The following is a 114,732-nucleotide window of genomic DNA, read 5'->3' on the forward strand; positions in this document are numbered from 1 at the left end:
CGCCAGCATCGCCGCCAGCTTGAAGATCGACTCGAACGCCATCGCCAGCACCAGCCCGCGATTGTGCTCGGCCGCGCTGGCCCGGCGGGTGCCGAACAGCATCGCGAACAGCGCCATCGCCAGCGCCACGTACAGACCACTGTCGCGCCAGAACGGCAACGCCTGGCCCGCCTCGCCGGCCTCTAGGGTGAGCGTGGCGAAACTCATCGCCACCGCCTTCAATTGCAGCGCGATGTAGGGAATCAGGCCCAGCGCGGCGACCAGGGTGACCGTGCCCGCCAGCCAGGCATCGCGGCCCAGCCGGGTGGCGATCAGATCCGCCAGCGAGGTCGCGTTGGTCTCGCGCGCCAGCCGCACCAGCCGCATCAGGAACGCGACCGCCAGCGCATAGAACAGGATGGCGCCGAGGAAGGTCGGCGGCAGCGGCCAGCCATAACGGGCAGCCTGGGTGACGGTGCCGTAGAAGGTCCACGAGGTGCAGTGCACCGCCAGCGACAGCGCGTAGACATGTTGCCAGTGGCGGGCGAATACGGCCGGACGCCGCTCGCCGTACAGCGCGGTGCCGAACATCAGCGCCAGCCAGGCCAGTCCGGCCAGCGCGACCACCCACAGGCTCAGCATGTGACGACCCGGGCGGTCGGCGGTACGTCGATGGCTCCGCCGCGAAGCGCGCCGGCATCGAAGCCAATCCCGGAAAACACTCGACGTGGCGGAGTACATGCTGGCATCGGCGGAGCATAACGCAGCGGCGGCAGGCTTCCGCCTGCCGCCGCCGTTTTCCCATCGTTTGCCGCCATCGACCTCAGAAGTCGTAGCGCGCGGTCAGCGTGTACTGGCGCGGCGGACCATAGAAGCCGGTCAGCACGCCGTAGGCGCCGATGTTGTAGCCGGTGGTGCGGTATTCCTTGTCCACCAGGTTGCTGCCTTGCAGCGAGAACGACCAGGCGTCGTTGACCTTCCAGATCACGCCCGCGTTGAGCAGGCCGTAGCCGTCCTGCCTGATCAACGGGCTCAGATCGGTGGTCGGCCACACCTCGCTCTGGTAGGCATAGCCCACCCGCGCGGACAGGTTGCCGCCATTGGCCAGATCGGTGCGGTATTCCACGTTCAGCGCACCGGAGAATTCCGGGGCGTTGGTGAACTTCTGCTGGTCGGCGACGTTGACGCCGCGATCCATGTACTCGTCGTACTTGGCGTCCAGCCAGGCGAGGTTGCCGCTGATCAGCCAGTTGACCGTCGGCAGCCACTGGTACTCCACTTCCAGGCCCTGCACCGTGCCCTTGCCGGCGTTGGTGAAGTCGCCGAAGAAGCTCTGCGCGCCGTTCGGCAACGTGTACGAGGTGAACACCGACAGCTGGATGTCCTCGTACTTGTTGTAGAAGTAGGCCAGGTTGAGGAACATGCGCTGATCCAGCAACGACATCTTGCTGCCGATCTCGAAGCTGTCGACCTTCTCGTCGTCGAACGGCTCGCCCGAACGCGGCACCGCGGTGGTGTTGGCGCGGATGTTGTAGCCGCCGGACTTGAATCCGCGCGAGGCCAGGCCGTAGATCATGACGTCGGGCGTGATCTGGTAATCCAGCGAGACCTTGGGCGAGAAGTTCTTGAAATTGACCGTCTTGTCGAAGTTCGCCGCCGTGCCCCATGCCGTGCCGTAGTCCAGCCCGGTGTAGAAGCGATTCAGCGCGATCGCGTGCTTGTCCTCGTCGGTGTAGCGCGCGCCCACGTCCAGCTTGAGCCTGTCGGTCAGGTCGAACGTCCAGTCCGCGTACACCGCGATGCTCTGGGTATTGACCACGCCCTGGGTATCGCCGAACAGCGGGTTGGTCAGCGCGTTCGGCAGGGCCGGGTTCCAGAAGTGGTTGAGCACCTGGCCGCCGGCGTCGCCGTCGAAAGCATAGATGCCCATCACGCCGCGCGCGCGGCCGCCGCCGTCGTAATTGGCCTGCACTTCGTGGCTCACCTGGCTGTCGTTGTAGAACGCGCGCACGTCCACCAGCGTCAGCGGCGTGGTGTCGAAGTCGATGTTGGTCTCGGTGTCGGACTCGCGCTTGGCCACGACGTACTTCAACGCCCAGTCCTCGTTGACCCGCCAGTTGAAGGTGGCCGAGGCGCCCTTCATGGTGGTGTCGTTGACGTTGCGCATCGCGCTGCGGATGTCGTAGCGATCCGAAGTCGGCGGATACGCCGGTGCCAGCGGATTGGCCGCCAGCATCTTGGCGCCGCGCACGCCCGACTGGTCGTCCATCCAGTCGAACGCGAACTGCACGTCGAAGTTGTCGCCCGCATAGGCGCCCAGCTGCAGGCGCGCGGCATTGATTTCCTTGTCGCTGACATCCTGGCGGGTATGGGTGTTCTCGCCGAAACCATCGCGGTTCATGCTGGCCACCGCCACCCGTCCGCGCAGCCCGCTGTCGGCCCCGCCGAGGGAGCCGCCGATGGCGGCCTTGGCGTCGAGCTGGTTGTAGTTGCCGATGGTGATCGAGGCGAAGCCCTGGGTCTCGGTCGGCAGGCCGCGCGAGACGTACTTGATGGCGCCGCCGATGGTGTTCTTGCCGTACAGGGTGCCCTGCGGACCGCGCAGCACCTCGATGCGCTCGACATCGAACACGTCCAGCAGGGCGCCCTGCGGACGGGCGATGTAGACGTCGTCCAGATAGATGCCCACGCCCGGATCCACACCCCACAGGGGATCGGCCTGGCCGATGCCGCGGATATAGGCGGTGACCGTGCTGGTCGAACCGCGAGCCGCGTAGATGGTCAGGTTGGGCACCTGCGCGTCCAGATCGCCGATGTCGCGGACATTCATCTTGTCCAGGCTCTCGGAAGTGAACGCGGTGACCGCCACCGGCACGTCCTGCAGGGTTTCCTCGCGCTTGCGCGCGGTCACCGTGACCGAATCCAGGGTGGTCGCCCGGCTGGCCGCCTGGCCGCTGTCTGTCCCCGTGTCCTGCGCGAACGCGCAGGGTGCCGACGCCAGCAACACGGTGCCGATCGCCAGGCTCAAATGCTTCCGCTTCATGGATATCCCCTCCTCCCGGGAATGCGTGCGGCGGACGGTTGTCGCCGATGCTGGAGAAGGCTAGAGGCGGACCGGACGGACCGGCATCGTACCTTCGTACAGTGGGCCGCCGCCGGGGCGCTGTCGATACTCCCGCCATCTGTCCGGCCATTGGCGGCCGACCCATCGAACACCGGCGCCGAGGAGCCACGGATGTCTTTCCTGATTGTATTGGCCGCGCTGTGCTTCCTGATGTTCGTGGCCTACCGCGGCTACAGCGTGATCCTGTTCGCGCCGATCGCGGCATTGGGCGCGGTCCTGCTGACCGATCCCTCGCTGGTGGCGCCGATGTTCACCGGCCTGTTCATGGACAAGATGGTCGGCTTCCTCAAGCTGTATTTCCCGGTGTTCCTGCTGGGCGCGGTGTTCGGCAAGCTGATCGAGATCTCCGGCTTTTCCAAGTCGATCGTCGCCGGCACCATCCGCCTGGTCGGCCGGCAGCGGGCGATGCTGTCGATCGTGCTGGTGTGCGCGCTGCTGACCTACGGCGGGGTGTCGCTGTTCGTGGTGGTGTTCGCGGTGTATCCGTTCGCCGCCGAGATGTTCCGCCAGAGCGACATCCCCAAGCGGCTGGTGCCGGGCACCATCGCGCTGGGCGCGTTCACCTTCACCATGGACGCGCTGCCGGGCACGCCGCAGATCCAGAACATCATCCCCACCTCGTTCTTCGGCACCACCGCCTGGGCGGCGCCGGTACTGGGCACGCTGGGCGCGGTGTTCATCCTCATCCTGGGCATGGGCTACCTGGAATGGCGCCGCCGGGTGGCGCAACGCGCTGGCGAAGGCTACGGCGGCGATCTGCGCAACGAACCCGAACCCTTCCGTGGCGATCGCCTGGCGCATCCGCTGATCGCGGTGCTTCCGCTGCTGCTGGTGGGCGTGGCCAATTTCCTGTTCTCGCGCTGGATTCCGGGCTGGTACGGCGAGAGCCAATCGTTCGTGCCGGCGGTGATCGGCAATCCCGCGCCGGTGGTGCAGGAAGTCTCCAAGGTCGCGGCGATCTGGGCCGTGCAGGGCGCGTTGCTGGTCGGCATCGCCAGCGTGCTGCTGTTCGCCTGGAGGCCGGTGTTCACCGGCTTCGCCGAGGGCACCAAGAGCGCCATCGGCGGCGCGCTGCTGGCATCGATGAACACCGCCTCCGAGTACGGCTTCGGCGCGGTCATCGCCGCCCTGCCCGGCTTCCTGGTGGTGGCCAACGCGCTGCAGGCGATTCCCAATCCGCTGGTCAACGAGGCGATCTCGGTGACCGCGCTGGCCGGCATCACCGGCTCGGCCTCCGGTGGCATGAGCATCGCGCTGGCAGCGATGGCCGACAGCTTCATCGCCAACGCCAACGCGGCGGGCATCCCGATGGACGTGCTGCACCGGGTGGCATCGATGGCCTCCGGCGGCATGGACACGCTGCCGCACAACGGCGCGGTCATCACCCTGCTGGCGGTCACCGGCCTGAGCCACCGCCAGTCCTACAAGGACATCTTCGCCATCACCCTGATCAAGACGATGGCGGTGTTCTTCATCATTGCCCTGTTCTACCTGACCGGCTGGATCTGAATCCGGGCGTCACCACGCGGCTGGGCATCGTCGCTTCCTCCCGGTCGACGGACGATTTCCGGGACGCCTGCCGCTGGCCGCGCTTGCGCGGAAGGGAAACGAACGAAGGACCGGCGCGCGCGCGCCGTCCCGATGCCACCCGCTCCGCGCAACGGACGCATCGGCCTGTGCGCGCGGTCGCAGTCGTGTTCGCCCCGCTTGCCGAATACTGGCGACGATTCCGGGGAAACCAGCCACCACGATGACACGCCGAGCCTTCACGGTCCGTCCGACCGCGTTCCGTACCCGTACCCCACTGGCATTGCGGCGAGGCCGCGGGTCGCCCCCCGCGGAACCGGCGAGCTCCGCACCATCCGCCGAATCGCAGCGGGCCGCCGTGCGCGAACGCCATCGGCGCCTGTACGGCCTGCGCGGCGGTGAACGCGGTACGCTCGCCGGCGCTCCGGAGAGCGAATCCGCGACGGGTGGCCAGGTCGCCCAGGACATGAGCGAACCGCGCCTGCTGACCCTGCCGGCGCCGCCGTTCGCGGTGAGGATGCTGAACCGGCTCAGCTATGGCGCCACCGCGACCACCGTGGCCGAGTTCAACGCACTGGGCGACAACGATCGCCAGCGCCTGGCCAACTACGTCGACTGGCAGCTGGACTGGGAGGCCATCGACGATGGCGCGGTGGAGAACCGGCTCGCCGCCGCGGGCTACACCACCCTGGGAAAGTCGCTGGCGCAGCTGTGGGCGGATCATGTGGCCGCCGATCCCGACTATGCCATCCGCATGCGGCCGGCCAACGAGGTGCAGCGCGCGGCCTTCGTGCGCGCGGTGCATTCGCGTCGCCAGCTGCGTGAACTGGTGGTCAACTTCTGGCACGACCATTTCAACGTGCTGGTCACCGAATTCAGCGCCGGCCCGCTGTTCCCGCACTACACGCGCGACGTGATCCGCGCGCATGCCAAGGGCAATTTCCGTGCCCTGCTGGAAGCCGTCGCCACCAGCACATCGATGCTGTACTTCCTGGACAACATCAACAACTCACGCTCCGGTCCCAACGAGAACTGGGCACGCGAACTGCTGGAACTGCACACGCTGGGCGCCGAGAACTACCTGGGTTTCACCGATCCGTTCGAAGTGCCGCCCTGCCCGGAGGACCCGTCCTATCCGATCGGCTACACGGACATCGACGTGTACGAAACCGCCGCGGCCTTCACCGGCTGGTCGGCGAAGAATGGGCACTGGGAGTTTCCCGCCGAGAACGACGGCACCTTCGTCTACCGGCAGTCCTGGCACGACGCCGGGCCGAAGTTCCTGCTGGGGCGGATGCTGTACCCGGAGCAGCCGGCGATGAAGGACGGGCGCGACGTGCTGGATCGCCTGGCCAGCCATCCGCGGGTGGCGAAGTTCATCTGCCGCAAGCTGATCCGGCGCTTCGTCACCGACACGCCGCGACAGGCGCTGGTCGACAGCGCCGCCGCGCTGTTCCGGGCCAACTGGCAACGCCCGGATCAGATCGAAATCGTGCTGCGCCACATCCTCAACTCCGATGACTTCATCAACGGCTGGGGCTGGAAGAATCGCCGCCCGTTCGAGGCCACCGTGGCGGCGATGCGCGCCCTGGGCCACGACTGGACCTTGCGGCTCGATCACGAGAAGAGCGACGAATTCATGTGGCGGATGGGGTTCACCGGCCACCTGCCCTACAACTGGGCCGCACCCAACGGCTATCCGGACACCGGCCTGGCCTGGTCCGGCGCCAACTCGCTGGCGATGACCTGGAAGCTGCTCAACTGGCTGACCGAGACCAGCGACGGTGGAGTGCCACTGAGTCCGATCCTGGCCGCCACGCGCGCCGGCGTGCCGGCGGCGCAATGGACCGCCAATACGTTGGTGACATTCTGGTGCAACCGCCTGCTGGGTTACCAGCCCGAGGCGGCGCGCCGACAGACGCTGGTCGGCTTCATGGCGCAGAACGGTGATCCGGCCAGCTACGTGATCACCGACACCGATGCCTGGGCGGTGAACGATCTGAAGCGCCACTACAACCATCAGCGCCTGCGCAGCCTGGTCTCGCTGATCCTGATGTCCCCCGAATTCATGGCCCGCTGAGGTGACCGCATGAGCCGATTCACCCTGACCCGCCGTGAATTCGTGAAGGGCTGCTGCGGCGCCGCCGTGGTTGGCGCCGCCGGTTCGATCCTGGCGTTCTCCGAGGACGCCAGCGCGGCCACCAACGCCTACGACACCGTGGTGCACCTGTTCCTGCGCGGCGGCATGGACGGCCTGAACCTGGTCGTGCCGATCAGCGGCGACGACCGCACGTTCTACGAACAGGCGCGGCCGGACCTGTCGATTCCGGTCAGCGGCACCTACGCCGCGTTGCCGCTGACCCTGGCCGGCGGCGCCGCCACCGGCTTCGGCCTGCATCCTTCCGCAACCGGCCTGCGCGATCTCTGGAACAGCGGCCACCTGGGCATCGTGCACGCCGCCGGCATGGCCACCTCGGTCACCCGCAGCCATTTCGATGCGCAGTTGTCGATCGATCTCGGCACGCCGGGCAAGTTCGGCACCGGAAGCGGTTGGATGACGCGCGCCTGGGACAGCCGTCCCGCCGGCGCGCCGGCGGCGGCCCTGCCCGCGCTGGGCATCGGCACCACCCAGCCGGCCGGACTGCTCGCCTCCACCGCCGCGCTGACCCTGGGCAGCGCGTCGGACTTCCGGCTCAATGCGGGCGCCTACGCCTGGCAGGAACGCCGCCCCGATTCGCCGACCGGTTTTCGCGGCGTCAACGAGACCCTGGCCGATCTGTGGAGCGGTCGCACCGGCCTGCAGCTGAGCGGCCAGCGCGCCGACGCGTCGCTGCGCCTGATCGCCCAGCAGAGCTATGGCTCCCTGCCGGCTGGCTGGCCGACCGGCAACTTCGCGCAACAGTTGTGGACCATCGCCCAGTCAATCCGCTTCAACCTCGGCCTGCGCTACGCCACCCTCGACCTGGGCGGCTGGGATACCCACGAGGGCCAGGGCACCGCCGGCAGTGGCTACCACTACTACCAGAACAAGATCGCCGAACTCTCCTCGGCGTTGCAGGCGTTCTTCAACGAACTCGACGCCGGTGGCGAGATGGCGCGGGTCACGGTGGTCGTGCAGTCCGAGTTCGGCCGCCGGGTGCGCGCGAACGCCAATGGCGGCACCGATCACGGCTACGGCAATCCATTGCTGGTGCTCGGTGGACCGGTCAACGGCCGCCGCTTCTACGGCAGTTGGCCGGGACTCAATCCGGAAACCCTGTCACCCACCTTTGGCGACGTGCCGGTGACCACCGACTATCGGCGGGTGATATCCGAAATCCTGATCCGGCGGATGGGCAACGCCAATCTGTCGCAGGTATTCCCCGGCTACGGCGGCTACGCGCCGCTGGGCATTGTCCAGGGCAGCGACCTGGCGGCCAGCGCGATGGCGATGCAGGCGACCCCGCGCTCGGCGCCTCTGGCGGGCACCCGCGCCGTCGCCGACCACGGTGCATCCGCGTCCGCGCCTGACTGGCAGCGGCGCGGTCGGATCGACCGCTTCCTCACCCGCCGCGAACGCTGACACCACCCGACAGCATCGCGATCGGCGCCAAGGCTTGCCCCGCGCCGTTGGCGATGACGGACATCGGCCCGTCATCGCCGCGCTTGAGCGTTCGTGACCTGTCCGGCGCTCAGGCCTTGGCCGCGTGCCAGGCCTTGAGCAGTTCGGTTTCCTTGTCGCGGCTGATGCCCGCGCGCAGTTTGGCCTGGCGCTCGGCCGGTTGGCTGCGGAACCAGGCCATCAGGTCGGTGATGGTGTTGGTGAGCGGGCGATAGGTCAGGCCGGCGGCCACCGCGCGCGCGTTGCTGACCGCGCCATAGCCGGCATACGGGCCGCTCTTGGCGGACACCCAGATCGGAAGTTCCTCGACCTTCTGCGCTTCCAGGAATTCCGGCGTCACGTGGGTGTAGGTGGGATTGCCACCGGTCGCCGACTGGCAGGCCTGCAGCATCGCGTCCATCGGCAGCAATTCCTTCGGGCCGACCGCGTTGAACACGCCATAGGTGCGCGCCTCGGCCAGCCGGATCATCCATTCGCCCAAATCGCGGCCATCGATGACCTGCACCGGATCCTTGCCATCGCCGGGGACCAGCACCTCGCCGCCCTGGGCGACGCGATGCGGCCAATAGGTGAAGCGGTCGGTCTCGTCGCGCGGGCCGACGATGTAGCCCGGGCGCACGATGGTCACCCGTTCGCCGAACTGCTTGTGCGCCTCGGCTTCGCTGAGCGCCTTGAGCGGGCCGTACAGGCCCTCGATATCGGCGCGCAGCGATTCCTGGGTCTCGGCCATCGCATCCTTGCCCTTGTACTCCGCCAGCGCGTCGGTTTCGCTGATGCCGGGCTTGCTGCCGTCGGCGTACACCGAGATCGTCGAGATGAAGAGATAGTGGCCGACATTGCCCTTCAGCACCTTGCCGGCGTCACGGACCCAGAACGGCAGGCTGGTCGGGTTGTCGATGCAGACATCCCATTTGCGACCTTCCAGCGCCTTCAGGTCGCCGGTATTGCGGTCGCCGTGCAGTTGTTCCACCTCGCCCGGCCATTCCGGCGAGGGGCGCTTGCCGCGATTGAACAGGGTGACCTTGTGGCCGCGCTCCAGCGCGTAGGCGACCTGGAACGGACCGGTGAAACCGGTGCCGCCGAGAATGAGGATATTCAGCGGCTTGGCGGCCTTGCCGACCTTGCCGGATTGTTGGCCGGCGGCGGCCCAGGCCAGCGAAGGCATCGCGGCGGTGGCGGCGGCAAGCGCACTGAGTTTGAGCAGATCACGGCGGCTGGTCATGGATGGCTCCGGGGTGGTGGTATGGCCGGGGGAAGCCGCACTAATACCATCCGCCGCCGCCGCCGCGCCTATGGCGAAAGTCGGGGCTGGTTTGCCGCACCGCGCCATCACCGCCCGATCGGGGGTGCCGTGGCCGGGACCGGCCGGGCCACGGGCGAATCCCGCGCAAACAAAAAGCGGGCCGAAGCCCGCTTTCTGCTGTCCGTGAAAGGAAGGGACCGGCTTACTCGGCCGGCACGCCTTCGCCTTCCTCGACGGCCTTGATCGACAGGCGGATGCGGCCCTGCTTGTCGACTTCCAGCACCTTGACCTTGACCACGTCGCCTTCCTTCAGCTTGTCGCTGACCTTCTCCACGCGCTCGCTGGAGATCTGCGAGACGTGCACCAGGCCGTCCTTGCCCGGCAGGATGGTGACGAACGCACCGAAATCCATGATCTTGGCGACCTTGCCTTCGTAGATCCGGCCCGGCTCGACGTCCGAGGTGATCTGCTCGATGCGGGCCTTGGCGGCCTGGGCGGCGGCGGCATTGACCGAGGCGATGACGATGGTGCCGTCGTCCTGGATATCGATCTGGGTGCCGGTTTCCTTGGTGATGCCCTGGATGGTGGCACCGCCCTTGCCGATCACTTCGCGGATCTTGTCCGGATGGATCTTGATGGTCAGCAGGCGCGGGGCGTAGTCGCTCAGCTCGGCGCGCGGGCTTGTGATGGCCGAGGCCATCTCGCCCAGGATGTGCAGACGGCCGGCCTTGGCCTGCTGCAGCGCCTGCTTCATGATCTCTTCGGTGATGCCCTCGATCTTGATGTCCATCTGCAGCGCGGACACGCCGTCGGCGGTACCGGCCACCTTGAAGTCCATGTCGCCCAGGTGATCTTCGTCACCCAGGATGTCCGACAGCACGACGAAGTTGTCGCCTTCCTTCACCAAGCCCATCGCGATGCCCGCGACCGGTGCCTTCACCGGCACGCCGGCATCCATCAGCGCCAGCGAGCTGCCGCAGACCGAGGCCATCGACGAGGAACCGTTGGATTCGGTGATTTCCGACACCACGCGGATGGTGTACGGGAACTCTTCCAGGGTCGGCATCACCGCCAGCACGCCGCGCTTGGCCAGGCGACCATGGCCGATTTCACGGCGCTTGGGCGCGCCGAAACGGCCGCACTCGCCCACCGAGAACGGAGGGAAGTTGTAGTGGAACAGGAAGTTTTCCTTGTACTCGCCGCTGACCGCGTCGATCACCTGGCCGTCGCGGGCGGTGCCGAGGGTGGCGACCACGATCGCCTGGGTCTCGCCACGGGTGAACAGCGAGGAGCCGTGGGTGCGCGGCAGCACGCTCACCTTGGAGCTGATCGGGCGGACGGTGTCCAGCGCGCGGCCGTCGATGCGGACCTTGGTGGCCAGCACGGAGTCGCGCATGGTGCGGTATTCCAGCTCGCCGAATTCCTTCGACAGCTCGGCGCCGCTCCAGCCTTCGGCCTCGGCGCGACCGGCCAGGCGCTCCACCACGTCCTTCTTGATCGCGGCGATGGCGTCGCGGCGCTGCAGCTTGTCACGCACCTGGAACGCATCGGCCAACTGGTTGCCGATGGCTTCCTTCAGCGCCGAGATCAGGGCGGTGTTCTTGGCCGGGGCAGTCCATTCGGACGGCTTGGTGCCGGCTTCGACGGTCAGCTCGTTGATCGCGTTGATGACCTTCTGCATCTCGCGATGGCCGAACATCACCGCGCCCAGCATCACGTCCTCGGACAGGATGGCGGCTTCGGATTCGACCATCAGCACCGCGTTGGCGGTACCGGCGACGACCAGCTCCAGCTGCGATTCCTTCAGCTCGCTGGTGGTCGGGTTGAGGATGTACTCGCCGTTCTTGTAGCCGACCTTGGCGGCGCCAATCGGGCCCATGAACGGGGTGCCGGCCAGGGCCAGCGCGGCGGAGGCGCCGATCAGCGCCGGGATGTCACCATCCACTTCCGGGTTCAGCGACATCACCGTGGCGATGATCTGGACCTCGTTCTTGTAATCCTCCGGGAACAGCGGACGGATCGGACGATCGATGAGGCGCGAGATCAACGTTTCCTTCTCGGTCGCACGGCCTTCGCGCTTGAAGAAGCCACCCGGGATGCGGCCGCCGGCGTAGAACTTTTCCTGGTAGTCGACCGTCAGCGGGAAGAAGTCCTGGCCTTCGCGGGCCGACTTGGCGGCGACGGCGGAGACCAGCAGTACGGTGTCGTCCATCTTGACGATGACGGCGCCGCTGGCCTGGCGGGCGATTTCGCCGGTTTCCAGGGTGACGGTGTGCTTGCCGTACTGGAAGGTTTTGGTGATTTTTGCCACGTGGTTTCCTTGAATATTGCCTGTTCGGATTCTGGGCCGCCCGCGGCCCTTGCCGCCGGCGGTTGGCCGGAGTGCCCGGCCGGTGTTCTGGGAGAAAAGCGACGTGCCCTATCGGCACTCAACCGGATTTCCTTCCCTCAAATGCAAACCGCGGCGCATTTCTGCGCCGCGGCGGGGTATTGCATCAACGACGCAGGCCGAGCTTTTCGATCAGGCTCTTGTAGCGCTCGTTGTCTTTCTTCTTCAGATAGTCGAGCAGGCTGCGGCGGCGGTTGACCAGCTGCAGCAGACCGCGACGGCTGTGGTGATCCTTCTTGTGGACCTTGAAGTGGCCGCTGAGCTGCTCGATGCGGGCGGTCAGCAGGGCGACCTGCACTTCCGGCGAACCGGTGTCGGCAGCGCCGCGCTTGTTTTCTTCAATGATCTTCTGGGTATCGATGGACATGTGGTTTCTCTGGAGATGCGAAGCCTGCAGGAACGCCGGGAGATACCGGAGTAGACCGGTGCACCGCGTGGCTCGCCGTGAACGAAAGGAAATGCCGGACAAAACCGGCGGCGTAGTGTAGCCGCCGAGGCCTTTTGAAACAAGGTTTTAATGTTTGGGCCGCGCCGCCGACGGAGCGTTGCGGACCGCCCAGCTGAACAGACGCTGGGGGACCAGCAGCCCCTCGCCGTCGACGCTGCCCAGGCCCAGCACACGTCCCCCGGGCCCGTGCACGGCCACCATTTCCGCCGGTTCACCCTGCCCGCGCAGGCGCTGGCCCATGCCGAAACGGCGCGCGCCGTCGGCGTCCAGGTCGCGCCGGGGGAATCCGGCCAGGCCGGCCTCCACCGGCAGCAGGGCGCCCAGCAGCGCCGCCTCGCCCGCCCCGGCCAGCGCATCCAGCGCCTCCAGGGTGTACATGCGCGGGGCCAGGAAGGGCTCGACCCATAGCCGGCGCAGCTCGGCGACGTGGGCGCCGCAGCCCAGCGCCTCGCCCAGATCGCGCACCAGGCTGCGCACATAGGTGCCGGAACCGCACTCGACCCGCAGCCGGATCCGGTCGCCTTCGGCGGCCAGCACCTCGATGGCGTGGACCTCGACCTCGCGCTCGGGCGCCTCGATGGCTTCGCCCCGGCGGGCCTTGGCGTACAACGGCTCGCCGCCCTGCTTGAGCGCCGAGTAGATGGGCGCACGCTGGCGGATCGACCCGCGCAGCGGTGCCAGGGCGGTCTCCAGATCGGCGGGGGCCAGCGTCGGCACCGGCCGTTCGCGCAGGACCGCGCCGTCGGCGTCGTCAGTATCGGTGGTCACGCCCAGCACCGCGGTGGTCTCGTAGGCCTTGCGCGAGCCCAGCAGCAGGCCGGCGATCTTGGTGGCCTCGCCGAAACACAGCGGCAGCAGTCCGGTGGCGAGCGGGTCCAGGCTGCCGGTGTGCCCGCCCTTCTCCGCGCGGAACAGGCGCCGCGCGGCCTGCAGGGCGGCGTTGGAGCTGAGGCCCTGCGGCTTGTCCAGCAGCAGCAGCCCATCCAGCGGACGGAAGCGAATCTTCGGGGGCATCCCTCTCCGGGTTCCTTTCAGAGTCATCGGGCACGGCCGGCGCCTGCATGGCGGCCGCGACGGCACGATGGTCGGCGGGGCCAGGCCCGCCCAGTATCAACGAAAAATGGCGCCGGCGCGGTGCGCACCGGGACCGGCCATCAGCCCTGGTCGTCGCCGGAACCGTGTTCCGGCAGGTCGCGCAGCAGCTGGTCGATGCGCTCGCCGCGATCCACCGAATCGTCGTAGTGGAAATGCAGTTCCGGCACGTGGCGCAGCTTGACCCGGCGGGCCAGCTCCATGCGCAGCTCGCGCGCCAGTTCACGCAACCCCTTGATCGCATCCGCCGAACGCTCCGGCAGCAACGCCGTCACGTAGACCTGCGCGTGCGCCATGTCGCGGGTGACCTCGACATCGGACACGCTCACCGACGGCAGCCCGTACTCGCGGACGGCCTCGTGCACCAGCGTGCCCAGCTCGCGGCGGAGCTGTGCGGAGATGCGGTCGGTACGGTGGAAGGATTTGCTGGGCATTGAGACGGGATCGGGGATTCGGGATTGGGGATTCGCAGGAGCAATTTGGGCGGATCGGGGAATCCGGGGAATGGTTTGACGAATCTCCAATCCCGAATCCCCAATCCCGGCGGACGCTTACAGCGTCCGCGCCACCTCGATGCGCTCGAAGCACTCGATCTGGTCGCCCGGCTTGATGTCGTTGTACGCCTTCACGCCGATGCCGCATTCGGTGCCGTTGCGGACTTCGTCCACGTTTTCCTTGAAGCGGCGCAGCGATTCCAGTTCGCCTTCGAAGATGACGGTGCTGTCGCGCAGCACGCGGATCGGCTTGTTGCGCTTGACCACGCCCTCCACGACCATGCAGCCGGCGACCGCGCCGAACTTGGAGCTGCGGAACACGTCGCGGACCTCGGCGGTGCCGATGATCTCTTCGCGGATTTCCTTGCCCAGCAGGCCCGAAGCCACCTGCTTCACCTGATCGATCACGTCATAGATGATCGAGAAGTAGCGCAGGTCGACGCCGTTGGCCTCGATGATGCGGCGTGCGGACGCATCGGCACGCACGTTGAAACCGATGACCGTCGCCTTGGCGGTGACCGCGGCGTTGGCGTCGGATTCGGTGATGCCACCGACGCCGGCGGTGATCACGTTGATGCGGATCAGCTCGTTGGACAGGCCGACCAGCGACTGCTTCAGCGCTTCCACCGAACCCTGCACGTCGGCCTTGATCACCAGGTTCAGCACCTGCTGGCCTTCGCCCTGGCCCATCTGCGCCAGGATGTCCTCCATGCGGTTGCCGGCCTGCTTGACCAGGCGCGATTCGCGGCGCTTGGCGTCGCGCTGCTGCGCCACGTCCTTGGCCAGGCGCTCGTCCTCGACCACCACGAAATCGTCGCCGGCGTCGGGCACGCCCGACAGGCCCAGCACCTGCACCGGAATCGACGGGCCGGCCGAGGCCGGCTGGCCGCCGGTCTCGTCGAACAGCGCGCGCACGCGGCCGTACTGGATGCCGCACACCAGGTAGTCGCCCTTCTTCAGGGTGCCCTGCTGCACCAGCACCGTCGCGACCGGGCCGCGGCCCTTGTCCAGCGAGGATTCGATGACCACGCCGCTGGCGCGGCCGTCCTGCACGGCCTTCAGTTCGAGCACTTCGGCCTGCAGCGAAATCGCGTCCAGCAGTTCGTCGATGCCCTGGCCGGTCTTGGCGGAAATCTCGACCATCTGGGTGTCGCCGCCGAAATCCTCGGCGACCACTTCCTCGGCCAGCAGTTCGTTCTTGACCCGCATCGGATCGGCGTCGGACTTGTCGATCTTGTTGACCGCGACGATCAGCGGCACCTTGGCCGCCTTGGCGTGCTGGATGGCTTCCTTGGTCTGCGGCATGACGCCGTCGTCGGCCGCCACCACCAGTACCACGATGTCGGTCAGCTTGGCGCCGCGGGCACGCATCGCGGTGAACGCGGCGTGGCCGGGGGTATCCAGGAAGCTGATGACGCCCTTCGGCGTTTCCACGTGGTACGCACCGATGTGCTGGGTGATGCCGCCGGCTTCGCCGGTGGCGACCTTGGTGCGGCGGATGTAGTCCAGCAGCGAGGTCTTGCCGTGGTCGACGTGGCCCATGATGGTGACCACCGGCGGACGCGAGACCTTGTCGCCCTGGTGCTCCTCGGTGTGGGCCAGCAGTTCGCTCTCGGCGTCGTTGCTCTCGGCGCGGATTGCCTTGTGGCCCAGTTCCTCGGTCACCAGCGCGGCGGTGTCGTGATCGATGGTCTGGGTGATGGTCGCCATCACGCCCATCTTGAACATCGCCTTCACCACGTCGCCGCCCTTCAGGGCCAGTTTCTGCGCCAGGTCGGCCACGGTGATGGTTTCACCGATGGCGACCTCGCGCACGACCGGCGCGGTCGGGCGCTCGAAGCCATGCGCGCCGCCGCCACCGCCACGGCTCTGTTCCATCTGCCGGCGCGGCTTGGGTTTGCCGCGCGAGGTGGTGCGGCGTGCGCGCTCGGCGGCGGACAGGTGCAGCTGGCCGGCGAAGCGGCTGGCCGCGTCGTCGTCCTCGATGCCGCTGACCATCGCGTGCGAGCCGCGGGTCTTGTGCTTGTTCGCCGCCGCGGCGGCGCCGTTGCGGTCGTCGACGCGCGGCGGATCCTTGCGCACCACCTGCTTGGGCACGTGGTGTCCACCGGCACGCGCGGGACGCTCCTCGCCGGAAGCTTCGCCGGCGTTGGCGGCGTTGGCTTCGGCCTCGGCGCGCGCGACGGCTTCGGCGGCCGCGCGGGCGGCTTCCTCTTCCTTGCGCTTGCGCTCGAGTTCCTCGGCACGGCGACGATCGTCCTCGGCCAGGCGTTGCTGTTCCTGCAGGTTGCGCTGCTTGGATTCCTCCAGCTTGCGCAGGATCTCGGCGCGCTCGGGATTGGTCTCCGTCTGCGAGGTGGTCGCGACGACGGGCGCGTCGGCCTCGTTCGGCTTCACGTAGGTGCGCTTCTGGCGCACTTCCACGTTCACCGTGGTCTTGCTGCGGCCGGCGGCGACGGTCACTTCCTGCACCTTGCGGCGATTCAGGGTGATCTTCTTCGGCGCGGCGGTCTCGTCCGCCGGCTTCTCGGTCTTGCCGTGGGTACGGCGCAGGAAGCCGAGCAGCTTCATCTTCTCGGTGCTGGTCACGACCTGGTCGGGACCGCTGAACTTCATGCCGGCCTCGGCCAGCTGTTCCAGCAGTTTCTCGACCGGCGTATTGACCAGTTCAGCCAGCTTGCGGATGGTGGTTTGCTGCGACATTCGGATCCTAGTTTCTTTGTAGCGCCCCTCTGCCGTCAGCGAAGGAGCGCCCCATTTCAAGGTTGGGGATTCTAAGCCCTGCGGGTGCCAGGGCGGTGCTCATCGGTGGATCATTCGCCGCGCTCCAGGCGGGCGATCTCCTCGGCTCGGGCGGCCAGGATCAGCGCCGCGGCGCGTCCCTCGTCCATCCCTTCGATGCCAAATTCCACCACTTCGTCGGCGGCCAGGTCCGACAGGTCCTCGCTGGTACGGACGCCATGCGCGGCCAGCGCGTAGGCGGTTTCCTCGTCCATGCCTTCCAGTGCCAGCAGGTCGTCGGCGGGCTGGTTCTCCTCCAGGCCCTCCTCCTCGGCCAGGGCCTCGTTCAGCAGGGCGTCGCGGGCGCGGGCCCGCAGTTCCTCGACGATGTCCTCGTCGAAGCCTTCCACGGCCAGCAGCTCGCCGACCGGCACGTAGGCGATTTCCTCGACCGTGCTGAAGCCCTCGCTGACCAGGATGGCGGCGATTTCCTCGTCCACCTCCAGCTTGTCCATGAACAGCTGGCGGGCCACGGCCTGCTCGGCCTCGGACTTGGCGGCGACCTGGTCCTGCGTCATGACGTTGAGCTGCCAGCCGGTCAGGCGGCTGGCCAGGCGCACGTTCTGGCCGCCCTTGCCGATGGCCTGGGCCAGCCGGTCCTCGGCCACCGCCAGGTCCATCGAGTGCTTTTCCTCGTCGACGATGATCGACTGCACCTCCGCCGGCGCCATCGCGTTGATGACGAAGGTGGCCGGGTTGTCGTTCCACAGCACGATGTCCACGCGCTCGCCGTTGAGCTCGTTCGACACCGCCTGCACGCGCGAACCGCGCATGCCGATGCAGGCGCCGATGGGATCGGTGCGGCTGTCGTGCGCCAGCACCGCGATCTTGGCGCGGTCGCCCGGATCACGCGCGCAGGCCTTGATCTCGACCAGGCCCTGGCCCACTTCCGGCACTTCCAGCTTGAACAGCTCGATCATGAATTCCGGCGCGGCGCGGCTGATGAACAGCTGCGGGCCGCGGGGCTCGGAACGCACGTCGTACAGGTAACCGCGCACGCGGTCGCCGGCGCGCAGCACGTCGCGCGGGATGCCCTTGTCCTTCGGGATGAAGGCTTCGGCGTTGCCGCCCAGGTCCACGTAGATGTTGCCGCGCTCGGCGCGCTTGACCACGCCGGTGACCAGTTCGCCGACGCGGTCCTTCCACGCATCCACCACCTGCTGGCGCTCGGCTTCGCGCACGCGCTGCACGATCACCTGCTTGGCGGCCTGCGCGGCGATGCGCCCGAAGTCCGGGTTCTCGATCTGTTCCTCGATCCAGTCGCCGACCTCGACGCCCTCGGCTTCGTCCACGGCGTCCATCAGGCGGAGCTGGCGATCCGGCGATTCCATCACCACGTCGTCGGCCACCACTTCCCAGCGGCGGAAGGTTTCGTAGCTGCCGTCCTTGTGATCAATCGAAACGCGCACCGACACGTCCTGATCCAGGTAGCGCTTCTTGGCGGCGGACGCCAGCGCGGCTTCGATGGCATCGAAGATCACCTCGCGCGGCACGCCTTTCTCGTTGGCGACCGCATCCACCACCAGCAAAAGTTCCTTACTCATCAGTTCACTCCGCACGCGGCTTGCGAGCCGCCGGCTTGTTGGGTTGTTGCTTGGATTCCTGCTTCACCGCGCCCTTCTTGCCGGCTGCGGCTCCGCCAGCGGTACCGGCCTTGCGGCCGCCACCCTTGGGTTTTTCGGGGGCCAGGCCCAGGGCCGCCCAATCGGGGACCAGCCTGGCCTTGTCAATATTATCGAACGCCACGGACAACGCCGCGCCGTCGACGGTGAAAACGATCTGCCCGTCCTCGACCCGGGTGATTTCACCCTGCAGGCGGCGACGCCCGTCCTGGGGCAGCTTCAGCACCACCTTGGCGCTCTCGCCCTGGTGGCGCGCGAACTGCGCCAGGGTGAACAGGGGCCGGTCGACGCCCGGGGAAGACACTTCCAGGGTGTAGTTGCCGGAAATCGGGTCCTCGACGTCCAGTTGCGCCGATACCTCGCGGCTGACCGCCTCGCAGTCGTCGATGTTGACGAAGCGGCTGTCGCGCTCGGCTTCCTGCACGTCGATGTACAGCCGCACGGTGGCGCCGCCGGGCGCGGGCAGATACTCGATGCCCAGCAGCTCGAGCCCGAGCGCCTGCACGGTGGGGGCCAGGAGTTCCGAGATTTGAGTGGCCTTGTCGCTCACGGAATGACCTTTTTGCCAGGTAAAGTCTGGTTGCAGAAAACGACAAGGGGCCCGGTGGGCCCCTTGTCCGATAACGCTGGATTTCGGTGTGAAAGCGGAAGCATGCGCTTTCACGAGCCCGAGCTTCGGACGTGGAAGTCTTGATGACTTCCGCGACCGCAAAGCTTGGTAGCGGGGGCAGGATTTGAACCTGCGACCTTCGGGTTATGAGCCCGACGAGCTGCCAGACTGCTCCACCCCGCAGCAGAAGCGGAATTATGAAGGCTTCCGTGGATTCTTGCAAGCCTTCCCATCAACAAAAACTATCCGTCGCCCGAAAAACATCGGCCGACGGAAGTGAAACGGTTCAGCCGGCGAACGCCTGCTGGCACCACGCCATGATCGGGTTCCAGAAGATGCCCAGCACCAGCAGCGCCAGCGCGTTCACCCCGAACACCACCGGCACCACCCGGTCCTGGCGCGCCGGCTGGCGCTCGCCCACCGGCTCGTCGAAGTACATGACCTTGATGACGCGCAGGTAGTAGAACGCGCCGATCACCGCGCAGACCACGCCCAGGATCGCCAGCCAGGTGAAACCGCCCTTCAACGCGGCACCCAGCACCACCAGCTTGGCCCAGAAGCCGAGGAACGGCGGCACGCCGGCCAGCGAGGCCATCACGCACAGCACCAGTCCGGCCTGCCAGGGGTTGCGGGCGTTCAGGCCCTTGAAGTCGTCGATCTTGTCGGCCTCGAAACCCTGCCGCGACAGCACCACGATGGCGCCGAACGCCGCCGCGGACATGAGCGCGTAGCTGATCGCGTAGAACAGCGCCGCCGAGTAGCCGGTCGCGCCGCCGCCGGCGAAGCCGACCAGCAGGAAGCCCACGTGCGAGACGGTGGAGTACGCCAGCATGCGCTTGAGGTTGGTCTGGGCGATGGCGATCAGGTTGCCGATCACCAGCGATGCCGCGGCCAGGCCGGCCAGCAGCCACTGCCACTGTTCGTTGACCGGACCGACGCCGCTTTCCAGCAGGCGGTAGGCCATGCCGAACGCGGCCAGCTTGGGACCGGAGCTGATGAACAGCGTGATCGGGGTCGGCGCGCCCTGGTAGACGTCCGGCAGCCACATGTGGAACGGCGCCGCGCCCAGCTTGAAGGCCACGCCGGCGACCATGAACACCACGCCGGTCAGCAGCAGGGTGCGATCGGTGGCACCCGCGATGGCGGCATGGATGCCGTCCAGGTGGAGCGTGCCGGTGGCGCCGTAGACCAGCGACATGCCGTACAGCAGCAGGCCCGAGGCCAGCGAACCCAGCACGATGTACTTCATCGCCGCTTCCGCCGACAGGCCGTCCTCGCGATTCAGCGCGACCAGCGCGTACGAGCACAGCGCCAGCAGCTCCAGGCCCAGGTAGACCATCACCAGGCTGCCGGCCGACACCATCATCATCATGCCGGCGGTCGCCAGCATCACCAGCACCGGCACTTCGCCCGGATACAGCTTGCGCTCGCGCAGGTACGGCCAGGCGTAGACCAGCGACAGTCCGCTGACCAGCAGGATCGCCAGCTTGGTGACATTGGCCATCACGTCGCGGACGAACATGCCGTTGAACACGGCCCCGCTGCCACCGACGTCGCCGAGGATCATGAAGAACGAGACCGCCAGCGTGGCCAGGGCCAGCAGGTGGGTGATCACCCGCTGGCGATCGCTCAGGAACAGGTCCAGCATCAGCAACGCGAAGGCGCCTGCGATCAGCACGACTTCCGGCAGCAGCGGCAGCAGGTCGGCGGCGGTGGGGAGCATCGACGTGGTCATCATTCTTCCTTACAGCTTGCTGTTGGCGAGCTGCATCGCCAGGTTCGCAATCGACGGTTCCATCAGGTCAACCAGCGGCTTGGGATACACGCCCAGCACCAGCACGCCGATGGCGAACACGCCCAGCACCAGCGCCTCGCGGCCGTTGATGTCCTTGAGCTCGGCCACGTGCGAATTGGCCACTTCGCCGTACATCACCCGCTTGATCAGCCACAGCGTGTAGGCGGCTCCGATGATCAGGGTCAGCGCGGCGAGCAGCGCGATCAGCGGATGCTTCTGGAAGCTGGCCACGATCACCATGAACTCGCCGACGAAACCGCTGGTGCCCGGCAGGCCCGAATTGGCCATGCCGAACAGCACGAAGAACACCGCGAACCAGGGCATCACGTTGGCAACGCCGCCGTAGTCCTTGATCATGCGGGTATGCATGCGGTCGTACAGCACGCCGACGCAGGAGAACATCGCGCCGGAGACGAAGCCGTGCGAAATCATCTGCACCATCGCGCCCTGCAGGCCCAGGCGGGCGCCGTCCAGGTTGCCGTAGTCGCGGACCAGGCCGAAGGCGATGAAGATGCCCAGGGTGACGAAGCCCATGTGCGAGACCGACGAATACGCGATCAGCTTCTTCATGTCGTCCTGCACCAGCGCCACCAGGCCGACGTAGACCACGCCGATCAGCGACAGCAGGATCACCAGCCAGGCCCACTCGAAGCCGGCGTCCGGCACGATCGGCAGGGTGAAGCGCAGGAAGCCGTAGCCGCCGATCTTCAGCATGATCGCCGCCAGGATCACCGAACCGGCGGTCGGCGCCTCCACGTGCGCGTCCGGCAACCAGGTATGGACCGGGAACATCGGCACCTTGACCGCGAAGGCGATCAGGAAGGCGAAGAACAGCCAGGTCTGCTCCTTGGCGTTCAGCGGCAGCGTGTACAGGTCCGCCAGCTGGAAGCTGCCGCCCTTCAGGTACAGGTAGATCAGGCCGATCAGCATGAACACCGACCCGAGGAAGGTGTACAGGAAGAACTTGATCGAGGCGTAGATGCGGCGCGGGCCGCCCCACACGCCGATGATCAGGAACATCGGGATCAGCATGCCTTCGAAGAAGACATAGAACAGGATGGCGTCCAGCGCGCAGAACACGCCGATCATCAGGCCTTCCAGGAACAGGAACGCCGCCACGTACTGGCTGACCCGCTTCTCCACCGACGACCACGCGCCGATCAGCGCCAGCACGGTGGTCAGCGTGGTCAGCACGATCAGCGCGACCGAGATGCCGTCGACGCCCAGCGCGTACCAGATGTTGAACGCCGGCACCCACGCGCGCTTCTCGGCGAACTGCATGCCGGGATTGGCGAAGTCGAAGCCGGTCAGCAGCGGCAGGCTCGCCAGGAAAGTCAGCAGCGCCACGCCCAATGCCACCCAGCGGGCGGCACTGGCGCGACGGTTGCCCAGGGCGAGGACCAGCGCGCCGCCGAGAATCGGCAGCCAGATCAGAATGCTAAGCAAAGGCCAGTTCGACACGAGTGGTATCCGTTAGTTCAGCGCCAGGGCGGTCATTGCCAGAACCGGATGAGCACGGCCAGCAGTGCAATCAGGCCGAGGATCATCGCGAAGGCGTAGTGGTAGAGGAAACCCGACTGGGTACGGCGCAACAGGTTGGCGGCCAGGTCCACGACGCGGGCGCTGCCGTTGACGGCTACGCCATCGATCAGATGGGTGTCGATCGCACGCGAAGCCTTGCCGAGCTTGATGCCGCCGCCGGCCAGGCCGCCGATCCACAGATGGTCGGCCCAGTACTTCTTGTCCAGGATGTTGGCCAGGAACGCGCCGATCGGGCTGTTGCGCATCCGCTCCGGCACGCTCGGCGGCGCCACGATGTACAGCAGGGTCGCCAGGACGAAGCCGGCCAGGGTCAGCCAGAACGGCGCGGCCTTGATGCCATGCAGGGCGAACTCCCACGGACCGTGGAAGGTTTCCTTCAGCTGGCCCACGGTGTCCGCGGCCGGGTTGATGAAATCGATCGCGCCCAGGAAGAACGGCAGCTGCTCGTGGTGGCCGCTCCAGTCGGTGCCGAACAGCATCGGACCGATGGTGAAGTAACCGACCAGGATCGACGGGATCGCCAGCAGGATCAGAGGAACCGTCACCACCCACGGGGATTCGTGCGGTTCGTGCGCGCCGTGGTGGCCGTGATCGTCGCCATGATGATCGTCGTGATGCGCATCGGCATGGTGATCGTCATGGCCGTGATCGGCATGGGCCTCGCGGAAGCGCTCCTTGCCGTGGAAGGTCAGGTACAGCAGGCGGAAGCTGTAGAAGCTGGTGACGAACACGCCCAGCAGCACCGCCCAGTAGCCGTAGTTGGCGACCCATTCGCTGGGGCCGCTGATGCCATGCGCCATCGTGCCCAGTTCGGCCACCTTGTGCGCGAACTCGCCGGCCTGCTCCTGGTGGTGCTTGGCCGCCTCGATGATGGTGTCCTTGGAATAGAAGCCGGACAGGAACGGCGTGCCCACCAGCGCCAGGGTACCGATCAGGCTGGTGATCCAGGTGATCGGCATGTACTTGCGCAGGCCGCCCATCTTGCGCATGTCCTGCTCGTGGTGCATGCCGATGATGACCGAGCCGGCCGCCAGGAACAGCAGCGCCTTGAAGAAGGCGTGGGTCATCAGGTGGAACACCGCCGCCGAATAGGCCGACACGCCCAGCGCCACGGTCATGTAGCCGAGCTGCGACAGGGTGGAGTAAGCGACCACGCGCTTGATGTCGTTCTGCACGATGCCGATCAGGCCGGTGAAGAACGCGGTGGTGGCGCCGATGAACAGCACGAAGTCCAGCGCGGTCTGCGACAGTTCGAACAGCGGCGACATGCGGGCGACCATGAAGATGCCGGCGGTCACCATCGTCGCCGCGTGGATCAGCGCCGAGATCGGGGTCGGGCCTTCCATCGAATCCGGCAGCCATACATGCAGCGGCACCTGCGCCGACTTGCCCATCGCGCCAATGAACAGGCAGATGCAGATCAGGGTGGCCATCGACCAGATCACCGGCTGGTCCAGCACCTGCCAGGTCTGGCCGAACATCGTGATGGCGCCGGACCATACCGGAATCGCCTTGCCCGCCAGCATCGGCGCGTTGGCGAACACGGTGGCGTAGTCCAGGGTGCCGAACATGAACAGAACCGCGGCGATGCCCAGCAGGAAGCCGAAGTCGCCCACGCGGTTGACCAGGAACGCCTTGAGGTTGGCGAAGATCGCCGACGGGCGCTTGAACCAGAAGCCGATCAGCAGGTACGACACCAGGCCCACCGCTTCCCAGCCGAAGAACAGCTGCAGGAAGTTGTTGCTCATCACCAGCATCAGCATGCTGAAGGTGAACAGCGAGATGTAGCTGAAGAAGCGCTGGTAACCCGGATCCTCGGCCATGTAGCCGATGGTGTAGATGTGCACCAGCAGCGAGACGAAGGTGACCACGACCATCATCATCGCGGTCAGCTTGTCGATCATGAAACCGACGTGCGCGCTGTAGTTGCCCACCTCGAAGAAGGTGTAGACGTTCTGGTTGAACGGCGAAGCGCCCTGCCCGACCAGCTGGTACAGCACCCAGCCCGACAGCGCGCAGCTGACGGCCACGCCCAGGATGGTGACGACGTGCGAGCCGGCACGGCCGACCTGGCGGCCGAACAGCCCGGCGATGATGCTGCCCAGCAGCGGCGCCAGCACGATGGCCAGCAGCACGTTCTTGGAAATAGCGACTTCCAGACCTGTCATGGGTGCATCAGCCTTTGAGCGTGTCGACTTCGGCGACGTTGATCGTGCGCCGGGTGCGGAACAGGGTGACCAGGATCGCCAGGCCGATGGCGGCCTCGGCGGCGGCCACGGTCAGGATGAAGAACACGAAGATCTGGCCGGCGGCGTCGCCCAGTTCGCGGGAGAAGGCGACGAAGTTGATGTTCACCGACAGCAGCATCAGCTCGATGGACATCAGCAGCACGATGACGTTCTTGCGGTTGAGGAAGATGCCGGCCAGGCTGATGCAGAACAGCACCGCGCCCAGCGCCAGCAGATGACCCAGGGTAATCATGCCTTGCCCTCCCCTTCGGCGGCTTCATCGGCGGATGCGCGGACCGGCTTCTCGGCCGCCATCTTGACCATGCGGATGCGATCGCCGGCCTTGACCCGCGACTGCTCGGACGGATCCTGGTGCTTGGCGCCCGCGCGACGGCGCAGGGTCAGCATCACCGCGGCGACCACGGCCACGGTCAGGATCACCGCGGCGAATTCGAACGGCAGCAGGAATTCGGTGAACAGGCTGCGCGCCAGCCAGGCGGTGTTGGACACGTCGGCCGCGGCGGCGGCGGCGTTGTCCGGGAACGCGGCGGCGGTGCGCGCCTTGACCCCGATCAGGGTCAGCATCTGCACCAGCATGGCGACCGCGACCACCACGCCGACCGGAAGGAACTTCACCCAGCCCTCGCGCATCTTGGCGACGTCGATGTCCAGCATCATCACCACGAACAGGAACAGCACCATCACCGCGCCCACGTAGACGAGGATCAGCGCCACGCCGAGGAACTCGGCCCCGACCAGCAACCAGATGCAGGCCACCGAGAAGAAGGTCAGGATGAGGCACAGCACGGCGTGCACCGGGTTGCGCACGCTGATCACCGCGCCGGCGGCGACCGCCGCCATGGCGGCGAAGATCCAGAAAGCGATATTTACCCAATCCATCTCTTGGACCTCAGCGGAATGCGGCGTCGGCGGCGCGACGCTCGGCGATTTCGGCTTCCAGCCGATCGCCCAGCGCCAGCAACTGCGGCTTGGTGACGATGTTCTGGCCGCGCTTGTCGAAGTGGTACTCCAGCACGTGCGTCTCCACGATCGAGTCCACCGGGCAGCTTTCCTCGCAGAAGCCGCAGAAGATGCACTTGAACAGGTCGATGTCGTAGCGGGTGGTGCGGCGGGTGCCGTCCTCGCGCGGGGCCGAGTCGATGGTGATGGCCAGCGCCGGGCAGACCGCCTCGCACAGCTTGCAGGCGATGCAGCGCTCTTCCCCGTTGGGATAGCGGCGCAGCGCGTGCAGGCCGCGGAAGCGCGGCGACTGCGGGAACTTCTCCATCGGATACATCACGGTGTACTTGGGCTTGAACGCGTATTTCAGCGTCAGCCACAGTCCGCCCAGCAACTCGAGCAGCATCAGGCTCTTGAAGTAATGGATGACCTTGTTCATTGCGTCAGACACCCTTCTCGAACACGCCAAAGAACACCATCACCGCCGTCACCGCGATCCACGCGATGGTCAGCGGAATGAACACCTTCCAGCCCAGCCGCATGATCTGGTCGTAGCGGTAGCGCGGGAAGCTCGCGCGGAACCAGATGTAGGCGCTGGCGAAGAACAGCACCTTCAGCAGCAGCCACGGCCAGCCACCGGTCCAGATCCAGTTGACCCAGGGCGACACGTCCGCGGTGATCCAGCCCTGCAGCGGGCTGAGCCAGCCACCCAGGAAGAACAGCGCCACCAGGAAACTGACCAGGATCATGTTGGCGTATTCGGCCAGGAAGAACAGCGCGAACGCCGCGCCCGAATACTCGACCATGTGGCCGGCGACGATTTCCGATTCGCCTTCCACCACGTCGAACGGCGAGCGGTTGGTTTCGGCGACGCCGGACACCCAGTACACGATGAACAGCGGGAACAGCGGCAACCAGAACCATTCGAAGAAGCCATTGTTGCCGGCCTGCGCCATCACGATGTCGCTGAGGTTCAGGCTGCCGGCGGCGATCAGCACGCCGACCAGGGCGAAGCCCATCGCGATTTCGTAGCTGACCACCTGCGCGGCCGAGCGCATCGCGCCCAGGAACGCGTACTTCGAGTTGGAAGCCCAGCCGGCGATGATGATGCCGTACACGCCCAGCGAGGTCATCGCCAGCAGGTACAGCAGGCCCGCGTTGGCGTTGGACAGCACCAGCTTGGCGTCGAACGGCACCACCGCCCAGGCGGCGAACGCCGGCGCCAGCGTGATCAGCGGGGCGATGATGTACATCGCCTTCTGCGCGCTGCTGGGCTGGATGATTTCCTTGAACAGCAGTTTGAACACGTCGGCGAAGGCCTGGAAGATGCCCATGCCCACGTACATCGGTCCGTGGCGGACGTGCATCCAGCCGATCAGCTTGCGTTCCCAGACCACGTAGAAGGCCACCGCGATGATCACCGGCACGGCGATCACCAGGATCTTCAGCACGATCCACAACGCGACACCGATGTCGCCCAGCGCGAAGAACCACTCGCGGAGCGGTCCGACGGCATTGATCAACAGCTCGTTCATGCGCTCACCACCGTGACACGTCCGGCGCCCAGCGGCGCGGTCGCGCCGTAGCCGCTCTCAATCCACGCGCTGCCCTTGGCCACGCGGGCATCCACCACCACCGGCAGGGTCGCGGTGCCGTTGGCCGAACCGACCTTGGCCATCGCGCCTTCGGCCACGCCGCTCGACTGCGCGTCGGCGGGATTCAGCACGATGCGCGCGCCCGTGTTGAGCGGATGCGCCTGCAATGCCTCGGCCCGCCGGACCGTGCCGTCGGTGCGGTAAATCCCCGCGGTGACCGCCAGTTCCAGGCCCTCGCCCGCCGCGGCGGACGCCGCCGAACGCGCGATGGTCACCGGCGCGGTGCCGGCGATGGCGGCGCGCAGCCCGGCCAGATCGGTGAACTCGAACGACGGCAACTGCAATTCGCCGCCGAGCGCGCGCAACACGCGCCAGCCGTCGCGGGCCTCGCCCGGCAGCTTGCCGGCGGCCTGGGTACGCTGGTCGGTGCCATCCAGGTTGGTCAGGGTGGCTTCGATTTCCGGCAGCGCGCCAATCGGCAGGATCACGTCGGCGACGTCGCGGGTCGACTTGCAGGCGAAATGGCTGAACGCCACCACCTTGGCCGACGATAGCGCGCGCGCGGCGGCCGGCGTATCGGCGAAGTCCAGGCCCGGCTCGATGCCATAGATGACGTAGGCCTTGCGCGGCTCGGCGAACATGCCGGCCACGTCGCGGCGCGACGGCAGCACGCCGTGGCGGGCCAGGCCCACCGCGTTGGCGCCCTGCGGGATGCGGCACAACGAGGCGCCGGTGGCGGCGGCGAATTCGCCGGCGGCCTGGCGCAGCGCCGAAGCCTGCGGATGGTTCTCGGCGATGCCGCCGACAATCAGCACGGCATGGTTGCCGGCCTTGGCGGCCTCGCGCAGGGCGGCTTCGTTGAGCGCGCCGGCCAGCTGCGACGGCGGCACGATGTGCTTGCCGGCGATGCCGAACGCGAAGTCGAAGTCGACCGGGTTGACCACGTGCACCCTGGCGCCCTTGCGCTGGGCCTTGCGGATGCGCTGGTGCAGCAGCGGCAACTCGTGGCGGATGTTGGTGCCGAACAGCACGATGACGTCGGCCTTTTCGATATCCGCCATCGGCAGCGCGAACGGTTCGGCCACGGCGCCATCGGAGAAGTCGCGGTTGTTGATGCGGTGATCGACGTTGCCGCTGCCGAGGCCGGCGGCCAGCTTCGCGAGCAATCCACCCTCCTCGTTCGAGGTCGCCGGATGCACCAGCACGCCCAGTTCGTCGCCGGCGTTGCCGCGCAGGATCTCGGCGGCGGCGGCCAGGCCCTCGGACCAGGACACTTCGCGCCACTCACCATTGACCTTCTGCAACGGCTTGACCGCGCGGTCGTCGCTGTACAGGCCCTGGTGCGAATAGCGATCACGATCCGACAGCCAGCATTCGTTGACCGCCTCGTTCTCGCGCGGCACGGTGCGCAGCACCTGGCCTCGGCGAGAATGCACGAACAGGTTGGAACCCATCGCGTCGTGGTAACCGACGGATTCGCGCGCAATCAATTCCCACGGACGGGCGCGGAACTGGAACACCTTGTTGGTCAGCGCGCCCACCGGGCAGACGTCGATGACGTTGCCGGAGATTTCGGTGGTCAGCGGCTTGCCGTCATAAGTGCCGATCTGCAGGTTCTCGCCGCGGTACATGCCGCCCAGTTCGTAGGTACCGGCGACATCCGCGGTGAAGCGCACGCAACGCGTGCACTGGATGCAGCGGGTCATCTCGGTGGCGACCAGCGGGCCGATGTCCTCGTCGGGCACCACGCGCTTGCGCTCCTGGAAGCGGCTCACGGAGCGGCCGTAGCCCAGCGACAGATCCTGCAGTTCGCACTCGCCACCCTGATCGCAGATCGGGCAGTCGAGCGGATGGTTGATCAGCAGGAACTCCATCACGTTGCGCTGCGACTTCAGCGCCTTCTCGCTGCGGGTCTGGATCTTCATGCCGTCCATGACCGGCGTGGCGCAGGCCGGCGCCGGCTTGGGCATCTTCTCGACGTCGACCAGGCACATGCGGCAGTTGGCCGCGATCGGCAGCTTCTCGTGGTAGCAGAAGCGCGGAATCGGAATCCCGGCCTTGTCCGCGGCCTGGATGATCATCGAACCCTTCGGCGCGGCCATCTCGACACCGTCGATGAAGACGGTGACGTGGTCGGGCGGGAGGTTCGGGTTGACGGGCTGCGCACTCATGCGGCCACCTTGCCTTCAATGACCGTGCCGGCGCGCTGGTCGTCGACCAGGAAACGCTTGTTGACGATCGCGTACTCGAATTCGTGCCAGAAGTGGCGCAGGAAACCCTGTACCGGCCACGCCGCGGCTTCGCCGAAGGCGCAGATGGTATGGCCCTCGATCTGGCCGGCGGCGGCCTTCAGCATGTGCAGGTCGTCCAGGGTCGCCTTCTGTTCGGCGATGCGGGTCAGCATGCGGTACATCCAGCCGGTGCCTTCGCGGCACGGCGTGCACTGGCCGCAGCTTTCCTTGAAGTAGAAACGCGCGATGCGCTGGCAGGCGCGCACCATGCAGGCAGTCTCGTCCATCACCACGACCGCGCCCGAACCCAGGCCGGAACCCGCCTTCTGGATGCTGTCGTAGTCCATGGTCAGGCCCATCATGGTCTCGCCCGGCAGTACCGGCATCGAGGAACCACCCGGAATCACCGCCTTGATCTTGTGGCCGTTGCGGATGCCGCCGGCCATTTCCAGCAGTTCGGCGAACGGCGTGCCCAGGCGGATCTCGTAGTTGCCAGGACGCGCGACATGGCCGGAGACCGAGAAGATCTTCGGACCGCCGTTGTTGGGCTTGCCCAGGTTGAGGAACCACTCCGCGCCGTTGCGGATGATCGCCGGCACCGAGGCGTAGGTCTCGGTGTTGTTGATGGTGGTCGGCTTGCCGTACAGGCCGAAGTTGGCCGGGAACGGCGGCTTGAAGCGCGGCTGGCCCTTCTTGCCTTCCAGCGACTCCATCAGCGCGGTCTCTTCGCCGCAGATGTAGGCACCCGCGCCGAGCGCGTTGAAGATGTCGATGTCGATGCCGGAGCCCAGGATGTTCTTTCCCAGCCAGCCGTGCTTGTAGGCTTCGGCAGTGGCCTCTTCCAGGTGCTCGAACGGCTCGTGGTGGAACTCGCCGCGCAGGTAGTTGTAGCCCACGGTGGAACCGGTGGCGTAGCAGGCGATGGCCATGCCCTCGATGACCGCGTGCGGGTTGAAGCGCAGGATGTCGCGATCCTTGGCGGTGCCCGGCTCGGATTCGTCGGAGTTGCAGAGGATGTACTTCTGCATGTCGCCCTTGGGCATGAAGCTCCACTTCAGGCCGGTCGGGAAGCCCGCGCCGCCGCGGCCGCGCAGGCCGGACTGCTTGACCATCTCGACCACGTCGGCCGGCGGGATCTTCTCTTCGAGGATCTTGCGCAGCGCGCTGTAGCCGCCGGTCTTCAGGTAGTTCTCGTACGACCACGGCTTGTCGAAATGCAGCGTGGTGTAGACGACCTGGTGCTCCTTCGGCGCCGGGCCCACCGGGCCGTAACCTTCGGATGTGTGCGGATGATGTGCCATGCGCTTACTCCAGCCCGTCCAGCAATTCGTCGACCTTGGCCGGCGTCAGCTTCTCGTGGTAATGGCCGTTGATCACGACCACCGGCGCGCCGCAGCAGGCGGCGACGCATTCTTCTTCCCGCTTCAGGAACACCCGGCCATCGGCGGTGGATTCGCCCAGCTTGCAGCCGAGCTTCTTCTCGGCGTGCTTGACCAGATCCTCGGCGCCGTTGAGCCAGCAGCTGATGTTGGTGCAGAAGGCGACGTTGTTGCGGCCCACCTTCTCGGTCTCGAACATCGAGTAGAAGCTGGCGACCTCGTAGGCCCACACCGGCGGGATGTCCAGGTACTTGGCGACCGCGGCGATAAGCTCGTCGCTTAGCCAGCCGCCGTTCTGCTCCTGCGCGGCGTGCAGACCCTGCAGCACCGCCGAGCGCTTGCGGTCGGGCGGGAACTTGGTCAGCCAATGATCGATATGCGCGCGCGTCTTGTCGCTCAGCGCCACCAGGGGATCGACGTTCTGCGTCGCCTCGAAATTGCCTGTGGCCCTCATCGGTCCACCTCACCGAAAACCAGATCGTAAGTACCAATCATGGCGACCACGTCCGGCAGCATGTGGCCGCGGACGATGGCATCCATGGAAGAAAGATGGGCGAAGCCCGGCGCGCGCAGCTTCACCCGGAACGGCTTGTTGGCGCCGTCGGACACCAGGTAGCAGCCGAATTCGCCCTTGGGCGCTTCCACCGCCGAGTAGGTCTCGCCGGCCGGCACGCAGTAGCCTTCGCTGAACAGCTTGAAGTGATGGATCAGCGCTTCCATGTCGTCCTTCATCTCCTCGCGCGAGGGAGGGGCGACCTTGAAGTTCTTGACCATCACCGGGCCGGGATTGGCCTTCAGCCACTTCACGCACTGGGCGATGATGCGGTTGGATTCGCGCATCTCGGCCACGCGGACCAGGTAACGGTCGTAGCAGTCGCCTTCCACGCCCAGCGGGATGTCGAAATCCACCGCGTCGTACTTGGCGTACGGCTGCTTCTTGCGCAGATCCCAGGCGATGCCCGAACCGCGCAGCATCACGCCGGTCATGCCCCAGGCGCGGGCCTGTTCCGGGCTGATCACGCCGATCCCGACGGTGCGCTGCTTCCAGATGCGGTTGTCGGTGAGCAGGGTTTCGTACTCGTCGACGCGCTTGGGGAACTCGCGGGTGAAGTCTTCCAGGAAGTCCAGCATCGACCCGTCGCGCGCGTTGTTCAGGCGCTTCAGCGCCTGGCCCTTGCGCCAGGGCGATTCCTTGTACTTCGGCATCCGGTCCGGCAGGTCGCGGTAGACACCGCCCGGGCGGTAGTAGGTCGCGTGCATGCGCGCGCCGCTGACCGCCTCGTAGCAGTCCATCAGCTCCTCGCGCTCGCGGAACGCGTACAGCATCACCGCCATCGCACCCAGGTCGAGCGCGTTGGATCCGATCCACATCAGGTGGTTCAGGATGCGGGTGATCTCGTCGAACATCGTGCGGATGTACTGCGCGCGTTCCGGCGCCTCGATCCCCATCAGGGTCTCGATCGCGCGCACGTAGGCGTGCTCGTTGCACATCATCGACACGTAGTCCAGGCGATCCATGTAGCCGATCGACTGGTTGAACGGCTTGGACTCGGCCAGCTTCTCGGTGCCGCGATGCAGCAGGCCGACGTGCGGGTCGGCGCGCATGATGGTTTCGCCGTCCATTTCCAGGATCAGGCGGAGAACGCCGTGCGCCGCGGGATGCTGCGGGCCGAAGTTCATCGTGTAGTTGCGGATCTCCTGCTTGGACTCTTCAGGATTGCTCGCAAACGCGGTGGGGGATTGTTGCGTACTCATCACTTGCTGCCCTCGCCCGCGGCGGCTTCGCCGATCGCGGTCTGGTAGCGCGCGTCGTCGCGGATCACGCGCGGCACGCCGACGCGCGGTTCGACCGAGGTGACCGGCTCGTAGACCACGCGCTTCTTCTCTTCGTCGTAGCGAACTTCGACGTTGCCGATCAGCGGGAAGTCCTTGCGGAACGGATGGCCGACGAAACCGTAGTCGGTCAGGATGCGGCGCAGATCCGGATGGCCTTCGAACACGATGCCGTACAGGTCGAACGCCTCGCGCTCGAACCAGTTGGCGCCCGGCCACAGGTCGGTGACCGAGGCCACCACCGGCAGATCATCGTTCGGCGCGAAGCAGCGCACGCGCAGGCGCTGGTTGTGCTGGTACGACAGCAGGTGCAGGACCACCGCGAAGCGGCGCTCGGGACCGGCGCCGCGCGGTCGCTGTTCCCAGTCGAAGCGGCCCGGGCCAAAGCCCTCGACGCCACGGCTGAACCCTTCGGACGACACGTCCGAGGTATCCCACTCTGCGCTGCCGTAGCCCAGGTAGTCGACGCCGCAGACGTCGACCGCCTGCTCGAATCCGAACTCGTCGCGCAGGGCGCGGCAGACCTCATGCCAGGACGCGGACGGCACCTCGAGGGTGACCTCTTCGCGGGTTCCGGCAACCGTGATCACCGCATCGGCGAAGCGCGCGCGCAACCGGTCGGTGAAATTTGCAGCTTGCTCGGCCATGGGGCGTAGCGTGCTCTCGGAAAGGAAAACGGGTGGAACGGGAAGCAGGCCGGCGCGCTCAGCGCGCGATGGTCTGCGTGCGCCAGATCTTCTTCTGCAACTGCAGGATGCCGTAGACCAGCGCTTCGGCGGTCGGCGGGCAGCCCGGCACGTACACGTCGACGGGCACGATGCGGTCGCAGCCGCGCACCACCGAATACGAATAGTGGTAGTAGCCACCGCCATTGGCGCAGCTGCCCATCGAGATCACCCACTTGGGGTCGGGCATCTGGTCGTAGACCTTGCGCAGCGCCGGGGCCATCTTGTTGACCAGGGTGCCGGCGACGATCATCACGTCCGACTGGCGCGGCGACGGGCGGAACACCACGCCGTAGCGGTCCAGGTCCAGGCGCGAGGCGCCGGCGTGCATCATCTCGACCGCGCAGCAGGCCAGGCCGAAGGTCATCGGCCACATCGAGCCGGTGCGCGCCCAGTTCATCAGCGCGTCGACGCTGGTGGTCACGTAGCCCTTTTCCAGCAGCGGGTTGTCGCCTTCCGGCCGCAGGATGTCGTCCACCCGCCCTTCCGGGATCGGGTTGGTCATCAGGCGATCGAGGGTCTGGATCACTCCCATTCGAGCGCTCCCTTCTTCCAAACGTAAATGAAGCCGAGGAACAGCATGCCGACGAACAGGCCCATGGTGACCAGTGCGCGGGCGCCGAGCTCCTGGAAGACCAGGGTCCACGGGACGATAAAAATGATTTCCAGGTCGAAGACGATGAACTGGATGGCGATCAGGTAATAGCGCACGTCGAACTTCATGCGCGCGTCTTCGAAGGCCTCGAAGCCGCATTCGTACGGCGACAGCTTCTGGGCGTCGGGGCGCCGGGGGCCGAGGAAGCGTCCCGCCAGGATCAGCGCGATGCCGATGCCGGTGGCGACGATCAGGAACAACAGGGTCGGCAGATAGTTGGCCAGCACTCGCGTTTCTCTTCTTGTCCTACCTGCCCCGCTCCCGGCCTGCACGCCGGAGCGTGTCGCCTTGGTGGGGCACTGCATTCCGCTGTGGGACCGCGTGGTACGCGCGGTTTGCGCGGGTGCGCAAGGAGCAGCGGTCGAGGTGACTCGGGCCCGGCCGCGGCATCCACCGTGTCCCGCCGCAGGCGGCGGTGACCGATCCGATCCTGGCCCTTCCGCAGTTCGTACCTGGCCTGGAATGGATCGGCGGAATTGTACCGGTTAGTGAACTGACTAGTAAACGTTTACGAAGCTGTACGCGGCGCTTTTCATGGACAAAAGAAAAGCCCGCTTGCGCGGGCTTCGCTTTCCATTGCCGCGGCCGGCCGGCGTGTCGCCGGTTCGCCGCTTCGATTGGTGCCCAAGAGGGGACTCGAACCCCTACAGCTTTCGCCGCTACCACCTCAAGGTAGTGCGTCTACCAATTCCGCCACCTGGGCATTGAAACTCTGCAACCGGTCACCGATTGCGGGCCGGTATTGTAGCCCGGTTCAACCGCCCTGTGACGGTGCTTCCACCGGCGGCAGGGCCTGCTGCGGCTGGCTGCCGGTTTCCGGTGCCTGCGCCGGCGCGGCCGGCACGGTGGTCGGGGCCGGCTGCGGCTGGGTCGCGGGTGCCGCGGGCACCGTGGTCGGCTGCGCGGGGACGGACAGCTCGCCGGCCGCGGGCGCGCCGGCCGCCGGAGCCTGCTGCTGGGTCATCACGCCCAGGTTCTGCTGGGTGGTCGGGCGCGCGCTGTGCGAGGCGTGCCAGGCCATGAACAGGGTGATGCCGAAGAAGGCGATCGCCAGCCACTTGGTGCTCTTGGACAGGAAGTTGGAGGCGCCGCGCGCGCCGAACACCGTGCCGGAGGCACCGGCACCGAAGCCGGACCCGGCCTGCGCGCCCGAACCGCGCTGCATCAGCACCAGCGCGATGATCGCGATGGCGATCAGCACGTAGACCACATTGAGGATCAGCATCATTTCGAATTCGTCCCGAAACAGGTTGGAAGGCCCGGCCACGGCCGGACCCGCGGGGGATCAGCCCCGCTCCGCCGCCGCTTTCGCGATGGCGAGAAAATCGCGCGCCACCAACGACGCACCGCCCACCAGCCCTCCATCGACATCGGGCTGCGCGAACAGTTCCGCGGCGTTGTCGGGCTTGACGCTGCCGCCATACAGGATGGGCAGCGAATCGGCGATTCTAGCATCGCGTCCGGCCACTTCGCCACGGATGAATGCATGAACGGCCTGGGCCTGGGCCGGGCTGGCATTGCGGCCGGTACCGATGGCCCAGACCGGTTCATAGGCCACGATGGCCCGTTCGAACGCCTCCACCCCGGCGGCGTCCAGGACCGCCCGCAACTGCGCGCCGACCACGGCCTCGGTCTGCCCCGCGTCGCGCTGCGCCAGGCTTTCGCCCAGGCAAAGTACCGGCACCAGGCCGGCGTTGCGCGCGGCGATGAACTTGCGCGCGACCAGTTCGTTGTCCTCGTGGTGGTACTGGCGGCGTTCGGAATGGCCGACCAGGCCATGGGTGGCACCGACATCGACCAGCATCGAAGCGGAAACCTCGCCGGTATACGCGCCCTTCTCGTTGCTGCTCACGTCCTGCGAACCCAGCGCGAAGCCCTGCGGCACGTAGTCCTCGACCAGCTCGCCCAGATACGGCAGCGGCGGGAGGATCAGCACGTCCACCCCGGTCAGCGGCAGGCCCGTGGCAATCTCGTTCATCAGGGCATAGGCGAACTGGCGGTCGCCGTGGAGCTTCCAGTTTCCGGCCACGATCTTGCGGCGCATAAGACCAATTCCTGTCCAGTGGGCGCGCAAGGATAGCCGATGTGGGATTTCCGGCAAGCGCGGCCGCACGCATTACCATGTGGCGGAACCCGAGTCTTGGCATCGACAGGAGTCCTCGCATGTCCCCTACGCCTTCCGGCTACGCCCTGATCACCGGCGCCTCCAGCGGCATAGGCGCGGAAATCGCGCGTGAATATGCGCGCCGTGGCGTACCGCTGATCCTCACCGCGCGCCGGCGGGAGCGCCTGGAAGCATTGGCGGCGGAACTGCGCCCGCAGGTGCCGGTGGAAGTGATTGCCGCCGATCTCGCCGCCGCCGATGGCGTGGCCGGCCTGTGCGAGGCCATCCAGGCGCGCGGCCTGGCCGTGCGCGTGCTGGTCAACAACGCGGGCTTCGGCGTGCCCGGCCGCTACCAGAACCGCGAATGGCCGGACCATGCCGCGTTCCTGCAGGTGATGATCCATGCGGTGTGCGAACTGACCTGGCGGCTGCTGCCCTCGCTGCGTGCTTTCCCGGACGGTCGCATCCTCAACGTCGCCTCTTTCGCGGGGCTGATGCCGGGCTCCAACGGCCAGACCCTGTACGCCGCCGCCAAGGCCTTCCTGATCAAGTTCAGCGAGTCGCTGGCGCAGGAAAACGCGGATCGCGGCGTGAAGGTCTGCGCGCTCTGTCCCGGTTTCACCTGGTCGGAATTCCACGACGTCACCGGTACCCGCGTAATGATGGACAAGCTGCCGAAGAAGCTGTGGCTGCAGGCCGACGCGGTGGCGCGCGCCGGCATCGACGGACTGGAGCGCGGACGCGTGATCGTGGTGCCGGGCTGGCGCTACCGCCTGCTGCACGGAGTCACCCGGCACCTGTCGGATCACGCGCGGTTCCGGTTGATGAGCCGGAATTCCTCGCGGATCCGCAAGGCGGATTGAGCTTCGGGAAAATCTTGCGGCGGGCGGAAAATCCGTGGCCGGATAGAAAAAGCTCGCCGCCCGGCCGCTCCTACCATCTGTCGCATTCCGCGCGGTAGGAGCGCCGTCCCGGCGCGAGCTTCTTGCCTGAGGGCACCGGATGCCACAGGCGTGGCATCGACGCGTGCTTACTTGAGCTTGATCTCGCGCAGGCGCTCTTCGAGGTAGCCCTGCGCGGTGATCGCCTCGGGATAGCGCTTGGGATTGTCGGTGCTGATCGTCGAGGGCAACACATCGATCAGGAAATCCGGATTCGGATGCAGGAAGAACGGCACCGAATAGCGCGGCTTGCGCGCTTCCTCGCCCGGCGGGTTCACCACCCGATGGGTGGTGGATGGATACACGTGGTTGGTCAGGCGCTGCAGCATGTCGCCGATATTGACCACGATGGTGTCCGCGTCGGAGGTGAACGGCACCCACTCGCCCTGCTGGGACTTCACTTCCAGGCCGGCGGCGCTGGCGCCGACCAGCAGCGTGATCAGGTTGATGTCCTCGTGCGCGCCGGCCCGTACGTTGGGAATGTCGTCGGCGGTGATCGGCGGATAGTGGATCGGCCGCAGGATCGAATTGCCGGAGTTGGTCTTGTCGGCGAAATAGTCCTCCGCCAGCCCGATGTGCAGCGCCAGCGCCGACAGCACCCGTGCGCCCAGCTTGTCCAGCGCGTCGTAGAGGCCATAGCCGTGCTCGCGGAATCCGGGCACTTCGTCCGGCCACAGGTTCGGCGGCATCACCTCGCGATACTTCGAGTCATCGGGAATCTCGCGGCCGATGTGCCAGAACTCCTTCAGATCGAAATGCTTGGAGTCCTTCGCGGTCTCCACGCCGAACGGCGTGTAGCCACGCGCGCCGCCGCTGCCCGGCACGTGGTACTTGCGCTTGGTCTCTTCCGGCAGTGCGAAGAAGCGCTTGAACACGTCATAGGCGGCGTCGATGTCGGCTTGCGGGATGCCGTGGTTGCGGATGCCGGCAAATCCCCATTCGCGGTAGGCGGCGCCCAGCTCGGCGACGAAGGCCTCGCGGTCGGTGTCGAAACGGGTGATGTCCAGGGTGGGAATACGGGAACTCATTCACTTGCTCCAGGAGGGCGCGGCGGCGTCATTCCAGCCGACCGGCGCCAGGATTGCATTGGTCGGCCTCAAGCGGCCGCGGCGCGCACGGCCTCGGCCAGCTTCTCCAGCGTGGCCTGCATCAGCGCGTCGTCGTCGGCCTCGACGGTCACCCGCACCACCGGCTCGGTGCCGGACGGGCGCAGGAAGGCGCGGCCGCGGCCGGACACCGCCGCCTGCGCCTCGGCCAGCGCGGCCTGCACGCTCGCGGCCTCGGCCGGACGCCCGCCGTTGGCCAGCTTCACGTTGATGGTCTTCTGCGGCACCTTGGACAGGCCGGCCAGCGCCTGGCGCAGCGACTGCCCACCGCTCTTGAGCACTTCCAGCACCTGCAGCGCGCTGACGATGGCGTCGCCGGTGGTCGCGCGATCCAGGCACAGCAAGTGGCCCGAGGTTTCGCCGCCCAGCACGCCGCCGCCCTCGACCAGGCCCTGGTGGACATAGCGATCGCCGACCTTGACCCGCAGGAACGGCACCTGGCGCTCGGCCAGCGCGCGCTCCAGGCCGTAGTTGGTCATCAGCGTGCCGACCACCGCGCCCTTCAGCCGCCCGCTCCGCTGCCAGGCCGTGGCCAGGACGTACAGCAGATCATCGCCGTCGACCGGATTGCCCTGGTCGTCGGCCATCAGCACGCGATCGCCGTCGCCGTCGAAGGCGATGCCCAGATCCGCGCCGGTCTCGCGCACCTTGCGGGCGAGATTGTCGATATGCATCGAGCCGACGCCGTCGTTGATGTTCACGCCGTTCGGCTCGGCGCCGATGGCGACAACCTCCGCTCCCAGCTCGCGGAACAGCAGCGGCGCGATGTGATAGGTCGCGCCATGCGCGCAGTCCAGCACGATCTTCAGGCCCCGCAGATCGAAGCCGCGCGGCACGCTGGCCTTGCAGAACTCGATGTAGCGGCCGACCACGTCACGGCTGCGGATCGCCTTGCCCAGCTTTTCCGACTCGACGGTGACGAAGTCGCCATCCAGCGCGGCCTCGATCGCCGCCTCGGTGGCGTCGTCCAGCTTCTCGCCTTCGGCCGAGAAGAACTTGATGCCGTTGTCGTAGTGCGGGTTGTGCGAAGCGCTGATGACGATGCCCGCGTCGGCGCCGAGGGTACGCGACAGGAACGCCACCGCCGGGGTCGGCATCGGCCCCATCAGCTGCACGTCGGCGCCGGCGGCGACCAGCCCGGCTTCCAGCGCGGCTTCGAACATGTAGCCGGAAATGCGGGTGTCCTTGCCGATCACCACGGTCGGGCGCCGCCCGGTGTTCTCGGACAGTACGCGACCCAGCGCGTTGCCCAGGCGCAGGACGAAATCGGCCGAGATCGGGCCCTGCCCGACCCGCCCGCGGATGCCGTCGGTACCAAAATACTTGCGACTCATCGGAGTGCCTCCTTGCTCAAGCGATGACTTCGGTTTCTTGCGGCCGCGGCTGGTTCAGCAGCAGCGCCAGCAGATCGCCCAGGCGATCGCGCATTTCCCGGCGATCGCAGATCTGGTCGATGGCGCCGTGCTCCAGCAGGAATTCGGCGCGCTGGAAACCTTCCGGCAGCGTTTCGCGCACGGTCTGCTCGATCACGCGCGGACCGGCGAAGCCGATCAACGCTTCCGGCTCGGCGATGTTGATGTCGCCCAGCATCGCGAACGAGGCCGAGGCGCCACCGAAGGTGGGATGGGTGCTGACCGAGATGTAGGGGATGCCCTGCTCGCGCAGGCGCGCCAGCGCGGCCGAGGTCTTGGCCATCTGCATCAGCGAGAACAGGCTTTCCTGCATGCGCATGCCGCCGCTGGCGGCGAACGACACCAGCGGCACGCGGTCGGCCAGGGCGCGTTCGGCGGCACGGGCGAACTTCTCGCCGCTGACCGAACCCATCGAACCGCCCATGAAGGCGAAGTCCATGGCGCAGGCCACCAGCGGACGCTGCTTCAGGGTGCCTTTCATCGCCACCAGCGAGTCATGCTCGCCGGTCGCCTTCTGCGCCGCCTTGAAGCGGTCGGAATACTTCTTCTGGTCGCGGAACTTCAGCACGTCGACCGGCGCCAGCCCGGTGCTGATTTCCTCGATGCTGCCCGGGTCGAACAGCGCCTGCAGGCGCGCGCGGGCGCGGATGGACATGTGGAAGCCGCACTTGGGGCAGACCTCCAGGTTTTCTTCCAGTTCCGGGCGGTAGAGCACCGCGCCGCAGCGGTCGCACTTCTCCCACAGCCCTTCGGGCACACTGCGTTTGCTTTTGGCGCCACCGCCCTCGGTGCGGATGCCCGACGGCATCAGTTTGCTGAGCCAGCTCATGCGTTATCGACAATCCCGTTCAGGGGCCCATCCCGCGGATGGGCAGACGGGTCAGTTTAGCAGGCCGTCCAAGGCCGCCCCTCACCCCGGAGGGGTACGGGCTCAGGGCTGGTCCAGGGCGTGCCGGAGCGGCGCCAGGAAGGCGGCGGCGCGGGCCGGAGCGGTTTCGGCGGCATCGGTACGGGCCAGCTCGGTGACCAGCGCGCTGCCCACCACCACTCCGTCGGCGTCCACCGCCATCGCACGGGCGCTGGCGGCGTCCCGGATGCCAAAGCCGGCGGCGACCGGCGCCTTGGCCAGGGAACGGATGCGGCGCAGCCGGTCGCCCGCGGCGCGCGTATCCAGCCGCTCGGAGGCCCCGGTGACGCCGGCGAAGCTGACGTAGTACAGGTAGCCCTGGGCTTCGTCGCAGAGCATGGCCATGCGCTCGTCGGAGGTGGTCGGCGAAGCGAGCATGATCAGGGCCAGGCCGTGCCGGTTGAAGGCGGCGCGGGTTTCGTCGGCCTCTTCCGGCGGCAGGTCCACCAACAGCACCCCGTCCACCCCGGCCTGCACAGCCGCTTCCGCGAACCGCGCCGTGCCGTGGATCTCGACCGGGTTCAGGTACCCCATCAGCACGATGGGAGTGGCCGTGTCCTGCTTGCGGAACGTCGCCACGGCATCGAGCACGTAACGCAGGCCGGCGCCACGCGCCAGCGCGCGCTCGGAGCTGCGCTGGATGGTCGGGCCATCGGCCATGGGGTCGGAGAACGGGACGCCGAGTTCGATCACGTCGGCGCCCGCCTCCACCAGCGCGTGCATCACCGGCACCGTGTCCTCCAGCGAGGGATCCCCGGCGGTGATGAACGGAATGAGCGCCTTGCGGCCGGCGGCGCGCAATTCCAAAAAGCGCTGGTCGAATCGGCTCATTCCGGCTTGGTTTCCTGGTTGTCCGTCGAGCCGGCCTGTGCTTCGTTGAAGGCGGCGTATTCGGCGGCCAGTTCCGATTCGCCGACGTTCAGGCCGCGCTCGGCACCCAGCGCGTCCAGGTGCTCGTTGAGCATCCGCCGGTACATGTTGGTCATGTAGTCGAGGAAATCCTTGCGCGAAGCCGCGGCGTCACCTTCGAAGGACAGGTAGACGTGCGAGTTGAAACGTGCGGCGGCATACAGCGAGGCGACGCTGATGCGCTTGAGGCCCTGCTGCTTGGCCTGGCGATTGGTCAGTTCCAGGTATTCGTTGACGCAGGTGAAGAAGGCCGGATCGAGCTGGTTCGGATTCTGGCTGGCCTGCGGATCGTTCTGCTGTTCGGTCATTGCACTGCCTTAGAAATGAAGGTTCTCGCGCGCGGCGATGGTATGCACGTCCTTGTCGCCCCGTCCGGACAGGTTGCACAGGACCAGGGCGTCGCGCGGCAGATCCCGGGCGAGCTTGATGGCCTGGGCCACGGCGTGGCTGGACTCGAGCGCCGCAAGGATACCCTCGGTGCGGGCCAGTTGGTGGAAGGCGGCCAGCGCCTCTTCGTCGGTCACGCCGACATACTGCGCACGGCCGGTGTCGGCCAGGAAAGCGTGTTCCGGGCCGACGCCCGGGTAGTCGAGCCCGGCGGAAACCGAGTGGGTCTCGATGATCTGGCCGTCGTCGTCGCACAGCACGTAGGTGCGATTGCCGTGCAGCACGCCGGGCCGGCCAGCGGCAATCGAAGCGGCGTGACGGCCGCTGTCGATGCCGTCGCCGGCCGCCTCGGCACCGACGATTTTCACGTCCGCATCGTTGAGGAAGGCGTGGAACAGGCCGATGGCGTTGCTGCCGCCACCGACGCAGGCGGTGATCACGTCGGGCAGCCGGCCGTAGTCCTCCAGCATCTGCGCGCGTGCCTCGCGCCCGACCACGGCGTTGAAGTCGCGGACCATGCGCGGATACGGATCCGGGCCGGCCACGGTACCGATGATGTAGAAGGTGTCGTGCACGTTGGTCACCCAGTCGCGCATCGCTTCGTTCAAGGCATCCTTCAGGGTCGCCGAGCCGGACGTCACCGGCACCACGGTCGCGCCCAGCAGCTTCATCCGGTAGACGTTGATCTTCTGGCGTTCGATATCGATGGCGCCCATGTAGACCACGCATTCCAGGCCCAGCCGGGCGGCCACGGTGGCGCTGGCCACGCCGTGCTGGCCGGCGCCGGTCTCGGCGATGATGCGCGGCTTGCCCATCCGGCTAGCCAGCAGGGCCTGGCCGATGGTGTTGTTGATCTTGTGCGCGCCGGTGTGGTTCAGGTCCTCGCGCTTGAGCAGGATTCGCGCGCCGCCGACTTCGCGCGACAGCCGGGTGGCTTCATAGATCGGGCTGGGACGACCGACGTAGTGCTTCAGGTCGTGATCGAAGGCGGCCAGGAACGCCGGATCCTGGCGGGCCTGGTCGTACGCCGCCGCCAGTTCCTGCAACGGGCCGATCAGGGTCTCGGCGACGAACCGGCCGCCGAACCGGCCGAAATGGCCGCGGGCGTCGGGGAAGGCGTGGAAGTCGGCGGGGCGGGATTCGGACATGGACAGCAGCGGCGCGAATGGGCGGATGCCGAGCATAACGCACACATCCCCCAGCAAGAATCGATGATTTCTGCATGATTCGTGAGATAAACTCACATGTCATGACCGCCCGCCTGCCTTCACTCAACGCCCTGCGCGCCTTCGAGGCCGCGGCCCGGCTGGGCGGCGTCAGCCAGGCCGCGCGGGAACTGCATGTCACCCATGGCGCTGTCAGCCGCCAGATCCGGTTGCTGGAAGCGGAGCTGGGACTGGTGCTGTTCTCCCGCGAAGGACGTGGGCTGCGGCTCACCCCGGCGGGCCGGCAGTTGCAGGAAGCCGCCGCGGCCGCCTTCGCCCGCTTGCAGGACGCCATCGCCCGGCTGCGCCGCGATACGCCGTCGGCGCTGGTGCTGGGCTGTCCGGGCAGCCTGCTCGCGCGCTGGATGATTCCCCGCATGGAACGGCTCGGCCGGGACCTGCCCGGCCTGACCCTGCATCTGGCCGCGCAGGAAGACGGCTTCGACACGGAACTGACCGGACTGGACGCCGCCCTGCTGCTGGCCGAGCCGCCGTGGCCGTCCGGCTGGCAGGTCCGCGAGCTGGCGCCGGAGCGGATCGGCCCGGTGGTGAGCCCGCGTCATCCCGCCAGTCACGATCCCGGCCGCCTGCTGGAAGAGCCGCTGCTGCACACCGCATCGCGCCCGCAGGCCTGGCCGGTCTGGGCCGCCCAGCACGGCATCGATCCCGGTCGCCTGCGTTACGGCAGCGGATTCGAGCACCTCTACTACCTGCTGGAAGCCGCGCTTGCCGGAATGGGCGTGGCGATCGCCCCCGAGCCGCTGGTGGCCGCGGATCTGGCGGCCAGCCGCCTGCTCGCTCCCTTGGGATTCAGCGCGACCGGCGGTGCCTGGATTCTCGCCACCCGGCGTGGCCCGTTGGATCCGCGGGTGGAGCGGCTGGGCGACTGGCTCGAACGGGAACTCGGCGCCGACGCAATGGCTCCGGTCCCGAACTAGATCGGCTGCGCGCGCTGATCGGCGTAGCGGACCGCATCGACGAACTGGCGCATCTTCTCCGCATCCTTCACCCCGGGCGCGGATTCGATGCCGCTGGATACATCCACCCCCCAGGGGTGCGCGGTGCGGACCGCGACGGCCACGTTGTCCACGGACAGGCCGCCGGCCAGCAGATACGGCCGTTCGGTCGCCTGCGGCATTTGCTTCCAGTCGAAACGCTTGCCGCTGCCGCCCTGCTCGCCCGCGGCGTGGCCGTCGAACAGGAAGCCATGCGCGGAGGGATAACGCGCGATCGCGGTGAAGGCGCTTTCGCTGGCGCCGCCCATCGCGATGGCTTTCAGGAACGGCACGGCGAAGCCGGCGCAGAACGCATCCTCTTCGCCACCATGGAACTGCAGCAGATCCGGACGTACGTGCTCAATCACGCCTTCCACGTCATCGGCGCTGTTGTCCATCATCAGCGCCACCACCGCGATTTCCTCGGGCACCAGTTCGCGCAGCATGCGGGCCTGCCCGATCAGCAATCGGCGCGGGCTGCGCGGCGCGAACACCAGGCCGACGTAGTCCACACCCAGTTCCACCGCAGCGCGCACGTCCTCGGCTCGGGTCAATCCACAGAATTTGATGCGGGTGGGCATGGGGAATCGGGAATCGGGAATCGGGAATCGGGAATCGGGAAGAGCATCCGCGCCACCCTACCCTCCACGCAAGCGCCGGCGCGTGACGGCCAGGTGCGCGGGCCGCGGGTCAATCCGGCAGGGTCACTTCGGGCGGCAATCGCCAATGCGACGGATACAGCGGACTGACGAACACCAGGCCGTCGGGCGGCGCGGTCGGCCCGGCCACGGTGCGGTCGCGACCGGCGAGCAGCTCCGCGATCCAGCTTTCAGGTTTCTCGCCGCGCCCGACCACCAACAGCGAACCGACGATGTTGCGCACCATGTGGTGCAGGAACGCGTTGGCCTGCACGTCGACCCGGACCTGTTCGCCTTCGCGCCGCACCGAAATCGCCTGCAGGTCGCGGAATGCGTGCGGCGACTGGCAATGCACGGTCCGGAACGCGTTGAAATCGTTCTCGCCGAGCAGCGCCTGCGCGGCGCGGTGCATCGCGTCCGCATCCAGCGGCATCCGCTCCCAGCTCAGCATGTGCCGTTCCAGCGCGGGGCGGACGATGCGGTTGACCAGGCGATAACGGTAGCGGCGCGCCCGCGCGGAAAAGCGCGCATTGAAGTCGTCCGGCATCGGCTGGCACCAGCGCACGCACACCGCGGGCGGAAGATTGGCGGTGGCACCCAGCACCCAGCTGCGGGGATCGCGCGGCGCATCGCTGTCGAAGTGGACGACCTGGCACTGCGCATGCACGCCCGCGTCGGTACGCCCCGCGCAGATCGTGTCGACCTGCGCGTTGGCCACCCGCGAGAGTGCGTTTTCCAGCACCGACTGCACGCTGGTCTCGTCCGGCGTACCGGACTTGCTCAGGCGCTGCCAGCCCTGGAAACCGCTGCCGTCGTATTCGACGCCCAGCGCGTACCGCATCAGCGACTCCTTGCCCGTGCCCGCATCAACCCAGATCGCGCAGCAGTTGCAGGGCTTCCTGACGCGCCGTTTCGTCGTTGCCGGCGGCCACTTCGTTCAGCAGATCGCGCGCGGTGACGGTGTCGCCCAGATCCAGGTACGCGACCGCCAGTTCCAGTCGTTCGCGGCCGGCCGGAGCCGGATTCAACGGCGCCACGCGGGCGACCGGATCCGCCGCCGGTTCGCCGCCGGAGTGCCAGGTCGGCGAATTCGGTTTGACCGGCGCGGCCGGCGTGACCGGGATCGCCGGTGCCACCGCCGGTGCGGGTTCGCGCGGCACCTCGGGTGCCGGTGCTTCTTCCGCCTGCTCCGGGGCCGCCGGCGCTGCCGTCGCCACCGGTGCTTCGAACAACGGTTTGCGCGAGGCGGGCTTCGGCGGCGAGGTGCGCTGGCGACGGCTGCTGATCAACCAGGCCAACGCGCCGACGATCAGCAGCGCCCAGCCAATCCACGCCCACAGCGGTGTTCCCTGCGGTGCGCCCTGCGACGGGTCGTTGGACTGCGCCAGCCGTTGCTGGGCGGCGGCCAGATCGCTGTCCTTCATCGCGATCAGCTTGTCCTGCTGCTGCTTGAGTTTTTCCAGCTCGGCGACCTGCGCGCGCAGTTCCTGCACTTCGGATTCGCGGGCGGCCAGGTCTTCCTTGCTCTGTTGCAGTTGTTCGTTCGCCAGCATGTCGCCCTCGCCACCGGCTTCAACGCCGGATTGTGTTCCCGCCCGTGCCGCCGCGCCCGCCAGTGGCGGCGCGATTTCCAGGCGGGCTTCCGCCGCGCGCGACGGCGCTTCGGCCGCCGGTGATGCGGTGGTTGCCGCGATCGCCGCCGGTTGCGGAATTGGCCGGCGCGCCTGCCGCCATTCGTCGACCTGGTTGCGCACCAGCGCCGCGGCCTCGGCCTGCCCCAGCCCTGCGACTTCGTCCGAGGCCGGAATGCGCAACACCGCGCCCTGTTTCAGACGGTTGATGTTGCCGCCGATGAACGCCTCGGGGTTCGCCCGCAGCAGGGCGATCATGGTCTGGTCCAGGCTGCTTCCGCCGCCGATGTCGCGCGCGATCGCCGACAGGGTCTGGCCGCGTGCGACGGTCATTTGATCGCCCGCCTGTGCGGCCGGTGCCGGTGCCGGCCGCACCGCCGCGGTTGCCCCGGCGGGAGCCGCGCTGGTCGGTGCCGGCGCCGGCGCCGGCGGCGCGTCGGCGGGCGGCGCGGGCTCGACCGCCGCGACCGGCGGTTCGGCCGGACGCACGATGGCATCCTCCGGCGCGGCCTGCGGGGCGTCGATGACCGGCTGGGTGGCGGCCGCGACCGCGCCCGGCGAGTCGACCATCGCCGAGTACTCGCGCACCAGCCGGCCCTGGCCCCAGTCCACTTCGACCAGGAAGTTGAGCACCGGCACGGTGACCGGCTCCTGCGTGGTGACCCGGATCACCGGGCGACCGGCCTCGTCCAGCGCCACCGCGAAATCGAGATTGCCGACCAGACCGGTCGGCCTGGGCAGGCCGACCCGCTCGAAGGTGGTCGGGGAAGCGAGCTGGGCGCGCAATTGCTCCAGCTCGCCGGGTTCGGTGGAGATGATCGGGATCTCGGCCAGCAACGGCTGTCCGGGCGCTGATTTCACCCGGATCTCGCCCAGCCCCAGCGCCAGCGCCGAACTGCTGATCAACAGCAGCGCCAGCGCGGCCAGGCCACGCCATCGGTATCCCGCCCTCGGCATCAAGCCGTCCCCTTTGCCACGATGGCGCCGACTATAACGGTTCAACCGTTTTTCGCCACCAGTTCCGCCAGCTGCACGGCGTTCAGGGCCGCGCCCTTGCGGATGTTGTCCGCGACGATCCACAGGTTCAGGCCGCGCGGATGCGACAGGTCCTCGCGGATGCGGCCGACATAGACCGGATCGGTGCCGGAGGCATGCGTGACCGGGGTCGGATAGCCGCCGGGCGCGCGGTCGTCCACCACTTCCACGCCCGGGGCGTTCTCCAGCAGCGCACGGGCTTCCGCGGCGCTCAGCTTGACCCTGGTCTCGACGTTGACCGCCTCGGAGTGGCCGTAGAACACCGGCACCCGCACCGCGGTCGGATTCACCTGGATGCTGTCGTCGCCGAGGATCTTGCGGGTCTCCCAGACGAGCTTCATTTCCTCCTTGGTGAAGCCGTTGTCGAGGAATTCGTCGATGTGCGGAATCAGGTTGAAGGCGATCTGGACCGGGAAGCGCTGCGGATCCGGATCCTGGAAGTTCAGCAGCGCGCCGGTCTGGCGGCCCAGTTCCTCCAGCGCCGAACGGCCACCGCCGGACACCGATTGGTAGGTCGCCACGTTGATGCGCTCGATGCCGGCCTTGCGGTGGATCGGCGCCAGCGCGACCAGCATCTGCATGGTCGAGCAGTTGGGATTGGCGATGATGCCGCGCGGACGGTTCTGCACCTGTTCCGGGTTGACCTCGCTGACCACCAGCGGCACGTCGTCGTCGTAGCGGAAGGCCGAGGAGTTGTCGATCACCACCGCGCCCGCGGCGGCGAACTTCGGCGCGTATTCCTTGGACACGCCGCCACCGGCGGAGAACAGGGCGATGTCGATGCCGGCCGGATCGAACGTGGCCAGATCCTGGATGGTGATCTTCTGGCCGTTGAACTCGACCTCGCCGCCGGCCGAACGCTCGGACGCCAGCGCCACCAGCTTGCCGACGGGGAAATCGCGCTCGGCGAGGATGGACAGCATGGTTTCGCCGACGGCACCGGTGGCGCCCACGACGGCGACGTTGAAACTGCGGTTCTGATTGCTCATGGAATGGGATTCGCGAAAGTGATGAAGATAGGGATGCGGAAGACAGCGGACAGCAATGGGGGGCTGTGTTCGGGGAACCTCCGGGAAGGCCAGAGGCTCCCTATCGTTTAATCGCGGTGGTTTTGCGGTTGCCGCCGGCGATTGCCAGCACGCCCGGATTGACCGGGGTGGCGGGACGACCGGCGTCCGGGCCTTCGCCCAGCGCGGCGATGAGATTGTCCACCGCCAGGCCGACCATCGCACGCCGCGTCGCCAGGCTCGCGCTGGCGATGTGGGGCGTCAGCACCACGTTGCGCAGCGCGAGCAGTTCCGGGCGAACCTCCGGCTCGCCCTCGTAGACGTCCAGCCCGGCCGCGGCCAGGCGGCCCTGCGACAACGCCTGCGCCAGCGCCAACTCGTCGACCAGGCCACCGCGGGCGATGTTCACCAGCGTCGCGGTCGGCTTCATCTTCGCCAGCGCGGCCGCATCGATCAGATGGTGGACGGCCGGCGAATACGGCAGCACCAGCACGAGATGATCGGAGCCGGTCAGCAGTGTGTCGAAATCGACGTACTCGGCGCGGCACTCGCGCTCGATCGCGGCATCGACGCGATGGCGGTTGTGGTAGTGCACGCGCATGCCGAAACCCGCCGCGCGGCGGGCGATGCCCTGCCCGATCCGGCCCATGCCGAGGATGCCCAGCGTACTGCCGTGCAGATCCACGCCGAGCATGCTGCTGAACGACCATTGCCTCCATTGGCCCTCGCGCAGCCAGCGCTCGGCCTCGGTGATGCGGCGGGCGGTGGCCATCAGCAGGGCGAAACCGAAATCGGCGGTGGTCTCGGTCAATACGTCCGGTGTGTTGGTCGCCAGGATGCCGGCCGCTTCCAGCGCGGGAATGTCGAGATTGTTGTAGCCGACGCCAACGTTGGCGACGGCCTTCAGCCGCGGCGCCTCCGCGATCTCGGCCGCGCCGATGCGTTCGTTGAGCGTGACCACGGCGCCGTCCGCCTCGCGCAGGTGCGCGGCGATCTGTGCAGCCGTGTACGCCTGAACCTCGGCGGTCCCGTGCACGTCGAAGTACTCGCCCAGCCGTCCGATGACGTCATCGAACAGCGGCTGCGAGACCCAGACGCGGCGGCGGGATTCAGCCATCTGCTTGTCCCGGTACCCGGGGCGGCACGTCGCCCACGTCGCCGCACTGGGCGCGGTGGCGCAAGGCGTGGTCCATCAGCACCAGCGCCATCATCGCCTCGGCGATCGGCGTGGCGCGGATGCCCACGCAGGGATCGTGGCGACCGGTGGTGATCACGTCCACCGGCTGGCCGTCCACATTCACCGTGCGGCCGGGCAGGCGCAGGCTGGAGGTGGGCTTGAGCACGATCGAGGCGGTGACCTGCTGGCCGGTCGAGATGCCGCCGAGGATGCCGCCGGCGTGGTTGGAGAGGAAGCCTTGCGGAGTCATCTCATCGCGGTGCTCGGTGCCCTTCTGGGTGACCGCCGCGAAGCCGTCGCCGATTTCCACGCCCTTGACCGCGTTGATGCTCATCAGCGCGGCGGCCAGATCCCCATCGAGCTTGCCGTAGATGGGTTCGCCCCATCCCGGCGGCACGCCGTCGGCGACCACGTTCACGCGCGCGCCGATCGAATCGCCGGACTTGCGCAGCGCATCCATGTAGCTTTCCAGTTCGGGCACCTGCGCCGCATGCGGCCAGAAGAACGGGTTGTCCTCGACCACGCTCCATTCGAAGCCTTCCGGCGTGATCGGTCCCAGTTGCGACAGATAGCCGCGCACCGTCACGCCATGGCGCTGCGCCAGCCACTTCTTGGCGATGACACCGGCAGCGACGCGCATGGTCGTTTCGCGCGCCGAGGAACGCCCGCCGCCGCGCGGATCCCGGATGCCGTACTTCTGCCAATAGGCATAGTCGGCATGGCCGGGACGGAACTGGCTGGCGATGTTGGCGTAGTCCTTGCTGCGCTGATCGGTATTGCGGATGAGCAGCGCGATCGGCGTGCCGGTGGTCAGGCCCTCGTAGACGCCGCTGAGGATTTCCACGTCGTCGGCCTCGCGCCGCGCCGAAGTGTGTCGGCTCTTGCCGGTCGCACGGCGCTCCAGGTCATGGCGGAATTCCTCCGGCGCGATCGCCAGCCCCGGCGGGCAGCCGTCGAGCACGCAGCCGATCGCCGGTCCGTGCGATTCGCCGAACGTGGTGACGGTGAGGAGTTTTCCGAAACTGTTGCTGCTCAAGGCGATGTCTCATGTAGAGCGGAGCTCGCTCCGCTGTTCCGGCAAACCGGACGTGCTCGCCGAGCAGGCCCGGCGTTACCTTCGGGATGGCGCGCGGCCATCGGAAAGGGTTTTCATTTTCGCGCGTCCGCCAGCGCACGGATGTGCTTGTTGTGCCGGATCAGTTCCGCGCATTCGACCGCAAAGATACCCATCTGCCCGACCTTGAATTCGATCCAGGCGAATTCGACGTCCGGCAGCAGCTTCACAAGCGCGTGCTCTGATTCGCCGACCTCGCAGATCAGCAGGCCTTCCTGGCTCAGGTGCAGTGGTGCGTCGCGCAGGATCTTCAACACCAGATCCAGGCCGTCGTCTCCGGCGCGCAGGCCGAGTTCCGGCTCGAAGGAATATTCCTTCGGCAGCGCGTCGGTCTCGTCGTTGGTGACATAGGGCGGATTGGTGACGATCAGGTCGTAGTGGCGACCACCGAGGCCGGCGAACAGATCCGACTTCACCAGTTGCACATTGTCCGCATGCAGGCGCGCCTTGTTCTCGGCGGCCAGCGCCAGCGCGTCGTCGCTGATGTCGACGCCATCGACCTGCCAGTCGGGGTTGTAGTGGCCCATGGCGATGGCGATGCAGCCGGAACCGGTGCACAGGTCCAGCGCATGGTTGACCTCGCGTCCGCCCAACCAGGGCTCGAAACCGGATTCGATCAATTCGGCGATCGGCGAGCGCGGCACCAGCGCGCGCGCGTCGCTCTTGAAGCTCAGGCCGGCGAACCAGGCCTCGCCGGTCAGGTAGGCGACCGGCACGCGTTCCTCCACGCGGCGCTTGAACAGCGCCAGGATTTCCGCCTTCTCGGCACTGGTGACCCGCGCCTGGCCATAGGCCGGGCCCAGATCCGGCGGCAGATGCAGCGTGTGCAGCACCAGGTGGGTCGCCTCATCGAGGGCGTTGTCGTAGCTGTGGCCGAAGGTCAGGCCGGCCTCGTTGAAACGGCTGGCGCCGTAACGGATCAGGTCGATGAGGGTGTGCAGTTCTGCGGCTGCGTCGGCAGTCATGGCGTAAAGGCGGGGAAATGGCCGGTGGGGTCCGGTTCCCGATTATAGGCGCTGCGCCGGTATCATGTCGGGTCCGCCGGCAAGCCCCGAAACCGCGGCCACGCCGGCCCTTCCGCGAGACCCGCCATGTTCAACAAGAAGTTCGGGATCATCCTGCTGCTGGCGCTGGCCGCCGGCCTGGGCCTGCTGGCCGCGCAGAAGTTCTTCGGTCCCGCCCGCCCCGCCCAGGCATGGCCGGCCACGCAGGCGGTGACGATGTTCCCGCAGGCGCGCCCGCTGCCCGAATTCTCGCTGCGCCAGTCCGATGGTACGCAATTGGCCTCCGGCGAACTGAAGGGCCATTGGACCCTGGTGTTCCTCGGCTTCACGTTCTGCCCCGACGTCTGCCCGACCACCCTGGCCGAATTGGCCCAGTCGCAGAACCAGTGGCGTGCCCTGCCCGATTCCACGCGCCCGCGGGTGCTGTTCGTGTCGGTGGATCCGGAGCGCGACACCCCCAACAAGGTCGGCGAGTACGCGCACGCCTTCCATCCGGACACGCTGGCGGCGACCGCCGACGCGCCGACCCTGGAGAACTTCGCCAAGTCGCTGGGCTTCGTCTTCATGAAGGTGCCGGGCAAGGGCTTCGAGCAGAATCCCAACGACTATTCGATGGACCATTCCTCGGCCATCGCCGTGCTGGATCCGCAGGGTCGCCTGGCCGGCCTGATCCGCCCGCCGTTCCGGCCGGACGCAATCGCCACCGACATGAAGGCGCTGACCGAGGCCGCCGCGCGATGAGTCCGGTCACCGCGCTCACCTACGTCCTGCCGCATCGCCTGCTGTCTTCGCTGGCGCGCAAGCTCGCCTACTCCACTTCGCCGGCCATCAAGCAATGGCTGATCGACGCGGTGGTGCGCCGCTTCGGCGTGGATCTGTCCGAAGCCGCCGAACCCGACGCGCGTGCCTATCCAAGCTTCAACGCCTTCTTCACCCGCGCCCTCAAGCCGGGCGCGCGCGTCGCAGCCCCGGATCCACGCGCATTGCTGATGCCGGCCGATGGCCACATCAGCCAGTGCGGGCCGATCCAGGACGGCCGCATCTTCCAGGCCAAGGGCCAGTCGTTCACCGCCTCCGAGCTGCTGGGCGATGCCACCGACGCCGAACCGTTCCGCGACGGCCTGTACGCCACCGTGTACCTGTCGCCGCGCGACTACCACCGGGTGCACATGCCCTGGCGCGGCACGTTGCGTGAAACCGTGCACGTGCCCGGCCGCCTTTTCAGCGTCGGTACCGACGCGGTCGCCAGCGTACCGGGCCTGTTCGCGCGCAACGAGCGCCTGGTCTGCCACTTCGATACCGACTTCGGCCCGATGGTCTCGGTGATGGTCGGCGCGCTGCTGGTGTCGGGCGTGGAGACGGTCTGGAGCGGCGTGGAGATTCCCGCCTACGGGGATCGCGTCACCCGCAAGGACTATCGCGGCCAGGGCATCACCCTGGACCGCTTCGAGGAGATGGCCCGGTTCAACTACGGCTCGACCGTGATCGTCCTGCTGCCACCCGGCGTGGCGGAACTGTCACCGGAACTGCATGCCGAATCGCCGGTGCGATTGGGGCAGGCGCTGGCAAGACGGAGCTGATTTCCCCGCGCCTGGACGAGGCAATCAACCGGGGTGACGGGTGCCGCGCGCTGCCCGTTAGCCGCTCGGGAATGTGGGTCCGAGTGCGCGGATATGCCGGGAAATCCTGTTCTCGCTTTCAGCCAACGCACGGTCCTGGGAGGCTTCGGCATGACGCCTCACGCGCAGCAGGGCAGCTTCCGCAGCTGACCACTCCCCCGCCAGCATGGATGCCAGCGCCGCATGACGATGGCGTAGATGCGGCACGAGCCAATCAACGCCCTTTCCGAATACCAGGTTTCCGAGCGGAGCGGCCCGCTGTTCATGCATGGCCCGGGAGAACGCCAGTTCCAGTCTGAGCAGTACGAGTAGCGGCTTGTTTTCCCGTTGCTCCTTTCCAGGCATGCCGGACAGAATCTGCTCCAGCTGGTCGTCCAGTGCTTCTACTGCCTTCCAGTTCCCCAGATTCTGGGACGCCTTCATGCGTATCCACAAGGCGATGAGCGACGCCGTGCTTCCTTGCGCGTCCAGATCGTCGACCAGTTGCTCCGGCAACCGATCGGAAGTTGTCCCGAATACGGAAAGCGACATCAGCCTCAAATGGGCCAGCAACGAAGATTGTTCATCGGGGGAACGGCGTCCCCACAGATAGAGCAGCAGGCCGTCGCTTGCCCAACCCCGCGCCATCGGCATGAGATTGGTGATGCCCACCACGCCGTTGATCAAGGCGAAGGCATGGACCAATCCTTCCCGCTCCACTTCTGCGCATCGGGTCAACAAGACAGCCAGGATCGCGGCGGCGAGATTTGCCAACGGCCCGCCCGCGATCATGCACAGCATGGCTGGACGAATCGCCGCCGCGGGATCGGGATAGGCCTGGACATATCCGTGCAGGCCACCGGGCGGCCTGGCGATTCGCCAGCGGAACCCACGCCGCAGGAAGATGACGTCCAGCATGCCCGCCTGCATGCGCATGACGCGCATGCCCTTCAGATGCGCGGCCAGCGCATGTCCCGACTCGTGAATCAGGACCGCCAGGAACCAGCAAGTGACGACGGTACAGAGCGCAAGGCCTACTTCGGGCAGGAACCAGTTCCGGGTGGCGCTCTCCGCAATCGCCATGGCGCCGAGGAAGCCTGCGAGCGACAAGCACCATGCCAGGACGGTCCCGCCACGCAGCAACCACGCCGCAGCCGCAGGAATTTCCTGGCTTCTTTCCCCCATATCCCCCTTCCCCATCCCATTCCCCGGTTCAGTTGCGTGACGTGTCGGTAACAGGCATCACGGACGCGCCAATCAGCCACTGCGCCGCCCAATAGCTCAGCAGCACCCATACGCTCGCCAGGGGAATCGCCATCGCGAAGCGGTCGATCGCCAGCAAGGCGTCGGAGAGCACGAAGCAGGCGCCGCCTGCCGCGGCCAGGAGCGCGGCCCCGTCCGGACGCTGCCGCCAGATGCATGCCGCCTGCGCCGCCATGCCCGCCAGCGCCACCACATAGACGACCACGGGAATCTTCAGTTCCGCCGGCAGATGCGGCCACAGGTACGCCAGGACGGCCGCGGCGATCACGCCATACGCGAGCACGGGCCAAATGGGACGGAGCCACTCGCCGCGCAACCGGAACGCCCGCAGGTAGCACAGGTGCGCCAGCAGGAAACTGCCCAGTCCGAAGGCAAACCAATCTCCCGGCAGCATCAGGAACACATCGCCCAGCAGCGACAGCAGCAGTCCCGCCAGCACCGCGCGCCGATAACCGTGTTCGTTCGCGGCGGTCCGCCACACCATGGCCGCGACCAGCAGCGTGGTCAGTGGCTTGAACAGGTAGTGCAGGACACGCAGGCCATCCGACTCGGCGCCGACGATGGCAAACGCCGCGCTGACGGCAATGGCGGACAACCAGATTGCATTCCTTTGCATCGTTCCCCGCCCCCCCGGTACTTCAGATCATTTCCTGCAACTTTCCAGTTGGATCGACTGGCCCGGCCGCACGCTGTAGGCCGGTCCCTTCAGGCCATTGGCACGGGCCAGCTTCTTCAGATCGCACTGGTAACGCTGCGAGATCCGGCCCAGCGTATCGCCCTTGGCGATCCGGTACTCGCGCGCCTGCTTCGCCTTGGGTTCGGCGGGCTTGGGTTCGCCTGAAGCGACCGTGGTCGGCACGCCGGCCACCGGGGTCACGTCGCCGACCGCGACCGTACCGGTCAGGGCGGTGCGCTTGATGGCGGCGTTGACGTCGGCGCGCACCAGCGTGCGGGCCAGGTCGGCGCGCGGGCCGCTGACACAATGGCGGTTGTACAGGCTGACGATGCGGGTGTTGGCCTTGAGCATCGTCCCGGCCGGAATCCATGCCTCGGCCTCGTAGCGCGGGTTGAGGTTGCGCAGCGCGCGCATGAAGCCCTCGCGGGTGCCGCCGTTGCCCAGGCAGATGGTCAGTTCGTAGATCGAGCTGTCGCGCGCCAGCTTCAGCGACGCCGGGTGCACGTCGACCTTGGGGAATTCCAGTCCGTACTGCTTGGGATGCAGGAACAGCCACGCCGCCGCGATCACCATCGGCACGTAGTCGCGGGTCTCGCCGGGGAACTGGCTGTAGACCACCTCGTCCCAGAAGCTGCGGCCCGGGTACTGCCGGTAGACGCGCCCGGCACGGCCCTCGCCGCCGTTGTAGGCGGCCAGCGCGAACTCGATGTTGTTGTTGAGTTCGCGCATGCGCTCGTTCATGTAGGCGGCGCTGGCCTCGCCGGCGAACGCCGGGTCGTAGCGGGTGTCGAAGCCGGTCCCGTCCGGGCCCAGGCCGAAGCGCTTGCCGGTCGCGTACATGAACTGCAGCGGGCCGGCCGCGCCGGCGCGCGAGGTCGCGTGCACGCGGCCGTTGGATTCCTTGGCCATGATGCCGAACAGCAGCGCCTCCGGCAGCTTGCTGCGCTCCCAGTCCGGGTACATCTCCGCGCGCATGTTCTGGTAGTTCTCGTAGCTGGTGATCAGCGCGCTGCGCATGTCGGTCAGCCAGCGGCGGATGCCCGCCTGTACCGCCGGGTTGTACTCGACCATCTTGTCGAAGGCGTGGCGCTGGTCGTTCAGCAGCGACGCGGCGCGCTGGGCTTCCGGGATGGCCTGTGCCACCGCGGAATGATCGCTGCCATCGTCGAGCGGATCGACGGTGGTTTCCTCTTCCTCCGCGCCTCCGCCGTCGGACGCCTCCTTGAGCAGGCGCTTGTAGGTGGTCAGCAGGGTGTGGGTCTGGCAGCCGCGCTGCTTGATGCAGGCATCCAGCACGTCCTCCATGTCCTCCAGCGCGGCATCGGTTTCGGCGGTGCCCTTGGGGTCGTTGTTGGTCACCAGCACCAACCCGTCGCGGTAGCGCTTCTCGGCCGCGGCCATGCGCGCGTTCAGCACTTCGATGGCGGCCTTGTCCTTGGCCGAGACCCGCTGGGCATGCGCGGCCGGGGCCAGCGCCAGGAGGGGCAGGAAAACGGCCAGCAGGGGCCAGGGACGCAGCAAGGACTTCGGCAGGGACATCAGCACGCGCAATCGAAAACGGTCGCGGCAGGGTAGCGGCGCCCGGATCCGGGGGCAAGCCGAATACGTCACGACATTACGCCCGCAGACATGCCGGATCGCTAGAATCACCCGACCAGACCGCGAGGCACTCATGGATCCGATCCTGTTGGGCAAAGGCACCACCGACGACATCCCCGTCACCCTGCAGCCGAAGTTCGGCAACCGCCACGGCCTGGTGGCCGGGGCCACCGGCACCGGCAAGACCGTCACCCTGATGACCCTGGCCGAAGGTTTCTCGCGGCTGGGCGTGCCGGTGTTCCTGGCCGACGTGAAGGGCGATGTCGCCGGGCTCGCGGTGGCCGGCGACGGCAACGAGAAGGTGCTCCAGCGCGCCCGCGACATCGGCATCGCCGACTACGCCCCCGGCGCAAGCCCGGTGGTGTTCTGGGATCTGTACGGAAAGCTCGGCCATCCGGTGCGCACCACGGTCAGCGAAATGGGTCCCACCCTGCTCTCGCGCATCCTGGAGCTCAACGACACCCAATCCGGCGTGCTGGACATCGTGTTCAAGCTGGCCGACGACCGCGGCCTGCTGCTGCTGGACCTGGAAGACCTGCGTGCCCTGCTCGGCCTGGTCGCCGACGAACGCAAGGACATCTCCACCAGCTATGGTTTGGTCAGCACGCAGTCGGTCGGCGCCATCCAGCGCGCCCTGCTGCGGCTGGAGCAGGAAGGCGGTGAGATGTTCTTCGGCGAGCCGGCGCTGGAACTGGCGGACCTGATGCGTACCCAGACCGATGGCCGCGGCGTGGTCAACATCCTGGCCGCGGATCAGCTGATCCTCAAGCCGCGCCTGTATTCCAGCTTCCTGCTGTGGCTGTTGTCGGAACTGTTCGAAACCCTGCCGGAAGTCGGTGATCTGGACAAACCCAAGCTGGTGTTCGTGTTCGACGAGGCGCACCTGCTGTTCGACGACGCCCCGCCCGCGCTGAAGCAGCGCATCGAGCAGGTCGTGCGCCTGATCCGCTCCAAGGGCGTCGGCGTGTATTTCTGCTCGCAGTTCCCCGACGACGTGCCGGACAACATCCTCGGCCAGCTCGGCAACCGCGTGCAGCACGCGCTGCGCGCGTTCACCCCGCGCGACCAGAAGGCGGTCAAGACCGCGGCGCAGACCTTCGTGCCCAATCCCAAGCTGGACGTGGCCGAGGCGATATCGCGCCTGGGGACCGGCGAAGCGCTGGTCTCGACCCTGCAAGACAAGGGCGTGCCCTCGCCCGTGCAGCAGACCCTGATCTCGCCCCCGCGCTGCCGGATGGGCGCCATCAACGAAAGCGAGCGGGCGCAGGTGCGCGCCGGCAGCCCGGTCGGCGCCAAGTACGACAATCGCATCGATCGCGAATCGGCGGCGGAGATGTTGGCCAAGCGCGCCGACGCGGCCATGCAGACCGCGAATGCACCGGCCGCCAAAGCCGAGAAGGACGACCCCGATGCCGGCGGCTTCGGCCAGGCGGTCAAGGACGCGGTGTTCGGCACCAAGCGTCGCCAGGGCATGATCGAGACCATGGCCAAGCAGACCACCCGCACCATCGGGACCAAGCTGGGCAACCAGATCGTGCGCGGCATCCTGGGCAGCATCTTCGGCGGCCGTCGCTGATCACGACGCCGCGACGACATGTCCTTGGCCATGCAGGCGAGGCGGGCCGACGCCACCGAGATCGACGCGCTGGCGCGCCTGTGGCATGACGGCTGGCAGGACGCGCACGCCGCGATCCTGCCGCTCGAGCTGGCCCGCCATCGCACCCTTGCGAGCTTCGCCCGGCGCCTCGCGGACGGATTGCCGGCGGTGCGCACGCTCGGCGCGATCGGCCAGCCGCTAGGCTTCGCCATGATCCAGGGCGATGAGATGTACCAGTTGTACGTGGGCGCCGCCGCGCGCGGCACGGGCGCCGCGGCCGTGTTGCTGGCGGACGCGGAAATCCGCCTCGCCGATACCGGGGTCACGCGGGCATGGCTGGCCTGCGCCATCGGCAACGAGCGCGCGGCGCGCTTCTACGCCCGCCAGGGCTGGGCGCGGGTGGGCAACATGATCAACCGCCTGGACACGCCGGACGGCGTCTTCGATCTGGAGGTGTGGCGCTACGAGAAGAACGTGGCCCGCGCTTGATTCCGCCGTCCCCGCCCTGATCTACCCTGTTCCCCACGTTCCTTCGCAAGGCTTTCCCACCCGCATGTCCCGCTGGCGTCCCCCTGCCGAAAAGAGCACCGCCCTGATCACCCGCGACGGCCACGACCGGCTGAAGGCGGAACTGGACGATCTGTGGCGCGCCCGGCGTCCGGAAGTGGTCAAGGCGCTGGCCGCCGCCGCCGCCGAAGGCGATCGCTCGGAGAACGCCGAGTACACCTACCGCAAGAAACAACTGGGCGAGATCGATCGCCGGGTGCGCTATCTCAGCAAGCGGCTGGAAGCCCTGCGGGTGGTCGAGGGCGCGCCCTCGGATCCGGAAGCGGTGTTCTTCGGCGCCTGGGTGGAGGTGGAGAACGTCGCCAGCGGAGAGACCTCGCGCTACCGCATCGTCGGTCCCGACGAAACCGACGCGCCGCGTGGCTGGATCAGCATCGACTCGCCGCTAGCGCGGGCCATGCTGAAGAAGCGCATTGACGACGAATTCCCGGTGGAGCTGCCCGGCGGCCTGGCCCGATTCGCGGTGGTGGACGTCAGTTATGGCGCCTGATCAGAACAACGGCGGCGGATAAGCGCGGCCTTCGCGCAACGGACGAAAATAGTCTGCGTCCGCGTAGAAACCGGCATCCTGTTGCGGATGCCAGCCGGGGATGCCGGCCAGCGGCAATGGCCGCAGTTCCCTCGGATCTTCCAGGACTTCGCCGGTCCGGATCGCCGCCACGACACGCGCCAGGTCCGTTTCCACCGCCGCGTCCCGCGCCACCACCACGCACTTGCCAACCAGTCGACGTCCCGGCAGCAGCGCCTGTTCCAGCAAGGCATGCCCGATCACCGCGATGACGGCGATGTCGCCCCGGCGCCAGCTGTTGGCATGCCCCCGGAACAACCCGGACCAGTCGTGGCGATCCCAGGCATCGAGCAGCGATGCCTCGCGCACCCGCACGATCACGCCGCTTTCATCGAACTGGGTCAGCGCCTGTTGCGCGCGGTTGCGCTGGCCGTCGTCGCGGTCCGCTACATGCAGGCACTGGCGCGCATTGAGCGCTGCCTTGATCGCGGGATGACGCGCCCAGACCAGGGCATTGAACAGATCGTGCCAATTGCCCGGACGCGTGGCGATGCGTCCCTGCGCAACGCGCACCTCGTAATGCAGGCCATCGGCCAGCAGCGCCTCGTCCTGGGCGATGAAATGCCGTCCGGGCAGCGGCAACCGCGTGTTGAGCAGGTCGATGCCGGGCCACTCGGCCGCAAGCAGCAGATCGCGACAAGCCGCCAAATCGTCGAACAGCGGATGCGTGAAGGTGGCGGCCAGCACGTCGCCACGCGCCGGGGCCACGAAGCGGCGACGCTCCGCAACCGCGGCAGGTGCCGCTGCGTTCACAGCACCTTGAGGTCGATCGGTCCGGCGGCCGGCTGGGCGATCGCATCGCCGAACAGATCGTGCTCGTCGCTGTCGGTGATTTCCACGTCGACGAACTGGCCCGGCTTGAGCCCGAACTCCTCGCCGTTCTGGATGTGCACCAGGCCGTCGATCTCCGGCGCGTCCGCCGAGGAACGCGCCACCGCGATGCCGTCTTCCAGCAGGTCCACCAGGCAACGCTGCACGCTGCCGATCTTGGCTTCCAGGCGCGCGGCGGAAATCGCCGCCTGCCGTTCCATGAAGCGGGCCAGGCGCTCCTGCTTCACTTCCTCCGGCACCGGATCCGGCAACGCGTTGGCGGCCGCGCCTTCCACCGGCGAATAGGCGAACGCGCCCACTCGATCCAGTTGCGCCTCGTCGAGGAAATCCAGCAGCGCCTCGAATTCGGCCTCGGTCTCGCCGGGGAAGCCGACGATGAAGGTCGAGCGCAGGGTCAGCTCCGGGCACATCGCCCGCCAGCGCTGCACGCGTTCCAGGGTCTTGTCGACCGCACCCGGGCGCTTCATCAGCTTGAGGATGCGCGGACTGGCGTGCTGGAACGGAATGTCCAGGTACGGCAGCACCTTGCCCTCGGCCATCAGCGGGATGACGTCGTCGACATGCGGATACGGATAGACGTAATGCAGGCGCGTCCACGCACCGAGTTCCGACAGTCCTTCGCACAACGCCTTCATGCGGGTGGCGTAGGTCTTGCCGCCCCATTCGCGCTCGGCGTACTTCAGATCGACACCGTAGGCGGAGGTGTCCTGCGACACCACCAGCAGTTCCTTCACCCCGCCGCGAACCAGGCGTTCGGCCTCGCGCAGCACCTCGTCGACCGGCCGCGAGACCAGGTCGCCGCGCATCGACGGGATGATGCAGAAGCTGCAGCGGTGATTGCAGCCCTCGGAAATCTTCAGATAGGCGTAGTGGCGCGGGGTCAGCTTCAGGCCGTAGTCCGGCACCAGGTCCAGGAACGGGTCGTGCCTGGGCGGCAGCGCCGCGTGCACCGCCTCCATCACGCTCTGGTAGTCCTGCGGGCCGCTGATCGCCAGCACGTCGGGATGCGCCTCGCGGATCTGCTCCGGGCGCTTGCCCAGGCAACCGGTGACGATGACCTTGCCGTTTTCCGCCAGCGCCTCGCCGATCGCGTCCAGCGATTCGGTCACCGCCGCGTCGATGAAGCCGCAGGTGTTGACCACCACCACGTCGGCTGCCTGGTAGGTGGGCACGATGTCGTAACCCTCCACGCGCAACTGGGTGAGGATGCGTTCGGAGTCGACCAGGGCTTTCGGACAGCCGAGGCTGACGAAGCCCACCTTGGGGTTCTGCAGGGACATGGAGACGGAAACGGAGAAAACGGCGGCACGCCGACGGGGCGCGGATTATAGCGCCTCGCCCCGGCCGCCCCTTCGCGGCGCCTGAATCCGGCGACCGTCACCCGCCGGTCCGGACGGATGGGCGACAATGCGCGCCTCGCTGGCAATGCAGGACTCTACCCCATGGGCGAATGGATCACCCTCGAAACCGCGCGCGGCCCGGTGGCGGCCTGGCAGGCCAAACCGGCGGGTGCGCCCCGTGGCGGCCTGGTGATCATCCAGGAAATCTTCGGCGCCAACGCGCACATCCGCAGCGTCGCCGAACGCTACGCCGAGGCCGGCTACGCGACCCTGGCGCCGGCGTTCTTCGATCTGGTCGAGCCGGGTGTCGAACTGCCCTACGACCCATCCGCCCACGATCGCGGCCGCGAGCTCATCGGCAAGCTGGGATTCGACGCCGCGCTCGACGTGGTATCCGCCGCCGCCGCCGCGCTGGCCTGGGCTGGAAAAGTCGGCACCGTCGGCTACTGCTGGGGCGGCACGGTCGCCTTCCTGTCCGCGCTTCGGCTGGGCCTGCCGGGCGTGAGCTATTACGGCTCCCGCAACCGCCTGTTCCTGGAGGAAATGCCATCCGGTTCGACGTTGCCTGCGCCGGTGATGTTCCATTTCGGCGAACAGGACGCGTCGATTCCACCGGAAGCCGTGCAACTTCATCGCGACCGCTTGCCCGGCCTGCCCGTTTTCACCTATCCGGCCGGCCATGCCTTCAACCGCGACGCCAGTCCCGACATCCACGACGCGCCAAGCGCGGACCTGGCACTTTCGCGCAGCCTGGCGTTCCTCGCGGAGCAGATCGGGTGAGCGGCTTCGAACCGGATTCCCGCCTGGCCCGCGACAGCGTGTTCATCGCCGACGGCCCGCTGTCGCAGGTGCGACTGATGAACGACCGTCGTTATTCCTGGCTGGTGCTGGTGCCGCGGGTGGACAACGTGAGCGAATGGCTGGATCTGGATGGCGGCCAGCAACGCCTGCTGCTCGCGGAGATCAACCAGGCGGGCGGATTGATCCGTGCGGTTCCAGGGGTGCAGAAGCTCAATATCGGCGCGCTCGGCAACATCGTGCGCCAGTTGCACATCCACCTAGTGGGACGCCACGAAGGCGATCCGGCCTGGCCGGGCCCCGTGTGGGGACATGGCCAAGCCGAGCGTTTTTCCGAAGCCGAACTGGCGACCGAGGTGGCGCGCTGGCGTCGGCGTCTGATCGCGTAGCGGCCGTGTTCAGCGCGCGGCAACCACGCGTGTTCCGGCCAACAGATCGTGCAGGCAACGCCGGTCGCGGCGGAAAATGAAGAGGGGCTCTAGCGCGACAAGGAGTGTGCCAAATGGCACCAACGCCAACAGCCACCATGGCAGCTCACGCGCCAGCAGGATGCGTCGCAGGCCGGCGGGCTGGCCCGATGCATCGGTGATGCGCACACCCAGCATCAGCTTGCCGATGGTCTGCTGCCTCCTGGCCAGCAACCAGCCCTGCAACACCAGGAACGCCGCGAAACCAAGCAGGTAGTCGAGCGGGTGGCCGGCGGTGATGAAAGGCTCCAGCCAATACTCCAGCGTTGTCGTCGGGACACGCGCAGGCTGTTCCGCGCTCAATTGCCAGCCTGTCAGCGATTGCAGGCCATGACCCGCCCCGATCCACAACGCCGCCTGCAGCAATGTATCGATAATGCAAGCCACCAATCGTCGCCAACGCGCGGCCAGGACCACTTCGTGGCCCTTGTCATTCTCGACGAGTGCCGTGGCAGGTGGCGTATACGGATTGGCGTCCATGTACCTGCGCCACGCTCAGGTCCGCGGCAGCGTCACCCCGGTCTGGCCCTGGTACTTGCCGCCGCGATCCTTGTACGAGGTTTCGCAGACTTCGTCGGACTGGAAGAACAGCATCTGCGCCACGCCCTCGTTGGCGTAGATGCGCGCCGGCAGCGGCGTGGTGTTGCTGAACTCCAGGGTGACGTGCCCTTCCCACTCCGGTTCCAGCGGGGTCACGTTGACGATGATTCCGCAGCGCGCGTACGTGCTCTTGCCCAGGCACACCACCAGGGTGTCGCGCGGGATGCGGAAGTACTCGACCGTGCGGGCCAGCGCGAACGAATTCGGCGGGATGATGCAGACGTCGGATTCGATGTCGACGAAGCTGCCGGGATCGAAGTGCTTCGGATCGACGATCGTCGAGTTGATGTTGGTGAACACCTTGAACTCGCGCGAGCAGCGCACGTCGTAGCCGTAGCTGGAGGTGCCGTAGCTGACGATGCGCTCGCCGTTGACCTGCTTCACCTGTCCCGGCTCGTACGGCTCGATCATGCCGTGCTGCTCGGACATGCGGCGGATCCAACGGTCACTCTTGATGCTCATGCAGGGTTCCTGTTGCGGAGACGGGTGCGGACGGGGCCGCCATTGTAGGGCAGCCCGGCCCCTCGCCCGAGCGGGCCGGGACGAGGCCGGGTCAGACCAGCGAGGAAAGAATCGAAGGCTTGGCCCGTGGCCGGGATTCCAGTTGCGCCACCAGCGCTCGCGCCGCCTGCCGGTAGGCCTGCGCGGCGGCCGAATCCGGCGCGGCCACGACCACCGGCCGCCCGGCATCGCCCTGCTCCCGGATCGCGATGTCCAGCGGCAACGATCCCAGCAGCGGCACGCCGTACTGCGCCGCCATCCGCTGGCCGCCCCCCTCGCCGAACAGGTGCTCGACGTGTCCGCAACTGGAACAGGTATGCACCGCCATGTTCTCGACGATGCCCAGCACCGCGACCTCGACCTTTTCAAACATCTTCAGTGCCTTGCGCGCATCCAGGGTGGCAATGTCCTGCGGGGTGGTGACCACCACCGCGCCCGCCACCGGAATCTTCTGGGCCAGGGTCAACTGGATGTCGCCCGTACCCGGCGGCAGATCGATCAGCAGGTAGTCCAGATCACCCCACAGGGTGTCGGTGAACAACTGCATCAGCGCCGAAGTCGCCATCGGGCCGCGCCAGATCATCGGCGTGTCCTGATCCACGAGCAGGCCAATCGACATCGCCTCCACGCCGAACGCCCGCATCGGTTCGATCGACTTGTTGTCCGGGCTGTCGGGCCGCCCCGACAAACCGAGCATGGCCGGGATGCTGGGGCCGTAGACGTCGGCGTCCAGCAGCCCCACCCGGGCTCCGTCGGCATGAAGCGCCAACGCCAGGTTGACCGCGGTGGTGGACTTGCCCACCCCGCCCTTGCCGGAACCGACGGCGATGACGTTCTTGACGCGGGGGGAAGGGCTCAGGGTGCCCTGGACGGCATGGGGGACGACGGTTTGGGGGGTCATTGGGTTCTGCGTGGGAAGTCTTCGGCAGCGCGGTCAACCACGCTTCGTCGGAGCTGGCAGCCAAGGCCACCGGGATTGAGGATTTTAGTCCTTGCCCAGAAACCGCTGCATTCGCGGAGTCGGCTGGAAAGCACTTCCATGCGACGCCTAGAGGACTTTTGATCTTCTCATAAATTATTGATTTTTAATAAATTTGATTATTAAAGCTTGTTGCGTCGCCCTATTACATTTCATTTTTTTGTGACATAAGTCACAAATTGAGAAATATTCCCCTCCTAACGAGACTCAAATCACGCCTAGCGTTATTGTCATGTTAAGTTTCGTAACAAGGATTTCACATTTGACGTTGCAGGCCGACGGATTGGCCGGGGGGCGACGTCCATCGAACAAAGGGGATTCACCACATGTCAGTTCGCAATTCGCGCGCATTGAAGCGCAATCATCTGTGTGCCGCCCTCATCGCAGCGCTGGTGCTGCCTATTGCGGCGGTCGCCCAGGACGCAGCCACCGGGCAGCAGGCCGAAGCTCAGCAGGGACCGTCCACGCTCGACAAGGTCACGGTGACCGGTTCACGCATCAAGCGTGCGGAAATCGAAGGCCCGACGCCGGTGACCGTCATTACGGCGGATGACATCGAGAAGCAAGGATTCTCGACCATCTATGATGCGCTGAACACGCTGACCCAGTTCACCGGCTCAGTGCAGAACGAGCTCAACCAGAACGGCTTCACCCCCAACGCCAGCTTTCTGAACCTGCGTGGTCTGGGACCGGGTTATCAGCTGATCCTGGTGAACGGTCGTCGCGTGGCCGACTATCCGCTGCCCTACAACAGCCAGTCAAACGCGGTAAACCTTGCCAACATCCCGGCCGCTGCGATCGAGCGCATCGAAGTGCTCTCGGGCGGTGCCTCGGCCATTTACGGTTCCGACGCGGTTGCCGGCGTCGTCAACATCATCATGAAGTCCAACTACGAAGGCGATTTGCTCACCATCCGTGGGGGTACCACCAGCCGCGGTGGCGGTGACAGCGGACGCCTGCAATGGGTCGGGGGCAAGACGGGCGACGCATGGAGCATAACCTATGCCCTCGAATACCTGACCCGCGAAGAGATTTTTGCTTCCCAACGAAGCTTCATGGACTCCTATCGGGATGATCCGTCGGTTGATCCCGCCGATGCCGTGGCGACCATCGGCCTTCGTCTGCGTGACCGCCTGATCGGAACCGGACTCAACTCGTACATCTATCCAGATGGCGAAGATGCAGCCTCCACCTGTGCCCGCTTTAGCGAGTTCGAGCTCGAAGCACGCGGAACCTGCGGTTATTTCGGCTACCCCGCCACCCAGCAGATTCGCAATTCCGACGAGAACATGACGGGTTACCTGTACGGAACCTATGACTTCGACGGTGGCATGCAGGCATTCGCCCAGCTCAGTGTCGCCAGCGCTGATGCAAAGATTGCCTCCGCCACCCAGTTCTGGCAATCCGGACTGGTGTACGACGTGAACATGGACACGATCGTCGACTCGCAGCGTATCTTCACTCCCAGCGAACTGGGTGGCCTGGGTGCTCAGCAGACGCGCATCAAGGAACGCTCGTTCGATCTGAGCACGGGACTTCGTGGCACGATCTTCAATGGGCGGTTTGACTGGGAAGCTGTCATCTCACATTCGCGCTATGATTTGAAAGTCAGCCAGCCGCGCTTCCTTGAAAACAAGATCAACGAGTACTTCATGGGGCCCGCTACCGGTCAGCTGGATCCCTACTTCGGGGCCTATCCAGTGGTGTCGTTCAATATCGACCGATATTTCTCGCCGCTGGGAGCCGACGCGTACCGCTCGATGATCACCAAAGTAAAGACCGATGCGGAATCTGAAGTCACGCAGGGCTCCTTGATCTTGTCTGGCGACCTGTTCGAGCTCCCCGCAGGTGCGATGAGCTTCGCTGCAACACTTGAAGGCGCGAGACAGAAGTACGATCTGACCAACGATCCGCGTATCTCGCCTAATTACACCGGCCCGGAACCTATCTACAACCTCACCGGCACTGGTGGTGGTGGCGAGCGTGATCGCTATGCGCTAGGCATCGAGATTAGCATTCCGATCGTGGACACGTTCAAGGTGAACCTGGCGGGACGCTACGACAAGTACGATGACGTCACCAACGTTGATGGCGCCTTCACCTGGTCCGCAGGCCTGGAATACCGTCCCATCGATAGCCTGCTGCTGCGTGGCAACTACGCAACCAGCTTCCGCGCGCCCGACATGCACTACGTATTCGCAGAAGAGTCCGGCTTCTTCGTGTCGGTGCTGGATGAGTATCGCTGTCGTCGTGATGGACTTGACCCCAACCCGCCTGCAGGCTCGCCGAATCCGTGCGGTGGCAGCGCGTACACCTACAGCGTCTTCGGCACTCGCCAGGGCTCGCGTGATCTGCAAGAGGAAGAAGGCGAGTCGGCGACCGTTGGTTTCGTCTGGGACATCAGCGACAGCATGTCGATCAGCATGGATGCTTACCGCATCAAGCTGGAAGGCCAGGTCCAGGACATCAACCCCAGCTACCTGCTGCGCGAAGAAGCGGCCTGCCTCCTCGGCACCGATCGCGACGGCAATGCGGTCGACCCGAACTCGGCCGATTGCGCGTTCTTCACCGGACTGGTGACCCGCACGGGCGTTGACGAGATCAACGATGACGAAATCGATTCGTACTCTTCGTTCCCGTTCAACCAGTCGATGCTCCGGACCACGGGTATCGATGCGCGCTGGCGCTACCACTGGGATACCGACCGCTGGGGCGACTTCAACTTCGGCGTGGGCTGGACGCACGTCCTGAAGCTGGAAGACGAGCAGTTCCCCGGCAGCGGAATCCGCAACCTGCGCGATCACAAGCAATTCTTCAATTTCCGCAGTCGCGCGAACTGGGAAGTCAACTGGGAGCGCAACGATTGGGCGGCAAACCTGAACGGCTACCGTTGGGGCTCGCTGCCGAACTGGGCCGAAACGGGTCGTATCGCGCCGTACATCATCTGGAACGCCACCGTGCAGAAGAAGATCACGGAAAAAGCGACGGTTGGTATTGCGGTGAACAACCTTTTCGACAAGTTGGCTCCGCGTGACGATACCTTCAACACCTATCCGTTCTTCTGGCGAGCTTTCAGCCCGATCGGACGCGAGGTCTTCGTCAATTTCAGCTACAAGTTCAACTGATCGGATCGAAGCACTGCAATACCGAAAGCCCGGCGCAAGCCGGGCTTTCTTTTTGGCGACTGCTTAACCAAGCCTGTCCACTCGCCTTCACAAAACGTAACAAACGTTACAGTGGCAGTTAAATGCGTGTTAAGTTCGCCGCCCCCCAGGAATGTCGGGGAACTCTGTGGTCTGGCTGAGGGAACAGCGCGAAGGGCCGCACCTTTTGCAATCCGTTCCAAGGAATAACAAGCAAATGCCAGTTCGCAACATCAAGCGGAGCCGCCTGACCGCGGCGATGGTCGCCGTCCTGTTGGCCCCGACCGCCGCTTTCGCTCAAGACGCCTCCCCCGCTCCCACCGGCGACACCACCAACCTCGACAAGGTCACGGTCACCGGTTCGCTCATCCCCCAGACCCAGCTGGAAAACTTCACCCCGGTCACCACGATTTCCGCCGAGGACATCAAGACCCGTGGTTTCACCAGCATCGCCGATGCCCTGCAGCAGTCCGCGTTCTCCACCGGCGGCATCCAGGGCGGCCAGACCTCCGCCGCGTTCACCCAGGGCGCCGAGACGGTCAGCATGTTCGGCCTGGATCCGGGCTACACCAAGTACCTGATCGACGGCCGCCCGATGGCCAACTATCCGGCGCTGTACAACGGTAGCGATACCTTCAACAACATCAGCGGCATTCCGATCGATCTGGTCGAGCGCATCGAGATCCTGCCGGGCGGCCAGTCCTCCCTGTACGGTTCGGACGCGATCGCCGGCGTCATCAACATCATCCTGAAGAAGAACATGGACGGCGGCGCGCTCAGCGTGCGCGGCGGCGCCTATGGCGACGGCGGCGGCGACAGCTTCCGCTTCAGCCTGGCCAAGGGCTTCACCGGCTACGACGGCCGCCTGAACGTGCTGGCCGGCATCCAGGCCGAGACCAAGGATCCGATCTGGGGCTACCAGCGCGATCTGACCAAGCAGTACAACGTCAACGGCTACACCGCGCCGCTGGCCAGCCGCGACTACCTGGTCGCCGGCTACCGCGACTACGCGGCCAGCGGCGGCATCCGCCCGGCCAATAACGGCTACCTGTTCCTGGATCCGAACAACTGCGCCAACGTCAGCGGCCAGTTCGGCGGCACCGAAGGGCTGCAGAACCGTCCGGGCTTCGGCCAGTACTGCGGTTCGTTCAGCACGCCGGGCTACCGCACCATCACCAACGGCAAGGAATCCGCGCAGGCCTACGGCCACGCGACCTTCGACGTCAGCGACAGCCTGCAGTTGTACGGCGACGTGCTGTACAGCCATGAAGAAGTGAAGTACGCCACCGGTTCGGCCTACACCTGGTGGAGCACCAGCGCCAAGTACGGCTACTTCTACGATCCGGACCTCGATGCGCTGGTCAACCTGCAGCGTGCGTTCTCGCCCGAGGACATCGGCGGCGAAGGCTACCGCGACATCATGAACACCGATCGCAGCAGTTCCTACTCGGTGACCTTCGGCGCCAACGGCGTGCTGGGCAACTGGGACTGGGATCTGGGCCTGACCCGCACCGAGTACCGCCTGAAGCAGCGCCGCTTCGCCCGCTGGGCGGATCCGATCAACGACTACTTCGAGCAGAACGTGCTGGGCCCGCAGCTGGGCCTGGATCCGGTGCAGGGCCTGTATCCGGTGTTCCGTCCGGACTACGCGGCGTTCTATACCCCGATGTCGCCGGCCGACTTCGCCAGCTTCACCGGTTTCGCGACCTCGCGCAGCAAGACCTGGGACAACATGCTGCGCGCGCAGGTGACCAACAGCGCGCTGTTCTCGCTGCCGGGCGGCGACGCCGGCCTGGCCGTGGTGGTCGAAGGCGGCAACCAGGGTTGGGACTACACGCCCGACGCACGCCTGATCGCGGATCCGGAAACGCTGGAATCGCAGGTGTGGGGTACCACCGCCGTGAGCGGCGCCGGTCACCGCACCCGCTACGCGGTCACCAGCGAACTGCGCCTGCCGGTGCTGGAACCGCTGACCGTGACCCTGTCCGGCCGCTATGACGCGTTCGACGCCTACGGCGAAACCGTCGACAAGCCGACCTACAGCATCGGCCTGGAGTACCGTCCGATCGAAAGCCTGCTGCTGCGCGGCAAGTACGGCACCGCATTCCGCGCGCCGACCCTGTCCGACACATTCCAGGGTGTCAGCGGCTACTACGACCAGGTGACCGACTACTATCGCTGCGCCCAGGAAGGCTACCTGCCGGGCAACACCGCCGACTGCGCCTATGACGACTCGCAGTTCTTCGGCCAGCAGGCGGGCAATCCGAAGCTGGAGCCGATCACCGCGGACGTGTGGAGCGCCGGCGTGGTCTGGGCGCCGAGCAGCAACCTGTCGATGTCGGTGGACTACTTCGCGTGGGACATCGAGAACGAAGTCGACCTGCAGAGCACCGACCAGCTGTCGCTGATGGAGTACTACTGCCGCACCGGCCAGATGGACACCGGTTCGCAGGGTTGCCAGAACGCGCTGGCCTGGATCACGCGTGACGGCACCGGCGCGATCGAGACCGTGTTCACCCCGAAGGTCAACGTCGCCAAGCAGAAGCTGCGCGCGGTCAACGCCAGCGTCAACTACCTGCTGGACATCGGCCGCTTCGGCGCGCTGAAGTTCGCCGGCAACTACACCAACACGCTGAAGCACACGGTCACCCCGCTGCCGGGCGATCCCGCGATCGACCTGCTGCGCGACCCGTACTCGATGTGGGTGTATGACGCGTACGCCAAGACCCGCGCCGACCTGTCGGTGGCCTGGAACAAGGACAAGTGGACCACCACGGTCTATGCGAACCGCATCGGCAAGACGCCGAACTGGGTCGCGTACAACACCCGTGGCTTCACCGATCCGCGCGCCGGCTGGTGGGCGCCGTACATCACGTACAACATGAGCGTGAACTACGCGCCGATGGACAACCTGGAATTCTCGTTCATGGTCAACAACGTCCTGGACAAGACCCCGGAAGACCAGGCCCGCAGCTACCCCGGCAACGAGGCCACGCCGTACAACAACTACCTGTACAACGTGTACGGCCGTTCGTTCTTCGTGGAAGCGCGCTACAAGTTCGGGAAGTAACCGCCGGACACCCAGCAGTACCAAAAGCCCCGCCGCAAGGCGGGGCTTTTCTTTTTCGTGCCCGGCAGGCTTTCCGGGCCAGGCGTCGGGGCGACCGGCCGCGGCCTGAACCGCCCGGCCCCGCCGCTTCCATACGCCAGCGGATGCGGTATAAAGGAGGCCATTCCGGCGGGTTCCGCCGGTTCGTCCAAGACTCCCTGGGAGGGGAACATGCGCAAGATCCTGACCGCCACCCTGCTGGCCCTGCCGCTGCTGGCGGCATCCCTGGCCGCTTCCGCCGCCGACGGCGCGGTGGGCCGCTGGAAGACCATCGACGACAAGACCGGCAAGGTGAAGTCGATCGTGGAGATCTACACCACCACCAATGGCTCGCTGGCCGGCAAGGTGGTCGACGTGCTGCACTCGGATCGCGGCCCCAACCCGACCTGCGACAAGTGCACCGGCGATCGCAAGGACAAGCCGGTCAAGGGCATGGTGATCCTGTGGGGCCTGAAGGCCGACGGCGCCAACGAATGGAGCGGCGGCACCATCCTGGATCCGGCCAACGGCAAGACCTACAAGTCGAAGATGGAACTGCAGGCCGGCGGCCAGAAACTGGACGTCTCCGGCTGCATCGCATTCATCTGCCGCGCGCAGACCTGGCAGCGCGAGTAAGCGCCGTCACATCCAGCGTTGCCGACAGCCCGGCCCCGCCGGGCTGTCTTTTTTGGGCCATGCGATAATGACCGACTCCCCGCAAGCCGTCCGCCATGAGCCGCACCGCCCTCGTCACCACCGCCCTGCCCTACGCCAACGGTCCGCTGCACCTGGGCCACCTGGTGGGCTACATCCAGGCCGACATCTGGGTCCGTGCCCGCCGCCTGGCCGGGAACACCACTCATTTCGTCTGCGCCGACGACACCCACGGCACCCCGATCATGCTGGCGGCGGAGAAGGCGGGCACGACGCCGGAAGCTTTCGTGGCGGACGTACAGGCCGGCCACGAGCGTGATTTCGCCGCCTTCGGCGTGGCGTTCGATCACTACGATTCCACCAACTCGGCGATCAACCGCGAGCTGACCGAAGCGTTCTACGCCAGGCTGGATGCCGGCGGCCATATCGCGCGCCGCAATGTCGCCCAGTTCTACGATCCGGCCAAGGGCATGTTCCTGCCGGATCGCTACATCAAGGGCATCTGCCCCAACTGCGGTTCGCCGGATCAGTACGGCGACAACTGCGAGGTCTGTGGTGCGACCTATGCGCCGACCGATCTGAAGGAACCGAAGTCGGTGCTGTCGGGCGCGACGCCGGAAATCCGCGACTCCGAACATTTCTTCTTCGAGGTCGGTCGTTTCGAAGGCTTCCTGCGCGAATGGCTGGCGGGAGACGTGGCGCTGCCGGGCGTGAAGGCCAAGCTGATGGAGTGGCTGGACGCCGAGGGCGGCCTGCGCGCCTGGGACATTTCCCGCGATGCGCCCTACTTCGGCTTCGGCATTCCGGGTGCGCCGGGCAAGTATTTCTATGTCTGGCTGGACGCGCCGATCGGCTACCTGAGCAGCTTCAGGGTGTTGTGCGAAAAGAAGGGCCTGGATTTCGACGCGCATCTGCGCGCCGGGACCGAGGTGGAACTCCATCACTTCATCGGCAAGGACATCGTCAATTTCCATGGCCTGTTCTGGCCGGCGGTGCTGCACGGCACCGGCCATCGCGCGCCGACCCGCCTGCACGTCAACGGCTACCTGACGGTGGACGGCGCCAAGATGTCCAAGTCGCGCGGCACCTTCGTGAAGGCACGGACCTACCTGGATGTCGGTCTGGAAGCCGAAGCCTTGCGCTACTACTACGCCGCAAAATCCTCCGGCGGCGTGGACGATCTGGATCTGAACCTGGGCGACTTCACCGCGCGGGTGAACGCCGATCTGGTCGGCAAGTTCGTCAACCTGGCCAGTCGCTGCGCCGGTTTCATCGACAAGCGCTTCGGCGGCCGCCTCGCCGACGCACTGCCGGATCCCGCGATGTACGACCGCTTCGTCGCCGCGCTGGCGCCCGTGCGCGAGGCGTACGAGCGCAACGATCCGGCCGCCGCGATCCGCGCCACCATGGCGCTGGCCGACGAAGCCAACCGCTACATCGACGACCGGAAGCCGTGGGTGATCGCCAAGCAGGAAGGCGCCGACGCCGAGTTGCAGGCGGTCTGCACCCAGGGCCTGAACCTGTTCCGCGTGCTGGCCGCCGCGCTCAAGCCGGTGCTGCCGCGCACCGCGGAGCAGGCCGAGGCCTTCCTCGCCGCGCCCGTCACCGCCTGGCCGGATCTGGATGCGCCGCTCACCGGCCGGAACATCCAGCCGTACGCCGCACTGTTTACCCGCATTGACCCGAAGTTGATCGACGCCATGACCGAAGCCTCCAAGGAAACCCTCGCTCCCGCCACCGCCACCGCCACCGCCACCACCGCCACGCCGGCGCCGGCCAAGGCCGCCCCGGCCGCGCCCGCCAAGCCGGAGACGGCCGGCGACGCGACCAGCCATATCGGCATCGACGACTTCGCCAAGCTCGATCTGCGCATCGGCAAGGTGCTGGCCTGCGAGTTCGTAGACGGTTCGGACAAGCTGCTGCGCTTCGAACTGGACGCGGGCGATCTGGGCAAGCGCCAGATCTTCTCGGGCATCCGCGCCAGCTACGGCGAGCCGGAGAAGCTGGTTGGCCGCAACGTGGTGTTCATCGCCAACCTGGCACCGCGCAAGATGCGTTTCGGCCTCAGCGAGGGAATGATCCTGTCGGCCGGTTTCGACGGCGGCGCATTGGCCCTGCTGGACGCCGACGACGGCGCGCAGCCGGGCATGCCGGTCCGCTGATTGGTCCCCGCGATCGGACGTCCGCGACAGAGATCGGCCACGCGTCCATGTCTCGCGCCGCCCTCGCATGAACCACGCCACGCCCGCATTGGTCGAACGCCTGGACAGGCTGCTGCCGCAGACCCAGTGCGGCCAGTGCGGTTTCGACGGCTGCCGGCCCTATGCCGAGGCGATGGCGCGCGGCGAGGCGGACGTGGATCGCTGTCCGCCCGGCGGCGACGCCGGCGCGCATGCGCTGGCGCGGCTGCTCGACCGTCCCGCGCTTCCCTATGACCGCGCGCGTGGCGAACACAAGCCGCCGGCGGTCGCGGTAGTCGTCGAAGCCGACTGCATCGGCTGCACCAAGTGCATCCAGGCCTGCCCGGTCGACGCCATCATCGGCGGCGCCAAGCACATGCACGTGGTCATCGATCCGCTGTGCACCGGCTGCGAACTCTGCGTGCCGGCCTGCCCGGTCGATTGCATCGTGATGACGCCGGCTCCATAGCCGGCGTTTTCATCGTGCGCAGATATCCGCACGTATCCAGATTACTTCTACCGGTTACTTCTACGGCGCCTTGCACGCCGAGCAGATGCGCTCGACCTGGTAGCCGCGCGCGCGCAGCTTCTCGACCACGCCGTCGCTGCCCAGCAGATGCAGCGCTCCCACGATCACCAGCGTGTCGTCGCTGGCGGACTCGGTCAACCGCTTTTCGATCTTCGGCACCCAGTTGTCATTGCGATCGACGTTGATGCGCTGGTACAGGCGCGGGTACTCGCGCTTCATCTCGGCGGCCATTTCCTCCCACAGCATCGCGGCATCACCACGCCGCCAGGCCGCATGCAGTTTCTCGGTCTGGCCGGGCCCCTTCTCCACCTGGTCCAGGACTTCCTTGAGGAATTGCCGCTGCTCCACCGCGTCCATGCCATCCAGCAGGGTGATCTGATCCAGGGCCTGCTCCAGGCCGCTGGCCGGCTTGCCGGCGGATTTGGCCTGTTCCATGAAGTGCGCGTCCAGGCCGATCTTGGGATCCAGCCCCTGCCGCATCATCTCGGTCACGCTGATGGTCAAGCCGACGAACCAGGGCTTGAATGCGGCGAGATTGGCCACCGGCATCCCGTTCTTGGCGGCATAGGCCTCCAGCTTCGTCCAGGTGGCCTCGTCCAGATCATCGCGCAGGCTCTTGCCGTCGCTGCGCAGCGCAGCCTGCATCATCCGGGTCGACAGCGCCGGTCCCATTTCGTCCGGGGACAGTTCGAACATCACCGACTCGGCGTCCGCGAAAGCGCCGTCCACGTCCCGCGCCAGCGGATAGTCCGCGGGTTTCAGCATGTGGAAAGAACCGAGCAGATAGACGGCGTTGTCGCTGTCGGAAACCTTCCACAGCAGCGGTACCGGCGCTTCGCCCTGCGATTTTGACGCATCGGCGAATGCCGGGGATGCAACCGCGGCGAGCACGGCCAGGCCAACGGCGCGCAGTCGGCGCATCTTCTTTCCGCGAGGTGTCTGATTCATTGCGTGGCCTTCTGTGAGGGGGGCGCCGTCGCCGCGGGCGCCGGCTTGTAGGTCTGTTCGCCGGCGCTGATCGCCAGATCCAGGCGGTTTTCCGGCGGTGGCAGCGGACAGGTCGCGAACGGCGTGAATGCGCAGGGCGGGTTGTAGGCCTGGTTGAAATCCAGCCAGACCTTGCCGTCGACGACCGGCGGCGCGTCCAGGAAGCGGCCGGCCGGATAGCTGCCATGGCCGCTGGTGCGATCAGCCAGCACGAAGAACAGTTCCCCGCCGGGATCGCCCAGCGCTTCGAGCCGATAACGGTGCCCGTCGCGTTCGAACTCCACCGCACCGGGGTTCGGCGACGGCGTGGTGGTGCCGGTGATGTCGACGATCGGGATCGTCTTGCCCGGCGGATGCGGCACGAAGCGGGCCTGGATTTTCCAGTCCGCGGCCGCCGGCCAGTACTTCAGGCCCGCGAACCGCACCCGACTTTCGGCGTCGGCGTGCTTCACCCGCAGCGCGTGGCGGCCACCGCGTTCGATCACCGTCAACCATCCTTTGCCGTCGTCGAAGCCGATGACACCGGGCGACTCGTCGTGATCGCTCGGTATCTCCACCTTGCTCCGGACAGGCCGGCCGTTGAAGGTCACCGCCACGCCCGGCTCGGGAGTGAAATGGATGCGCCCTTTCTCGTCGGACAGCATGCCCAGCCTGGCCGGTCCGACCGCCAGGCGAATGCCGCTGTCCGGCCCGCTGCCGATGTAGTGCGCCTTCAACTGGATCCAGTGCAGCCCGACCAGGCTGGTCCAGCCATCCGGCTTCAGCAATTCCTCGCGCCGCTGCGCGCGCCACTGATCCTCGGCCGCCAGGAACGCCGGATCCTGCGCCTTGCGTGCGGCATTGCTCCCGTCATCCGCCGCGTCGCGCTGGCACGAGGCCAGCAACAGCAGTCCAGCCACGCAGGCAAATCGTCGCCAAGTCCCCATCACGTCCCCCGGCTGAATCCCTGTTCGATTTCAGCAAGCCCGAATCGCCGCCACAGTACACCCGTATCGCCATGGCTCGCTTCGATGCGTTCGACCTCGCGCAGCAGGGCGTTCATTTCCGCCAGCGTCATGCCGCGCGGCGCGGGCACGCCGTGGCCGGCCATCACCGCGAGCAAGCGCTCCACGCGCGCGTCTTCCGGTTCCCGTGCATCATCGCCGCCAACAGCTGCCAGCACATCGCGCAGCAGCGCTTCCGGGTCGGCGTCCACCAGCAGCGCCGGAACCGCGCGCAGGCGCAGGCGTGTTTCGCCCGCCGGTTCGACGATCAGGCCCAGCGACGCCAGCCATGCCGCATTCCGCGCGCAAAGTCGCGCCGCTTCCGGATCGACTTCCAGTTCCAGCGGCAACAGCAACGGCTGTGCGTGCAATCCGATGCCCGCGCGCGCCGCGTGCAGGCGTGCCAGCATCAACCGGCGGTGGGTGGCCGGCAGATCGAGCAGGACCATGCCCTGCGTGTCCTGGGCCAGCAGATAACGACCGTGCAGCACCGCGACCGCGAATCCCAGCGGCGGCACCTCGCCGTCCAGCATTGGTGAAAGCGGTGGCATCGAGGGCTGCGACGGCAACGCGCCATGTTCGCCATACAGGGCTTCATAGAAGGCACGCGCCTCGCGCACCTGCGCCACCGCCGGCAAGGCGTGCGTGCCATCGGCGCCCTGCGGCATCGCCAGCGCGCGCGCCATCGTCGCGCGGGTTTCCGCCAGCGCTTCGCGCAGCGTCCCCAGGACGAAATCGTAGATCAGCCGCGCGTCGCGGAAACGCACCTCGTGCTTGGCCGGATGCACGTTGACGTCGACGCGGGTCGGTTCCAGTTCCAGGAACAGCACGTACGCCGGCTGGCGGCCATGGAACAGCACGTCCTTGTAGGCGCTCTTGGCCGCATGGCCGATGTTGCGATCGCGCACCGCGCGACCGTTGACGTACAGGTACTGCTGATCGCCGGTCGCGCGCGAATATTGCGGTTGCGCGATCCAGCCGTGCAGGCGCAGGCCGGCGGCGGCGTGCTCGATGCGCAGCGCCTGCTCCACGAAGGTGTCGCCGAGGGTCTCGCGCACCCGCGCCAGCGGATCCATGCCATCCGGCCGGTAGCGGCGCGCGGGCTTGCCGTCCACGCCGACCCGCAGTTCGATTTCCGGCCGGGCCAGCGCGAGCGAACGCAGCCACTCCTCGATATGTCCCAGTTCGGTGCGCCCGGCGCGCAGGAACTTGCGCCGCGCCGGCACGTTGTAGAACAGGTCCCGCACCTCCACGGTCGTGCCGGGCGGATGCGGCGCCGGCGCCACTTCACCCAGTTGGCCGCCATCCACGCGCAACGCCGCGCCATGCGCGTCATCGAGGCGCCGCGATGTCAACAGGAAACGGCTCACCGACGCGATCGAAGGCAATGCCTCGCCGCGGAAACCCAGGGTGGCGACGGCTTCCAGATCATCCAGCGACGCAATCTTGCTGGTCGCGTGGCGCGAGATCGCCAGCGGCAGTTCCGCGGCCGGAATCCCGCCGCCATCGTCGCGAATCCGGATCAGGCGGATGCCGCCCTCCTCCAGATCGATGTCGACGCGGCGCGCGCCCGCATCCAGCGCGTTCTCCACCAGTTCCTTGACCACCGACGCCGGGCGCTCCACCACCTCGCCCGCGGCGATCTGGTTGATGAGGGTGTCGGGCAGTTGGCGGATCGGCACGTCGGGGCGGCATGTTCGCCGTCGCGGGAAGTCAGTGCGGATGATAGCCGAGCGCTGGCCCGACGCGGTGCGCTCAGGGCGCGCCGGCGGCTCCGCCCGCGGCGGCGCTGCGCGCCTCGGCTTCGGCCTGCGCGCGCGCGGCGAACAGCGTGCCCGGCGGCGGCTGGCGGGTGAAATAGGTATTGACGCCATCCAGCACGGCGGCGGCGACCTTGCGCTGGTAGGCCGGATCCTTCAGCCGCTTCTCTTCGTCCGGATTGGAGATGAAGGCGGTTTCCACCAGCATCGACGGCATGTCCGAGGTGCGCAGCACCGCGAAGTTGGCGCGTTCGATGTTCGGCTTGTGGTTGTTGCCGACCCGTTTCAGGCCGTCGAGCACGTGGTTGGCGGCGTCTTCCGAGGCGCGCATGTGACCGCTCTGGGCCAGATCCAGCAGCACCGAACCCAACGTGTTGTCGACCTTCTGCAGGGCCACGCCGCCGATCAGGTCGGAGGCGTTTTCCTTGTCCGCCAGCCAGCGCGCGCGTTGCGAGGACGCGCCTTTCAGCGACAGCACGTACACGGAGGAACCCCGCGCCGAGCGGTTTTCCGCCGCGTCCGCGTGGATCGACACGAACATGTCGGCGCCCGCCGCACGGGCCTTGCGGGCGCGCATGTTGAGCGGGATGAAGACATCGCTGTCGCGGGTCATGTACGCCTTCATGCCCGGCGTGGCGTTGATCTGGCGCGCCAGTTCGCGGCCGATCGCCAGCACGACGTTCTTCTCGTAGGTGCCGCCCATGCCGACGGCGCCCGAATCCTGGCCGCCGTGGCCGGGATCGATGGCCACGATCAGTGGACGCATGCCGGCGCGCATGCCGACCCGCGGCGCCGGTTCCTGCGGCACGGACACGACCGTGGAAGCCACCTCTCCCGGTGCCGGCGTGGCCGGCTTGCCGGTGGCGATGGTGTACGGAACGCCACCTGGCGTCACACCGGCGGCGTTCGGCTGGGCCGGCGCGACCTGCGTGGTCGCCTGCCCATTGAGGATGGCCTGCGGCGATGGCGACGACGTCGGTTGCGACGGCGCGTTCTGTTCGGCCGGACGCGTCGCCGGCGTGGTGGCCGGTGCGTTGGCCTGCTGCGCGACCTGAGCCGCCAGGGCGGCGGTGGCCTGGCCGGCCGAAGGCGTCGATGCAGCCGGTGGCGGCGCGGTCGTTGCCGGGGTCGTCGCGTTGTTCGATGCGGATGCAGGCGTGGTCGCGGCCGGCGCCTTGGCGACGGCGGGACCATCGCCGGGCCACTCGATGACCAGGCGCGCGCCGCCCTCCGCGGCCTCCACGCGTGGCTTGAGCGCGGTGACGGGGCCGGCCAGATCGAACACGACCCGCAGCGTGCCGGGATTGGGTTGGCCGGTGCGCACCGCCGTGACGATGCCCTGTCCGGCCGGCAGTTTCAGGCCACGCGTGGCGCTGGAAGCCGGCAGGTCGACCACCAGGCGCTCCGGCCCATGCAGCGCCAGGGTCTTGAACTCGCCCTTGCCCTGCAGGTGGATTTCAGCCCGGGTGCCGGTCGCGCCGTTGCTCAGCTGGACCGCGCTGACCTCGCCGGCGGAGGCCGTTCCAGCGCACGCCGAAGCCATCACCAACCCGAGGGCGGCGATGCGGAGGCGTCGAAATGGAGGTTTCCCCAGGGACATGCGGCGGATTCAAGCACCAACCGTCCAGGAATGCAAGAAGTTTTCCCTTAATAATCCGTGACCTGCCGGATCTTCCTACACCGTCGGGACAGGTGATCGAGGCAACTGGCCACTTTTTTCCAGGCGCGCCAGCCACGCCTGCCCGGTTTCGCCCGCGGCTTCCAGGCTGACCGCACGACCGTCGCCCTCGACCGCCAGCCGCACCCGCAGGTCGCAGGCCGGCAAGCCGGCGCCGCCGCGCTCGGGCCATTCCACCAGCCAGAGCGTGGCGCTGCCCTCGTCCAGGCCCAGGAAATCCAGTTCCCCGGCGTCGCCGATGCGGTACAGATCCAGGTGCCAGGCTTCGCCGTCGGCGATCGGGTAGCGCTCGACCAGGGTATAGGTCGGGCTGCGGATCGCGCCCTGCACGCCCAAGGCCCGCAGCAATGCGCGCGCCAGGGTGGATTTGCCCGCGCCCAGATCGCCTTGCAGGTGGACCACGGCGCTGGCCGGCCGGGTGGCCGCGAGCGCGCGCCCGAGTGCGTCGGTCGCTTCGCTGTCGGAAAGGAACAGGGACAAGGATTCCATGCCGCGATTCTAGCCTTCGCCGCACACGCTCAGGGATTGGCAAGCCGCCGCACGATCGGCATCAGATCCGAAGGCAGCAGGCCGCGTTCGCCTTCCGCCGCGGCGACGTCGCCCGCCAGCGAATGCAGCAGCGCGCCTGCGCGCGCGGCGTCGAACGCGGGCAGTCCCTGCGCGCGCAACGCCGCGATGATGCCGGTCAGCACATCGCCCATGCCGCCTACGGCCATGCCCGGGTTGCCGGCATCCAGCACGCAGGGAATTTCGCCCCGCGCAGCGACGATCGTGCCGGCGCCCTTCAGCACAATCACCGCGCGATGGCGCTCCGCCAGCGCGCCCGCGGCGGCGAAGCGATCCTGCTGCACCTCGTGCGTCTCCACGCCCAGCAGGCGCGCCGCTTCACCGGGATGCGGGGTCAGGATCGCGTCGCGCAGTTCGTGCGGATACGCGGCCAGCAGGTTCAGGGCATCGGCATCCAGCACGCAGGGCGGTTGCGCGCGCAGCACCAGTTCGAACAGCCCGCGTCCCCAGTCCTCCTGCCCCAGTCCGGGGCCAAGCGCGACGACATCGGCCTGCGGCAGCAGCGGCGCCAGTTCCTCGCCGGATTCGACCGCGCGCACCATCGCTTCCGGCCGTCGCGCCAGCAGGGGCGCGACGTGGCGTTCACGGGTGGCGACGCGGAGCAGGCCGGCGCCGGCACGCAGCGCCGCTTCCGCGCACAACGCGATGGCGCCACCGCTGCCGTGATCACCGCCGATGCACAGCACCCGGCCGGACTCGCCCTTGTGGGTATTGCGCCGGCGCGGCAACAGCCAGCGCGCGAGCGCTTCCGCGCCCAGGCCGTTGGCGGCGGCGGGGACGCCGGCGAAGGTTTCGTCATCGACTTCGAGTTCGTCCAGCGCGCACGCGCCGGTGTATTCCAGCGCCTGGCCGGTGCGCAGTCCCACGTGCTCGGCAATGAACTGCAACGTGCGCGAGGCCACCACCGCCACGCCGGGCACGTGTCCGCGATCGGCATCCACGCCGCTGGGAACATCGAGCGCTAACACCGGCGCGCCCTGCGCGTTGATCGCCTCGATCAGGCGCGCGGAACCCGCATCCGGCGCACGCGACAGGCCGATGCCGAACAAGGCGTCGACCACCACATCGGCGGGCGGCAGCGGTCCACCGCCATGAAGTGCGATGCGCCCGCCCGCGGCGATGTAGTCGGTGCAGGCGCGCTGGCTGGACGGCGTGCGCGGCACGTGCTCGTCCAGGTGCACCACCGTGACCACGTGCCCGGAGCGCTGCGCCAGTTGCGCCAGCACGTAGCCGTCTCCGCCGTTGTTGCCGGGTCCGCACACCACCACCAGGCGCTGGGCCCGCGGCCAGTGATCCCGCAGGTGCCGCCAGGCCGCCTGCCCCGCCCGCAGCATCAGGACATGCGGGTCGCCGCCCAGGCGGACGGTGGCGCGCGCGTCCAGGTCGCGCGCGGCGGCGGTGTCGTACAGGGGAAAGCTGCCGGACATGCGGGCGATTCTATACTTGTCGCATGCCTGCCACCGCGCCCGCCACGCTTCCGGATCCCGCCGCGCTCGCCGCGCGGGTGCGCGGGCTGGCGCGCGAGTTCGGCTTCCAGCGCTGCGGCATCGCCGGTGTCGAACTGGGAGAGGACGAGGCCCATCTGCGCGACTGGCTGGCGCAGGGCTTGTACGGGTCGATGGACTGGATGGCGCGCCACGGCGACCTGCGCAGCCGGCCGCAGGAACTCCTGCCCGGCACCCTGCGGGTGATTTCGGTGGGACTGGATTACGGCCGCAACGACAGTGACGACGCCTGGCGGACGCTGGCCGACGGCGAACGCGCCTATGTGGCCCGCTACGCGCTGGGACGCGACTACCACAAGCTGATGCGCAATCGCCTGCAGCGGCTGGCCGAACGCCTGCAGCAGGAAGTCGGCGCGTTCGGCCATCGCGTGTTCGTGGATTCGGCGCCGGTGCTGGAACGCGCGCTAGCGCGCAACGCCGGGCTCGGCTGGATCGGCAAGCACACCTGTCTCATCGACAAGGATGGCGGCTCCTGGTTCTTCCTCGGTGAAATCTACGTCGACCTGCCGCTGCCGATTGACGCGCCCGCCAGCGCGCACTGCGGCACCTGCACGCGCTGCATCGACATCTGCCCGACCGACGCGATCACCGCGCCGTATCGTCTCGACGCGCGGCGCTGCATTTCCTACCTGACCATCGAGCACGACGGCGCGATTCCCGAGGATCTGCGCGTGCCGATGGGCAACCGCATCTTCGGTTGCGACGACTGCCAGCTGGTCTGTCCCTGGAACAAGTTCGCCAAGCGCCACGACGAACCGGATTTCCGCGCCCGCAACGATCTGGATACCGCGACGCTGCCGCAGTTGTTCGCCTGGGACGAAGCCGAATTCCTGCGCCGCACGGAAGGTTCGGCGATCCGCCGCAGCGGCCATGAGCGCTGGCTGCGCAACATCGCCGTCGCGCTGGGCAATGCGCCGGCCACGCCGGACGTGCTGGCGGCATTGGCTTCGCGCCGCGAGGATCCATCGCCGCTGGTGCGCGAGCACGTGGCGTGGGCGCTGCGGCGGCATGGGGTGCAATGAGCCGGCATGCCCTGTGGGAGCGACGTCAGTCGCGAATCGGACATCCAGAGCGACTGACGTCGCTCCCACAAGACAGAAGGTCGCCGCGGAGAAATCAACCGCGCTTGCGCAACTCGTCCAGCAGTACGCGGGTGACCGGGTCGTCGGCCTGCGCTTCGCCCTTAAGTGCTGGCAGCAGGCCGTTGGCCAGTTGCTTGCCCAGTTCGACGCCGAACTGATCGAAGGCGTTGATGCCCCACAGCACCGACTGCGCGTAGACGCTGTGTTCGTACATGGCGATCAGGCCGCCCAGGGTCTGCGGGGTCAGCGCATCGAGCAGGATCAGCGTGCTCGGGCGGCTGCCCGGATACGCGCGGTGCGGATCCTCGCTGCCCTGCCCGTTCGCCAGCGCCTCGGTCTGCGCCAGCAGGTTGGACATCAGCGCCAGGTGGTTCTCGGCATACGGATCGTCGTTGCGGATGGTGCCGACGAAATCCAGCGGCACGATGCCGGTGCCCTGGTGCAACGCCTGGAAGAAACTGTGCTGCACGTCGGTGCCTGCACCGCCCCACCACACCGGCACGGTATCCACGCCGACCGGGCTGCCGTCGAGTTTCACCGACTTGCCCAGGCTCTCCATCACCAGTTGCTGCAGGTAGGCCGGCAGCAGTGCCAGGCGCTGGTCGTAGGTCATCACGCCGTGCGCGGCGTGGCCTAGCGCATTGCGGTTCCAGATCGCGGTCAGCGCGTGGCGTACCGCGATGTTGTCGGCGGGCGCGGTGTTCAGTACATGCGCGTCGAAATCCGATGCGCCGGACAGCAGCGCCTCGAAGCGCTCGAAGCCGATGGCCAGCGCGATCGGCAGGCCCACCGCCGACCACAGCGAGTAGCGGCCACCCACCCAGTCCCACATCGGCAGCACCCGTGCCGCGTCGATCGCGAACGCGGCGGCGGCGCGCTCCGGATTGGCGCTGACCGCGTACAGGCCCTCGCTGCTGCCCAGCCAGTCGCGCAGGATGCCGCCGTTGAGCAGGGTTTCCTGGGTGCCGAAGGTTTTGGAAATCAGGATTGCCGCGGTCTTGCGCGGATCCAGCGGCGCCAGCACGCGCTGGGCGGCGGCACCGTCGACGTTGGACAGGAAGTGCACGCGGAAGCGGCCCGGCAGCGGTCCGCGCAACGCATCGGCGACCAGCCGCGGGCCCAGGTCGGAACCACCGATGCCGACGCTGACGATATCGGTGACGTCGCTGGCTTCCAGATCCGCGATCAGCGCGACCATGCGCTCGCGCACCGCGCTGGCGGTGGCGAATGCCTCGCGCGCGGCGGCGGCACCGGAGTGATTGCCACGCAGCGCGGTATGCAGCGCGGCGCGGCCTTCGGTGACGTTGACCTTCTCGCCATCGAACAGGCGCCGGAACGCCCCTTTCAGATCGCGCGATTCGCCGAGTGCGACCAGCGCGGACAGCGCCTCGCGGTCATAGCCCTGGCGGGCGAAGTTGAAGTACAGCGGGCCGTGGCGCAGGGCGAAGTCGTTGGCGCGCGCGGGATCCTGCGCCAGCAGCGCCGGCAGCGATTGCCCGCGCAGGCGCGCGGCGTGGGACTGCAGTGCGTCGAAACCCGGTGTCTGGCTCATGCGGCCTGCTTGGGAATGCTGTGGTTGGTGTGGGTGATCCTGTTGCTGCCGTCCACGTAGATCAGCTTGGGCTGGAAGCGCTCGGCTTCCTCCTCGCTCATGCCGGCGAACGCGGCGATGATGATCAGGTCGCCGATCTGCACGTGGCGCGCGGCGCCGCCGTTGAGCGAGATGATCCCGCTGCCCTCGTCGGCGCGGATGGCGTAGGTGGAGAAACGCGCGCCGTTGGTGACATCCCAGATGTGCACCTGCTCGAACTCGCGGATGCCGCTGGCGTCCAGCAGCAGGCCGTCGATGGCGATCGAGCCTTCATAGTTCAGTTCGGCGTGGGTGACGGTGGCGCGGTGGATCTTGGTCTTGAGCAGGCTGAGTTGCATGGCGGGGGGAACGGACCACGGAGGAAGCGGAAGTTTAGCAGCGGCCGCGGGCGGCCGACGTGCATGCGGCGGGAGGCGCCGCGCGGGAGGCGAAGCGGGCGGCAGGCGCCGCGTTCACCATTCCAGGTTGTCGATCAGCCGGGTCCGGCCCAGGCGCGCGGCGACCAGCGCGACCCGGGGACCGGCTTCGCCGTCGACCGGCTCGCTCAGGTCGGGCCGGCGCACCGTGGTGTAGTCCACCGCGAAACCGTTGTCCGCCAGGTGGCGGGCGGCGGTGTCCTCGACCTCCACGCGCGGGCGGCCGGCGACGACGCCGTCGCGCATCGCGGTCAGGACGCGGCGGATTTCGGCGGCGCGCGGGCGCTCGTCGGCCGACAGGTACTGGTTGCGCGAGCTCATCGCCAGCCCGTCGCTCTCGCGCACGATGCTGCCGGCCAGCAGCTCGATCGGAAACGCCAGGTCCGCCACCATCTGCCGGATCACCGCCAGTTGCTGGTAGTCCTTCTTGCCGAATGCGGCCAGATCGGGCTGCACCTGGTTGAACAGGCGGGTCACCACCGTGCACACGCCATCGAAATGGCCGGGGCGATGCGCGCCTTCCAGCAGGCTGCTGACACCGGGCACGTGCACCTTGGCCGCCAGTTCCACGCCGAACGGATACATCGATTCCACCGTGGGCAGCCACAGGACATCGCAGCCCGCGCCTTCCAGACCGCTCATGTCCGCTTCCGGCGTGCGCGGGTAACGGGTGAAGTCCTCGTTGGGACCGAACTGGGTCGGATTGACGAACACGCTGGACACCACGCGGTCGGCATACTGCCGCGCCAGCATGACCAGCGAGTAATGGCCGGCATGCAGGTTGCCCATCGTCGGCACCAGCGCGACTTTCAGGCCCTCGCGTTTCCATTGCCTGACGCGGGCGCGCAGATCGTGCAGTTCGGTGATGGTTTCTAGCATGAAGTTGTCCGCAGAAGTCCGCTGGATCGCCGCGCGGTGCGCGGCTCAGTAGGAGTGGCTGGCGTCGGGGAAGCTGCCGTCGCGCACCGCGTCGGCATAGGCGCGCACGGCGCCGGCGATCGAACCGCCTCCGGCCAGGAAATCCTTGACGAACTTGGGCCGGCGATGGCCGGTGTCCAGGCCGAGGAAATCGTGCAGCACCAGCACCTGCCCGTCGCAGCCCGGGCCGGCGCCGATGCCGATGGTCGGGATGGCGATGTCCGCGGTGATGGACGCGGCCAGCGCCGACGGCACGCATTCCAGCACCAGCAGCGCCGCGCCGGCCTCGGCCACCGCGCGCGCATCGGCGCGCAGGCGCGCGGCGGCGGCTTCGTCACGGCCCTGCACCTTGTAGCCGCCGAACTTGAGCACCGACTGCGGGGTCAGGCCCAGGTGCGCGCAGACCGGAATGTCGCGCTCGCTCAGGAAGCGGATCACGTCCAGCTTATGGCCCGCGCCTTCCAGTTTGACCATCTCGGCACCGGCCTGCAGCAGCGCGATGGAGGCGTCCAGCGCGCGTTCGGGTGTGGCGTCGGACTGGAACGGCAGATCGCTGATCAGCAGCGCGCGGTTCAGTCCGCGCGCCACCGCTGCAGTGTGGTAGGCGATATCGGAAGTGGTCACCGGCAGGGTCGAGTCATGCCCCTGCACCACCATGCCCAGCGAATCACCGACCAGGATCAGGTCGGCGCCGTTGGCATCGAAGACCCGGGCGAAACCGGCGTCGTAGGCGGTCAGCATGACCAGCTTGCGTCCGTCCCGCTTGGCCTCGGCCAGGGCGGGAACGGTCCAGGGCTTGCTATCGGCGTGAGTGCTCATGGGGATGCATTATCCGCTCATAACGGCTGGATATTCGAGCTTTCCAGGCCGGACACTGCATCCCGCGCGTAACCGACGCCCGGAATCCGGATGTCCGGCGCCAGTTCCAGCAACGGCACCAGCGCGAAGGCGCGCTCGTGCAGGCGTGGATGCGGCAGTTGCAGGCCGGGCACGTCCAGCACCCGATCGCCGAACAACAGCAGGTCCAGATCCAGGCGCCGCGGTCCCCAGCGCTGTTCGCGGGCGCGATCCCTGCCGAACTCGCGTTCGATCGCCAGCAGGTGTTCCAGCAGCGCCAGCGGTTCCAGCGAAGTACGCAGCATCGCCACCGCATTGATGAAGTCCGGCTGCGCCTCCAGGCCCCAGGCCGGCGTGCGGTAGAGCCGCGACACCGCCACGCATTCGGTGTCCGGCAGCCACGCCAGGCGCGCGGCGGCGGCCAGCAGGGTGGCCCGGGCATCCCCCAGGTTCGCGCCCAGGCCGACGAACGCCTCGCCCGGCGCTGTCATCTCGGCCAGTTCATTCCGGCGAGGCGGCGCTGCTGCGGCGACGGCGACGGCGACGACGACGGCCCTGTGGACCGCCCTCCTCGTCCGGGTTGCCGGCGGCGGACACCAGCGCGCTGGCCAGCGCCTCGGGCGACTGCGCCTGCGCTTCGCGCCAGAACGCCACGTCCTCGGCGTGTTCGCTGGACGCGGACAGGCGCAGCACCAGGAAATCGAACGCGGCGCGGAAGCGTGGATGGGTCAGCAGGCGCATGACCCGCTTGCGCTGGCGGTTGCCGAAGCGGGTCTGCAGCAGCCAGATCTCCTGCATCGGCAGCGAGAACCGGCGCGGCAGCGCGACCGTGTTGAGCTGGTGCAGGGTCACCCGATCGGCGGCGCGGCGCTGCGCCTCCTCCGCGTGCACGCCCTGCGCCTGCAGCGCCATCAGGGCGCGGCAGTACGCCGGCCACAGCAGCAGTGCGAACAGGAACGCCGGCGACACCGGCTCGTCGTTGGCCACCCGTCGATCGGTGCCGGCCAGGCCCTCGATCAGCATGCGCCGCAGCGCTCCGCTGCGATTGGAAGCCAGCGCCGCCGCGGTTTCCGGCAGCAGCACGGCGAGCAGGCCGAACCGTTCCAGGCCCTCGAAGCTGGCCACCGCGTGGCCGGACAGGAACAGTTTGAGGATTTCCTCGAACAGGCGCGCGGGCGCCGCGTCGGACAGCAGCGAGGCCAGCCGCGCGATCGGTTCGGCGGTCGCCGTCTCGATCGAGAAATCCAGCTTGGCCGCCAGCCGCACCGCGCGCAGCATGCGCACCGGATCCTCGCGGTAACGCTGCTCGGGATCGCCGATCAACCGCAACGTGCGCGCCTGCACATCCTCGAATCCGCCAACGTAATCGCGTACCGAGAAATCCTCGATGGCGTAGTACAGCGCGTTGGCGGTGAAGTCGCGGCGCACCGCGTCGTCCTCGACGGTGCCGTAGACGTTGTCGCGGACCAGCCGGCCGTTCTCCATTTCGCGATCGCCGCTGCCATCGTCGCTGTTGGCGCGGAAGGTGGCGACCTCGATGATCTCGCTGCCGAACACCACGTGCGCCAGCCGGAACCGGCGGCCGATCAGGCGGCAGTTGCGGAACAACTGCTTGACCTGCTCCGGGGTGGCGTCGGTGGCGACGTCGAAGTCCTTGGGATGCCCGCCGACCAGCAGGTCGCGCACGGCGCCGCCGACCAGATAGCCGGCGAAGCCCGCATCGCGCAGCCGGTACAGCACGCGCAGGGCATTGGGACTGATGTCCTTGCGCGAGATCGGGTGCTGGTCGCGGGGAATGATGCGCAGGGCGGTGTTCGGGGTAATGGTGGCGGTTCCGTCAGGTGGTCTCGTGCCCCGGGGCGGGCGATTGCCGAACGCCGGGGTAGCCGCCTATACTAATGCGCTTCGCCGGCATCACCCAAACGCTCCCTTCGTCTAGTGGTTAGGACGTGGCCCTCTCAAGGCTAAAACAGGGGTTCGAGTCCCCTAGGGAGCGCCATTCCGGCTGAAGTCACCTCGCGGACCCGCTCCCGAGGCGCCGGCGGCGGCTTTTCCGTCCGCACACCCGCCGGCCGTTCCCCTCGCCTAGCCCATGCCGCTGTGCCGCAGCAGCGCGTCGATGCGTGGCTCGCGCCCGCGGAATGCGCGGAAGTTCTCGGCCGCCCCGCGGCTGCCGCCCCGTCCCAGCACTTCCCGGCGGAAACGCGCGCCGGTTTCGGCCAGTTGCCCCGGGGTTTCCTCGAACGCGGCGTAGGCGTCGGCGCTCAGCACCTCGGCCCATTTGTAGCTGTAGTAACCGGCGGCGTAGCCGCCGGCGAAGATGTGGCTGAACTGGTGCGGAAAGCGGTTCCAGCTCGGCGGCCGGTTCACCGCGATCTCGTCGCGCACGCGTTCCAGCAGCGCCAGCACGCTGTCGCCGGCCGGATCCAGGCCGCCGGCGTGCAGCAGCATGTCGAACAGGCCGAACTCCAGTTGGCGCACGGTCGCCATGCCGCTCTGGAAGTTCTTCGCCGCCAGCATCCGATCGAACAGATCGCGCGGCAGCGGTGCGCCGGTGTCCACATGCGCGGTCATCGCCCGCACGCGCTCCCACTCCCAGCAAAAGTTCTCCATGAACTGGCTGGGCAGCTCCACCGCGTCCCATTCCACGCCGTTGATGCCGGCGACCGCCAGCTCGCCGATCGCGGTCAGCAACTGGTGCAGGCCATGGCCCATTTCATGGAACAGCGTGGTGACCTCGTTGTGGCTGAAGGTGGCCGGCTTGCCCTCGGCGCCACGGCCGAAGTTGCAGACCAGGTACACCAGAGGCGTCTGCGCGCCCTGCCCCGCGCCGCGCTCGCGGCGGTTGCGGCCATCGTCCATCCAGGCGCCGCCGCGCTTGCCCTCGCGGGCGTAGAGATCGAGATAGAACTGGCCGACCAGTTGGCCATCGTCGCCGACCAGCCGGTAGAAGCGCACGTCCGGATGCCAGGTCGGCGCCTGGTCCGGTTCGACCCGCAGGCCGTACAGCGCATGGATGAGATCGAACAGGCCGGCCAGTACCTTCGGCTCGGTGAAGTATTGCTTCACTTCCTGCCCGGAATAGCTGTAGCGCGCCTGCTTGAGCTTCTCGCTGGCCCAGGCCAGATCCCAGGCCTGCAGATCGTCCAGTCCGAGCTCGTCCCTGGCGAACGCCTCCAGTTCCGCGCGATCGCGCCGCGCGTGCGGCAGCGCGCGTGCGCCGAGATCGCGCAGGAACGCCAGCACCGCCTGCGGACTGTCGGCCATCTTGGTGGCGACCGAATAGTCCGCGTAGCTGGCGAACCCGAGCAACGCCGCCAGTTCGGTGCGCAGCGCCAGGATGCGATCGATCAGCGCGCTGTTGTCGAGCCCGGCGTCGTCGCCCAGTTCGGAGGCGCGCACGGCGCTGGCGCGGTAGAGCTGTTCGCGCAGGCCACGATCCTCGGCATAGGTCTGCACCGGCAGGTAGCACGGCATCTGCAGGGTCAACTTCCAGCCGGCGCGCCCGTCCTTTTCCGCCTGCGCACGGGCGGCCGCCAGCACGTCGGCCGGCAGGCCCGCCAGCCGCGATTCGTCTTCGACGTAGAGCGCCCACGCATCGGTCGCGTCCAGCACGTTGTTGGAGAACTTCGCCGCCAACGCCGACAGTTCCTCGCGGATGGCGGTGAAGCGGGCCTTGCCGGCCTCGTCCAGTTCGGCGCCGCCGAGGCGGAAATCGCGCAACGCGTTTTCCAGCGCCTTGCGCCGCGCGGCGTCGTAATCCTTCGCTTCGGGCGACTGCGCCAGTGCCTTGTATTGCGCGTACAGCGCCAGGTTCTGCCCCAGCGCGCTGCCGAATCGGGTGACCTTGGGCAGGTTGGCGTTGTAGGCCTCGCGCAGTTCCGGCGTGTTGACCACGGCCTGCAGGTGGGCGACCTGGCCCCAGGCCCGGTACAGCCGCTCGGTGGCGTCGTCCAGCGGCACCACGAAGCTCTCCCAGCTCACCGGCGCGATCGTTTCGGCCCGCTTCACCGCCGCGTCCGCCTCGGCCAGCAACTGGTCGATGGCGGGCGTGATCTGATCGGGTTTGATCGCGTCGAAACGCGGCAGGCCGGAAAAATCGAGCAGCGGAAGGGTCACGTCGGGGCTCCTGGAATCAGCCGTCGGAAGGCGGAAGTATCCTGCCAGAGTGGAGGCGACCGGGGCGGATGCAAGCGTGCGCCCGCGCCGGCGCGATGTCGTTCAGGCCGCGGCCTGCGCCGTCCAGGGCAGATCCGGCAGCTCCCCGCCGGCGGTGGCGGCGGCGATCGCCGCATCGCTGCCGCTCACCTCGATGCCGTTGTCCGCGTACCACGCCGGGGCGTAGTAGCTGTGCGCGTAGCGCTCGCCGGCATCGCACAGGATGGTCACGATCGAACCCGCGCGTCCAGCCTGTTTCATCCGCTGCGCTGCCCACAGCACGCCGACGAAGTTGGTGCCGGTGGAACCGCCGACCCGGCGTCCCAGCCGCGCGCTGACCTCGCGCATCGCCGCCAGCGACAGCGCGTCCGGCACCTTGACCATCGCGTCCACGCAACTGGGCAGGAAGCTGGCTTCCACCCGTGGCCGGCCGATGCCCTCGATGCGCGAACCGCCGGTGCTGGACAGCTCGCGCCACGGCCGGCCGGCCAGTGCTTCCCGGTAGCCGTCGTAGAACATCGAGATTTCCGGATCCGCGCACAGGATGTCGGTGGCGTGCTGGCGGTAGCGCACATAGCGGCCGAGGGTGGCGGCGGTGCCGCCGGTACCGGGGCTGCAGACGATCCAGGCCGGCACCGGGTGCGGTTCGGCCGCCATCTGCTTGAAAATCGATTCGGCGATGTTGTTGTTGGCACGCCAGTCGGTGGCGCGCTCGGCGTAGGTGAACTGATCCATGAAATGCCCGCCGGTCTCCCGCGCGAGCTGGCGCGAGGCATCGTCGAGATCGCAGGCGCGTTCGATCAGGTGGCAGCGACCGCCCTGGAATTCGATCGCGGCGATTTTCTCCGGCGAAGTGCTGGCCGGAATCACCGCGATGAACGGCAAGCCGAGCAGGCGCGCGAAGTAGGCCTCCGACACCGCCGTGGATCCGCTGGACGCCTCGATGACCGGCGCGCCCTCGCGCAGCCAGCCGTTGGCGAGCGCGTACAGGAACAGCGAGCGCGCCAGCCGGTGCTTGAGGCTGCCGGTGGGATGGCTGGATTCGTCCTTGAAATAGAAATCGATGTCCGGATAGCCCGGCAGCGACAGCGGAATCAGGTGGGTGTCGGCCGAACGGTTGAAATCGGCTTCGATCCTGCGGATGGACGCGGCCACCCAGTGACGGTGCGACATGGAGCGGGAATGTCCGGGCAAGTGGAAACGGGGCTGGAGCGGTCGCCCGGCATTATCCCACTTCCGCCCGGGCGCCGCGGATGGCGCGATGCCAGCCGCGGTCCGGCCCGGCCTCCCCGAGCAGATTCCCTGATCAGATCCTCGGCAGATCGAACACCAGCACTTCCGCGCTGCGGCCGCCGGCGACGGTGACCAGCGGCTCGCCGTCGTACAGCAGGGCATCGCCGGCCGCCAGCGCATGACCATTGACGGTCAGCTCGCCGCGGGCGACATGTACGTACCCGAGCCGGCCCTCGGCCAGGCGCAGTTCGGCTTTCTCGTCGCCGTCGAACAGGCCGGCGTAGACGCGCGCGTCCTGATGGATGCCCACCGAACCGTCCGCGCCGTCCGGGCTGGCGATCAGGCGCAGGTGGCCCTGCTTTTCCTGGGCGGAAAACGCCTTCTGCTCATAGGAAGGCGGTATGCCCTGGCGGTCCGGGATGATCCAGATCTGCAGGAAATGGGTGGTGCCGGATTCGCTGTAATTGAATTCCGAATGCTGCACGCCGGTGCCGGCGCTCATCCGCTGCACGTCGCCCGGCACGATGCTGGACGCGTTGCCCATCGAATCCTTGTGGCCCAATGCGCCTTCCAGCACGTAGCTGATGATTTCCATGTCGCGGTGCCCGTGCTGGCCGAAACCGCGCCCGGCTTCCACGCGATCCTCGTTGAGGACCCGCAGCGGGCCCCAGTGCACGTGGTTGTCGTCGTAATAGCCGGCGAACGAGAAGCTGTGCCAGGAATCCAGCCAGCCATGGTTGGCGTGGCCGCGCTCGGCGGCCGGACGCAGGGTGATCATCGGGGAACCTCCACGGGAAACGTTGGCGAAAGGATGTGGTTCCGCCCGCGCAGGATAAACGGGCCGCCGGCCAATGGGCTGTTCCAATTTCGAGACAATAGGGCTTCCAGACCGCATCGGCTCGCAAGAAACGGAACGAATCGGCGCCCGCGCTGGCCTGTCGACACCCGTATCCGCCGCCCGCTTCCTGCGCTTGCCCGGCACCACTCCATGCCGGACCGGGAGTCCGGCGACGCTCCAGGGACGCAAAACGCAATCAATGTCATCCGGATGAGTGCGTTGCATTAAACTTGTCGGGTTTTCCGTTTTGATGTTCTGCCAATGCCCTTCGTCGTCACCGAGAACTGCATCAAATGCAAGTACACCGATTGCGTGGAAGTCTGCCCGGTGGATTGTTTCCACGAGGGTCCGAACTTCCTGGTGATCGATCCCGATGAGTGCATCGACTGCACGCTGTGCGAACCGGAATGCCCGATCAACGCGATCTATCCGGAGGACGACGTCCCCGCCGGGCAGGAAAACTACGTGCAGTTGAACGCGGAGCTGTCGCGGGCCTGGCCGGTGATCACCACCCGCAAGGAACCGCTGCCCGACGCCAAGGAATGGGAAGGCAAGCCCGGCAAGCTGCCGCTGCTGGAACGTTGATCGCCACGCGCCGGCACGCCGGCGAATCCGCCCCGCGCCGCGCGCGACGGGCATGAAAAAGGCGCCTTGCGGCGCCTTTTCCGTTTCAGGCGATGCCCGGGCTCAGTTGCCGAGCTTGGCCTTGAGCGCGGCGATCAGCTTGGTCGGCGCGTCACCCTGCGCGGGCAGGCCACGCGGATCCACGGCCGAGACATAGGCGCCGGCCTGGACACCGACCACGCGCACCAGGAAGTTGCTGCCTTCGTAGTTCACGTCGTAGGTGCCCAGCAGCTGCGCGCGGCTGGCGATGGTCACGCCTTCGATACCACCGAGCGCGTCGCCGACCTTGGTGAACACCTCGTCGCGGCTACCGGTGGCGTTGAAACCGGTGTTGGAAGCGGCGGCCGGCGCGCTGCCCTGGCCTTGCGACTGCACCTGCGAAGCGGTGGCCGGCAGGTTCATCGCGCCGGCGGTGCTGGGCAGGTTGAGATCCGGCGGGACTTCCAGCGGACGCATTTCCGGGCTCAGCGCATAGTCGCCCTTGGCGCCCTTCTTGCTGAACCACTTGCAGCCCGACAGGCCGCCGGCCACGGAAACGGCCAGCAGCGCGAGGGCGAGCGGACGCATGAGCGAAGGCGAAAAACGCATGGTGTTCTCCTGGGTTCAGGCCGCGATCGTTTCGCGGCTGGATTGTTCTTCGAGCCGGCTCGCCTGTTCGGCCAGACGGTTCGCGGTGTCGTGGTGGGCCTCGGACAGCGGCAGCAGCGGCAGGCGCAGCCCGCTGCCGACATCCTGGCGCTGCAGCAGCGCCTTGACCGGGATGGGATTGGATTCCACCCCGAGGAAGCCATAGATGTCGCCGAGTTCGGCGTCGAGCGCGGCGACCGCCGCGGCATCTCCGGCGCGGGCGCGATCGCACAGCCTGCGGAAGGTGCGCGGCAGTGCGTTGGAGCCGACCGAGATCAGTCCGTCGGCACCGGCCAGCATGGCGCGGCCGGCGGTGGGATCGTCGCCGCTGAGGATCACGAAACCGTCGTTGCGCAGCGCCAGCAGCGCGGTCATGCGCTCGGGCTCGGAACGGGCTTCCTTGATGCCGATGATGTGCGGGTGCGGCGCAAGCTGGGCCACCGTCTCCGGCAACAGATCGCAACCGGTGCGGCCCGGCACGTTGTACAGGACCACCGGCAGGCCGCCCTGCTCGGCCACCGCGCGGTAATGCGCGACCAGGCCGGCCTGGGTGGGACGCACGTAAGGCGGAGTGACCACCAGCGCGTAGTCGGCGCCGGCGACCTGCGCGCGGCGGGTCTGGGCGATGGTCTTGGCGGTGTTCATCTGCCCGGTACCGGCCAGCACGGGAATGCGGCCGCCGAGGATTTCCACCGCCACGCGCAGCAGCCGCTCGTATTCCTCGTCCGACAGCGCGGCCGCCTCGCCGGTCGAACCGGCGACGACCACGCCCTGCGTGCCGCCGTCGATCTGCCGTTTGAGCAGTCGGCGCCAGGCGTCGAGGTCGAGTTCGCCAGCGTCCGTGAACGGCGTGGCCAGTGCGGTAATGCTGCCGGAAAGGGACAAGCGTTTGCCTTCTTGAACGTCTTCGTTGAACAGGGGCGGCGCGGAATCCGCGCACCCTGCGATGTTACTTGCGGCGTGAAAGCGCGGGCAAGTATGCTGGATCCCGTGCCGGGCGCCCGCCCGGGGTGCCATTCAGACTCGCCGCCCTGCCGGAAGCCGCTTTGACCGATCCCACGCCCCGGCCTTCGCCGAACGAAAACCACCTCCTGATCAACGCCTATACGACGCATCCGGAGTCCCCGCTGTTGGCGGTGACGCGCCGGATCGCGGACAGTGGCTGCAATCTGGTCGATGCCCGCCTGTCCACGGTGGGCCGGGACGTGTCGGTGACCGCGCTGGCGACCGGTTCCTGGGACTCGGTGGCCAAGCTGGAGGCGATGATGACCCGGCTGGAGCGCGAGGAAGGCCTGAAGCTGGTCTGGTACCGCACCGGTCCCAAGGTCGTGCAGTCCAACCTGCTGCCGTACATCGTGGAAGTGGTGGCCGCCGACAAGCCGGGCATCCTGTTCCAGCTGGCCGACTTCTTCGACCGCCAGGGCATCACCATCGAGAACCTGCAGAGCACCCGCTACCGCGCCATGCAGACCGGCGCTGAGATGTTCTCGGCGCAGGTGACCATCGGGGTGCCGGCCAACATGCACATCGCCGCGCTGCGCGACGATTTCCTCGAATTCTGCGACCATCTGAACCTGGACGCGATCATGGATCCGATGAAGTTCTGACAATGACGGCGATCAGCATCGGCAAGGCCCTGCCCAAGGCGACCCTCAAGCTGCCGCTGGCGCTGTCCGGCGGCGAAACCGCTACCCTCGCCGACCATGCCGGCCAGTGGCTGGTGCTGTATTTCTATCCAAAGGACAGCACGCCCGGCTGCACCACCGAGGGCCTGGATTTCAACGCGCTGCTGCCGAAGTTCAAGAAATTGAATGCCGGCGTGCTCGGCGTGTCGCGCGATTCGGTCAAGTCGCACGACAATTTCTGCACAAAGCAGGGCTTCAAATTCCCGCTGGTCAGCGATGCCGACGAGAAGCTGTGCCAGGCCTTCGACGTGATCCACGAGAAGAACATGTACGGCCGCAAGGTGCTCGGCGTGGTCCGCAGCACCTTCCTGATTTCACCTGACGGCCGCCTCGCCCAGGAGTGGCGCGGCGTCAAGGTTCCCGGCCATGCCCAGGCCGTGCTGGACGCACTGAAGGCGCTCCAAACCCAGTGATCGAACGGTGCTCCCTTTTCTCCACCATCCCGAGTCGCGGCGGGCGTGGTGGTTCGCTGCTGTGCGCTCTCCGCGGCGCGTGTTCACACATATCATCCTCCATGAGGCTGCCTGAATGACCCGAAGCAAGCGCATCTATGTGCTGGACACCAACGTGCTGATGCACGACCCCACGGCGCTGTTCAAGTTCGAAGAACATGACGTGTTCCTGCCGATGCAGGTGATCGAGGAACTGGACAACGCCAAGAAGGGCACCTCCGAAGTCAGCCGCAACGCCCGCCAGGTCAGCCGTTTCCTCAACGAACTGATCGTGGGCGCCGGCGCCGACCACATCCAGGCCGGCATCACCCTGACCCATCCGCAGGGCCTGCAGCTGAAGGCGCGTGGACAGATCGGCAAACTGTATTTCCAGGTCAAGCCGGTGGATCCCGGCCGCACCTTCGGCACTGTCGCGCCGGACAACAAGATCCTGGCGGCGGTGCTGGAACTGCGCGAGGAGCATCCGGAAGTCCCGGTCATCCTGGTGTCCAAGGACATCAACCTGCGCATCAAGGCCTCGATCAGCGGACTGGCCGCCGAGGACTACGAGAACGATCGCGCGCTCGACGATTTCAGCCTGCTGTACACCGGCGCCACCGAGCTGGGCGAGGATTTCTGGCACAAGCACAACGCCGATCTGCGCAGTTGGAGCGACAAGGGCCGCACCAGTTACGAGATCACCCTGGCCGACGACGAGGATTGGCATCCGAACCAGTACCTGTACCTGCCCGGCGACGACGAAGTCGAACTGCGGGTGGTCAAGGTCGGCGCGGATCGCAAGGCCACGCTCACCATCGTCGATGATTTCCGCCACGGCCAGCATGCGGTGTGGGGCATCACCGCGCGCAACCGCGAGCAGAACTTCGCGCTCAACGCGCTGATGGATCCGGAGATCGATTTCGTCACCCTGCTCGGCACCGCCGGCACCGGCAAGACCCTGCTGGCGCTGGCCGCCGGCCTGGCGCAGACGATGGACCAGCAGCGCTACCGCGAGATCATCATGACCCGCGCCACCGTCAGCGTCGGCGAGGACATCGGTTTCCTGCCCGGCACCGAGGAGGAAAAGATGACGCCGTGGATGGGCGCGCTGACCGACAACCTGGAAGTGCTGACCCATAACCAGGAAGGCGGCGCCTGGGGCCGCGCGGCAACCAACGACCTGCTCGCCAGCCGGATCAAGATCCGCTCGATGAACTTCATGCGCGGCCGCACCTTCCTGAGCCGCTACCTGATCCTGGACGAAGCCCAGAACCTGACGCCCAAGCAGATGAAGACGCTGATCACCCGCGCCGGTCCGGGCACCAAGATCGTCTGCCTGGGCAACGTCGAGCAGATCGACACGCCCTACCTGACCGAAACCACCTCCGGCCTCACCTACGCGGTGGATCGGTTCAAGGGCTGGGCGCACAGCGCGCACATCACCCTGCGCCGCGGCGAGCGTTCGCGGTTGGCGGACTACGCTTCGGAAGTGCTGTAAGGCGCACGCCGGTGGCGATGCCGGTTCGCGCCGGCATCGCCACCGCGCATCCGCGGCAAGGCGGATGCGGGGCTGATCGCATAGACTCGTCCGCTGGTTCGGCGAATCCATCCTGCACATGGGCATGCAACTTCCGCGCTGGGTCTGGATCGGCGCGATTGCGCTGGCTTGCGTGGCCGGCATGGTCAACGTCATCGGCTTCCTGGGCTTCGAGCACCAGGCCATCAGCCATCTCACCGGCACCACCAGCCTGCTCGGCGCGGCGCTGGCGGCCGGCGACGGCCGTTCCATCGCGCACCTGTGGGGCGTGCTGATCGCCTTCTGCCTCGGCGCGACCCTGAGCGGGCTGATCATCCAGGACCAGACCCTGCAGCTCGGGCGCCGCTACGGCGTGGTGCTGACGGTGGAAGCGCTGCTGCTGGCGGCGTCGGTGCCGTTGTTCCAGCGGGAACAGATCTGGGGCGGGCTGCTGGCGGCCACCGCGTGCGGCCTGCAGAACGCGATGGTCACCACCTACAGCGGTGCGCTGGTGCGCACCACCCATCTCAGCGGCATGTTCACCGACCTGGGCATCGGCCTGGGCCACCTGATCCGCGGACGTCCGCTGCCGATGCGCCGGCTCACCCTGAGCGGCCTGATCATCAGCGGTTTCCTGGCCGGCGGCGTGATCGGTGCCTGGCTGTTCCGGCGCTGGAGCTATGAAGCGTTGTTCGCGCCGGCCCTGCTGACCGGCATGACCGGACTGGGCTACGTGATCTACCGGCACTGGAGCGTGCACCGGTCCGCGCGCGGCTAGCGTCGGCCGCCGCGGCGCGGACGGATGGCACAATGTCGGCCATGACGCATCCTTCCGTGGTTTCCGCCCTCACCATCGCCGGTTCCGACTCCGGTGGCGGCGCCGGCATCCAGGCCGATCTCAAGACCTTCGCCGCGCATGGCGTGCATGGCCTGTCGGCCATCGCCGCATTGACCGCCCAGCACACCCGCGGCGTGACCGCAGTGAACGTGCCGCCGATGGATTTCCTGCGCGCGCAGCTGGACGCCAGCTTCGACGATTTCGACGTGCGCGTGGCCAAGCTGGGCATGCTCGCCACCGCCGAGGTGATCGAAACCGTCGCCGGGGTACTGCGCGCGCGCGCGCCGGCGCACGTGGTGGTGGATCCGGTGATGGTCGCGACCAGCGGCGCCAAGCTGCTGGAGGACAGCGCCCTGCAGGCATTGCGCGGACACCTGCTGCCGCTGGCCAGCGTGGTCACGCCGAACCTGCCGGAAGCCGAGCTGCTGCTCGGTGGCCGCGGGATCACCAGCCTGGACGACATGCATGCCGCCGCGCTCGCCCTGCGCGAGCTGGGCGCGAAGGCGGTGTTCCTGAAAGGCGGACACCTGCCGGGCGCGGACGACGTCACCGATCTGTTCGCCGACGCCTCCGGCGTGCGCGGCATTTCCCATCCGCGCCTGGCGCTGGAAGCGCACGGCACCGGCTGCACCCTGGCCTCGGCGATCGCCGCCAACCTGTGCCGCGGCATGGCGCTGGCCGACGCCTGCTTCGCCGCCTCCGATTACGTGCATGCCGCACTGAAGCAGGGCTATCGCCCCGGCCGCAGCGCGGTCGTCGTCCTGGATCATTTCGGAGCCTCGCCTTGCCGATGAACATCGACGCCCGCGAACTGCCGGCGGCCAGCGCCGATGGCCATGCCTGGACACTGGCCGCGCGCGTGCCGGAACAACCACGCGCGCACCTGCTCTGGTTGCCGGCGCTCGGCGTCGCCGCCCGCCACTACCTGCCCTTCGCCGAAGCGCTGGCCGCGCGCGGCGTCGCGGTGTATCTGCACGAATGGCGCGGCAACGGCGGCAGCAACCTGCGCCCGGATCGCCGGCACGACTGGGGCTACCGCGAACTGCTCACCGAGGACCTGCCGGCCAGTCACGCGCGGGTGCGTGCGCAGGCCGCCGGCACCCCCAGCTTCATCGGCGGGCACAGCCTGGGCGGGCAACTGGCCGCCTGCTACCTGGGGCTGCATCCGCAGGCGTTCGAGCGGCTGTGGCTGGTCGCCAGCGGCACCCCGTACTGGAAAACCTTCGCCCCGCCGCGTGGCTGGCTGCTCCCCTGGTTCTACCAGTTCGCGATCTGGCTGGCGCGTCGACGCGGCACCTTTCCCGGCCGGCAGTTGGGCTTCGGCGGGGAGGAGGCGCGCGGCCTGATCGGCGACTGGGCCACGGTGGGCCTGAGCGGCCACTATGCCGCCGTCGGGCTGGACGCGGATCTGGACGCGGCCATGGCCGGCGCGGCGCCGGCGATCCGCGGCGTGCTGTTCAATCGCGATTGGCTGGCGCCGCCTGCTTCGCTGGCCGGGCTGCTGGCGAAATTCCCGCGCGCACGCAAGCACGTGCTGCGGCTGGACGCCCGCGCGCTGGGCGCCCGCGCCGACCATTTCGCCTGGATGAAACAACCCGACGCCGTCGCCGCCGCGCTGTGCGGAACGGACGACGCGGACTGAGGCTCAGCCGACCACGATGCAGTCGCGGCCCTTGCGCTTGGCCTGGTAGAGACCGCGATCGGCAGCGTCGATCCAGTCGCTCACTGTAGCCATCGACGGACTGATCTCGGCCAGGCCGATGCTGACCGTGCAGCGCAGGCCGTCACGGGTGAACGCGTAGGCCGCCACCTGCCGGCGCAGGCGTTCGGCCGCGACGATCGCGTCCTCCCACTGGGTCTCCGGCATGACGATGCCGAATTCATCGCCACCATAGCGTCCGCCGGTGTCGGCATCGCGCAGGCAGGCCTTCATCAGGCGCGCGAATTCCTCCACCACGCCATCGCCGATGGTGTGCCCGCGGGTGTCGTTGATCTGCTTGAAATGGTCGATGTCGATCAGCACCAGCACCGCCGGCCGGCGCGCGCGCTGGTAGCGGTTGAGTTCCACCGACACCGCGTACAGCCACTGCTGCCGGTTCATCAGGCCGGTGGCGGCGTCGAAGCGCGCCATCTTCTCCAGCAGATCCTTGTGCTGCTGCGCCTTGCGCGAGATGGCATGGGTGGCGAAGCCGATCGCCATCGGATAGATCGCCAGGAACGGCAGGCAGGCCAGCACCACCGGATAGCTGGTCCGCGGTTCGAAGGCGAATCCCCAGGCCGCGCTCGCCGCCAGGCAGGTCAGCACCATCGCCCCGAGCGTGCGGGCGCCGAAGCGCGGACCGCCGATGATGACCTTGTCCATCGTGAGCATCACCGCCAGCAGCGCGCTGGGCAGCGCATCGAAGCGCATCGCGGCGACCCAGAAGCCGCCCATCGCGGCGTCGAAGGTCAGGTTGCGGTATTCGTCGTTGATCGGGTCAGCGCTGCGGCGGACGCGCCAATAGGCCAGGTGCGGCCAGACCAGGCCATTGAACAGCAGCAGCAGCCAAAGGCCGGGACCGTCGCCGTGCTCGTGCAGGACCGCGCCGACGCAAAGGGTGCCCAGCCCCAGTCCCAGCACCCGCATCCGATAAGTACGGAAGCCGAAGCGGCTGCGGGTCTGCTCGTCGATGCGGTTCGCGCGTTCCAGTGGCAAGACAAGCGGTCGGTGGCTCCGTCCGGCGGATTCTCCGCGAACGGGCCGGCAGCGTCCAGCGGCGAAGGCATGCGCCGGCGCCGTGCGCCCGCGTACGTCGGGTCAGGCCGCCTCGTATCCGCGCGGATTCATCGACTGCCAGCGCCAGGCGTCTTCGCACATGGCGTCGACATCCAGGCCCGCGCGCCAGCCCAGCATCGCCTGCGCGCGCGAAGGATCCGCGTAGACTTCGGCCACATCGCCGGTGCGGCGGCCAACGATCTCGTAAGGGATTTCCCGCCCCGAGGCCCGTGCGAAGGCCCGGACCAGTTCCAGCACGCTGACACCCTGCCCGGTTCCCAGGTTGACGGTCAGGTTGCCGCCCGCATGCGCGGGCGCGGCCAGCGCGTCGGCGTGGGCGCGCGCCAGATCGGTCACGTGGATGTAGTCGCGCACGCCGGTGCCGTCGCGGGTGGGGTAATCCCCGCCGAAGATGTGCAGGCGTTCGCGCCGGCCCACCGCCACCTGGCAGATATAGGGCATCAGGTTGTTGGGGATGCCGGCGGGATCCTCTCCGATCAATCCGGATACGTGCGCGCCCACCGGGTTGAAGTAGCGCAGGTTGACGACATGGAAATCCGGATCCGCGCGGCACAGATCGCCGATCAGCTCTTCCATCACCAGCTTGGTGCGGCCGTAGGGATTGGTGACCCGCAGGGGCGCCTCTTCATGGATGGGGACCTGTTCCGGATCGCCGTAGACCGTGGCCGAGGAGCTGAACACCAGGCGGCGCACGCCGGACGCGCGCATGGCCTGCAGCAGGTGGATGGTGCCGCCGATGTTGTTCTCGAAGTAGTCCAGGGGGCGCTGGCAGGATTCGCCGACCGATTTCAGCGCGGCGAAATGGACCACGGCGTCGTAGGCGTGCGCGTCGAACAGCGCGTGGATGGCGGCCCGGTCGCGCAGATCGAGGGTATGGCAGACCGGCACCTGGCCGGTGATCCTTTCCAGCCGGCCCAGCACCCGCGGTGAGCTGTTTGAGAAGTTGTCGGCGATGTGCACGTGGTGACCGCGCGCGGCCAGTTCCACATAGGTGTGCGCACCGATGTAGCCGGCACCGCCACAGAGCAGGATACGCATTCCCCGGTCCCGTCGATTCGTCCCATGGCCCGGCCCGGGATGGGCCGTGCTCCATCCCGTGATACGCGAGGACCGCGCCGGACAGGCCAACCCCGCGTCCGGGCCCCGGCGTGTCCTCTCCGCGATGGTTTGCGCGTTTCCCGGCGTACACACCCGCTAGACTTCAGCGGTCGCATGTCCACCACAGGGGAACGACGTTTGATGAATGCCTCACTGCCCGCGCTCGACCAGGTCAAGATCGCCGTGATCGGCCTTGGCTACGTCGGCCTCCCGCTCGCCACGGCCTTCGGGCGCCGCTTCCCCACGCTGGGGTTCGACATCAACGGCAAGCGCGTGCAGGAACTGCGCCGCCACCACGACCACACCCTGGAAGTCTCCGAGGCCGAGCTCAAGGCCGCCAGCCTGCTGGATTTCAGCGATGATCCGGAAGCGCTCAAGGGCTGCAATGTGTTCATCGTGACCGTGCCCACCCCCATCGACGAGTACAAGCGCCCGGACCTGCGCCCGCTGGAATCGGCCAGCCGCACCGTCGGCCGCGCGATCGGTCCCGGCGGCGTGGCCATCTACGAGTCCACCGTCTACCCCGGCGCGACCGAGGAAGTCTGCGTGCCGATCATCGCGCGCGAGTCCGGACTGGTGTTCAACGACGACTTCTACGCCGGCTACAGCCCCGAGCGGATCAATCCCGGCGACAAGCAGCACCGCCTGGAAACCATCACCAAGGTGACCTCAGGTTCCACCCCGGAGGTGGCCGATTTCGTCGATGCGCTGTACGGCGCGATCGTCACCGCCGGCACCCACAAGGCCTCCAGCATCCGCGTGGCCGAGGCGGCCAAGGTCATCGAGAACACCCAGCGCGACGTCAACATCGCCCTGATCAACGAACTGGCGCTGATCTTCCATCGCCTGGGCATCGACACCCACGAGGTGCTGGAAGCCGCCGGCACCAAGTGGAACTTCCTGCCGTTCCGCCCCGGCCTGGTCGGCGGCCACTGCATCGGCGTGGATCCCTATTACCTGACCCACAAGGCCCAGCAGATCGGCTACCACCCGGACGTGATCCTGGCCGGCCGCCGGATCAACGATGGCATGGGCGGGCACGTGGCCCAGCGCGTGGCCAAGCTGATGGGCCAGCGCGGCCTGCAGACCACCCGCTCCAACGTGCTGATCCTGGGCCTGGCGTTCAAGGAAAACTGCCCCGACCTGCGCAATACCCGGGTGGTGGACATCGTCGCCGAACTGCGCAGCTACAACGCCAACGTGCACATCCATGACCCGTGGGTGAGCGCGACCGAGGCGCGCGAGGAATACGGGCTGGAACTGGTTGCCGAACCCCAGCCGGGTGCGTACGACGCGGTGATCCTGGCGGTCTCGCACCGCGAGTTCATTGCCCTGGGCGTGGACGGCATCCGCGGCTTCGGCAAGCCCGGCGCGGTATTATTCGACGTCAAGCGCGCCCTGCCGCGCGCGGCGGTCGACGACAGCCTCTAGACACGGCTCCGCCTACCGTCGGACTCCCCATCCGAACCGTCCAAGGGCTTTCATGCGCGTACTGGTCACCGGCGCCGCCGGCTTCATCGGCTATCACCTGAGCGAGCGCCTGCTGGCGCGCGGCGACGAGGTGCTCGGCTATGACAACCTCAACCCGTATTACGACCCGCGGCTGAAGCAGGCCCGTCTGGACCGCCTGCTGCCGCGGCCGGGCTTCCGGTTCGTGAACGCCGCGCTGGAGGATCGCACCGCGCTGGAGCAGGCCTTCGACGGGTTCCGCCCGCAGCGGGTGGTCAACCTGGCCGCGCAGGCCGGCGTGCGCTATTCGCTGGAGAACCCTCAGGCGTATATCGACAGCAACATCGTCGGCTTCACCAATATCCTGGAAGCCTGCCGCCATCGCCGGGTCGAGCACCTGGTGTACGCGTCCTCCAGTTCGGTCTACGGCGCCAACCGCAAGCTGCCGTTCGCGGTCGAGGACAGCGTCGACCATCCGGTCAGCCTGTACGCGGCCAGCAAGAAGGCCAATGAACTGATGGCGCATACCTACAGCCACCTGTTCGACCTGCCCACCACCGGCCTGCGCTTCTTCACCGTCTACGGTCCGTGGGGCCGGCCGGACATGGCGCTGTTCCTGTTCACCCGCAGGATCCTCGCCGGTGAACCGATCGACGTGTTCAACCACGGCCGCCACACCCGCGACTTCACCTACATCGACGACATCGTCGAGGGCGTGATCCGCACCCTGGACCGGGTGCCCGGGCCGGACCCGGACTATGACCCGCTGGTGCCCAGCCCGGCCACCTCCAGCGCGCCGTACCGCGTGTACAACATCGGCAACCACCAGCCGGTGGAACTGCTGCGCTACATCGAGGTGCTGGAGGATTGCCTGGGCCGCAAGGCCGAGCGCAACCTGCTGCCGCTGCAGCCGGGCGACGTGCCGGACACCTATGCCGACGTCGCCGCGCTGAGCCGGGACACCGGCTACGCGCCGTCCACGCCGATCGAGACCGGCGTGCGCCGTTTCGTCGACTGGTACCGGGATTTCTACCGGGTCTGACCCCTTCCGCTTGGCCGGTTTCGGCCGTCCGCCGCGTTTTCCCGGGTAATCCACACCACAGGGGAAACTTCCGATGAGACGCGCCCTTGCCGGCCTTGCCGCCGCAGGTCTTTCGCTACTGCTCGCCGCGTGCGCCACCACCTCGGGCAGCGACGCGCCGCCGCCGGTCGCCACCACCACGATGGCCACCGACGCCTACCACATCGGCGTGGACGACATCGTCCAGGTCTCGGTGTGGCGCAATCCGGAACTCGGCATCACCGTGCCGGTCCGGCCGGACGGCATGATCTCCGTGCCGCTGGTGGGCGATGTCTCCGCCGGTGGCCGCACCCCGCAGGAAGTCGCCAAGGACATCCAGGACAAACTGGCCGCGTTCGTGCGCGATCCGCAGGTGGCGGTGATCCTCACCGACCTGCGCAGCCATGAGTACCTTTCGCGCGTGCGCGTGACCGGTGCCGTGCGCCAGCCGGTGTCGCTGCCCTACCGTCCCGGCATGACCGTGCTCGACGCCGTGCTGGCCGCTGGCGGCATCACCGAGTTCGCCGCGCCGGATCGGTCCGACCTGCATCGCAAGAGCGCGGAGGAAACCCGCACCTACGCCGTGCGGCTGGACCGCATCCTCAACCGGGGTGACCTGAGCACCAACTACCCGGTCTCCCCCGGCGACGTGATCACCGTGCCCGAGCGGACGTTCTGATGAGCAACAATCCCCTTCCCGTCGCCCGCCGCGCGATCACCGCGCCGCAGGCCGCCGCGACCACGCTGACCCCGAACGAACTGGTGCCGATCCTGCTGGAGGAAGCCAAGCGCAACCGCCTGGCGATGGCCGCGATCTTCGCCGCGATCGCGCTGCTGACGCTGGTCGTGGGGCTGCTGGTGCTGCCCAAGAACTACACCGCCGCCACCACCATCCTGGCCCAGGAAAGCGACATCATCCAGCCGCTGCTGGAAGGCCGCGCGGTGGCCACCCAGGTGGTGGACCGCGCCGGCATCGCCCGCCAGGTCATCTACAGCCGCAAGGTGCTGGAAGAAGCGATGAAGGCCGGCGGCTGGCTGGAAAGCAAGCCTTCCCCGGTGGAACAGGATCGGTTGCTGGAACAGCTCAAGGGCCGCATCGCGATCACCAGCCCGCGCCCGAACCTGGTCCAGATCGCGTACCGCGACACCGACGCCAAGCGCACCTACGACGTCACCGAGCGGCTGGGCGCGCTGTTCATCCAGGAAAGCCTGGCCGCCAAGGAACGCGAGAGCCGCGAGGCCTACGAGTTCATCGACAGCCAGGTCACCGACTACCACGCCAAGCTGATGGAAGCGGAGAACAAGCTGCGCGACTACCGTTCGGCCAACGCCGACGCCCAGCCCGGCAGCGCCACCGACGCCAACACCCGCATCAGCGCCCTGCGCACCCAGGTTGAACAGACCCGGATGTCGCTGCTGGAACAGCGTTCGCGCGAAGGTGCGATCGCCTCCCAGCTGTCGGGCGAATCGGCGGTGACCGCGGTGGCCACCCGCGAAAGCCTGTACCGCGCGCAGCTGCTGGAACTGCAGGGCCAGCTGGATCGGCTACTGCTCAACTACACCGAACAGCACCCGGACGTGGTCCGCATCCGCCACCAGATGGCGGACCTGCAGCAGGCCATGACCAATGAACAGCAGCGCCGCGCGCAGGCGCCGCAGGGCAACAGCCCGTTCGACGACACCCAGATGAACCCGCTGTACCAGGAACTGCGCAGCCAGCAGGCGCAGACCCGGCGCGAAGTCGCCGCGACCCAGTCGCGGATGTCGATCGCCGAGTCGATGCTCAACGATGAGCTCAACCGCAGCCGCCGCATCGCCGAGTCGGAAAGCGCGCTGGCCGAGCTGACCCGCGACTACGAAGTCAACCGCGACATCTACCAGGATCTGCTGCGCCGGCGCGAGAACGCCCGCGTGTCGATGGAGCTGGATCGCGAGAAGCGCGGCCTGACCCTGCGCGTGCAGGATCCGGCGACGATGCCGCTGCGCCCGACCGGCCTGCGCTTCCTGCACTTCGCCATCGCCGGCCTGCTGGTGGCGGTCGCGCTGCCGATCGGCCTGCTGTTCCTGCGCGCCCGCTTCGACCCGCGCATCCGCTCGGCCCGCCAGCTGCAGAAGGCCACCGGCCTGGTGCTGCTGACTTCGGTGCCGGCCTATGCCTCGCCGCACGATCGCCGCCTGCAGCTCAAGCGCAACGCGCTGAGCATCGGCATGCTCGTCGTCGTCGTCCTCGCCTATGCCTTGGCCTTCGGGCTGAAGCAGATGGCCGCAGCCTGAGGACGATGCCATGCAACAAGCCACTCTGGAACCGCTCGTGACCCCGGACAACGAACGTTCGCAAGGCGTGCCCAACCGCGCCGACACCGCCCGCTCCCTGGCCCTCATGGATGAACCCAAGGCGCTGACGCCGCGCGAGCTCGAGGAGCGCCGGGTCATCCACCGCAACGATTCGGTACGCGAACAGGCCGACGCCTTCCGCGAGCTGCGCACGCGCCTGCTGGCGCTGGGCGGCGAGCGCAATTTCGTCACCCTGGTCGCGCCGGTCACCCACGGCTGCGGCGGCAGTTTCGTCGCCCGCAACCTGGCGGCCGCGTTCGCCTTCGACGACAGCAAGTCGGCGCTGCTGGTGGATTGCGACGCACTGCATCCCACCCAGCACACCGCGTTGCGCATCGACGCCGGCCACGGCGGGCTGATGGACTACCTGGAGGACAGCGAGGGCGACCTGGCGCGGATCATCTACCGCACCGGCGTGCCGCGGCTGCGCCTTATTCCCAGCGGTCCGCAGCGCGAGACCAGCGGCGAGGCCTACAGCTCGTTCAAGATGCGGGCGATGGTCGATTCGCTGCGCAGCCGTTATCCCGATCGCTACCTGATCCTCGACAGCCCCTCGGTGCTGGGTTCGCCGGACGCGCGCATCCTGTCCGAACTGGCGGATCTGGTCGTGCTGGTGGCCGGCTACGGCAAGGCGACCCCGGAAAACATCGAGAAGGCCGTCGCCAGCTTCCCGCACGAGAAGGTCGCCGGCGTGGTCTTCAACCAGATTCCCTGATACGCAAGGAGCAGGCGCATGCCGATGAAGTATGTGGGAGCCTCGGTCATCACCGCCGCCACGCTCGCCGGGATCCCGGCCGACGCCTTGGCCGCCCGGGTCGACTACACCGTCGACCTGGGCGTGGAGGACAACGACAACGTCACCCTCGCGCCCTTCGATCCGATCCAGCAGCGCTACCTGCGCGCGGGCCTGGGATTCACCGTCACCGAGAACCTGTCGGCGCTGCAGCTGAGCCTGGGTGGGCGGGTGGAATACCGGGACTACGAGGACGACGTGTTCGACGACACCGTCGACGGCACCCTCAGCGGACGGATGAACTGGATCGCCATTCCCGAGCGCCTGTTCTTCACCGTCGAGGACAACCTGTCGGTGCAGCCGGTCAATGCGCTGGCGCCGGATGCACCCGGCAACCGCCAGCAGGTCAACGTGTTCTCGCTCGGCCCGACCCTGCTGTTCAACTGGAGTTCCGCGCTGCGCGGCCAGGCCGAGCTGCGCTACGTCAACAGCGATGCCGAGATCACCGACGAATTCAACTCGCAGCGCGTCGCCGCCGCGTTGCGCGCGATCAAGGAATTCTCGGCGACCAGCCGGATGTCGGCGAACTTCCAGGCACAGCGGGTGGATTTCGACAATGATGTCGTCGCCCGCGACTACAACCGCTACGACCTGTTCGCCCGCTACTCGCGCACGCTCGCGCATTTCGAGCTGGGCGCCGACCTGGGCTATTCGCGCATCGACTACCGCCAGGGCGAAAGCCGTTCGGATCCGTTGATCCGACTGGACGCCGAGTGGAACCCGACCTCGCGCAGCCAGTTCACCGCCGCCATCGCCAGCCAGTTCTCCGATACCGCCACGGACGCACTGCGGGGCATCGATACCGACGCACCGGCCACCGTGCCCGAACACGTGCTGACCGGCGACGCCATCGTCAACGCGTCGCCGTACGAGGTGCGCAGCCTGGACCTGGGCTACCAGTTCACCAGCACCCGCACCAACTTCTCGATTTCGCCCTACGTGCAGAAGCGCAACTACGTGGATTCGGACGAGTTCGACCAGAAGAACCGCGGCGCGCGCTTCGACCTGCACTGGCTGGTGCGGCAGTCGTTGACCCTGGGCACCTACGCGACCCACGAGAAGCTCGAATACACCGTGCTCAATCGCGAGGACAAGACCACCCGCCTGGGCGCGACCCTGCGCTACGAATGGTCGCGGCACTGGAGCCTGGGCCTGCTGTGGGAGCGCTACAAGCGCGAAAGCACCGATCTGGGCCAGGACGTCTCGCAGAACATCGTCTATCTGAGCGTGTCCTACACCAACCGCTGAGGCCGCCATCATGCGCACGCGCCCCTCGCCTTCCCCGTCGCCCGCTTCGCGCATGAAGAGCCATGGCTGGCCCAGCGTGTTCCTGCTGGCGCTGGCCCTGCTGGCCGCGGCGATGGGCCAGTGCAGCGAAACCGGCGCCGGCCTGCCGGAACAGAAGGCCGCCACGCCGCCGCCCCCACCGGCCGAGCCGCCATCTCCGGCGGCACCCGCGATGGCGGCGGCGACCGGCAAGGATGCGCTGAACCTCGAACTTTCACGGGTGGACCGGCGTTCGTCGGCCTACTCGCGCTTCCGCGGCTGGGTCGACAGCGCGGTGGCCGGCAGCCCCGGCTACGCGTTCGCCGCCGGCGACGCGGCGCTGATGTTCCTGCTCAGCGATGGCGCCAAGTATTGCGACCTGGCCGTGCGCATGGTCGAGCAGCAGGTATCCGAAGCCGAGGCGACAATCGTCTCCGGTGGCCGTCCGGCGATCTCCGGCGACTCCTACCTGGAAGTCGGCCCGCACCTGGCCGACCTGGCGATGACCCTGCACAGTTGCCCGGCGGACATCGACGCCGCGCGGCGCAAGCGCTGGTCCGACTATGCCGAGCAGGCGGTGTGGAATGTCTGGCATCCGGCGCAGGCGCAGTGGGGCGGCAAGGCGCATCCGTGGAGCGGCTGGTCGATCGACAATCCCGGCAACAACTACTACTACAGTTTCCTGGAAGCGACCATGTACTGGGCGCTGGTCAGCGGCAATCCGACCTGGATGAAGGAACTGCGCGAGCGCCGCCTGCCGCCGCTGCAGGCGTACTTCGCCGGCCTGCCCGGCGGCGGCAGCCGCGAAGGAACCGGTTACGGCGCGGCGCAGATGCGCCTGTTCGGCCTGTACCGGCTGTGGCGCGACAGCACCGGCGAGGATCTGGCCAATGCCAATCCGCACGCGCACGACAGCATCGCCTACTGGGTGCATGCGACCGTACCGACGATGGATCGCTTCGCGCCGATCGGCGACCAGGCGCGCAACTCGGTTCCGGAACTGTTCGACTACCACCGCCGGCTGGTGCTGGAAGCGCGCCAGCTCACCCAGGAACCGAATGCGCTGGCGATGTCGTCCTGGTGGCTGGGCCACATCTCGGTGCCGCGGATGAGCCAGGGCTTCAACAGCCGCTACGATCTGCTGCCCGCCGGCGAAGGCGGTGCGGCGCCGACCGATCTGATCTACCTGGCCGAGGGCGCGGGCCATCTGTTCGCCCGCACCGGCTGGGACAAGGACGCGATGTGGCTGTCGTTCGTCGCCGGTCCCTACAACGAGAGCCATGCGCACCAGGACCAGGGTTCGTTCACCCTGTTCGCACGCGACTGGCTGGCGGTGAGCGAGAACATCTGGAGCCACAGCGGCATCCAGCAGGGCACGCCGGTCCACAACGTGGTCCGCTTCGAACGCAGCAACCCCGACGCCCAGCAATGCGCCGCGCCGCGCGGCGACGTGGTCGTCCACCAGTGCGAATCACCGCAGTCACGCTCCAAACTCAGCCTGACCCGCAATCCGGATGGCGGACTGACCGCGACCGCCGACCTGACCCCCGTCTACCGCGGCAATCCCGCGCTGGACAGCTGGCAGCGACGCATCGATTTCGGCGGCCGCAAGCTGCTGGTGCGCGACACCTTCAAGCTCGGCGCGGGCACGCGCGCGATCTTCCAGGTCAACGTGCCGGAGAAGCCACGCATCCAGGGCAACGAGGCGCAGGCCGGGCGGCTGAAGATCCGGGTGCTGGAACCGGCCGGCGCCACCCTGCGCGCGCACGACTGGAGCAGCGTGGACGCGCAGGAGTTCCGCAGCGGCTGGCGGCTGGACGTGGAAGGCGGTCAGGCCGGCTATCTGGTCGAACTCAGTGAACAATGATGCTTCCGTCACAGTTCCACTCCGGTGACCCCGCTGTTCGGGTCATGTCATCGTCACGACTTCCCCACCAAACGATCTAAAACCTGAACAAGCAGGGGCCGCAGGGGCCGCTATCGGCGGTCGAGTCCGTTATGCGGCTATGATGCGCTCGCCGTTGCGCGGGTCGATGTGGCTAGGGGGAGCCGCAGCGGGCGATCATTCACAGGTCGTGTCTTTCCTTTCTGCGCGCGGTTTCCTTGCCAGGAGATCCCCTTGTCGCGCATCCCGTTTTCCGGTGTCCCCCGCCCGCCGCGGTCCGCCCGCTGGCGCCGTTTCGCCCTTTCTTTCTTCATTGCCCTGCCCTTGTTGGCGGGACTCGGCGTGGCCAGCGCCGCGGGTCTGCTGGGCCAGCGCGCCCAATGGACCACGGTTCGCGTCTGGCACGATGTGCGTGCCGCCGCCGCCCAGATCGGGACGTTCGCGCGTACCCCGTTCGTGCGTCTCGGCGTCCGCAAGCCGGCCGCCGGCGAAACCCCGGTCATTCCTCCCTCCGTGCAGGTGCCGGTCACCGGCGGCGCGAGCGCACAGAACTCTTCGCAGCCCCGCCTGGTCGCCCTGCCCTCCGCGCGCCTGTACGTAAACCGCAGTTCCGCCGCCTATACCCGCTTCAAGAACTGGGTCGATGCGGCCGTCGGCAACGGCGGCACGGGTTACGGGTTCACCGCCAGCGAGGCGGCGATGATGTACCAGCTGTCGCCGGAAACCCGGTACTGCACGCTGGCCATCAACATCACCGAACGCCAGGTGACGGAGGCGGAAGCCGCCATCGCCGCTGGCGGCCGCCCCGCGGTCTCCAACGACTCCTATCTGGAAGTCGGCACCATGATCGCCGACGTGGCGACCACGCTGGACACCTGCGGAAGCTTCCTCACCGCCAGCCAGCGCAGCCGTTGGTCCGCCTACGCCGAGCAGGCCGTCTGGAACATCTGGAACTACAACAGCGCGCAATGGGGCGGGCGTTCGTTCCCGTGGTCGGGCTGGTCCACCAGCAACCCGGGCAACAACTATTACTACAGCTTCCTGGAAGCGACCATGTACTGGGCGCTGGCCAGCAAGAGCAGCACCTGGAAGAACTTCCTGCAGACCAACAAGCTGCCCGCGCTGCGCGAGTACTTCGCCCGCCTGCCCGGCGGCGGCAGCAGCGAAGGCACCGGCTACGGCACCTCGCACATGCGTTTGTTCTCGCTGTACCGGCTGTGGCGCGACGCTACGGGCACGGATCTCGCGTCGGCCAGCCCGCACGCGACCGACAGCATCTACTACTGGGCACATGCCACCGTACCGACGATGGATCGCTTCGCCCCGATCGGCGACCAGGCGCGCAACTCGGTTCCGGAGCTGTACGACTACCATCGCCGGCTCGTGCTGGAAGCACGCCAACTCGCCACCACCGCCGAGGCAAGCAATGTCGCCACCTGGTGGCTGCGCAACATTTCAGTAGCGCAGATGACCTCGGGTTTCAACTATCGCTACGACCTGTTGCCCGCGGGCTCCACTCCGGTCCAACCCAGCACGCTGGTCTATCACGCCAGGGGCGTGGGCCATCTGTTCGCCCGCACCGGCTGGGATCGCAGCGCGATGTGGGTGGCGATCGTCGCCGGCCCGTACAACGAGAGCCATGCGCACCAGGACCAGGGGTCGTTCACCCTGTTCGCCGGTGACTGGCTGGCGGTGACCGCCAATATCTGGAGCCATAGCGGCATCAACCAGGGAACCGATGTCCACAACATCGTGCGGTTCGCCCGCAACGGCACGGTGGTCCGCCAGTGCGAGTCGACGACCCGCGCATCCACCCTCAGCGTCAGCCCGGGTTCCGGCGGTTCGTTCACCGCCAATGCCAACCTGACTCCGGCCTTCTGCGACAACACCGCGGTGACCTCCTGGCAGCGCCAGTTCACCTTCGCCAACCGGCGCCTGACCGTGCGCGATCAGTTCGCCGTCACCAGCGGCACCACCGCGACCTTCCAGGTCAACGTACCCGTGGCGCCGACCCTGGTGAACAGCCGCGAAGCGGTCGCCGGACGCCTGCGGGTGCGGGTGCTCGAGCCGGCCAACGCCACCATCAACAGCAATTTCAGCTCGGGCAAGTACGTCGAGGACGGCGCGCGCTATCGCATCGACGTGACCGGCGGCACCAGCGGTTACGTGGTGGAGCTGAGCGAGATCTGATCCAGCCTGGCCCGCCTGCGCGACGCTCAGCCGTTGCGCAGGCGGCGACGCAGGTCCAGCAGCGGAGTCGGCACGAAAGTGGCCGACCACAGGCCCAGGCCACGCAGCGACATCCGGCTGGCCAACGCCTGCGACAACATCCTGCGCGCGCCGCGGATGTTGCGCGCGTGCAGCAGGTGCTGGCCGAAGTCGGTGCGGATGGCCCGCAGCTTGGCGTCCACCCGCGCCTGCGGCACGCCCAGCGTCCTGCCCAGGGTCACGGCGTTGTGCAGTTCCGCTCGTGCGCAGCGTTCGATGCGGCTGGTGATGCTGCCGGCGGCCGGGGTGTAGCGCCCGATCAGTTCGCCGCATGCCAGCACCCGCCAGCCGGCGTGGGCGATGCGCAGCCACAGGTGGTAATCCTCGGCGCCCACGAGTTCCGGCGATTCGTCGAAACCGCCCAGCGCCTCGAAGGCCTGCCGGCGCACCACCGTCATCGAGGTACAGACCCGGTTGCACTCCCACAGGGCGTCGAAATCCAGTTCCGGCGGCAGCGCCGCCGCGCGCGCGCGACCATGCAGCAGGCCGGCGCGCGGATCGCGCCCCAATTCCAGTTGCCGTTCAAGCTTGTGCGGCAACCAGCTGTCGTCGGCGTCGAGGAACGCGATCCATTCGCCGGCACAGGCGCGCGCGCCGGCGTTGCGGGCGGCGGCGGGGCCCGCGTTGGCCTGGCGCAGCAGGCGCACCCGCCCGCCGTAGCCGGCCAGCACCTCGGCCAGCCGGTCGCCGTCGGCGGAGCCATCGTCCACCACGATCACCTGGCGGGCAGGCACGGTCTGGGCGAACACGCTGTCCAGCGCCACCGCGATGGTCGCGGCGGCGTTGTAGGCGGGAATCACGACGGCATAGGAGTCGGTGGCTTCGGGCGTGGCTGTCATCGTCGGATCAGGTCGTCACCGGCTTGCGCTTCCACAGCGCGTGCCGGATGTACTGGAGCATGTACCAGGCCGCGCGCGGTGCGCTCAGTCCCTCGACCTGGCGATAGATGCGCCACTGCCAACCGGCAGCGCGCAGTTTGTTGGCCGACACCGAACCATTGCGCACCAGGTAGTACGCCAACGGGGCGTCGCCCGGCACCCGCACCGCGCTGCCGGCGCGGCGCACCCGATCCAGCCAGAACACGTAGTCCTCGTGCCCCATCTTCTGGAACGAAGCCTCGCCCAGG

100 protein-coding genes, 3 tRNA genes and 1 pseudogene (2 of these 104 cut by a window edge) are annotated in these 114,732 nt (G+C 67.5%); 34 read left to right on the top strand and 70 right to left on the bottom strand.

The window, feature by feature from the left end; all coding sequences use genetic code 11:
• Positions 1-621: the 5' end (the start) of a PAS-domain containing protein gene (locus FHW78_RS14870; RefSeq protein ID WP_183642294.1), read on the bottom strand. 2,736 nt of this gene lie to the left of the window's left edge; 621 of the gene's 3,357 nt are visible here — the first part of the coding sequence; the start codon lies at positions 619-621; the stop codon falls past the left edge of the window.
• Between the two features lie 181 nt (positions 622-802).
• A complete protein-coding gene (locus FHW78_RS14875; protein WP_183642297.1) occupies positions 803-3,022 on the bottom strand; it encodes a TonB-dependent receptor in 2,220 nt (739 codons plus the stop codon).
• 192 nt (positions 3,023-3,214) lie between these two features.
• Between FHW78_RS14875 and FHW78_RS14880 the strand changes: the two genes are divergently transcribed.
• The 3 genes from FHW78_RS14880 (at position 3,215) to FHW78_RS14890 (ending at position 8,192) form a co-directional block, all read left to right on the top strand.
• Positions 3,215-4,612 carry a GntP family permease gene (locus tag FHW78_RS14880; protein ID WP_183642299.1) on the top strand — a complete coding sequence of 466 codons (1,398 nt, stop codon included), beginning with the start codon at positions 3,215-3,217 and terminating at the stop codon, positions 4,610-4,612.
• Positions 4,613-4,988: 376 nt separating this feature from the next.
• Positions 4,989-6,710, top strand: coding sequence for a DUF1800 domain-containing protein (locus tag FHW78_RS14885; RefSeq protein ID WP_183642302.1), 1,722 nt, complete (start codon positions 4,989-4,991; stop codon positions 6,708-6,710).
• A 9-nt stretch (positions 6,711-6,719) separates the two neighbouring features.
• Positions 6,720-8,192, top strand: coding sequence for a DUF1501 domain-containing protein (locus tag FHW78_RS14890; RefSeq protein WP_183642307.1), 1,473 nt, complete (start codon positions 6,720-6,722; stop codon positions 8,190-8,192).
• Positions 8,193-8,301: 109 nt separating this feature from the next.
• On the opposite strand, the gene FHW78_RS14895 is transcribed toward FHW78_RS14890, so the two are convergent.
• The 26 genes from FHW78_RS14895 to tpiA form a co-directional block, all read right to left on the bottom strand.
• Entirely contained in the window at positions 8,302-9,453 is a 1,152-nt protein-coding gene (locus FHW78_RS14895) for an NAD-dependent epimerase/dehydratase family protein (RefSeq protein WP_183642310.1), read from the bottom strand.
• A gap of 223 nt (positions 9,454-9,676) precedes the next feature.
• Positions 9,677-11,785, bottom strand: a complete 2,109-nt coding sequence (gene pnp, locus FHW78_RS14900; RefSeq protein WP_183642313.1) for a polyribonucleotide nucleotidyltransferase — start codon at positions 11,783-11,785, stop codon at positions 9,677-9,679.
• A gap of 184 nt (positions 11,786-11,969) precedes the next feature.
• Positions 11,970-12,230 carry a 30S ribosomal protein S15 gene (gene rpsO, locus FHW78_RS14905; RefSeq protein ID WP_183642316.1) on the bottom strand — a complete coding sequence of 87 codons (261 nt, stop codon included), beginning with the start codon at positions 12,228-12,230 and terminating at the stop codon, positions 11,970-11,972.
• 147 nt (positions 12,231-12,377) lie between these two features.
• A complete protein-coding gene (gene truB, locus FHW78_RS14910; RefSeq protein WP_183642319.1) occupies positions 12,378-13,325 on the bottom strand; it encodes a tRNA pseudouridine(55) synthase TruB in 948 nt (315 codons plus the stop codon).
• Between the two features lie 140 nt (positions 13,326-13,465).
• Positions 13,466-13,837 (bottom strand): 30S ribosome-binding factor RbfA, encoded by a 372-nt coding sequence (gene rbfA, locus FHW78_RS14915; RefSeq protein WP_183642322.1) that lies wholly within the window; start codon positions 13,835-13,837, stop codon positions 13,466-13,468.
• Between the two features lie 117 nt (positions 13,838-13,954).
• Entirely contained in the window at positions 13,955-16,600 is a 2,646-nt protein-coding gene (gene infB, locus FHW78_RS14920; protein ID WP_183642325.1) for a translation initiation factor IF-2, read from the bottom strand.
• Positions 16,601-16,710: 110 nt separating this feature from the next.
• On the bottom strand, positions 16,711-18,222 hold the full coding sequence (gene nusA, locus FHW78_RS14925; RefSeq protein ID WP_183642328.1) for a transcription termination factor NusA: 1,512 nt from the start codon (positions 18,220-18,222) through the stop codon (positions 16,711-16,713).
• Between the two features lie 4 nt (positions 18,223-18,226).
• Positions 18,227-18,850, bottom strand: a complete 624-nt coding sequence (gene rimP / locus FHW78_RS14930) for a ribosome maturation factor RimP (RefSeq protein WP_183642331.1) — start codon at positions 18,848-18,850, stop codon at positions 18,227-18,229.
• 166 nt (positions 18,851-19,016) lie between these two features.
• Positions 19,017-19,093, bottom strand: a tRNA-Met gene (locus tag FHW78_RS14935).
• 103 nt (positions 19,094-19,196) lie between these two features.
• The gene (gene nuoN / locus FHW78_RS14940) at positions 19,197-20,648 is read right to left on the bottom strand and encodes an NADH-quinone oxidoreductase subunit NuoN (RefSeq protein ID WP_183642334.1); all 1,452 of its coding nucleotides are present in this window, start codon (positions 20,646-20,648) and stop codon (positions 19,197-19,199) included.
• A 6-nt stretch (positions 20,649-20,654) separates the two neighbouring features.
• Positions 20,655-22,166 carry an NADH-quinone oxidoreductase subunit M gene (locus tag FHW78_RS14945; protein ID WP_183642337.1) on the bottom strand — a complete coding sequence of 504 codons (1,512 nt, stop codon included), beginning with the start codon at positions 22,164-22,166 and terminating at the stop codon, positions 20,655-20,657.
• A 32-nt stretch (positions 22,167-22,198) separates the two neighbouring features.
• On the bottom strand, positions 22,199-24,406 hold the full coding sequence (nuoL, locus tag FHW78_RS14950) for an NADH-quinone oxidoreductase subunit L (protein ID WP_183644713.1): 2,208 nt from the start codon (positions 24,404-24,406) through the stop codon (positions 22,199-22,201).
• 16 nt (positions 24,407-24,422) lie between these two features.
• Complete coding sequence (nuoK, locus tag FHW78_RS14955; protein WP_141453291.1) at positions 24,423-24,728, bottom strand: NADH-quinone oxidoreductase subunit NuoK; 306 nt, start codon at positions 24,726-24,728, stop codon at positions 24,423-24,425.
• Positions 24,725-25,375 (bottom strand): NADH-quinone oxidoreductase subunit J, encoded by a 651-nt coding sequence (locus FHW78_RS14960; RefSeq protein WP_183642340.1) that lies wholly within the window; start codon positions 25,373-25,375, stop codon positions 24,725-24,727. Before FHW78_RS14960 ends, nuoK begins: the two co-directional genes overlap by 4 nt.
• A 10-nt stretch (positions 25,376-25,385) precedes the next feature.
• A complete protein-coding gene (gene nuoI, locus FHW78_RS14965) occupies positions 25,386-25,874 on the bottom strand; it encodes an NADH-quinone oxidoreductase subunit NuoI (protein WP_183642343.1) in 489 nt (162 codons plus the stop codon).
• A gap of 4 nt (positions 25,875-25,878) precedes the next feature.
• Complete coding sequence (gene nuoH / locus FHW78_RS14970; RefSeq protein ID WP_183642346.1) at positions 25,879-26,970, bottom strand: NADH-quinone oxidoreductase subunit NuoH; 1,092 nt, start codon at positions 26,968-26,970, stop codon at positions 25,879-25,881.
• Entirely contained in the window at positions 26,967-29,201 is a 2,235-nt protein-coding gene (nuoG, locus tag FHW78_RS14975) for an NADH-quinone oxidoreductase subunit NuoG (RefSeq protein WP_183642349.1), read from the bottom strand. Before nuoG ends, nuoH begins: the two co-directional genes overlap by 4 nt.
• Complete coding sequence (gene nuoF / locus FHW78_RS14980; protein ID WP_141453296.1) at positions 29,198-30,562, bottom strand: NADH-quinone oxidoreductase subunit NuoF; 1,365 nt, start codon at positions 30,560-30,562, stop codon at positions 29,198-29,200. The genes nuoG and nuoF overlap by 4 nt, the downstream gene beginning before the upstream one ends.
• Positions 30,563-30,566: 4 nt before the next feature.
• Entirely contained in the window at positions 30,567-31,094 is a 528-nt protein-coding gene (gene nuoE, locus FHW78_RS14985) for an NADH-quinone oxidoreductase subunit NuoE (protein WP_183642352.1), read from the bottom strand.
• Positions 31,091-32,398 carry an NADH-quinone oxidoreductase subunit D gene (locus FHW78_RS14990; RefSeq protein ID WP_183642355.1) on the bottom strand — a complete coding sequence of 436 codons (1,308 nt, stop codon included), beginning with the start codon at positions 32,396-32,398 and terminating at the stop codon, positions 31,091-31,093. The genes nuoE and FHW78_RS14990 overlap by 4 nt, the downstream gene beginning before the upstream one ends.
• Entirely contained in the window at positions 32,395-33,120 is a 726-nt protein-coding gene (locus FHW78_RS14995) for an NADH-quinone oxidoreductase subunit C (RefSeq protein ID WP_141453299.1), read from the bottom strand. The genes FHW78_RS14990 and FHW78_RS14995 overlap by 4 nt, the downstream gene beginning before the upstream one ends.
• A 58-nt stretch (positions 33,121-33,178) precedes the next feature.
• Positions 33,179-33,733 carry an NADH-quinone oxidoreductase subunit B gene (locus FHW78_RS15000; RefSeq protein WP_141453300.1) on the bottom strand — a complete coding sequence of 185 codons (555 nt, stop codon included), beginning with the start codon at positions 33,731-33,733 and terminating at the stop codon, positions 33,179-33,181.
• Positions 33,724-34,080 carry an NADH-quinone oxidoreductase subunit A gene (locus FHW78_RS15005; RefSeq protein WP_183642358.1) on the bottom strand — a complete coding sequence of 119 codons (357 nt, stop codon included), beginning with the start codon at positions 34,078-34,080 and terminating at the stop codon, positions 33,724-33,726. The genes FHW78_RS15000 and FHW78_RS15005 overlap by 10 nt, the downstream gene beginning before the upstream one ends.
• A 391-nt stretch (positions 34,081-34,471) precedes the next feature.
• A tRNA-Leu gene (locus FHW78_RS15010) sits at positions 34,472-34,556 on the bottom strand.
• Between the two features lie 51 nt (positions 34,557-34,607).
• Positions 34,608-35,081 carry a preprotein translocase subunit SecG gene (gene secG / locus FHW78_RS15015; protein ID WP_225562217.1) on the bottom strand — a complete coding sequence of 158 codons (474 nt, stop codon included), beginning with the start codon at positions 35,079-35,081 and terminating at the stop codon, positions 34,608-34,610.
• A gap of 57 nt (positions 35,082-35,138) precedes the next feature.
• Complete coding sequence (tpiA, locus tag FHW78_RS15020; RefSeq protein ID WP_183642365.1) at positions 35,139-35,897, bottom strand: triose-phosphate isomerase; 759 nt, start codon at positions 35,895-35,897, stop codon at positions 35,139-35,141.
• 119 nt (positions 35,898-36,016) lie between these two features.
• Between tpiA and FHW78_RS15025 the strand changes: the two genes are divergently transcribed.
• Positions 36,017-36,820: an SDR family oxidoreductase gene (locus FHW78_RS15025; RefSeq protein WP_183642368.1), complete on the top strand. Its 804-nt coding sequence runs from the start codon at positions 36,017-36,019 to the stop codon at positions 36,818-36,820.
• 167 nt (positions 36,821-36,987) lie between these two features.
• Here FHW78_RS15025 and FHW78_RS15030 read toward each other — a convergent pair whose 3' ends face one another.
• The 6 genes from FHW78_RS15030 to trpB all read right to left on the bottom strand — a co-directional run bounded on the left by FHW78_RS15030 (position 36,988) and on the right by trpB (position 42,767).
• Positions 36,988-37,926, bottom strand: coding sequence for an isopenicillin N synthase family oxygenase (locus tag FHW78_RS15030; protein ID WP_183642371.1), 939 nt, complete (start codon positions 37,924-37,926; stop codon positions 36,988-36,990).
• Positions 37,927-37,994: 68 nt separating this feature from the next.
• Positions 37,995-39,338, bottom strand: a complete 1,344-nt coding sequence (glmM, locus tag FHW78_RS15035; protein ID WP_183642372.1) for a phosphoglucosamine mutase — start codon at positions 39,336-39,338, stop codon at positions 37,995-37,997.
• A 16-nt stretch (positions 39,339-39,354) separates the two neighbouring features.
• The gene (accD, locus tag FHW78_RS15040; RefSeq protein WP_141453307.1) at positions 39,355-40,245 is read right to left on the bottom strand and encodes an acetyl-CoA carboxylase, carboxyltransferase subunit beta; all 891 of its coding nucleotides are present in this window, start codon (positions 40,243-40,245) and stop codon (positions 39,355-39,357) included.
• 102 nt (positions 40,246-40,347) lie between these two features.
• The gene (gene trpA / locus FHW78_RS15045; RefSeq protein ID WP_183642375.1) at positions 40,348-41,154 is read right to left on the bottom strand and encodes a tryptophan synthase subunit alpha; all 807 of its coding nucleotides are present in this window, start codon (positions 41,152-41,154) and stop codon (positions 40,348-40,350) included.
• Positions 41,151-41,540, bottom strand: coding sequence for a DUF3144 domain-containing protein (locus FHW78_RS15050; RefSeq protein WP_183642379.1), 390 nt, complete (start codon positions 41,538-41,540; stop codon positions 41,151-41,153). Before FHW78_RS15050 ends, trpA begins: the two co-directional genes overlap by 4 nt.
• Positions 41,541-41,549: 9 nt before the next feature.
• Positions 41,550-42,767 carry a tryptophan synthase subunit beta gene (gene trpB / locus FHW78_RS15055; protein WP_183642382.1) on the bottom strand — a complete coding sequence of 406 codons (1,218 nt, stop codon included), beginning with the start codon at positions 42,765-42,767 and terminating at the stop codon, positions 41,550-41,552.
• 101 nt (positions 42,768-42,868) lie between these two features.
• Here trpB and FHW78_RS15060 point away from each other — a divergent pair, with 101 nt between their 5' ends.
• Complete coding sequence (locus tag FHW78_RS15060; RefSeq protein WP_183642385.1) at positions 42,869-43,762, top strand: LysR family transcriptional regulator; 894 nt, start codon at positions 42,869-42,871, stop codon at positions 43,760-43,762.
• On the opposite strand, the gene FHW78_RS15065 is transcribed toward FHW78_RS15060, so the two are convergent.
• The 7 genes from FHW78_RS15065 to prmB form a co-directional block, all read right to left on the bottom strand.
• Positions 43,759-44,400, bottom strand: a complete 642-nt coding sequence (locus tag FHW78_RS15065; RefSeq protein WP_183642388.1) for a phosphoribosylanthranilate isomerase — start codon at positions 44,398-44,400, stop codon at positions 43,759-43,761. The two genes, FHW78_RS15060 and FHW78_RS15065, sit on opposite strands and share 4 nt — an antisense overlap.
• A gap of 109 nt (positions 44,401-44,509) precedes the next feature.
• Positions 44,510-45,298, bottom strand: coding sequence for a tRNA pseudouridine(38-40) synthase TruA (gene truA / locus FHW78_RS15070; protein ID WP_183642391.1), 789 nt, complete (start codon positions 45,296-45,298; stop codon positions 44,510-44,512).
• 25 nt (positions 45,299-45,323) lie between these two features.
• Positions 45,324-47,045: a FimV/HubP family polar landmark protein gene (locus FHW78_RS15075; RefSeq protein WP_183642394.1), complete on the bottom strand. Its 1,722-nt coding sequence runs from the start codon at positions 47,043-47,045 to the stop codon at positions 45,324-45,326.
• Positions 47,046-47,086: 41 nt separating this feature from the next.
• Positions 47,087-48,112: an aspartate-semialdehyde dehydrogenase gene (locus FHW78_RS15080; protein WP_183642397.1), complete on the bottom strand. Its 1,026-nt coding sequence runs from the start codon at positions 48,110-48,112 to the stop codon at positions 47,087-47,089.
• 100 nt (positions 48,113-48,212) lie between these two features.
• Positions 48,213-49,247: a D-glycerate dehydrogenase gene (locus tag FHW78_RS15085; protein WP_183642400.1), complete on the bottom strand. Its 1,035-nt coding sequence runs from the start codon at positions 49,245-49,247 to the stop codon at positions 48,213-48,215.
• Positions 49,240-50,343, bottom strand: a complete 1,104-nt coding sequence (gene aroC, locus FHW78_RS15090) for a chorismate synthase (RefSeq protein WP_183642403.1) — start codon at positions 50,341-50,343, stop codon at positions 49,240-49,242. The genes FHW78_RS15085 and aroC overlap by 8 nt, the downstream gene beginning before the upstream one ends.
• Before the next feature lie 113 nt (positions 50,344-50,456).
• Positions 50,457-51,386 (bottom strand): 50S ribosomal protein L3 N(5)-glutamine methyltransferase, encoded by a 930-nt coding sequence (gene prmB, locus FHW78_RS15095; RefSeq protein WP_183642407.1) that lies wholly within the window; start codon positions 51,384-51,386, stop codon positions 50,457-50,459.
• Positions 51,387-51,512: 126 nt separating this feature from the next.
• Here prmB and FHW78_RS15100 point away from each other — a divergent pair, with 126 nt between their 5' ends.
• On the top strand, positions 51,513-52,166 hold the full coding sequence (locus FHW78_RS15100) for an SCO family protein (protein ID WP_183642411.1): 654 nt from the start codon (positions 51,513-51,515) through the stop codon (positions 52,164-52,166).
• Positions 52,163-53,005, top strand: coding sequence for an archaetidylserine decarboxylase (gene asd, locus FHW78_RS15105; RefSeq protein ID WP_183642414.1), 843 nt, complete (start codon positions 52,163-52,165; stop codon positions 53,003-53,005). Before FHW78_RS15100 ends, asd begins: the two co-directional genes overlap by 4 nt.
• Positions 53,006-53,062: 57 nt before the next feature.
• On the opposite strand, the gene FHW78_RS15110 is transcribed toward asd, so the two are convergent.
• The 3 genes from FHW78_RS15110 to FHW78_RS15120 form a co-directional block, all read right to left on the bottom strand.
• Positions 53,063-54,133, bottom strand: a complete 1,071-nt coding sequence (locus FHW78_RS15110) for a M50 family metallopeptidase (protein WP_183642417.1) — start codon at positions 54,131-54,133, stop codon at positions 53,063-53,065.
• Between the two features lie 103 nt (positions 54,134-54,236).
• Positions 54,237-54,881 carry a lysoplasmalogenase gene (locus FHW78_RS15115; protein ID WP_255443311.1) on the bottom strand — a complete coding sequence of 215 codons (645 nt, stop codon included), beginning with the start codon at positions 54,879-54,881 and terminating at the stop codon, positions 54,237-54,239.
• Positions 54,882-54,929: 48 nt separating this feature from the next.
• Positions 54,930-56,501 (bottom strand): transglycosylase SLT domain-containing protein, encoded by a 1,572-nt coding sequence (locus FHW78_RS15120; protein WP_183644716.1) that lies wholly within the window; start codon positions 56,499-56,501, stop codon positions 54,930-54,932.
• A gap of 133 nt (positions 56,502-56,634) precedes the next feature.
• Between FHW78_RS15120 and FHW78_RS15125 the strand changes: the two genes are divergently transcribed.
• From FHW78_RS15125 to greB, 3 genes are all read left to right on the top strand, one after another.
• Positions 56,635-58,137: a helicase HerA-like domain-containing protein gene (locus FHW78_RS15125; protein WP_183642425.1), complete on the top strand. Its 1,503-nt coding sequence runs from the start codon at positions 56,635-56,637 to the stop codon at positions 58,135-58,137.
• A gap of 18 nt (positions 58,138-58,155) precedes the next feature.
• Entirely contained in the window at positions 58,156-58,647 is a 492-nt protein-coding gene (locus FHW78_RS15130) for a GNAT family N-acetyltransferase (protein WP_218533574.1), read from the top strand.
• Between the two features lie 64 nt (positions 58,648-58,711).
• Positions 58,712-59,215 carry a transcription elongation factor GreB gene (greB, locus tag FHW78_RS15135; RefSeq protein WP_183642429.1) on the top strand — a complete coding sequence of 168 codons (504 nt, stop codon included), beginning with the start codon at positions 58,712-58,714 and terminating at the stop codon, positions 59,213-59,215.
• Here the strand turns inward: greB and FHW78_RS15140 are convergent, their stop codons facing one another.
• A complete protein-coding gene (locus tag FHW78_RS15140; protein WP_343205582.1) occupies positions 59,216-59,980 on the bottom strand; it encodes a DUF3025 domain-containing protein in 765 nt (254 codons plus the stop codon).
• Between the two features lie 62 nt (positions 59,981-60,042).
• Complete coding sequence (gene rimO / locus FHW78_RS15145; RefSeq protein WP_183642436.1) at positions 60,043-61,404, bottom strand: 30S ribosomal protein S12 methylthiotransferase RimO; 1,362 nt, start codon at positions 61,402-61,404, stop codon at positions 60,043-60,045.
• A gap of 162 nt (positions 61,405-61,566) precedes the next feature.
• On the opposite strand from rimO, the gene FHW78_RS15150 reads away from it, so the two are divergent.
• Together FHW78_RS15150 and FHW78_RS15155 are read left to right on the top strand one after the other, a co-directional pair.
• On the top strand, positions 61,567-62,244 hold the full coding sequence (locus tag FHW78_RS15150; protein ID WP_183642441.1) for a dienelactone hydrolase family protein: 678 nt from the start codon (positions 61,567-61,569) through the stop codon (positions 62,242-62,244).
• Positions 62,241-62,651: an HIT family protein gene (locus FHW78_RS15155; RefSeq protein ID WP_183642443.1), complete on the top strand. Its 411-nt coding sequence runs from the start codon at positions 62,241-62,243 to the stop codon at positions 62,649-62,651. Before FHW78_RS15150 ends, FHW78_RS15155 begins: the two co-directional genes overlap by 4 nt.
• A 9-nt stretch (positions 62,652-62,660) precedes the next feature.
• On the opposite strand, the gene FHW78_RS15160 is transcribed toward FHW78_RS15155, so the two are convergent.
• The 3 genes from FHW78_RS15160 to apbC form a co-directional block, all read right to left on the bottom strand.
• Positions 62,661-63,209, bottom strand: a complete 549-nt coding sequence (locus FHW78_RS15160) for an RDD family protein (RefSeq protein ID WP_183642445.1) — start codon at positions 63,207-63,209, stop codon at positions 62,661-62,663.
• A 15-nt stretch (positions 63,210-63,224) separates the two neighbouring features.
• Complete coding sequence (gene dcd / locus FHW78_RS15165; protein ID WP_141453330.1) at positions 63,225-63,791, bottom strand: dCTP deaminase; 567 nt, start codon at positions 63,789-63,791, stop codon at positions 63,225-63,227.
• A 91-nt stretch (positions 63,792-63,882) separates the two neighbouring features.
• Positions 63,883-64,731 (bottom strand): iron-sulfur cluster carrier protein ApbC, encoded by an 849-nt coding sequence (gene apbC, locus FHW78_RS15170; RefSeq protein ID WP_183642447.1) that lies wholly within the window; start codon positions 64,729-64,731, stop codon positions 63,883-63,885.
• Between the two features lie 404 nt (positions 64,732-65,135).
• On the opposite strand from apbC, the gene FHW78_RS15175 reads away from it, so the two are divergent.
• The 5 genes from FHW78_RS15175 to rnfB all read left to right on the top strand — a co-directional run bounded on the left by FHW78_RS15175 (position 65,136) and on the right by rnfB (position 74,343).
• The gene (locus FHW78_RS15175) at positions 65,136-67,934 is read left to right on the top strand and encodes a TonB-dependent receptor (protein ID WP_183642450.1); all 2,799 of its coding nucleotides are present in this window, start codon (positions 65,136-65,138) and stop codon (positions 67,932-67,934) included.
• Between the two features lie 235 nt (positions 67,935-68,169).
• Positions 68,170-71,022 (top strand): TonB-dependent receptor, encoded by a 2,853-nt coding sequence (locus FHW78_RS15180; RefSeq protein ID WP_183642451.1) that lies wholly within the window; start codon positions 68,170-68,172, stop codon positions 71,020-71,022.
• 210 nt (positions 71,023-71,232) lie between these two features.
• A complete protein-coding gene (locus FHW78_RS15185; protein ID WP_141453335.1) occupies positions 71,233-71,676 on the top strand; it encodes a DUF2147 domain-containing protein in 444 nt (147 codons plus the stop codon).
• A gap of 95 nt (positions 71,677-71,771) precedes the next feature.
• Positions 71,772-73,856, top strand: coding sequence for a methionine--tRNA ligase (gene metG, locus FHW78_RS15190; protein WP_183642453.1), 2,085 nt, complete (start codon positions 71,772-71,774; stop codon positions 73,854-73,856).
• A gap of 67 nt (positions 73,857-73,923) precedes the next feature.
• Entirely contained in the window at positions 73,924-74,343 is a 420-nt protein-coding gene (rnfB, locus tag FHW78_RS15195; RefSeq protein WP_183642455.1) for an Rnf electron transport complex subunit RnfB, read from the top strand.
• A gap of 60 nt (positions 74,344-74,403) precedes the next feature.
• Here the strand turns inward: rnfB and FHW78_RS15200 are convergent, their stop codons facing one another.
• The 6 genes from FHW78_RS15200 to FHW78_RS15225 all read right to left on the bottom strand — a co-directional run bounded on the left by FHW78_RS15200 (position 74,404) and on the right by FHW78_RS15225 (position 81,805).
• Positions 74,404-75,324 (bottom strand): TraB/GumN family protein, encoded by a 921-nt coding sequence (locus FHW78_RS15200; RefSeq protein WP_255443312.1) that lies wholly within the window; start codon positions 75,322-75,324, stop codon positions 74,404-74,406.
• Positions 75,325-75,347: 23 nt separating this feature from the next.
• Entirely contained in the window at positions 75,348-76,316 is a 969-nt protein-coding gene (locus FHW78_RS15205) for a DUF1684 domain-containing protein (RefSeq protein ID WP_183642461.1), read from the bottom strand.
• Positions 76,316-78,055 carry a DNA mismatch repair endonuclease MutL gene (gene mutL, locus FHW78_RS15210; protein WP_183642463.1) on the bottom strand — a complete coding sequence of 580 codons (1,740 nt, stop codon included), beginning with the start codon at positions 78,053-78,055 and terminating at the stop codon, positions 76,316-76,318. Before mutL ends, FHW78_RS15205 begins: the two co-directional genes overlap by 1 nt.
• A gap of 73 nt (positions 78,056-78,128) precedes the next feature.
• On the bottom strand, positions 78,129-79,676 hold the full coding sequence (locus tag FHW78_RS15215; protein WP_255443313.1) for an N-acetylmuramoyl-L-alanine amidase: 1,548 nt from the start codon (positions 79,674-79,676) through the stop codon (positions 78,129-78,131).
• Positions 79,677-79,808: 132 nt separating this feature from the next.
• Positions 79,809-80,300, bottom strand: coding sequence for a tRNA (adenosine(37)-N6)-threonylcarbamoyltransferase complex ATPase subunit type 1 TsaE (gene tsaE, locus FHW78_RS15220; protein WP_183642467.1), 492 nt, complete (start codon positions 80,298-80,300; stop codon positions 79,809-79,811).
• Positions 80,301-80,329: 29 nt separating this feature from the next.
• Positions 80,330-81,805, bottom strand: a complete 1,476-nt coding sequence (locus FHW78_RS15225; protein ID WP_183642469.1) for an NAD(P)H-hydrate dehydratase — start codon at positions 81,803-81,805, stop codon at positions 80,330-80,332.
• A 23-nt stretch (positions 81,806-81,828) separates the two neighbouring features.
• On the opposite strand from FHW78_RS15225, the gene queG reads away from it, so the two are divergent.
• Positions 81,829-82,905 carry a tRNA epoxyqueuosine(34) reductase QueG gene (gene queG / locus FHW78_RS15230; protein ID WP_183642471.1) on the top strand — a complete coding sequence of 359 codons (1,077 nt, stop codon included), beginning with the start codon at positions 81,829-81,831 and terminating at the stop codon, positions 82,903-82,905.
• 94 nt (positions 82,906-82,999) lie between these two features.
• On the opposite strand, the gene pgi is transcribed toward queG, so the two are convergent.
• The 6 genes and pseudogenes from pgi to pcnB all read right to left on the bottom strand — a co-directional run.
• Positions 83,000-84,517, bottom strand: coding sequence for a glucose-6-phosphate isomerase (gene pgi, locus FHW78_RS15235; protein WP_183642474.1), 1,518 nt, complete (start codon positions 84,515-84,517; stop codon positions 83,000-83,002).
• Positions 84,514-84,894, bottom strand: a complete 381-nt coding sequence (gene panD, locus FHW78_RS15240) for an aspartate 1-decarboxylase (RefSeq protein ID WP_141453346.1) — start codon at positions 84,892-84,894, stop codon at positions 84,514-84,516. The genes pgi and panD overlap by 4 nt, the downstream gene beginning before the upstream one ends.
• Positions 84,895-85,008: 114 nt before the next feature.
• Complete coding sequence (panC, locus tag FHW78_RS15245) at positions 85,009-85,851, bottom strand: pantoate--beta-alanine ligase (RefSeq protein WP_183642476.1); 843 nt, start codon at positions 85,849-85,851, stop codon at positions 85,009-85,011.
• 45 nt (positions 85,852-85,896) lie between these two features.
• The gene (gene panB / locus FHW78_RS15250; protein ID WP_183642481.1) at positions 85,897-86,709 is read right to left on the bottom strand and encodes a 3-methyl-2-oxobutanoate hydroxymethyltransferase; all 813 of its coding nucleotides are present in this window, start codon (positions 86,707-86,709) and stop codon (positions 85,897-85,899) included.
• Between the two features lie 17 nt (positions 86,710-86,726).
• Positions 86,727-87,218 carry a 2-amino-4-hydroxy-6-hydroxymethyldihydropteridine diphosphokinase gene (gene folK / locus FHW78_RS15255; protein WP_183642484.1) on the bottom strand — a complete coding sequence of 164 codons (492 nt, stop codon included), beginning with the start codon at positions 87,216-87,218 and terminating at the stop codon, positions 86,727-86,729.
• 10 nt (positions 87,219-87,228) lie between these two features.
• Positions 87,229-88,533: pseudogene (pcnB, locus tag FHW78_RS15260) on the bottom strand (polynucleotide adenylyltransferase PcnB); the annotation flags it as partial.
• A gap of 118 nt (positions 88,534-88,651) precedes the next feature.
• Here pcnB and FHW78_RS15265 point away from each other — a divergent pair.
• Positions 88,652-88,726: transfer RNA gene (locus FHW78_RS15265), tRNA-Glu, on the top strand.
• A gap of 86 nt (positions 88,727-88,812) precedes the next feature.
• Here FHW78_RS15265 and FHW78_RS15270 read toward each other — a convergent pair.
• The 3 genes from FHW78_RS15270 to FHW78_RS15280 form a co-directional block, all read right to left on the bottom strand.
• Positions 88,813-90,846 carry a M3 family metallopeptidase gene (locus tag FHW78_RS15270; RefSeq protein WP_183642487.1) on the bottom strand — a complete coding sequence of 678 codons (2,034 nt, stop codon included), beginning with the start codon at positions 90,844-90,846 and terminating at the stop codon, positions 88,813-88,815.
• Between the two features lie 102 nt (positions 90,847-90,948).
• Positions 90,949-92,058: a PLP-dependent cysteine synthase family protein gene (locus tag FHW78_RS15275; protein ID WP_183642489.1), complete on the bottom strand. Its 1,110-nt coding sequence runs from the start codon at positions 92,056-92,058 to the stop codon at positions 90,949-90,951.
• A 133-nt stretch (positions 92,059-92,191) separates the two neighbouring features.
• Positions 92,192-92,896 (bottom strand): pirin family protein, encoded by a 705-nt coding sequence (locus FHW78_RS15280; RefSeq protein WP_183642492.1) that lies wholly within the window; start codon positions 92,894-92,896, stop codon positions 92,192-92,194.
• A 321-nt stretch (positions 92,897-93,217) separates the two neighbouring features.
• On the opposite strand from FHW78_RS15280, the gene fdxA reads away from it, so the two are divergent.
• Positions 93,218-93,541, top strand: a complete 324-nt coding sequence (gene fdxA / locus FHW78_RS15285) for a ferredoxin FdxA (RefSeq protein WP_141453356.1) — start codon at positions 93,218-93,220, stop codon at positions 93,539-93,541.
• Between the two features lie 102 nt (positions 93,542-93,643).
• Here fdxA and FHW78_RS15290 read toward each other — a convergent pair whose 3' ends face one another.
• Together FHW78_RS15290 and dapA are read right to left on the bottom strand one after the other, a co-directional pair.
• Positions 93,644-94,168, bottom strand: coding sequence for a hypothetical protein (locus tag FHW78_RS15290; protein ID WP_183642495.1), 525 nt, complete (start codon positions 94,166-94,168; stop codon positions 93,644-93,646).
• Positions 94,169-94,183: 15 nt separating this feature from the next.
• Positions 94,184-95,092 (bottom strand): 4-hydroxy-tetrahydrodipicolinate synthase, encoded by a 909-nt coding sequence (gene dapA / locus FHW78_RS15295; protein ID WP_183642497.1) that lies wholly within the window; start codon positions 95,090-95,092, stop codon positions 94,184-94,186.
• 161 nt (positions 95,093-95,253) lie between these two features.
• Between dapA and FHW78_RS15300 the strand changes: the two genes are divergently transcribed.
• The 6 genes from FHW78_RS15300 (at position 95,254) to FHW78_RS15325 (ending at position 100,319) form a co-directional block, all read left to right on the top strand.
• Positions 95,254-95,814, top strand: a complete 561-nt coding sequence (locus FHW78_RS15300; protein ID WP_141453362.1) for a glycine cleavage system protein R — start codon at positions 95,254-95,256, stop codon at positions 95,812-95,814.
• A gap of 2 nt (positions 95,815-95,816) precedes the next feature.
• The gene (locus FHW78_RS15305; RefSeq protein ID WP_183642500.1) at positions 95,817-96,305 is read left to right on the top strand and encodes a peroxiredoxin; all 489 of its coding nucleotides are present in this window, start codon (positions 95,817-95,819) and stop codon (positions 96,303-96,305) included.
• A 115-nt stretch (positions 96,306-96,420) separates the two neighbouring features.
• On the top strand, positions 96,421-97,821 hold the full coding sequence (locus FHW78_RS15310; RefSeq protein WP_183642502.1) for a PhoH family protein: 1,401 nt from the start codon (positions 96,421-96,423) through the stop codon (positions 97,819-97,821).
• A 118-nt stretch (positions 97,822-97,939) separates the two neighbouring features.
• Positions 97,940-98,617, top strand: a complete 678-nt coding sequence (locus FHW78_RS15315) for a YoaK family protein (RefSeq protein ID WP_183642505.1) — start codon at positions 97,940-97,942, stop codon at positions 98,615-98,617.
• Between the two features lie 41 nt (positions 98,618-98,658).
• Positions 98,659-99,471, top strand: coding sequence for a bifunctional hydroxymethylpyrimidine kinase/phosphomethylpyrimidine kinase (thiD, locus tag FHW78_RS15320; RefSeq protein WP_183642507.1), 813 nt, complete (start codon positions 98,659-98,661; stop codon positions 99,469-99,471).
• The gene (locus FHW78_RS15325) at positions 99,468-100,319 is read left to right on the top strand and encodes an alpha/beta fold hydrolase (RefSeq protein ID WP_183642510.1); all 852 of its coding nucleotides are present in this window, start codon (positions 99,468-99,470) and stop codon (positions 100,317-100,319) included. Before thiD ends, FHW78_RS15325 begins: the two co-directional genes overlap by 4 nt.
• A gap of 3 nt (positions 100,320-100,322) precedes the next feature.
• On the opposite strand, the gene FHW78_RS15330 is transcribed toward FHW78_RS15325, so the two are convergent.
• On the bottom strand, positions 100,323-101,372 hold the full coding sequence (locus tag FHW78_RS15330; protein WP_183642512.1) for a diguanylate cyclase: 1,050 nt from the start codon (positions 101,370-101,372) through the stop codon (positions 100,323-100,325).
• 102 nt (positions 101,373-101,474) lie between these two features.
• On the bottom strand, positions 101,475-102,491 hold the full coding sequence (gene galE, locus FHW78_RS15335) for a UDP-glucose 4-epimerase GalE (RefSeq protein ID WP_183642515.1): 1,017 nt from the start codon (positions 102,489-102,491) through the stop codon (positions 101,475-101,477).
• A gap of 201 nt (positions 102,492-102,692) precedes the next feature.
• Between galE and tviB the strand changes: the two genes are divergently transcribed.
• The 8 genes from tviB to FHW78_RS20200 all read left to right on the top strand — a co-directional run bounded on the left by tviB (position 102,693) and on the right by FHW78_RS20200 (position 113,528).
• The gene (tviB, locus tag FHW78_RS15340) at positions 102,693-103,982 is read left to right on the top strand and encodes a Vi polysaccharide biosynthesis UDP-N-acetylglucosamine C-6 dehydrogenase TviB (protein ID WP_305076301.1); all 1,290 of its coding nucleotides are present in this window, start codon (positions 102,693-102,695) and stop codon (positions 103,980-103,982) included.
• Positions 103,983-104,034: 52 nt separating this feature from the next.
• Complete coding sequence (locus FHW78_RS15345; RefSeq protein WP_183642518.1) at positions 104,035-105,042, top strand: NAD-dependent epimerase; 1,008 nt, start codon at positions 104,035-104,037, stop codon at positions 105,040-105,042.
• A gap of 73 nt (positions 105,043-105,115) precedes the next feature.
• Positions 105,116-105,739 (top strand): XrtA/PEP-CTERM system exopolysaccharide export protein, encoded by a 624-nt coding sequence (locus tag FHW78_RS15350; RefSeq protein ID WP_141453383.1) that lies wholly within the window; start codon positions 105,116-105,118, stop codon positions 105,737-105,739.
• A complete protein-coding gene (locus FHW78_RS15355; protein ID WP_183642521.1) occupies positions 105,739-107,334 on the top strand; it encodes an XrtA system polysaccharide chain length determinant in 1,596 nt (531 codons plus the stop codon). Before FHW78_RS15350 ends, FHW78_RS15355 begins: the two co-directional genes overlap by 1 nt.
• Positions 107,335-107,344: 10 nt before the next feature.
• Complete coding sequence (locus FHW78_RS15360) at positions 107,345-108,109, top strand: polysaccharide biosynthesis protein (protein ID WP_141453386.1); 765 nt, start codon at positions 107,345-107,347, stop codon at positions 108,107-108,109.
• Positions 108,110-108,127: 18 nt separating this feature from the next.
• Positions 108,128-109,435 carry a hypothetical protein gene (locus tag FHW78_RS15365; RefSeq protein WP_183642524.1) on the top strand — a complete coding sequence of 436 codons (1,308 nt, stop codon included), beginning with the start codon at positions 108,128-108,130 and terminating at the stop codon, positions 109,433-109,435.
• A 10-nt stretch (positions 109,436-109,445) separates the two neighbouring features.
• Positions 109,446-111,320 (top strand): heparinase II/III family protein, encoded by a 1,875-nt coding sequence (locus FHW78_RS15370; protein WP_183642527.1) that lies wholly within the window; start codon positions 109,446-109,448, stop codon positions 111,318-111,320.
• Positions 111,321-111,680: 360 nt separating this feature from the next.
• Positions 111,681-113,528, top strand: coding sequence for a heparinase II/III family protein (locus FHW78_RS20200; protein ID WP_183642530.1), 1,848 nt, complete (start codon positions 111,681-111,683; stop codon positions 113,526-113,528).
• A 26-nt stretch (positions 113,529-113,554) separates the two neighbouring features.
• Here the strand turns inward: FHW78_RS20200 and FHW78_RS15380 are convergent, their stop codons facing one another.
• Both FHW78_RS15380 and FHW78_RS15385 read right to left on the bottom strand, forming a co-directional pair.
• Complete coding sequence (locus tag FHW78_RS15380; RefSeq protein ID WP_183642532.1) at positions 113,555-114,445, bottom strand: glycosyltransferase family A protein; 891 nt, start codon at positions 114,443-114,445, stop codon at positions 113,555-113,557.
• A 7-nt stretch (positions 114,446-114,452) separates the two neighbouring features.
• Positions 114,453-114,732 carry the end of a glycosyltransferase family 2 protein gene (locus FHW78_RS15385; RefSeq protein WP_255443365.1) on the bottom strand. It continues 503 nt past the right edge of the window, so only the last 280 of its 783 coding nucleotides appear in the window; the start codon falls outside the window, past its right edge — the gene reads right to left on this strand; its stop codon occupies positions 114,453-114,455.

Source organism: Pseudoxanthomonas sp. OG2 (genome assembly GCF_014192765.1).
Classification (GTDB): Bacteria; Pseudomonadota; Gammaproteobacteria; order Xanthomonadales; family Xanthomonadaceae; genus Pseudoxanthomonas_A; species Pseudoxanthomonas_A beigongshangi.

What these genes read in the sequence shown, in the direction of transcription:
- glmM (WP_183642372.1), bottom strand. Translation starts at nt 39,338, where the DNA reads ATGAGTCGCAAGTATTTTGGTACCGACGGCATCCGCGGGCGGGTCGGG.
- FHW78_RS15100 (WP_183642411.1), top strand. Translation starts at nt 51,513, where the DNA reads ATGTTCAACAAGAAGTTCGGGATCATCCTGCTGCTGGCGCTGGCCGCC.
- accD (WP_141453307.1), bottom strand. Translation starts at nt 40,245, where the DNA reads ATGAGCTGGCTCAGCAAACTGATGCCGTCGGGCATCCGCACCGAGGGC.
- FHW78_RS14960 (WP_183642340.1), bottom strand. Translation starts at nt 25,375, where the DNA reads ATGGATTGGGTAAATATCGCTTTCTGGATCTTCGCCGCCATGGCGGCG.
- FHW78_RS15175 (WP_183642450.1), top strand. Translation starts at nt 65,136, where the DNA reads ATGTCAGTTCGCAATTCGCGCGCATTGAAGCGCAATCATCTGTGTGCC.
- FHW78_RS15075 (WP_183642394.1), bottom strand. Translation starts at nt 47,045, where the DNA reads ATGCCGAGGGCGGGATACCGATGGCGTGGCCTGGCCGCGCTGGCGCTG.
- metG (WP_183642453.1), top strand. Translation starts at nt 71,772, where the DNA reads ATGAGCCGCACCGCCCTCGTCACCACCGCCCTGCCCTACGCCAACGGT.
- FHW78_RS15125 (WP_183642425.1), top strand. Translation starts at nt 56,635, where the DNA reads ATGGATCCGATCCTGTTGGGCAAAGGCACCACCGACGACATCCCCGTC.
- FHW78_RS15345 (WP_183642518.1), top strand. Translation starts at nt 104,035, where the DNA reads ATGCGCGTACTGGTCACCGGCGCCGCCGGCTTCATCGGCTATCACCTG.
- FHW78_RS15060 (WP_183642385.1), top strand. Translation starts at nt 42,869, where the DNA reads ATGACCGCCCGCCTGCCTTCACTCAACGCCCTGCGCGCCTTCGAGGCC.
- FHW78_RS15200 (WP_255443312.1), bottom strand. Translation starts at nt 75,324, where the DNA reads ATGCGCCGACTGCGCGCCGTTGGCCTGGCCGTGCTCGCCGCGGTTGCA.
- nuoK (WP_141453291.1), bottom strand. Translation starts at nt 24,728, where the DNA reads ATGATTACCCTGGGTCATCTGCTGGCGCTGGGCGCGGTGCTGTTCTGC.
- prmB (WP_183642407.1), bottom strand. Translation starts at nt 51,386, where the DNA reads ATGACTGCCGACGCAGCCGCAGAACTGCACACCCTCATCGACCTGATC.
- thiD (WP_183642507.1), top strand. Translation starts at nt 98,659, where the DNA reads ATGACGCATCCTTCCGTGGTTTCCGCCCTCACCATCGCCGGTTCCGAC.
- FHW78_RS15185 (WP_141453335.1), top strand. Translation starts at nt 71,233, where the DNA reads ATGCGCAAGATCCTGACCGCCACCCTGCTGGCCCTGCCGCTGCTGGCG.
- folK (WP_183642484.1), bottom strand. Translation starts at nt 87,218, where the DNA reads ATGACAGCGCCGGGCGAGGCGTTCGTCGGCCTGGGCGCGAACCTGGGG.
- FHW78_RS15025 (WP_183642368.1), top strand. Translation starts at nt 36,017, where the DNA reads ATGTCCCCTACGCCTTCCGGCTACGCCCTGATCACCGGCGCCTCCAGC.
- FHW78_RS15150 (WP_183642441.1), top strand. Translation starts at nt 61,567, where the DNA reads ATGGGCGAATGGATCACCCTCGAAACCGCGCGCGGCCCGGTGGCGGCC.
- FHW78_RS14880 (WP_183642299.1), top strand. Translation starts at nt 3,215, where the DNA reads ATGTCTTTCCTGATTGTATTGGCCGCGCTGTGCTTCCTGATGTTCGTG.
- nuoN (WP_183642334.1), bottom strand. Translation starts at nt 20,648, where the DNA reads ATGATGACCACGTCGATGCTCCCCACCGCCGCCGACCTGCTGCCGCTG.
- FHW78_RS15160 (WP_183642445.1), bottom strand. Translation starts at nt 63,209, where the DNA reads ATGGACGCCAATCCGTATACGCCACCTGCCACGGCACTCGTCGAGAAT.
- nusA (WP_183642328.1), bottom strand. Translation starts at nt 18,222, where the DNA reads ATGAGTAAGGAACTTTTGCTGGTGGTGGATGCGGTCGCCAACGAGAAA.
- FHW78_RS15130 (WP_218533574.1), top strand. Translation starts at nt 58,156, where the DNA reads ATGTCCTTGGCCATGCAGGCGAGGCGGGCCGACGCCACCGAGATCGAC.
- pgi (WP_183642474.1), bottom strand. Translation starts at nt 84,517, where the DNA reads ATGAGCCAGACACCGGGTTTCGACGCACTGCAGTCCCACGCCGCGCGC.
- FHW78_RS15030 (WP_183642371.1), bottom strand. Translation starts at nt 37,926, where the DNA reads ATGAGTTCCCGTATTCCCACCCTGGACATCACCCGTTTCGACACCGAC.
- rimO (WP_183642436.1), bottom strand. Translation starts at nt 61,404, where the DNA reads ATGTCCCTGCAGAACCCCAAGGTGGGCTTCGTCAGCCTCGGCTGTCCG.
- FHW78_RS15355 (WP_183642521.1), top strand. Translation starts at nt 105,739, where the DNA reads ATGAGCAACAATCCCCTTCCCGTCGCCCGCCGCGCGATCACCGCGCCG.
- FHW78_RS15305 (WP_183642500.1), top strand. Translation starts at nt 95,817, where the DNA reads ATGACGGCGATCAGCATCGGCAAGGCCCTGCCCAAGGCGACCCTCAAG.
- dcd (WP_141453330.1), bottom strand. Translation starts at nt 63,791, where the DNA reads ATGAGCATCAAGAGTGACCGTTGGATCCGCCGCATGTCCGAGCAGCAC.
- FHW78_RS15380 (WP_183642532.1), bottom strand. Translation starts at nt 114,445, where the DNA reads ATGACAGCCACGCCCGAAGCCACCGACTCCTATGCCGTCGTGATTCCC.
- truA (WP_183642391.1), bottom strand. Translation starts at nt 45,298, where the DNA reads ATGCGGTACGCGCTGGGCGTCGAATACGACGGCAGCGGTTTCCAGGGC.
- queG (WP_183642471.1), top strand. Translation starts at nt 81,829, where the DNA reads ATGCCTGCCACCGCGCCCGCCACGCTTCCGGATCCCGCCGCGCTCGCC.
- nuoF (WP_141453296.1), bottom strand. Translation starts at nt 30,562, where the DNA reads ATGGCACATCATCCGCACACATCCGAAGGTTACGGCCCGGTGGGCCCG.
- FHW78_RS15290 (WP_183642495.1), bottom strand. Translation starts at nt 94,168, where the DNA reads ATGCGTTTTTCGCCTTCGCTCATGCGTCCGCTCGCCCTCGCGCTGCTG.
- nuoG (WP_183642349.1), bottom strand. Translation starts at nt 29,201, where the DNA reads ATGAGTGCGCAGCCCGTCAACCCGAACCTCCCGCCCGACCACGTCACC.
- tviB (WP_305076301.1), top strand. Translation starts at nt 102,693, where the DNA reads ATGAATGCCTCACTGCCCGCGCTCGACCAGGTCAAGATCGCCGTGATC.
- nuoI (WP_183642343.1), bottom strand. Translation starts at nt 25,874, where the DNA reads ATGAACAAGGTCATCCATTACTTCAAGAGCCTGATGCTGCTCGAGTTG.
- FHW78_RS15180 (WP_183642451.1), top strand. Translation starts at nt 68,170, where the DNA reads ATGCCAGTTCGCAACATCAAGCGGAGCCGCCTGACCGCGGCGATGGTC.
- FHW78_RS14895 (WP_183642310.1), bottom strand. Translation starts at nt 9,453, where the DNA reads ATGACCAGCCGCCGTGATCTGCTCAAACTCAGTGCGCTTGCCGCCGCC.
- FHW78_RS15225 (WP_183642469.1), bottom strand. Translation starts at nt 81,805, where the DNA reads ATGTCCGGCAGCTTTCCCCTGTACGACACCGCCGCCGCGCGCGACCTG.
- secG (WP_225562217.1), bottom strand. Translation starts at nt 35,081, where the DNA reads ATGATGCTGATCCTCAATGTGGTCTACGTGCTGATCGCCATCGCGATC.
- FHW78_RS15350 (WP_141453383.1), top strand. Translation starts at nt 105,116, where the DNA reads ATGAGACGCGCCCTTGCCGGCCTTGCCGCCGCAGGTCTTTCGCTACTG.
- panD (WP_141453346.1), bottom strand. Translation starts at nt 84,894, where the DNA reads ATGCAACTCAGCCTGCTCAAGACCAAGATCCACCGCGCCACCGTCACC.
- rbfA (WP_183642322.1), bottom strand. Translation starts at nt 13,837, where the DNA reads ATGCCCAGCAAATCCTTCCACCGTACCGACCGCATCTCCGCACAGCTC.
- FHW78_RS15120 (WP_183644716.1), bottom strand. Translation starts at nt 56,501, where the DNA reads ATGTCCCTGCCGAAGTCCTTGCTGCGTCCCTGGCCCCTGCTGGCCGTT.
- FHW78_RS14995 (WP_141453299.1), bottom strand. Translation starts at nt 33,120, where the DNA reads ATGGCCGAGCAAGCTGCAAATTTCACCGACCGGTTGCGCGCGCGCTTC.
- galE (WP_183642515.1), bottom strand. Translation starts at nt 102,491, where the DNA reads ATGCGTATCCTGCTCTGTGGCGGTGCCGGCTACATCGGTGCGCACACC.
- FHW78_RS15360 (WP_141453386.1), top strand. Translation starts at nt 107,345, where the DNA reads ATGCAACAAGCCACTCTGGAACCGCTCGTGACCCCGGACAACGAACGT.
- truB (WP_183642319.1), bottom strand. Translation starts at nt 13,325, where the DNA reads ATGCCCCCGAAGATTCGCTTCCGTCCGCTGGATGGGCTGCTGCTGCTG.
- tpiA (WP_183642365.1), bottom strand. Translation starts at nt 35,897, where the DNA reads ATGCGCCGCAAGATCGTGGCCGGAAACTGGAAGCTCCACGGCGACCGC.
- FHW78_RS15065 (WP_183642388.1), bottom strand. Translation starts at nt 44,400, where the DNA reads ATGCCCACCCGCATCAAATTCTGTGGATTGACCCGAGCCGAGGACGTG.
- FHW78_RS15215 (WP_255443313.1), bottom strand. Translation starts at nt 79,676, where the DNA reads ATGGCTTCGGCGTGCGCTGGAACGGCCTCCGCCGGCGAGGTCAGCGCG.
- FHW78_RS15000 (WP_141453300.1), bottom strand. Translation starts at nt 33,733, where the DNA reads ATGGGAGTGATCCAGACCCTCGATCGCCTGATGACCAACCCGATCCCG.
- trpB (WP_183642382.1), bottom strand. Translation starts at nt 42,767, where the DNA reads ATGTCCGAATCCCGCCCCGCCGACTTCCACGCCTTCCCCGACGCCCGC.
- FHW78_RS15280 (WP_183642492.1), bottom strand. Translation starts at nt 92,896, where the DNA reads ATGATCACCCTGCGTCCGGCCGCCGAGCGCGGCCACGCCAACCATGGC.
- FHW78_RS15080 (WP_183642397.1), bottom strand. Translation starts at nt 48,112, where the DNA reads ATGAGCAATCAGAACCGCAGTTTCAACGTCGCCGTCGTGGGCGCCACC.
- FHW78_RS14890 (WP_183642307.1), top strand. Translation starts at nt 6,720, where the DNA reads ATGAGCCGATTCACCCTGACCCGCCGTGAATTCGTGAAGGGCTGCTGC.
- panB (WP_183642481.1), bottom strand. Translation starts at nt 86,709, where the DNA reads ATGAGCACTCACGCCGATAGCAAGCCCTGGACCGTTCCCGCCCTGGCC.
- fdxA (WP_141453356.1), top strand. Translation starts at nt 93,218, where the DNA reads ATGCCCTTCGTCGTCACCGAGAACTGCATCAAATGCAAGTACACCGAT.
- rnfB (WP_183642455.1), top strand. Translation starts at nt 73,924, where the DNA reads ATGAACCACGCCACGCCCGCATTGGTCGAACGCCTGGACAGGCTGCTG.
- FHW78_RS15325 (WP_183642510.1), top strand. Translation starts at nt 99,468, where the DNA reads ATGAACATCGACGCCCGCGAACTGCCGGCGGCCAGCGCCGATGGCCAT.
- rpsO (WP_183642316.1), bottom strand. Translation starts at nt 12,230, where the DNA reads ATGTCCATCGATACCCAGAAGATCATTGAAGAAAACAAGCGCGGCGCT.
- FHW78_RS14875 (WP_183642297.1), bottom strand. Translation starts at nt 3,022, where the DNA reads ATGAAGCGGAAGCATTTGAGCCTGGCGATCGGCACCGTGTTGCTGGCG.
- greB (WP_183642429.1), top strand. Translation starts at nt 58,712, where the DNA reads ATGTCCCGCTGGCGTCCCCCTGCCGAAAAGAGCACCGCCCTGATCACC.
- nuoE (WP_183642352.1), bottom strand. Translation starts at nt 31,094, where the DNA reads ATGAGGGCCACAGGCAATTTCGAGGCGACGCAGAACGTCGATCCCCTG.
- infB (WP_183642325.1), bottom strand. Translation starts at nt 16,600, where the DNA reads ATGTCGCAGCAAACCACCATCCGCAAGCTGGCTGAACTGGTCAATACG.
- FHW78_RS15370 (WP_183642527.1), top strand. Translation starts at nt 109,446, where the DNA reads ATGCGCACGCGCCCCTCGCCTTCCCCGTCGCCCGCTTCGCGCATGAAG.
- asd (WP_183642414.1), top strand. Translation starts at nt 52,163, where the DNA reads ATGAGTCCGGTCACCGCGCTCACCTACGTCCTGCCGCATCGCCTGCTG.
- nuoH (WP_183642346.1), bottom strand. Translation starts at nt 26,970, where the DNA reads ATGAACGAGCTGTTGATCAATGCCGTCGGACCGCTCCGCGAGTGGTTC.
- FHW78_RS15050 (WP_183642379.1), bottom strand. Translation starts at nt 41,540, where the DNA reads ATGACCGAACAGCAGAACGATCCGCAGGCCAGCCAGAATCCGAACCAG.
- panC (WP_183642476.1), bottom strand. Translation starts at nt 85,851, where the DNA reads ATGCTAGAAACCATCACCGAACTGCACGATCTGCGCGCCCGCGTCAGG.
- FHW78_RS15315 (WP_183642505.1), top strand. Translation starts at nt 97,940, where the DNA reads ATGGGCATGCAACTTCCGCGCTGGGTCTGGATCGGCGCGATTGCGCTG.
- FHW78_RS15085 (WP_183642400.1), bottom strand. Translation starts at nt 49,247, where the DNA reads ATGGCTGAATCCCGCCGCCGCGTCTGGGTCTCGCAGCCGCTGTTCGAT.
- apbC (WP_183642447.1), bottom strand. Translation starts at nt 64,731, where the DNA reads ATGACCCCCCAAACCGTCGTCCCCCATGCCGTCCAGGGCACCCTGAGC.
- tsaE (WP_183642467.1), bottom strand. Translation starts at nt 80,300, where the DNA reads ATGGAATCCTTGTCCCTGTTCCTTTCCGACAGCGAAGCGACCGACGCA.
- trpA (WP_183642375.1), bottom strand. Translation starts at nt 41,154, where the DNA reads ATGAGCCGATTCGACCAGCGCTTTTTGGAATTGCGCGCCGCCGGCCGC.
- FHW78_RS15205 (WP_183642461.1), bottom strand. Translation starts at nt 76,316, where the DNA reads ATGGGGACTTGGCGACGATTTGCCTGCGTGGCTGGACTGCTGTTGCTG.
- FHW78_RS15310 (WP_183642502.1), top strand. Translation starts at nt 96,421, where the DNA reads ATGACCCGAAGCAAGCGCATCTATGTGCTGGACACCAACGTGCTGATG.
- FHW78_RS15275 (WP_183642489.1), bottom strand. Translation starts at nt 92,058, where the DNA reads ATGTCGCACCGTCACTGGGTGGCCGCGTCCATCCGCAGGATCGAAGCC.
- FHW78_RS15365 (WP_183642524.1), top strand. Translation starts at nt 108,128, where the DNA reads ATGCCGATGAAGTATGTGGGAGCCTCGGTCATCACCGCCGCCACGCTC.